General features: G+C 36.5%; 101 protein-coding genes, 7 tRNA genes, 1 pseudogene, 1 riboswitch and 2 other annotated features (1 of these 112 running past the window's edge). Of the genes and pseudogenes, 14 read left to right on the top strand and 95 right to left on the bottom strand.

What is annotated here, in order from left to right; genetic code table 11:
• The 6 genes from ATZ35_RS08200 to ATZ35_RS08175 all read right to left on the bottom strand — a co-directional run.
• Positions 1-585: the 5' end (the start) of a MutS-related protein gene (locus ATZ35_RS08200; RefSeq protein WP_208930329.1), read on the bottom strand. The gene continues 1077 nt to the left of window position 1, outside the view; the window shows 585 of its 1662 coding nt (coding positions 1-585); the start codon lies at positions 583-585; its stop codon lies beyond the left edge, outside the window.
• 113 nt (positions 586-698) lie between these two features.
• Complete coding sequence (locus ATZ35_RS08195; RefSeq protein WP_208930328.1) at positions 699-1037, bottom strand: hypothetical protein; 339 nt, start codon at positions 1035-1037, stop codon at positions 699-701.
• 147 nt (positions 1038-1184) lie between these two features.
• Entirely contained in the window at positions 1185-2348 is a 1164-nt protein-coding gene (locus tag ATZ35_RS08190) for a cation diffusion facilitator family transporter (protein WP_208930327.1), read from the bottom strand.
• 230 nt (positions 2349-2578) lie between these two features.
• Positions 2579-5278, bottom strand: coding sequence for a YhgE/Pip domain-containing protein (locus tag ATZ35_RS08185; RefSeq protein WP_208930326.1), 2700 nt, complete (start codon positions 5276-5278; stop codon positions 2579-2581).
• Positions 5279-5528: 250 nt separating this feature from the next.
• Positions 5529-5756: a hypothetical protein gene (locus ATZ35_RS08180; RefSeq protein WP_086281825.1), complete on the bottom strand. Its 228-nt coding sequence runs from the start codon at positions 5754-5756 to the stop codon at positions 5529-5531.
• Between the two features lie 214 nt (positions 5757-5970).
• Entirely contained in the window at positions 5971-7317 is a 1347-nt protein-coding gene (locus ATZ35_RS08175; RefSeq protein ID WP_208930325.1) for an FAD-dependent oxidoreductase, read from the bottom strand.
• Positions 7318-7508: 191 nt separating this feature from the next.
• Between ATZ35_RS08175 and ATZ35_RS08170 the strand changes: the two genes are divergently transcribed.
• Complete coding sequence (locus ATZ35_RS08170; protein WP_208930324.1) at positions 7509-8990, top strand: AcpB/EbpR/MafR family transcriptional regulator; 1482 nt, start codon at positions 7509-7511, stop codon at positions 8988-8990.
• A 235-nt stretch (positions 8991-9225) separates the two neighbouring features.
• Here ATZ35_RS08170 and lepB (ATZ35_RS08165) read toward each other — a convergent pair whose 3' ends face one another.
• The 34 genes from lepB (ATZ35_RS08165) to udk all read right to left on the bottom strand — a co-directional run bounded on the left by lepB (ATZ35_RS08165) (position 9226) and on the right by udk (position 44842).
• Positions 9226-10068, bottom strand: a complete 843-nt coding sequence (gene lepB / locus ATZ35_RS08165) for a signal peptidase I (RefSeq protein WP_208930323.1) — start codon at positions 10066-10068, stop codon at positions 9226-9228.
• Positions 10069-10243: 175 nt separating this feature from the next.
• Positions 10244-10612, bottom strand: coding sequence for a LysM peptidoglycan-binding domain-containing protein (locus tag ATZ35_RS08160; RefSeq protein WP_208930322.1), 369 nt, complete (start codon positions 10610-10612; stop codon positions 10244-10246).
• Between the two features lie 36 nt (positions 10613-10648).
• On the bottom strand, positions 10649-12004 hold the full coding sequence (locus tag ATZ35_RS08155; RefSeq protein WP_208930321.1) for a coiled-coil domain-containing protein: 1356 nt from the start codon (positions 12002-12004) through the stop codon (positions 10649-10651).
• A gap of 36 nt (positions 12005-12040) precedes the next feature.
• Positions 12041-12637, bottom strand: a complete 597-nt coding sequence (locus tag ATZ35_RS08150) for a hypothetical protein (protein ID WP_244148228.1) — start codon at positions 12635-12637, stop codon at positions 12041-12043.
• Between the two features lie 496 nt (positions 12638-13133).
• Positions 13134-13514: a type II toxin-antitoxin system PemK/MazF family toxin gene (locus ATZ35_RS08145; RefSeq protein WP_086445099.1), complete on the bottom strand. Its 381-nt coding sequence runs from the start codon at positions 13512-13514 to the stop codon at positions 13134-13136.
• 15 nt (positions 13515-13529) lie between these two features.
• Positions 13530-14648 carry an alanine racemase gene (gene alr, locus ATZ35_RS08140; protein ID WP_208930319.1) on the bottom strand — a complete coding sequence of 373 codons (1119 nt, stop codon included), beginning with the start codon at positions 14646-14648 and terminating at the stop codon, positions 13530-13532.
• A 98-nt stretch (positions 14649-14746) separates the two neighbouring features.
• Entirely contained in the window at positions 14747-15100 is a 354-nt protein-coding gene (gene acpS, locus ATZ35_RS08135) for a holo-ACP synthase (RefSeq protein WP_208930318.1), read from the bottom strand.
• A 228-nt stretch (positions 15101-15328) separates the two neighbouring features.
• Positions 15329-16870, bottom strand: a complete 1542-nt coding sequence (gene cshA / locus ATZ35_RS08130; RefSeq protein WP_208930317.1) for a degradosome RNA helicase CshA — start codon at positions 16868-16870, stop codon at positions 15329-15331.
• Between the two features lie 333 nt (positions 16871-17203).
• Positions 17204-18571 carry a UDP-N-acetylmuramoyl-tripeptide--D-alanyl-D-alanine ligase gene (locus ATZ35_RS08125; RefSeq protein WP_208930316.1) on the bottom strand — a complete coding sequence of 456 codons (1368 nt, stop codon included), beginning with the start codon at positions 18569-18571 and terminating at the stop codon, positions 17204-17206.
• Positions 18572-18684: 113 nt separating this feature from the next.
• Positions 18685-19761, bottom strand: coding sequence for a D-alanine--D-alanine ligase (locus tag ATZ35_RS08120; protein ID WP_208930315.1), 1077 nt, complete (start codon positions 19759-19761; stop codon positions 18685-18687).
• A 602-nt stretch (positions 19762-20363) separates the two neighbouring features.
• Positions 20364-20804, bottom strand: coding sequence for a YaiI/YqxD family protein (locus tag ATZ35_RS08115; protein WP_208930446.1), 441 nt, complete (start codon positions 20802-20804; stop codon positions 20364-20366).
• A 26-nt stretch (positions 20805-20830) separates the two neighbouring features.
• The gene (locus ATZ35_RS08110; protein WP_208930314.1) at positions 20831-21841 is read right to left on the bottom strand and encodes a hypothetical protein; all 1011 of its coding nucleotides are present in this window, start codon (positions 21839-21841) and stop codon (positions 20831-20833) included.
• A gap of 194 nt (positions 21842-22035) precedes the next feature.
• On the bottom strand, positions 22036-23046 hold the full coding sequence (locus ATZ35_RS08105) for a sugar kinase (protein WP_208930313.1): 1011 nt from the start codon (positions 23044-23046) through the stop codon (positions 22036-22038).
• Between the two features lie 150 nt (positions 23047-23196).
• Positions 23197-23940, bottom strand: a complete 744-nt coding sequence (dagF, locus tag ATZ35_RS08100; RefSeq protein ID WP_208930312.1) for a 2-dehydro-3-deoxy-phosphogluconate aldolase — start codon at positions 23938-23940, stop codon at positions 23197-23199.
• 28 nt (positions 23941-23968) lie between these two features.
• On the bottom strand, positions 23969-25063 hold the full coding sequence (locus ATZ35_RS08095; protein WP_208930311.1) for a DgaE family pyridoxal phosphate-dependent ammonia lyase: 1095 nt from the start codon (positions 25061-25063) through the stop codon (positions 23969-23971).
• The gene (locus ATZ35_RS08090; RefSeq protein ID WP_208930310.1) at positions 25053-26162 is read right to left on the bottom strand and encodes an amidohydrolase/deacetylase family metallohydrolase; all 1110 of its coding nucleotides are present in this window, start codon (positions 26160-26162) and stop codon (positions 25053-25055) included. The genes ATZ35_RS08095 and ATZ35_RS08090 overlap by 11 nt, the downstream gene beginning before the upstream one ends.
• A gap of 8 nt (positions 26163-26170) precedes the next feature.
• Positions 26171-27259 (bottom strand): DUF871 domain-containing protein, encoded by a 1089-nt coding sequence (locus ATZ35_RS08085; RefSeq protein ID WP_208930309.1) that lies wholly within the window; start codon positions 27257-27259, stop codon positions 26171-26173.
• Positions 27260-27569: 310 nt separating this feature from the next.
• Positions 27570-28889 (bottom strand): PTS sugar transporter subunit IIC, encoded by a 1320-nt coding sequence (locus ATZ35_RS08080; protein WP_208930308.1) that lies wholly within the window; start codon positions 28887-28889, stop codon positions 27570-27572.
• Positions 28890-29013: 124 nt separating this feature from the next.
• The gene (locus ATZ35_RS08075) at positions 29014-29676 is read right to left on the bottom strand and encodes a DUF4310 family protein (RefSeq protein ID WP_208930307.1); all 663 of its coding nucleotides are present in this window, start codon (positions 29674-29676) and stop codon (positions 29014-29016) included.
• Positions 29677-29700: 24 nt separating this feature from the next.
• Positions 29701-30483, bottom strand: coding sequence for a DUF4311 domain-containing protein (locus ATZ35_RS08070; protein WP_208930306.1), 783 nt, complete (start codon positions 30481-30483; stop codon positions 29701-29703).
• Positions 30484-30858, bottom strand: a complete 375-nt coding sequence (locus ATZ35_RS08065) for a DUF4312 family protein (RefSeq protein WP_208930305.1) — start codon at positions 30856-30858, stop codon at positions 30484-30486.
• Between the two features lie 207 nt (positions 30859-31065).
• Positions 31066-31419 carry a glycine-rich SFCGS family protein gene (locus tag ATZ35_RS08060; protein ID WP_010771052.1) on the bottom strand — a complete coding sequence of 118 codons (354 nt, stop codon included), beginning with the start codon at positions 31417-31419 and terminating at the stop codon, positions 31066-31068.
• Positions 31420-31502: 83 nt separating this feature from the next.
• Positions 31503-31841, bottom strand: a complete 339-nt coding sequence (locus ATZ35_RS08055; protein WP_208930304.1) for a PRD domain-containing protein — start codon at positions 31839-31841, stop codon at positions 31503-31505.
• Entirely contained in the window at positions 31838-33715 is a 1878-nt protein-coding gene (locus tag ATZ35_RS08050; protein WP_208930303.1) for a BglG family transcription antiterminator, read from the bottom strand. The genes ATZ35_RS08055 and ATZ35_RS08050 overlap by 4 nt, the downstream gene beginning before the upstream one ends.
• Before the next feature lie 521 nt (positions 33716-34236).
• Entirely contained in the window at positions 34237-35211 is a 975-nt protein-coding gene (locus ATZ35_RS08045; protein ID WP_208930302.1) for a Gfo/Idh/MocA family protein, read from the bottom strand.
• Positions 35212-35486: 275 nt separating this feature from the next.
• A complete protein-coding gene (locus ATZ35_RS08040) occupies positions 35487-35828 on the bottom strand; it encodes a type II toxin-antitoxin system PemK/MazF family toxin (RefSeq protein WP_208930301.1) in 342 nt (113 codons plus the stop codon).
• Positions 35829-36331: 503 nt separating this feature from the next.
• Positions 36332-37819 (bottom strand): PASTA domain-containing protein, encoded by a 1488-nt coding sequence (locus ATZ35_RS08035; protein WP_208930300.1) that lies wholly within the window; start codon positions 37817-37819, stop codon positions 36332-36334.
• On the bottom strand, positions 37812-38486 hold the full coding sequence (locus tag ATZ35_RS08030; protein ID WP_208930299.1) for an ABC transporter ATP-binding protein: 675 nt from the start codon (positions 38484-38486) through the stop codon (positions 37812-37814). Before ATZ35_RS08030 ends, ATZ35_RS08035 begins: the two co-directional genes overlap by 8 nt.
• A gap of 132 nt (positions 38487-38618) precedes the next feature.
• Positions 38619-40103 carry an ABC transporter permease gene (locus tag ATZ35_RS08025; protein WP_208930298.1) on the bottom strand — a complete coding sequence of 495 codons (1485 nt, stop codon included), beginning with the start codon at positions 40101-40103 and terminating at the stop codon, positions 38619-38621.
• Positions 40104-40209: 106 nt separating this feature from the next.
• Positions 40210-40911: an ATP-binding cassette domain-containing protein gene (locus ATZ35_RS08020; protein ID WP_244148227.1), complete on the bottom strand. Its 702-nt coding sequence runs from the start codon at positions 40909-40911 to the stop codon at positions 40210-40212.
• The gene (locus ATZ35_RS08015) at positions 40881-42227 is read right to left on the bottom strand and encodes an ABC transporter permease (protein WP_208930297.1); all 1347 of its coding nucleotides are present in this window, start codon (positions 42225-42227) and stop codon (positions 40881-40883) included. The genes ATZ35_RS08020 and ATZ35_RS08015 overlap by 31 nt, the downstream gene beginning before the upstream one ends.
• Before the next feature lie 57 nt (positions 42228-42284).
• Positions 42285-43376 (bottom strand): sensor histidine kinase, encoded by a 1092-nt coding sequence (locus tag ATZ35_RS08010; protein WP_208930296.1) that lies wholly within the window; start codon positions 43374-43376, stop codon positions 42285-42287.
• Positions 43367-44035 (bottom strand): response regulator transcription factor, encoded by a 669-nt coding sequence (locus tag ATZ35_RS08005; RefSeq protein ID WP_208930295.1) that lies wholly within the window; start codon positions 44033-44035, stop codon positions 43367-43369. The genes ATZ35_RS08010 and ATZ35_RS08005 overlap by 10 nt, the downstream gene beginning before the upstream one ends.
• A 177-nt stretch (positions 44036-44212) precedes the next feature.
• Positions 44213-44842 carry a uridine kinase gene (udk, locus tag ATZ35_RS08000; protein ID WP_208930294.1) on the bottom strand — a complete coding sequence of 210 codons (630 nt, stop codon included), beginning with the start codon at positions 44840-44842 and terminating at the stop codon, positions 44213-44215.
• A 145-nt stretch (positions 44843-44987) separates the two neighbouring features.
• Between udk and ATZ35_RS07995 the strand changes: the two genes are divergently transcribed.
• A complete protein-coding gene (locus ATZ35_RS07995; RefSeq protein ID WP_208930293.1) occupies positions 44988-45440 on the top strand; it encodes a GNAT family N-acetyltransferase in 453 nt (150 codons plus the stop codon).
• A gap of 50 nt (positions 45441-45490) precedes the next feature.
• On the opposite strand, the gene ATZ35_RS07990 is transcribed toward ATZ35_RS07995, so the two are convergent.
• Both ATZ35_RS07990 and ATZ35_RS07985 read right to left on the bottom strand, forming a co-directional pair.
• Positions 45491-46174: a YjjG family noncanonical pyrimidine nucleotidase gene (locus ATZ35_RS07990; RefSeq protein WP_208930292.1), complete on the bottom strand. Its 684-nt coding sequence runs from the start codon at positions 46172-46174 to the stop codon at positions 45491-45493.
• Positions 46164-46919 (bottom strand): 16S rRNA pseudouridine(516) synthase, encoded by a 756-nt coding sequence (locus ATZ35_RS07985; RefSeq protein ID WP_208930291.1) that lies wholly within the window; start codon positions 46917-46919, stop codon positions 46164-46166. Before ATZ35_RS07985 ends, ATZ35_RS07990 begins: the two co-directional genes overlap by 11 nt.
• Positions 46920-47618: 699 nt before the next feature.
• Here ATZ35_RS07985 and ATZ35_RS07980 point away from each other — a divergent pair.
• Together ATZ35_RS07980 and ATZ35_RS07975 are read left to right on the top strand one after the other, a co-directional pair.
• Positions 47619-48233, top strand: a complete 615-nt coding sequence (locus ATZ35_RS07980; RefSeq protein WP_208930290.1) for a 50S ribosomal protein L25/general stress protein Ctc — start codon at positions 47619-47621, stop codon at positions 48231-48233.
• 166 nt (positions 48234-48399) lie between these two features.
• Complete coding sequence (locus tag ATZ35_RS07975; RefSeq protein WP_208930289.1) at positions 48400-48720, top strand: DUF960 domain-containing protein; 321 nt, start codon at positions 48400-48402, stop codon at positions 48718-48720.
• A 60-nt stretch (positions 48721-48780) separates the two neighbouring features.
• Here the strand turns inward: ATZ35_RS07975 and ATZ35_RS07970 are convergent, their stop codons facing one another.
• From ATZ35_RS07970 to ATZ35_RS07940, 7 genes are all read right to left on the bottom strand, one after another.
• A complete protein-coding gene (locus ATZ35_RS07970; protein WP_069638886.1) occupies positions 48781-49029 on the bottom strand; it encodes a GlsB/YeaQ/YmgE family stress response membrane protein in 249 nt (82 codons plus the stop codon).
• 35 nt (positions 49030-49064) lie between these two features.
• The gene (locus ATZ35_RS07965; RefSeq protein WP_208930288.1) at positions 49065-49535 is read right to left on the bottom strand and encodes an Asp23/Gls24 family envelope stress response protein; all 471 of its coding nucleotides are present in this window, start codon (positions 49533-49535) and stop codon (positions 49065-49067) included.
• A 39-nt stretch (positions 49536-49574) separates the two neighbouring features.
• Positions 49575-49790 (bottom strand): DUF2273 domain-containing protein, encoded by a 216-nt coding sequence (locus tag ATZ35_RS07960; protein ID WP_208930287.1) that lies wholly within the window; start codon positions 49788-49790, stop codon positions 49575-49577.
• Between the two features lie 13 nt (positions 49791-49803).
• Complete coding sequence (amaP, locus tag ATZ35_RS07955; RefSeq protein ID WP_208930286.1) at positions 49804-50367, bottom strand: alkaline shock response membrane anchor protein AmaP; 564 nt, start codon at positions 50365-50367, stop codon at positions 49804-49806.
• Positions 50368-50595: 228 nt separating this feature from the next.
• Positions 50596-52242 (bottom strand): peptide ABC transporter substrate-binding protein, encoded by a 1647-nt coding sequence (locus ATZ35_RS07950; protein WP_208930285.1) that lies wholly within the window; start codon positions 52240-52242, stop codon positions 50596-50598.
• Between the two features lie 73 nt (positions 52243-52315).
• Positions 52316-53038 (bottom strand): gamma-glutamyl-gamma-aminobutyrate hydrolase family protein, encoded by a 723-nt coding sequence (locus ATZ35_RS07945; protein WP_208930284.1) that lies wholly within the window; start codon positions 53036-53038, stop codon positions 52316-52318.
• A 253-nt stretch (positions 53039-53291) separates the two neighbouring features.
• Positions 53292-53521 (top strand) — a binding site (T-box leader).
• A gap of 170 nt (positions 53522-53691) precedes the next feature.
• On the bottom strand, positions 53692-53847 hold the full coding sequence (locus ATZ35_RS07940; RefSeq protein WP_208930283.1) for a hypothetical protein: 156 nt from the start codon (positions 53845-53847) through the stop codon (positions 53692-53694).
• Positions 53848-54138: 291 nt separating this feature from the next.
• On the opposite strand from ATZ35_RS07940, the gene ATZ35_RS07935 reads away from it, so the two are divergent.
• The 3 genes from ATZ35_RS07935 to ATZ35_RS07925 all read left to right on the top strand — a co-directional run bounded on the left by ATZ35_RS07935 (position 54139) and on the right by ATZ35_RS07925 (position 56548).
• Positions 54139-54780, top strand: a complete 642-nt coding sequence (locus tag ATZ35_RS07935) for an amino acid ABC transporter permease (RefSeq protein ID WP_208930282.1) — start codon at positions 54139-54141, stop codon at positions 54778-54780.
• Between the two features lie 298 nt (positions 54781-55078).
• Positions 55079-55714 carry an amino acid ABC transporter ATP-binding protein gene (locus ATZ35_RS07930; RefSeq protein WP_208930281.1) on the top strand — a complete coding sequence of 212 codons (636 nt, stop codon included), beginning with the start codon at positions 55079-55081 and terminating at the stop codon, positions 55712-55714.
• Positions 55715-55729: 15 nt separating this feature from the next.
• Complete coding sequence (locus tag ATZ35_RS07925; protein ID WP_208930280.1) at positions 55730-56548, top strand: amino acid ABC transporter substrate-binding protein; 819 nt, start codon at positions 55730-55732, stop codon at positions 56546-56548.
• 153 nt (positions 56549-56701) lie between these two features.
• On the opposite strand, the gene ATZ35_RS07920 is transcribed toward ATZ35_RS07925, so the two are convergent.
• The 14 genes from ATZ35_RS07920 to ATZ35_RS07855 all read right to left on the bottom strand — a co-directional run bounded on the left by ATZ35_RS07920 (position 56702) and on the right by ATZ35_RS07855 (position 76695).
• Positions 56702-57310: a flavodoxin family protein gene (locus tag ATZ35_RS07920; protein WP_208930279.1), complete on the bottom strand. Its 609-nt coding sequence runs from the start codon at positions 57308-57310 to the stop codon at positions 56702-56704.
• A 164-nt stretch (positions 57311-57474) separates the two neighbouring features.
• Positions 57475-57792, bottom strand: a complete 318-nt coding sequence (locus ATZ35_RS07915) for a rhodanese-like domain-containing protein (protein ID WP_208930278.1) — start codon at positions 57790-57792, stop codon at positions 57475-57477.
• Positions 57793-57973: 181 nt separating this feature from the next.
• A complete protein-coding gene (locus tag ATZ35_RS07910; protein ID WP_208930277.1) occupies positions 57974-59440 on the bottom strand; it encodes a glycoside hydrolase family 1 protein in 1467 nt (488 codons plus the stop codon).
• A 3-nt stretch (positions 59441-59443) separates the two neighbouring features.
• Positions 59444-60166 carry a glucosamine-6-phosphate deaminase gene (locus tag ATZ35_RS07905; protein WP_208930276.1) on the bottom strand — a complete coding sequence of 241 codons (723 nt, stop codon included), beginning with the start codon at positions 60164-60166 and terminating at the stop codon, positions 59444-59446.
• 557 nt (positions 60167-60723) lie between these two features.
• Positions 60724-62628: a beta-glucoside-specific PTS transporter subunit IIABC gene (locus tag ATZ35_RS07900; protein WP_208930275.1), complete on the bottom strand. Its 1905-nt coding sequence runs from the start codon at positions 62626-62628 to the stop codon at positions 60724-60726.
• A gap of 150 nt (positions 62629-62778) precedes the next feature.
• Positions 62779-63612: a PRD domain-containing protein gene (locus ATZ35_RS07895; protein ID WP_208930274.1), complete on the bottom strand. Its 834-nt coding sequence runs from the start codon at positions 63610-63612 to the stop codon at positions 62779-62781.
• A gap of 548 nt (positions 63613-64160) precedes the next feature.
• Positions 64161-64481 (bottom strand): hypothetical protein, encoded by a 321-nt coding sequence (locus ATZ35_RS07890; protein ID WP_208930273.1) that lies wholly within the window; start codon positions 64479-64481, stop codon positions 64161-64163.
• Between the two features lie 24 nt (positions 64482-64505).
• Positions 64506-65162, bottom strand: a complete 657-nt coding sequence (locus ATZ35_RS07885) for a hypothetical protein (protein WP_208930272.1) — start codon at positions 65160-65162, stop codon at positions 64506-64508.
• A 63-nt stretch (positions 65163-65225) separates the two neighbouring features.
• The gene (locus ATZ35_RS07880) at positions 65226-65765 is read right to left on the bottom strand and encodes a hypothetical protein (protein ID WP_208930271.1); all 540 of its coding nucleotides are present in this window, start codon (positions 65763-65765) and stop codon (positions 65226-65228) included.
• 10 nt (positions 65766-65775) lie between these two features.
• Positions 65776-68433 (bottom strand): fibronectin type III domain-containing protein, encoded by a 2658-nt coding sequence (locus ATZ35_RS07875; protein ID WP_208930270.1) that lies wholly within the window; start codon positions 68431-68433, stop codon positions 65776-65778.
• 598 nt (positions 68434-69031) lie between these two features.
• On the bottom strand, positions 69032-70639 hold the full coding sequence (abc-f, locus tag ATZ35_RS07870) for a ribosomal protection-like ABC-F family protein (RefSeq protein WP_208930269.1): 1608 nt from the start codon (positions 70637-70639) through the stop codon (positions 69032-69034).
• 448 nt (positions 70640-71087) lie between these two features.
• Positions 71088-71489 (bottom strand): FosX/FosE/FosI family fosfomycin resistance hydrolase, encoded by a 402-nt coding sequence (gene fosX / locus ATZ35_RS07865; protein WP_208930268.1) that lies wholly within the window; start codon positions 71487-71489, stop codon positions 71088-71090.
• A 78-nt stretch (positions 71490-71567) separates the two neighbouring features.
• Positions 71568-74081, bottom strand: coding sequence for a leucine--tRNA ligase (gene leuS, locus ATZ35_RS07860; RefSeq protein ID WP_208930267.1), 2514 nt, complete (start codon positions 74079-74081; stop codon positions 71568-71570).
• Positions 74082-74334: 253 nt separating this feature from the next.
• Positions 74335-74560, bottom strand: a binding site (T-box leader).
• A 50-nt stretch (positions 74561-74610) separates the two neighbouring features.
• Positions 74611-76695, bottom strand: a complete 2085-nt coding sequence (locus ATZ35_RS07855) for a muramidase family protein (protein ID WP_208930266.1) — start codon at positions 76693-76695, stop codon at positions 74611-74613.
• A gap of 292 nt (positions 76696-76987) precedes the next feature.
• Between ATZ35_RS07855 and ATZ35_RS07850 the strand changes: the two genes are divergently transcribed.
• From ATZ35_RS07850 to mnmM, 5 genes are all read left to right on the top strand, one after another.
• Positions 76988-77644: a DUF1700 domain-containing protein gene (locus ATZ35_RS07850; RefSeq protein ID WP_208930265.1), complete on the top strand. Its 657-nt coding sequence runs from the start codon at positions 76988-76990 to the stop codon at positions 77642-77644.
• 1 nt (position 77645) lies between these two features.
• Positions 77646-78677 carry a DUF4097 family beta strand repeat-containing protein gene (locus tag ATZ35_RS07845; protein ID WP_208930264.1) on the top strand — a complete coding sequence of 344 codons (1032 nt, stop codon included), beginning with the start codon at positions 77646-77648 and terminating at the stop codon, positions 78675-78677.
• A 134-nt stretch (positions 78678-78811) separates the two neighbouring features.
• Entirely contained in the window at positions 78812-79462 is a 651-nt protein-coding gene (locus ATZ35_RS07840) for a phosphatase PAP2 family protein (RefSeq protein ID WP_208930263.1), read from the top strand.
• 14 nt (positions 79463-79476) lie between these two features.
• Positions 79477-80445, top strand: a complete 969-nt coding sequence (gene mnmL, locus ATZ35_RS07835; RefSeq protein WP_208930262.1) for a tRNA modification radical SAM protein MnmL/YtqA — start codon at positions 79477-79479, stop codon at positions 80443-80445.
• Positions 80445-81008 carry a tRNA 5-(aminomethyl)-2-thiouridylate-methyltransferase MnmM gene (gene mnmM / locus ATZ35_RS07830; protein ID WP_208930444.1) on the top strand — a complete coding sequence of 188 codons (564 nt, stop codon included), beginning with the start codon at positions 80445-80447 and terminating at the stop codon, positions 81006-81008. The genes mnmL and mnmM overlap by 1 nt, the downstream gene beginning before the upstream one ends.
• A gap of 76 nt (positions 81009-81084) precedes the next feature.
• On the opposite strand, the gene ATZ35_RS07825 is transcribed toward mnmM, so the two are convergent.
• Together ATZ35_RS07825 and ATZ35_RS07820 are read right to left on the bottom strand one after the other, a co-directional pair.
• Positions 81085-82854, bottom strand: coding sequence for an ABC transporter ATP-binding protein (locus ATZ35_RS07825; protein ID WP_208930261.1), 1770 nt, complete (start codon positions 82852-82854; stop codon positions 81085-81087).
• Positions 82847-84556: an ABC transporter ATP-binding protein gene (locus ATZ35_RS07820; protein WP_425250083.1), complete on the bottom strand. Its 1710-nt coding sequence runs from the start codon at positions 84554-84556 to the stop codon at positions 82847-82849. Before ATZ35_RS07820 ends, ATZ35_RS07825 begins: the two co-directional genes overlap by 8 nt.
• 227 nt (positions 84557-84783) lie before the next feature.
• Between ATZ35_RS07820 and ATZ35_RS07815 the strand changes: the two genes are divergently transcribed.
• On the top strand, positions 84784-85431 hold the full coding sequence (locus ATZ35_RS07815; protein WP_208930259.1) for a TetR/AcrR family transcriptional regulator C-terminal domain-containing protein: 648 nt from the start codon (positions 84784-84786) through the stop codon (positions 85429-85431).
• Between the two features lie 48 nt (positions 85432-85479).
• Here the strand turns inward: ATZ35_RS07815 and ATZ35_RS07810 are convergent, their stop codons facing one another.
• The 12 genes from ATZ35_RS07810 to ATZ35_RS07755 form a co-directional block, all read right to left on the bottom strand.
• On the bottom strand, positions 85480-86268 hold the full coding sequence (locus tag ATZ35_RS07810; RefSeq protein ID WP_208930258.1) for an alpha/beta hydrolase: 789 nt from the start codon (positions 86266-86268) through the stop codon (positions 85480-85482).
• Positions 86269-86516: 248 nt separating this feature from the next.
• Positions 86517-87977, bottom strand: coding sequence for an MDR family MFS transporter (locus ATZ35_RS07805; RefSeq protein WP_208930257.1), 1461 nt, complete (start codon positions 87975-87977; stop codon positions 86517-86519).
• A 385-nt stretch (positions 87978-88362) separates the two neighbouring features.
• The gene (metK, locus tag ATZ35_RS07800; protein WP_208930256.1) at positions 88363-89550 is read right to left on the bottom strand and encodes a methionine adenosyltransferase; all 1188 of its coding nucleotides are present in this window, start codon (positions 89548-89550) and stop codon (positions 88363-88365) included.
• Positions 89548-89642: riboswitch (SMK box riboswitch) on the bottom strand. It overlaps the preceding gene by 3 nt.
• A gap of 122 nt (positions 89643-89764) precedes the next feature.
• A complete protein-coding gene (locus tag ATZ35_RS07795) occupies positions 89765-93187 on the bottom strand; it encodes an Ig-like domain-containing protein (RefSeq protein WP_208930255.1) in 3423 nt (1140 codons plus the stop codon).
• Positions 93188-93364: 177 nt separating this feature from the next.
• Positions 93365-94081 (bottom strand): signal peptidase I, encoded by a 717-nt coding sequence (gene lepB / locus ATZ35_RS07790; RefSeq protein WP_244148225.1) that lies wholly within the window; start codon positions 94079-94081, stop codon positions 93365-93367.
• Between the two features lie 19 nt (positions 94082-94100).
• Positions 94101-94769, bottom strand: coding sequence for a hypothetical protein (locus tag ATZ35_RS07785; RefSeq protein ID WP_208930254.1), 669 nt, complete (start codon positions 94767-94769; stop codon positions 94101-94103).
• Positions 94770-94804: 35 nt separating this feature from the next.
• Positions 94805-95875: a WxLIP family cell surface protein gene (locus ATZ35_RS07780; RefSeq protein ID WP_208930253.1), complete on the bottom strand. Its 1071-nt coding sequence runs from the start codon at positions 95873-95875 to the stop codon at positions 94805-94807.
• A 108-nt stretch (positions 95876-95983) separates the two neighbouring features.
• On the bottom strand, positions 95984-96835 hold the full coding sequence (locus ATZ35_RS07775) for a WxL domain-containing protein (protein ID WP_208930252.1): 852 nt from the start codon (positions 96833-96835) through the stop codon (positions 95984-95986).
• Between the two features lie 32 nt (positions 96836-96867).
• Complete coding sequence (locus ATZ35_RS07770; RefSeq protein ID WP_208930251.1) at positions 96868-97674, bottom strand: WxL domain-containing protein; 807 nt, start codon at positions 97672-97674, stop codon at positions 96868-96870.
• Entirely contained in the window at positions 97671-98027 is a 357-nt protein-coding gene (locus ATZ35_RS07765; RefSeq protein ID WP_208930250.1) for an LPXTG cell wall anchor domain-containing protein, read from the bottom strand. The genes ATZ35_RS07770 and ATZ35_RS07765 overlap by 4 nt, the downstream gene beginning before the upstream one ends.
• 16 nt (positions 98028-98043) lie before the next feature.
• Positions 98044-101394, bottom strand: a complete 3351-nt coding sequence (locus ATZ35_RS07760; protein ID WP_208930249.1) for an isopeptide-forming domain-containing fimbrial protein — start codon at positions 101392-101394, stop codon at positions 98044-98046.
• Between the two features lie 331 nt (positions 101395-101725).
• Positions 101726-102415: a winged helix-turn-helix domain-containing protein gene (locus tag ATZ35_RS07755; protein ID WP_208930248.1), complete on the bottom strand. Its 690-nt coding sequence runs from the start codon at positions 102413-102415 to the stop codon at positions 101726-101728.
• Between the two features lie 359 nt (positions 102416-102774).
• On the opposite strand from ATZ35_RS07755, the gene ATZ35_RS07750 reads away from it, so the two are divergent.
• Positions 102775-103092, top strand: a complete 318-nt coding sequence (locus tag ATZ35_RS07750; protein ID WP_208930247.1) for a hypothetical protein — start codon at positions 102775-102777, stop codon at positions 103090-103092.
• A gap of 184 nt (positions 103093-103276) precedes the next feature.
• Here the strand turns inward: ATZ35_RS07750 and ATZ35_RS07745 are convergent, their stop codons facing one another.
• The 18 genes and pseudogenes from ATZ35_RS07745 to ATZ35_RS07660 all read right to left on the bottom strand — a co-directional run bounded on the left by ATZ35_RS07745 (position 103277) and on the right by ATZ35_RS07660 (position 115336).
• Positions 103277-103708 carry a hypothetical protein gene (locus ATZ35_RS07745; RefSeq protein WP_208930246.1) on the bottom strand — a complete coding sequence of 144 codons (432 nt, stop codon included), beginning with the start codon at positions 103706-103708 and terminating at the stop codon, positions 103277-103279.
• 480 nt (positions 103709-104188) lie between these two features.
• Entirely contained in the window at positions 104189-104719 is a 531-nt protein-coding gene (locus ATZ35_RS07740) for a GrpB family protein (RefSeq protein ID WP_208930244.1), read from the bottom strand.
• A 10-nt stretch (positions 104720-104729) separates the two neighbouring features.
• A pseudogene (locus tag ATZ35_RS07735) lies at positions 104730-105411 on the bottom strand (DUF1003 domain-containing protein).
• A 114-nt stretch (positions 105412-105525) separates the two neighbouring features.
• Complete coding sequence (locus ATZ35_RS07730; protein WP_208930242.1) at positions 105526-107163, bottom strand: peptide ABC transporter substrate-binding protein; 1638 nt, start codon at positions 107161-107163, stop codon at positions 105526-105528.
• 21 nt (positions 107164-107184) lie between these two features.
• Positions 107185-107502 carry a cupin domain-containing protein gene (locus ATZ35_RS07725; RefSeq protein WP_208930241.1) on the bottom strand — a complete coding sequence of 106 codons (318 nt, stop codon included), beginning with the start codon at positions 107500-107502 and terminating at the stop codon, positions 107185-107187.
• A 170-nt stretch (positions 107503-107672) separates the two neighbouring features.
• Positions 107673-108158: a nucleoside deaminase gene (locus ATZ35_RS07720; RefSeq protein ID WP_208930239.1), complete on the bottom strand. Its 486-nt coding sequence runs from the start codon at positions 108156-108158 to the stop codon at positions 107673-107675.
• 24 nt (positions 108159-108182) lie between these two features.
• Positions 108183-108944, bottom strand: a complete 762-nt coding sequence (locus tag ATZ35_RS07715; protein WP_208930237.1) for a tyrosine-protein phosphatase — start codon at positions 108942-108944, stop codon at positions 108183-108185.
• Between the two features lie 128 nt (positions 108945-109072).
• Positions 109073-109894 (bottom strand): histidine phosphatase family protein, encoded by an 822-nt coding sequence (locus ATZ35_RS07710; RefSeq protein ID WP_208930236.1) that lies wholly within the window; start codon positions 109892-109894, stop codon positions 109073-109075.
• Between the two features lie 15 nt (positions 109895-109909).
• Complete coding sequence (locus ATZ35_RS07705) at positions 109910-111343, bottom strand: 6-phospho-beta-glucosidase (RefSeq protein WP_208930234.1); 1434 nt, start codon at positions 111341-111343, stop codon at positions 109910-109912.
• Between the two features lie 74 nt (positions 111344-111417).
• Entirely contained in the window at positions 111418-113319 is a 1902-nt protein-coding gene (locus ATZ35_RS07700; protein ID WP_208930233.1) for a beta-glucoside-specific PTS transporter subunit IIABC, read from the bottom strand.
• Positions 113320-113473: 154 nt separating this feature from the next.
• The gene (licT, locus tag ATZ35_RS07695; RefSeq protein ID WP_208930231.1) at positions 113474-114313 is read right to left on the bottom strand and encodes a BglG family transcription antiterminator LicT; all 840 of its coding nucleotides are present in this window, start codon (positions 114311-114313) and stop codon (positions 113474-113476) included.
• 254 nt (positions 114314-114567) lie between these two features.
• Positions 114568-114639: transfer RNA gene (locus ATZ35_RS07690), tRNA-Glu, on the bottom strand.
• 11 nt (positions 114640-114650) lie between these two features.
• Positions 114651-114724: transfer RNA gene (locus ATZ35_RS07685), tRNA-Ile, on the bottom strand.
• Positions 114725-114736: 12 nt separating this feature from the next.
• Positions 114737-114807: transfer RNA gene (locus ATZ35_RS07680), tRNA-Gly, on the bottom strand.
• 17 nt (positions 114808-114824) lie between these two features.
• Positions 114825-114897: transfer RNA gene (locus ATZ35_RS07675), tRNA-Phe, on the bottom strand.
• A 16-nt stretch (positions 114898-114913) separates the two neighbouring features.
• Positions 114914-114987, bottom strand: a tRNA-Asp gene (locus ATZ35_RS07670).
• Between the two features lie 59 nt (positions 114988-115046).
• Positions 115047-115120: transfer RNA gene (locus tag ATZ35_RS07665), tRNA-Met, on the bottom strand.
• Between the two features lie 126 nt (positions 115121-115246).
• Positions 115247-115336, bottom strand: a tRNA-Ser gene (locus ATZ35_RS07660).
• Positions 115337-115343: the final 7 nt, after the last annotated feature.

Here is a 115343-nt window from a genome sequence, read left to right as displayed (position 1 = left end):
GATTGAGCCTAATAGTAATAAAATAGATAACGACGTTGGAAATACCAACACGACTATCAGCAATAGAATTGGCAATAGCCCGCAGAATAGATACAATTTTGTTTTAGGCAACTCTTGGCTTCTGGTTTCACTTAAATAGCTTTCTACATTATTTTTATCTTGCTTCCCTAAACAGGCAAAATGAAATTGCAGCTCTTCTCGAATAGTCGGATTTTGTTGATAATAATCGATTAATTTCTCCAAACGATCATGGCTTTCTTTAGAAAAATTAAAATTTCGTAAACGTTGATACAGTGCCTCTGATCCTATACTTGAATAAGTTCCATTGATTCGCTCAAATAAGGCAAAGCCGTCTAAGTCATACCAAGTAATATCATCGATTTCACTATCGTAATTTCGGTACTTTCTTGCCTGACTCCACGCTTCTTTCAAGCTTTCTTCTTTATCAAAGAAACGCGAACTTGGAAACGTCCCCCATTGACTTTTAACCATTGCTCTCAATTTTAGGCGATTATAGATTTCCATTACAGTGATGATTAAAATAATCAGTCCCACAAAACCAAGGACAATCAATTGTGCTTCCATTCAAAATCCCCCTTTTTTAATCAGTATATGATTTTGCGAATTTAGATACAAGAAAAAAAAGAAACAACTGAGGAAAATCCCTTGTGGATATCGCTCAGTCACTTCTTTTTATTTTACGATTGGTAATACTCTTGGTTCATACTTTCATATTCACCCAAATCCCACTCTAAGGGTGCATGTTCTTCTACTATCGCTTTTTTTGAGTACTCTAGCTCTAGCTTTTTAGAGTATTGCGGGCTTGAATTCAGCATGTGGGTAATAGTTTCATCCTGCATTTTTATAATATGTTTCAAACGGACTTTTTCTAATTTTAAATCCGTGATTTCCTCTTGGTGTAACTCTTTTTTCTCTAATAAAGTCCTTAAAAATTGCTTATCTCTAACAATCACCAATGTCAACACAACGATCACCACAACGAAAAAATACAGAACAATCAATAACTCACTATTCATCTTTTTAATTCCTCCTAACAATCCATCCCTATGGTACCACGTTAAAGAAGATTATTTTTTCATTTTTTTAGATAGAACAACTGATTTTATATTTTTTTTGAGAAAATAAAACAGATTTATATCTATAGTTCATCATTTTCTAAATATTTAGAGTAAATAATTGTGGTCAAAGGTTACTTCCACTGGATAGTCACCAATATTTCTGTAAACTTGTTCCTGAATCCGAATCTTTAATTCCTGATCTGTTGCTTTAAACTGATTTGGAACGACTAAGTCAAATAAGATACGTGGTTTACCGCCATGTTCAACTAAACGAATGTCGTGCCCTTTTAATTCACTATCGATTCCTTTAATGATTTTTTTCAGTTCCTGATGAATAAACTGTTGTCTTTGGTCATATAAATTTACTGGATCGATATGGCAAACTAGATCCACGCCTAGCTTTTGCCTAAACTCTAACTCGATTTCATCAATTGTTTCATGTGCTTTGGTCAAATCCCAGCGATCATCAATTTCAATATGAACTGACGCAAAGGTTTTGTTTGGTCCATATTGATGAATCAGCAAGTCATGATACCCCACGATTTCTGAAACAGAGGATAGATACAATTTCATTTGATCGATCGCTGCTTGGTCTGGGCGTAACCCCATCAACTCATTTATAAACTCACGAATCAATTGCAAGCCACTAAAAATAATATAACAAGCAATGACCAAACCAACGATGCCATCGATTTTTAGCCCCGTAACACCTTCAACCGTTGCTGAGACTAAAACCGCAATCGTTGTGAAGACGTCGTTTAAACTATCTTTAGCTGTTGCAACAAGGGTATTTGAATCAATTTTTTTGGCTACCCGTTTATAAAACACACTTTGCCAAACTTTGATCAAAATCGACAAAACTAAAATGATCAGAATCACTGGCGTCACTTTGATACTTTGTGGTGCTTTGATTCGTTCGATTGAAGTCATAAAGAATTGAAAACCAACAAATGTGATCAACAATGACACTAACATCCCACTGATATACTCAAAACGTTCATGACCGTACGGATGCTCTTTATCTGCAGGTTTGCCCGCAATATAAAAACCAACTAAAGTTAAAACCGAAGAAACGGTATCTGACAAGTTATTCATGGCATCGGCCATGATCGACACACTGCCTGAAACCAAGCCGATCAATAGTTTCCCTACAAAAAGAAGTAAGTTAGATAACAATCCGACAACTCCTGCAAAAATACCAAAGGCTGTTCGCGTATCTGAATTTTTTGGTTGTCTTTTTTCAAAACGATCTATTAAAAAATTTATCATAATCATCCCTACCTCATTTTTAGCATATCTTAAGACTATAAAATGATTCTGATCATTTGTATAGTGAAATCCTATTTTTATTAGTGACTTTTTATTGTTTAGAAAGACCCAAGTTGATTGATGGGCGTTCTTTGTTTTTTTGTTAGGTTTGCCTTGAAAAAATGAACAAAAAATTGACATGCCCTTGTAATCGGTCATGTCAATCTTTTGTTATAATTCAATCGTAATGATCAGTGGAAGATATGACTTTCATGAGAAACTTTTGCAAATTTCTTCGTTTTTTCTTCAATATAAGGATATAAGAATATCCCTAATACACAGAAAACAATCGCGATCATCGCTAAAATAATAATCGCTTTCCAGGCATTTGGCCAATAAATTCCGCCTGCTGACTCCCGTAATAAATTCACCGCATGGGTAAATGGTAAAAACGGATTGATAAACTGGAAGAACTTGCCGGAAACTTGGATCGGATAATTTCCGCCCCCGCCCGAAATGGAGAGGACTAAGATAATGATCGCAGCACCTTTTCCGACATTGCCGAACAGCGCCACAAGTACATAAACCATCATCATAAACGTAAAGGCGATCAACAAGGCAAACAAGACACTATAAAATGGCTGTCTCACATCTACTCCTAGTACGAAGTAATTCCCTAAAGTCACGATCAAGGCTTGCGCTAAGCCCATCACTAAGAATGTTAGCATTCTTGCAGAAAATTGTTCCCGTTTAGAATATTTACCACGGTCTTTTTCATCTAAATAAAAATCAGTGGTTGCTACACTTGAAAATAATACGGCTCCGACCCACAGACACAATGCTGTGTAAAACGGCGTACTAGCTGAACCATTATTGGCAATTGGATAAATTTTATGTTCAGATACTTCAACTGGTTTTGCAAAGAAGTCACTTTCCGCGTTAGCATCCAGTTTAAGCAGTTTTATCACTTGTCCAAGGTCAACGTCCTTTTCACCTTTACGAATCGCTTCAGCGGCTTTATGAAGCCCTGTTTTAATGTTTGGCCAATCGTTTTGAACTAAATCATTGGCTTTGTTTAAAGCAGATTCTAAATCTGGCATTTTTTCGTTGACTGTTTTTAATGTTCCAGTAATGTTTTCTTTGATTTCTGGGTAATCATTTTTAATAAAGCTTGCTGCTAAGCCCAGTTTTTCTTCTATTACAGGTAACTCGTTGTTATAAAGATCTGCGCCTTTATTGATACCATTGACGATCGTCTCCATATGGCCGTTCAGTAATACATTTGCATCATGAACTTCTTGTTTGATCGCTGGTAATTCTGCTTGATATTTTTCTAAAATACCGATCGCATTGGCAACAGTCGCTTGAGTTGAATTTAATAGTGTGGCAAAGTCAATTTGTTTTGCTTGACTAAGCAGACCTTGTGCAGTTGAAATCGTATTGATTAGTTTGGTTAATATATCATTTACATCCGCTGCAACTGCATCGACATTGATACTACCTGCAATCCCAGCAATGTTTCCAGCCATACTTTCGATCTCAGCAAGAACAGCTTTTAATTGATCCACAGAAATTGAATCCGCATCGATACTATCTACTCTCGCTTTCAAGCCACCGATTAGTGTGCTCAAATTGTTCAAGCTATCAATGATTGGTTGAAGATCTTGATTACCAGAAGAATTTTGAATATCTGTCAGCATCGCGGCTAATTGATCGATCGCTACTTGTTGTTTACCTAAACTATAGCTAAATTGTTGCAACATTTGTTTTAAAGCTGCACGTTCATCTGGCGTTAATTCATTGTCTGTCAATAATTGTTCGATTTGTCCAGCAATTGCGGATACATTGGAGCCAATGGTTTGAACAGACTCTAAGGTTACTTTGATACTGCTAGTAATACTTGGCAGCGCTTCTTGTAATTTTGTTGCACCATCTTTGGTCGCTGTCGCCAATTGATCTGCCTGATCTCCAAGTTTTTCAATATCTGGTAAAGCCGTTTGAACTTGTTGGATGATCGTTAATCCTTGTTTTGCTTCATTGATTCCATCAGTCATGGTTTGTTCGACGGAAGCAAAATCTTCATCGATCATCGCTAATTGTTTACCCGCATTTTGAATTTCCGGAATTTTTTCTTGCAAGGTTAAAATAACTTTAGCCTGCTCTTTGATCGTCGGCATTTTATCATTTAAATCCACCAATTTTGTTCCTAAAGCATCCACTTGCGGTAAATAGTCCACAAATTCATTGGCTTTTGCTAATTTTGTTTTCAGTTCTGGCATTTTGCCATGAAGTGCTACGACTTCTTGTGTATACTTGTCGATTTGCTCAATGTTATCATCCGTTGATAAAATCATATTTTTTACTTTGGTGATACTGACTAAATTAGAATCTAAATTATAGCCTATATCATTAAATACCGTAACTAAGGTACTACTTGCAGTTTTGGTAAATTGATCGGTTATTTGGGCTTGTAAAGAAGAAGCGCCTTTTTCTGCAATTTTTGGTGCAATCGCATTGATTTTTTCATTGATAGAATACTCTATTTTAGGTTTGACGATTTCACCTGTCGTAAAACTCAATAAATCTTTAGAAAAGTCTTTCGGTAAATAAATCCCAGCAAAATATTTACCAGATTTTACCCCTTTGTCTAATTCTTCTTTTGAATCAACAAACTTCCAGCCTAATTGTTTATTTTCATGAAGGTTTTTCAGGACTTCTTTCCCTATATCAACTTCCTTACCTTGAAAACTTGCTGCTTTGTCGTCACTGTATACCGCAATTGGCAATTCTCCAGTGTTTGCGTAAGGATCCCACAAAGCTTTGATATTGAACCATGCATAAAGTGATGGAATAATCATCAGGGCAATGATCAAAAATGTAGCGATTGGGTTCTTAAAAATGCGTTGCCAATCTAATTTAAATAACTTGAATGTATTTTTTATATGTTTCATCCTGCTCACCTACTCTTTTTAATGACTGATATACTTTAGCATAGTTTTTTTATCAATAACAAATGAAAAATCCATTTTTTGTCTATTTCTACGACAAGTTTCTAGAACTGTCGTAGAGAGTTCTTCTATGTATTTGTTTTCGTCATTTAACCAACTATTTTTTATTGATTTACCTCTTCTACTCATTCTTTCTAGCACCTAAAAAAAGACAAACTCATCCGAATGAATCAGCTTGCCTTTATTTTTTTGCTTATAATTTTGCTGAAAACTCTGATACAACTTTTTTGACTTCGTTTACTGAATCAGGATCCAGATAAGAAAGTGCTCTAGGAACCACACTCATCAGGTACATTTTATCGAGTTTATCCGTTGATTTTCTTTCCATCAATTCTGCCAGCAAATGTTTCATGTCTTCTTGATGATCTGGTTTAGTTCGATCCATTATGAAGTCATAAAATTTCTTTTCCTCTGCTTTCATCGGCGATGCCCCCTAGAATTTTATTCTATTATAAACTTAAATAACAATAAGTAGTAGTATTTTGATTTATTTACAAAAATAACAATTATGCAAAAAAACAACAAAACGAAAAGGACGTTGTTTTGCTGTTTCTCTAACGAATCGGGCAAGCCATTTTTTATGTTTAATTAAAGTGCTCAATCATTTCAAAAATATAATAATACATGTTATTAAATTATCGAGATTTATACTTTTCTATCAAAAATTCATATGCTGCTCGTCCTATAATTCCCATTGGCTGATTGATTCCTGGATTAAAATAAAAATCTAGTGTCACTAATTCTTCTAAGGTTGTCTCTTTCTCAATTGCCAAAGATAAGGTATTAATTGATTGTGTAATGTCTTTTTCAGACATTAATTGACCACCAATCAGTTTGTGCGTTCCTTTTTCGAAAACCATTTTGATATGTACTTCTTCTTGTAATTCAAGATAAGGTAGTTGACATGGCAATGTTAAAAAGGTACTTTCCACTTCGATTCCTTCAAACTTTGCTTCTTCTTCTGTTAACCCTGTGCTAGCAACATAACTGTTGAAGATTTTCGTTGCCGTTGTTTTTTGAGTCGTTTTATATTTAATCATATGTCCCAGAACATTCATTGCCGCAACTGTTGCACTTCTGACAACATTATTGACTAAAGGAACAAACGATTTACGGTAGCTATTACGAACTGGATAAGAAATCACGTCACCTAAAGCAAATATATCTGGATCACTTGTTTGCATATGTTCGTTGACTCGTATCGTTCCATTAGCATTTAAATCTAAAAACTCTTTGACTAATCGACTATCTGGACGAGCGTTTACCGCTATAATTACATAATTATTTCTAATTTCTTCATTCGTTGTATTTGTAACAAATAGCTCTTCTTCTAATTCTGAGAAGCTAATAACACTTTCATTTAAATGAAGTTTCACACCAGATGCAACGATTTTTTCTTCAATCAGTGAAGAAAGTTCCTTATCTAAGTATCGAAAAAGAACTGAACCTGCACTTTCAATCAAATGAATTTCTTTGCCTTGATCTTTCAATGCATCGCACAATTCTACACCAATGTAGCCTCCGCCAACAATTGAGATCGATTTTGACTGTTCCAATTTTTCCAATACTTCTACAGAGCTAGGATAGCTTTTGAATACAGTTACTTTATCTTTACTTGGTAATGTTATATTTGTTGAAAATTGATTTGAGCCCGTTGCAAGGATCAGCTTTTCATAGCTAATTTCAATCACGTTGTTAGAAGCGTCCTCATAAACGATGTATTTTTTCTCTGGATCTATTGTAGTAACTGTTGCATTAATTAAAACGTCTACCCCTTTATTATTCAATTCTTCTAGAGTCAGATACCTCACTTTGTCCAATTCATCAACCAATTGATTCATTTTCAATACGATTCCGCTTGAAACAAAACTGATCTCACTTCTTTTTTCAATTAGAATAACCTCGGTTTGAGGATTTAATCTCTTTAATGTTAATGCTGCCTGAAGTCCCCCATGGGAGGCTCCGATAATTACTACTTTCACTAAAGTTCTTCTCCCTTCAATCGACTATGCCATCGCTATGTTTATATATATACAAAATAATAACAACATTACATCCCATTATATATAAAAATTCGTTTTTTTTAAATAATAATAGTCAGTAAATTTATTTTTATAAGTTGCGTATTGCCATTTCCCCATGAATCAAGTATCCTTAAAGTGAGGTGTCTATTATGCTGAAACGAGATTTTTTAGAAAAGCCCTTTGATTATATGAATGATATATTATTATTTTTATACAACAATCAAGGCCACGCAACAAAAAACGAGCTAGTCAGTGAATTTCAAATTAGCTTGCCAACATTAAATGAATACTTGTCTTTCCTGCAAAGTTTTCTTGAAGAAAATCAGGTGAACGAGCAAGTTGAAATAACATTAAACGGTGAAAATATCTCTTTGAAAAAAGAACCAACTTTTCCATTGAAAAAAGTTGTTGTCCTTTTTCTGGAAAAGTCGATCAAGTTTCAAATGGTCAATCAGTTATTTTCGAAAGGAGAATTGACTTGTGACTATTTTCAGCTGAACTATGCGATCAGTTCTGCAACGTATTATCGAAAAATCACTGAGCTAAATGATCTTTTAAAGGAATTTCGCCTTCAAATCAAACGTGGAAAACTTATTGGAGAAGAAAAACAAATCCGTTATTTTTTCTTTTGTTTTTTCTGGTTTCTTTTTGAGGATAAAACAAGTTTGGAGAAGGAAACAGCCAATCAGTATCTTGGCTTTGTAGATATTTTAAAAGAATCGCTTAACTTGGTTTTTGATCCGACCGAAGTCCTGCAAATTAAATTATGGATGAAAATATCCTTCAGACGACTGACTACAGAGTACAACCCAGTTATTAGTCCCAACTATGATTATCCTGATCGACCGTTATTTGAAGAAATTAATTTAGCCTTACATACATATATGAAAAAAATCGACCGTCCATATACTATTTATGAAGCATACATGTTTTATGACTTCTTTTGTTCTATGAATAATTTTTCGCCTAATTCTGCTTTTGCTTTTAGATTGGCAGAAAAGCAACGTAGAGAAAGTTCTTACTTAAACTATATGAATAAAGTGATTTTAAAATATCTAAAACAGCAAGGGTATTTATCGAGTTACGCTTCTTCTGCTCGTTTACTGTATATTGAAAATCTATTGTTTCAACTTCATTCTCAGCTTTATTACTTTGACGGATTTATCTTGGCCTTTGATAACTGGACAGTGAAGTCCATCGTCAACGCACATCGTCATCCGTTTTCCGGTAATGAAGTTTTTGAATTGATGGATATCGCTACAAAAAAGTTTGATCAAGATGGTGAAAAAGGTAGTTATAAAAATAAATTCACTGAAATTCACTATACGATCATCTTAAATCATATTGCTGAATTAAATGAAGAAAAAATTGCAATCGGTGTCTACCACTCACTCAATCCATTTATTGGTGAATTGGTTATTCAACATTTGACAAATGTTTTAGGTCATAAATATCCAATTAAAACAGAAGCATTCAAAGAAGACAGTCATTATGATATCTTACTTTCCAATATCTATAGTGAAACGATTTCTGAAAAACAAGAATTAGTTTATATTTTTTCAGATATTGGAAATAGTTATGATATGACCGAAATTGAGAAATTGATTATTCAGTTGATCGACACGCGATAGCCTGACGCTTGTTCCAACTATCACTAATTGAAATTATAACAGAGAATGTATACCTTATGTTCTCTGTTTTCTTTGTACCTATTAAATTTAATGAGAATAATCGTAAATTCAGAAATTTTATTATTAATCTATTTATTTTTATTTTATGATTATTTTTAATTCTAATTTTTTTAGTATTTAAAAAAAGAAAAAGAGCGAAACAAGACTAAAATTAGTTTTGTTTCGCTCTCAAACTCTATTTAATCCACCCAATACTATTAAATGGTGCAAATCTAAAGGAAACAACTCCCTCAATTGCCTGTCCATCAACCAATCCAAAGGTTCTACTATCACTCGAATTATTACGATTATCTCCCAAAACAAAATAGTATCCTTTCGGGATTTTTTTAAATTGTGCCATTTGATCCAAACTATCCTGCGACAGATTTACTTTGATTGTACCATCTGGCAATTCATTTGCAGCAGATAACTCAGAAGCTTTAGGTAAAGACTCGGCTTGGTGATTAATAAACAAATCGTTTCCTTCCGTCCAAACTAGATCTCCTGGCATCCCAATCACTCGCTTTACATATTGAAATTCACTTTTCACAGGTGGTTTAAATGTAATGATCTCATATCGTTTAGGTTCCTTTGTACGACGAACAATGACACGATCGCCATTGAGCATAGTGGGTTTCATCGAATCTCCATCAACCATATGTGGTGACGTATTTAAAATAAAGAAAAAGACCAAAACGGCAAATAATACAACTGGAAGCATAAATTTAATGATTTCAATGATATTTTCTTTTCTTTTTTTCTTTTTTCTTTTTTCAAATTCTTCTTTGGTTAATTTTTTCTTTTTTCGCTTTTTCTTGTTTGGCACAGCTTTTCTATCTAGTTCTACTTTTGGTCTTGCACTACCTCTAGGTTCTTCTCGAATGCCTTCAATGCGTTCTCTAGGTTGTGGACGTTTCTTTTTAGTACCCGTTGGTGGGCGTTTTCTATTCTTCGTGTTGTTTTTCACTTTTTGTTTTTTAGCAAATTTTCGTTTTATTTTTCGTTTTAGTCGTTCAAAATATTCCTTTATTTCATCCATGATACACCTCAATCATACCGATTAATACTCTCAATTAAGGATAACAGACTGCTGTCCATTTTTCCATATAAAAACTAGCTAATCAAAATCTTGCCGTAAGTTCTCTTCGTAATAAAAAAGGGGAGCTAAGCAAAACTCTAAAAGTTTTGCTCCCCCCCCACAACTAAACGTACTATCAATCGAATACTAATTCTTGTCCCTCAACAATAACACTACTACTAAGCTGATTTTTGTTCATTAATGTTTGTATCGATACACCTGAATCTTGAGCAATTTCCCATAATGTCTGACCTTCTTTTACGATGTAGACCTCTTTAGGTACTTCTTTTTCCTTACTCACAACACTAGCATTTTCAGCTTCAGTTGCCTTTGGCTTTTCTGCTGTCTGTGTCGTTGGAATCGGAGCTACTGGTGTTACAACTTCACCGCCACCTACCGATGCGCCCAAGATCATTGAACTAGACATAAAGTAAATAGCAGTACTAAACAATATTGCAGAAGAAATCAACAGGATAAGATATTTTTTATTGATTCGTTTTTTCATATTGTTCTTCCCTTCATTCGATCACTGATCGATCGTTTAGTTTCCAGTTTTATCTAGACGTGATAATTTGCTTAAGCGTTCTTCTAATTCACGATAAATCGTCATAACTTCATTCTTAGATTCTTCTACTTCATTCGAAATGTTCTTCGCACGGTTACCAATATTCAACATTTCAAGTTCAGCTGAGTTGACCATGTGTTTCGCTTCAACTTGTGCTTCACTGATAATGCGGTTCGCTTCTTTCTTAGCAGAAACCATTACTTCACCAATTTCTTGTTGTGATTTCAAGGCTTCTTCTTGTAATGATTGGTTTTTCAATAATAAGTCATTGATTTGTTGTTTCGCTTGTAGTAACTCCGCTAATTGGTTACCAGTTGCTTCACCTGTTGTTGACATGCTGCGCATTGTTTCAAGCTCTGCATTTAGGTTTTCTAATTCTTCTTCTTTTTCTTTGTAAATACTTCTTAATCCAGCTAATTCAGATTCAAATACATTTTTTTGGATAGAGTATTTATCATTCAAGCCTTGGATACGGCCAAGATTTGTTTCTAAATCACTTTTCTCTTTAAGAACTGATTCTAATTCTTTCTTCAATTCTTCCACACGGCTATTGTCTACAGAGGCATCACTGCTTGTTGACAACGTGATTTCTTTATCTTTTAAGTCTTGGTTTTCTTGTTGTAATTGGTGCATTTGTGCTTGAAGATCAGCAAGTTTTTGTGTTAACTCTTGATTTTCTTTATCAGTAGTTTGAAGTTTTTCATTCAATGATTCTAATTCCATCTTCACCGTCTCCAATGCTTCTTGTTTTTCTCCGATTGTTCCTCGGGCTGCTAGATCTGCTTGTAATTGTTGGATTTCTTTTTCTTTTTCAAGAATTTGTGTATCTAATGCTTTGTCTTTTTCAACAAGTGCTGTTTCTAAGTAAGCAATTTGTTCTTGCCCATTGGTATTTTCTTTTTTCAGCTCTTCGATTTGCGCTTTTAAGCGATTGATTTCTTCTGTAGAATCAGCGGATTCATTGGCATCTTCCAGCTCGAAGATCTCTGTTTCTTTTTGGTTCAATTGTGTTGCCAACTCATCATTTTTTTCTTTTAGCAATTCTAGTTCATTTTGGTTGCTTTCAACCTTGATGACCAATTGTTTGTTTTGTTGAGATAAACGGAAGTTTTCCTCTTTATTTTGTTCAAATTCAGATTCTTGTAATCTATATTCTTCGATCAATTCTCTTAAGCGTGTGATCTCTTGTTCTTGTTCAGCCAATAAGCTGCTATTATTTGTTGTCGTTACTGAAACTGGTCGTTGTTCCTCTTCCGAATTGAACTCGATATCTTGCGTCAATTCTTCCTCAGAAACCTCGTTAATTTTTTTAATTAACCGTCTCTTTGCCATCCTTTTTTACACCCCGTCTTTTATTTCTAGCTTACTCTATTTATCTAATGTTACTTTTTCTAAGTTATTGTCTTTAGACTCTCTTGTATAAATAATTGACTTTTTAGATAGTTTGTTTGTTTTATCTCGATATGTAAAGTTAAAATCAATCATCGTGATTTCTTTTACTGGCTGCAACTCTTTGATAAAGGTTTCGATATTTTTCTCAGCTGTTTGGAAATCACTAAATGTCAATGCTGTTGGAAAGACTGAAACTGTTAATGTCTCTGTTTTTTGGCTAATCAAAATTGCTACATTTGCTTCTCCAAAAAAGGGCTGCCAATCTCTTAGAAGCTGAAGTTCGTAGTTATCCAGTGCTTGAGCATCTCGGCTTTCCACGACTTTTTTCCAAGGAAATTCAGCCAGTTTCAATGAGTTCTCTTTATAGCTCTCGATTTCAGCGCCAGAAGCTGTACCTCTGGCATCTTTGACCTCTTCTATCTTCAACTCTAAATCTTTATTATCTTTTCTCAAAGTATCTTGATTGTAAAGTATCCCCAAAAATAGTAAGCAAAATATAATTGCTGCAATCATCAAAAATAATAATGATCGATTATTCTCTTGATATTTATAAAAATTGATCTTGCGTTTCATTTTTGGACTATCAGAATCCAAGCTCTCCAGCTGGAATCGGACGTACAACTGATAACTGAAAAAAAGAAACAGTATTACTACTAATACAAACATGAAAATCGTCATCAAATATAAACTCCTTTATCCCTTAATAAAAAAACACTAAATATATCTATTTTTTTGAAAGTTATCCACTTTCTACCCAATTATACATAGTTTATTGTAACATTACGTTACGTTATTGCCAACTTTTTTTTATAAACACAACGAAAAGTCAATAAAAATAGGAGTTCAACTAGTAAATTTTAGTGTTTTTTTATCATTTCATTCGAATAAAGGCATGTATTATGCTGTTAATTTACAGTTTATTCTTTTTGATGTTAGTATTTTTACTAATTATTAATTAATAGTAAAAATAACAACGACTTCCAAGTAAGATTATGTGGTTGTAAACAACTGTTCCTGTACTTATGCAATTGCTCTGTCTTATGTTCTTCTATTCAAACATCCGATACTTTTATCGATATGTACCAAGATTTTCTTCTTCTAGCTCTGCTTCAAAAATACCTACGCTAACCCCTAACGCACGGTCGACTGAATCCATGATGTCGATTCCTAAATGGCAAACTTTTTCTTTTAAACGTATTTTATCAATGGTGCGGATCTGTTCCAGTAATATTACTGAATCTCGTTCGATTCCAGTTTCTTCTGAATTGATGCCTATATGTGTTGGCAACTTCGGTTTAGCCATCTTTGCTGTAATCGCGGCTACGATAATTGTTGGACTAAAATGATTGCCTAAATTATTCTGTATGACTAGTACTGGACGTACTCCCCCTTGTTCTGATCCTACAACAGGGGATAAGTCTGCAAAATATATGTCACCCCTTTTGACCATTTGAAGCCTCCTATTCTATTTGTACTCCCTTGGAATACGCTCTGAAAACATACATGCCACTTCGTAATGAATCGTCTCCAATTTATCTGCCACCATTTGCATTGTGACATCTGCTCCATGATCGTGCCCAATCAACGTGACTCGTGTTCCTACTGCCGTTTTTTCTGGTAATCGAATCATACATTGGTCCATGCAAATTCTTCCGACAATTTCACACTTTTGCCCATTCACTAATACTGAAAAACCTTGTAAGTGGCGTAACCAACCATCTGCATATCCAATCGGTACAGTACCGATCCACTCATTTTTTGGTGTTGTGTACGTGTTGCCATAACCAATTCCTTCACCAGTAGCTAGTTCTTTTACGTGAATCAATTTCGACTCTAAACGCAATGCAGGTTTCAAAGGATAGACTTCATCCAGCACATGCCCAGATGGATTTAATCCATACATTGCTATACCAAAGCGGATCATATTTCCTACATTATCCGGATGCCACAGCGCCGTTGCACTATTGCTCACATGGACATATTTTGGCAACTCAAAAAGCTCAGATAAGACTGCCTGAAAACGTTCTGTTTGTTTTTCAAAATAGCTGACGTCTTGTTCATCTGCTGTTGAAAAATGAGTAAATAGTCCTTCCCAAACCACCATCTGTGTTGATTGCACGAATTCAACTGCTTTTTTTACATCTTTTGGGGTCCTAAATCCAATCCGCCCCATACCTGTATCCACTTTTATATGTATTTTTAATGGTGTTTGCGTTTCTATATGATTTAAGCGATCAATTGCTTGTTCCAGCCACTCTTGAGTTGCGACTGTGACAGACAGGTCATATTTCAGCAGCAACCCTATGTAAGAAACATCCACGATACTTAAAATGAGTATCGGCTCTGTAATACCCGCTTCACGTAGTTCTATCGCTTCATCCAAGATTGCTACACAAAAACCTGTAGCGCCTCCTTGAATGGCTGCTTTAGCCGTTTGAACAGCCCCATGTCCATAACCATTTGCTTTCACTACAGCAAACAATTCAGTTCCTTGCGGCATTCGTTGTACTTCATTGTAAACATTTTCCTTGATCGCTTGTGTATCGATTACTAATTTGGTGGGACGATGCCATCCTACTGCCATATGTGTCCTTCTTTCTTTTTTGATCGAGATAAAAATTGTTTTTACTAGTATTTCTAGTTGGTAACGTCTATCTCAACCGTTATTCGATATAACTTTTTTTAGTCGATCTCCAAAATAATCTGTGCAACTGCAACAGTATCCGTATGTGAAATGGATACAAAAACCTTTCCATCATGTGGTGATTTCGTCACTTTAGGAGCGCCGTTGTCTTCTTTTAACACTTCGATATCCTGTAATCCAACGCTTCCGATTCCTGTTCCCCAAGCTTTTGAAAAAGCTTCTTTACAAGCAAAACGACCTGCTAAAAACTCTACTTGACGTTTATGAGGTAGTTTTTGAAAGAGGACATATTCGTTATCGGTAAGAACTCTTCGAACAAAAGACGTTTTATTTTCAATAATTTTTTCGATTCTCGACAATTCAACCATGTCTATACCAATTCCCTTAATCATCCTTTTGCGTCCTTTTTTTTTATTTTATAAATTACTCTTATTCTATCAAATTTTAGCAATTTTTCCACATAATAATGTAAAAAATTAATAAAAAGCTGAACAAGTTCGTTCAACTCATCAATTAGGATAAATAAAAGAGGACAGAACACAGCATTTAAGCTTTGTTCTGCCCTCTCAAAATTCAATGATCAACTAAAATAAAGTAGCTTTTATTTTTTATTGATTTTATTAGTTTGAGTTATCTCTAATAACAAAGCTACGTTTTTTATCGTTATGGCGTTTTGCTGAACGATTGTCTTTGCTCTTATTGTAGCCGCCGCCGTTTCCGCTGCCGCCTGTGCCTTTGTTATTTTTGTTGCCACGATAACCGCCACCGCCATTTTTGTTACGGTTACGGCTGTTACCACCGCCACCGCTGCGATTGTTTTTGTTGAACCCTTTTTTATTTGATGGTAATGGGCGTTCTGGTGTAATTTTAACTGGTACAGCATCTGATGGGTCTTTAGAAATTGTTTTTAGTAATAATGCAGCTAAATCTTCTGCAGAATATTTTTCTAAAAGATCTTTAGCAGCAGGCAAGTAATTATCTAGACCATTTTCTGCCATTTTTTCTTCGACTGTTTCGATTGCGGCACCCAATTGTCCTTTAAATGCTTCTTGTTCATTTGGTGGACGTAATGGTGTCATACGTTTTTTCGTTAATTCTTCAATGACGTGCAAATAGCCCATTTCGTTTGGTGTAACGAAAGTCACCGACATTCCGCCTTTACCAGCACGACCAGTACGGCCGATACGGTGAACATAGCTTTCAGGATCTTGTGGGATATCGTAGTTGTAAACGTGTGTTACTCCTGAAATATCTAATCCACGAGCCGCAACGTCTGTTGCAACTAAAATATCTAAGTTTCCGCTCTTGAATGAACGTAAAACGCTCATACGTTTTTGTTGTGACAGGTCTCCGTGGATCCCTTCAGCTTTATAGCCGCGTGCTTCTAATCCACGAGCTAATTCATCTACACGACGTTTTGTACGACCGAACACGATTGTTAATTCTGGTGTTTGAACGTCTAATAAGCGAGTCATTACATCGAATTTTTCGAAGTCTTTTGAACGAACATAGTATTGATCGATCAAATCAGCAGTCATTTCTTTAGCTTTGATTTTCACGTGTTCTGGTTCTTTCATGAACTTCACGCCGATGTTTTTGATTGCTGGTGGCATTGTTGCTGAAAATAGTAATGTTTGACGAGCTGATGGAATTTTAGAGATGATTTTTTCGATATCTTCTAAGAATCCCATGTTCAACATTTCATCTGCTTCATCTAAAACTAATGTTTCGATCGTATCTAGTTTTAGTGTGCGACGATTGATGTGATCTAATAAACGTCCTGGTGTTCCGACAACAACATGTGGGTTTTCTTTTAGTCCACGAATTTGACGGCCAATATCAGCTCCGCCATAAACTGCTTGTACACGGATTTTTTTGTCGCGGCCTAAACGGTATAATTCTTCTTGTGTTTGGATCGCTAATTCACGAGTCGGGGCAATAACAATTCCTTGCACGACACGGTTTGATGTGTCAATTTTTTGTAACATTGGAAGACCAAAAGCAGCTGTTTTACCAGTTCCTGTTTGTGCTTGTCCAATTACGTCTTTACCTTGTAATGCTAGAGGGATTGTTTCCTCTTGAATCGGTGTTGCTTCTTCAAATCCTGAACGCTCGATTGCTGCCAATAAGTCTGGTTCTAAGCCTAGTTCTTTAAATTTCAAATGATATCCTCCTAATAATGTTTGTTGCAGAAGAAATAGATTCTTCTAAAAATGATGTTACAGGTGATTTGACTTTCACTAATTTTGAAAATGTTCATGGAGTCATTAAACCTTCTACTTAGGTTTAGTTTATTTTCTCATTAGCGTTACCGAAAAATCCACCTTATGAAGCTACAGGCACTAGAAAAGCCAAACGAGTTCGTTCAGCTTTTTTAATCTTTATATGATAGAAAAGTATCTTCAATAGGTACTTTCGATTTATCTACTTCGATCTTCCGGCAATAGGTTATTTTAGCATAGTTTTATATTTTCAGCAAGTTTTATGAAAGCTTGCTACATTTCAAGAAGTTTTGTAACGACTTCATTTAATCCCATACCGTTACTTGCTTTTAAAACAACCATATCTTCTGGTTCAAGGAGTAACTTTAATGTGTTTATCACTTTTTCTTTTTCTTCTTTATCAAAATAGTGGATCTTATCTTCTTGATATTTTTTCTTAATTTCATCATGTAATGCCTGCATTTCAGTTCCGTAGAGAATAACCTCTGTGACCTCAGCAGGATTTAAATGCTCACTCACAGAAGCGTGCATCAGTGCTGAATCGGGTCCTAATTCAAGCATATCTCCTAACACGGCTACTCTCTTGCCTTGTGTAGGCATTTGGCTAAAACTATCTAAAACTAATTTCATAGCGGTTGGATTCGCATTGTAAACATCACTTAAAATTTCGATGCCTTTACTACTTTTTAACCATTCCGTCCGATTTTTTGTTAATTGAAATTCAGATAACCCTGCTTGAATTTTTTCTTCTGATAAATCGAACCATTGCCCAATAGTGATTGCAATCAAGGCATTGCCAACGTTGTATTTCCCTGGAACGGGGATCATAAACAGTGTTTTTGACCCATTGACTTTAAAAGAAGTGTATTCTTTTTTTGCTTCTATGATTTGAGCCTGACGATCTGCTGCTCCTAAACCAAATGTTTTGATTGTTTGTGGTTGCTCTTTTGTCAGCGATACTAGCAAGGGTTCATCCGCTGGAATGATCAGCAGACCATTTTTAGCAAGACCTGATATGATCTCCATTTTTGCTTTGGCAATACCTGCTCTTGATCCCAGATTTTCAATATGGGCTTCACCGATCATTGTAATTGCTGCTACATCCGGCTGAGCCAATTGGGATAAAAAATCGATCTCATTCGCATGATCCATACCCATTTCTAAAATCAGTTTTTCAGTTTCATCCGGCATATGTAAAATAGTATACGGTAGCCCGATATCATTATTATAATTCCCTTGTGTTTTATAGGTTTTGAACTGTTTCGCTAAAACGGCTTCGGTCATATCTTTTGTTGTCGTTTTACCATTGCTTCCTGTAATCGCAATCACGGTTGGCTGCATTTTCTTTAGATAATACACAGCTAAGTCCTGCATAGCCTTCAATGTGTCTGCTACTTGTAAGATCGGTAATTGAGCAGGTGCGGCCTCTGTTTTGCTCCAAAAGGCTGCATGTGCTCCTTTATCCATAGCACTTTTAATAAATGAATGCCCGTCATTTTCACCTTTCAACGGAACAAAAAGATTTCCAGGTCCAATCAATCGGCTGTCAAACTCGATACCTGTCAATTCAAAATCTGCCCATTGTCTCCAGTCGTTTGTCGCTTGTACTGCTTTGGCTGCTTCCCAAAAAGTAAGTTTCATTGGTCTCTCTCCTTAGATTTCCTTTAACATCAACGTTTTTTTATAAACAGCTACTCATACATAAAAGGGCTGAAACAAAACTGATTCCGTTTTGTCTCCTCCCTTTTGGTCGCTTATCTTTCGTAAAAACTTTGTCTTTGTTTGAATCGATTTAACGCTAATTGAATTAGTTCTTCGATCAAATCGTTATATTTCAAGCCCATGTTTTCCCACAATAATGGATACATACTAAATTCTGTAAAACCAGGCATTGTGTTTAGCTCATTTAAGAATAACTCATTCTTACTTGTTAAAAAGAAATCACATCGGCTTAAACCACTGCCGTCTAATATAGTATAGGCTTTTTTAGCAAATTCCTGTGCTTTTTGATGTACTTCATCGGGCACTTCAGCTGGAATTTGCATCGTGATTTGGTTATCAATATATTTTGAATTGTAATCATAAAACTCAACATCTTTAACAATTTCGCCTGGTAATGTTGTGCGCACATCTTCATTACCTAAAATCGCTACTTCGATTTCACGTGCTTCGATTCCTTGCTCAACAATCGCTCTGGAATCATAACGGTAAGCTTCTTCTAACGCATTTTGTAGTTCTTCACGATTTTCAGCTTTACTGATTCCTACACTAGAACCCATATTAGCAGGTTTGACAAAGACTGGATAAATCAATGAACCTTCACATTGTTCAAAGACTTTTTTAGGATTTTCTTTCCAATCACTTCTTAGTACGGGAACAAATGGCACCTGAGGGATCCCAGCTGTTTGTAGTAAATATTTAGTCATGATCTTATCCATTGCATTTGCACTTGCTAAAACGCCTGCACCAACATAGGGTAGTCCTAAAGTTTCTAAAAAGCCCTGGATCGTACCATCTTCTCCGTTAGGCCCATGTAAAACAGGGAAAACGATTGTATCTTCTTCCTTGATTTCACACGGCATGATCACACGACCTGTGAATTCGCCCCACTTATCTACTTCACCATCTTTAGACCAAGTCAATTTAAGAATATCCTTACTCTCAGGTTTTTCTGATAAAAGCGGCCCTTTGATCCATTCACCATCTTTACTAATAAAAACCAATTGAACTTGATAATAATTATAATAAATCGCATTTAAAACTGAATAAGCAGATAATATCGAAACATCATGCTCCTCACTTCTCCCACCATATAGCAAAGTAATCTTCAAATGCTTTTCCTCCTAATTTTTAAAGCTGAAAGAGCTTGGTTAGTCTTGACAGGAAAATAGGAAAAATTGACTGTGACGTTCTTTGGCACATTCCATTTTTATCTTTTTCCCGAAAGACTAGCTCTTGAAGCTAGATAATTTTTAAAGCGTAGTGAGCTTGATTCGTCTCGAATGAAAAATAGGGAAAATTGACTGTGACGCATTTCGGCACATTCCATTTTCATCTTTTTTCCGAGAGACTAGCTCACGAAGCTAGATAATTTTTAAAGCTGAAAGAGCTTGGTTAGTCTTGACAGGAAAATAGGGAAAATTGACTGTGACGTTCTTTGGCACATTCCATTTTTATCTTTTTCCCGAAAGACTAGCTCTTGAAGCTAGATAATTTTTAAAGTATCCAGATATCACAAGGCTCCTATATTCAACAAAGAAATCCAAAATAACTCTTTCATATTTTAGCATAAAAGAACTAGTCCGAATAGAAACAAATCATCAAATAAAAGAAAAAGTTTCATAATTACTGTTGTTTCGAACGAGAAGACTATTTTTATTTACTTTCTCTGACAGCTTTTAATCATATAAAACTTTGATAGAACAAATTTAACTTATTCCGTAATCAAAGTCACTAGTTTCGCTTTAAATTTCTCCCGATCATCCTGTGTGAAAGCCTTTGGTCCTTTCGTACGCCCACCACTTTTTCGGGCTTTTGCACTAAAATAGCGTTGCTCCAATAAACCGTCCATATTTTCCCCAGTATATTCATAGCCTAGTTGATGAAGTACCCGCACCCCTTTCGGTAATACTAAAGAAGCCAGTCCATAGTCTTGGGTTACTAAAATATCGCTTTCCCCGATCAGCTGAACAATCTTATAATCTGCTGCATCGGCTCCCTTGTCTACATAAACAAAAGAAACATTTTTAGGGTATTCTTTCAGTGAATAGTGATCGATGCTTGTTACGATCACAACATCGAGCGAGTAAGTTCTTGCAACGTCAATTGTCGTGTCTTTTACTGGTGAGCCATCACCATCAATAAAAATTCTCATCATCGTTCCCTTTCAGCGGTTTGGATTTAATTTAAATACCAAGCTGGATGCCGTTTTAAAAAGGTTGCTACTTCCGCAAAAACAGCTTCCTTCACGATTTTATACAGCTCTGGATTCCTGATTTTCTTTTTGATTGCCCCAGTGTACCTTGGTCGTTTGACTTTAATTGAAAGCACAACATCGAATCGTTCAGGAAAATTATCTATGGTCAGATATTTCAAGCGATTGGTTTCTTCTAAAAACTGATTGATAGCATCCACCGTTCCTTGAATAAAGCCATCAAGGTGCGTCCCACCATCTGAAGGCAAATGACCATTGACAAAGCTGTCTTTAATACTAGTCGAACCATTTTTAGAAATTACAGCTTGGATCGTGACGCCTTCACTGATCGTATTGATAATCAACGGCTGACCGCTTCTCGTAATGCTATCATCTTTTTGAAAAATATAGTCTACAAGCCCTTGTTCATAATGAAAATAATTTTTTTGCTGCTTCCCATCCGTTAGTGAAATCGTCAAACCACTGTTCAACATAGCAAGCTCTTGACAGCGATTGAATAAGATAAAATAAGATAATGGCTTGTTTCCAAATAATGTTTCATCCGGTGTGAAAGCGAGTTCGATTCGTTGCCCCTCATCTTCAGAAGGGATCAATGCTTTTTTATTCAGCTGTCCATTTTGATAGATTTGGATCGTCCGCTTACCTAATTTTTCCACCCCAAAACCTAATTGTTCCGATAAAGCATTGACCACCGATAGAAAAAGATAGGGCGGTGTATATTGTTCTTCTGGAGTTTTATCTAAAAATAGTCCTTTTTTACTAAAAAAAGAAAAAATAAATTGTTTTTCAGAAAGCTCGATCGAAAGTTCTGTTTGCTTTAAATCAACTGCTAATTGCAGTAGATGATCCAACACTTGCAGGACCATGCTCTCTAAGCCAGTCGGACCAATCCCACCAATGTACATACTTGGTCGTTTTCGAATACTATCTTTCAAAACATCATCATCTAGTGCTCTCCAAATATTTTCATCGGTCATACGATCTCCTCCTGTAAACAGATTTTCCTATCTAAATAACGTACAAAATAATAACTGTCGATCTTAAGCATACCAATTTATCTGAGCTACGTAAATGGTTTCGCTAAATTACCTACGCTTCTTATTATAATGAAAAAAAGAGTAGAACGAAAGTAGTATAAACGCATTTACACTATTTCATTCCACTCTTTTTATTAACGGATCAAATCCACTGTCGGTTGTTCCATGATATGTCGGACTTGTTTACGCGTTGTTAAAGGCACATCACCTTGGATCGTATGCGCTAAAACACCATTTGCTGTGGCAAACTCTACACTTTCAACTAATGACCAGGATTCACTATATCCAAGTAAAATTCCAGCAGCATAGCCATCACCAGCCCCGATCCGATCTAAATGAATGATTTCTCTTGGAGCTGCCTGTACGTAGTTTTCTGAATCAAATAGAAATCCTGTCAAATAATGTTTATCCCCTTCGCCTTGACGGATAGTTCCAGCAAAACGCTCAATCTGATATTTCGTCATAAATCGATGAACTAATTCTTCAAACTGATTCGCACAATCCACGGTTTCACTTAGCGGCATGTCTAAGAGATCAGTCAAATCTCGCTGACTGCCAAAAACTAAATCACAATAGGGTAACATTTTTTCATATTGTTCCTTCATAAAAGCAACACCATGTACTTCATTCAAACTAGGTCGAAAATTAAAATCAAAACAAACTTTTTTTCCTAATGCATGAGCCTTTTCAGCTAAAACAAAAGCTGCTTCGCGTGTTTCCTTTGTCAAACTTAACGAAATCCCGCAAATATGCACTAAATCAGTTTCAGCTAAAAAAGCATCAAAATCATAATTAGAAGCGCCACTCACACCAAATGAACTGTTTCGACGATTTTGATACGTTACTTGTGTCGGTCTTGGTCCAAACCCCATTTCTGCAAAATAAGAACCAATATGATCACCAGAAAAACCAATCCAACGATCTTGAATCCCTAACTGGCGGACACTTGCTTTAGCTGCTTCACCCAATCGGTTATTAGGAAGATTTGTCAGTAAACTTGTTTGACAGCCAAAATGAGCGAGGTTACTTAAAATATTAACTCCTGTTCCTGTAAAGTCTAAACGTAATTCTTTGGTTTGTTCCAACATCAGATATTCTGGTGGCGTCAAACGCATCATTATTTCACCAAATGCCGCAATTCTCATGTCGATCCCTGCCTATTTCTTAGCTTCACGAGTTCGTTCAGCTTTTATTTTTATCTAGCTTTGTGAGCTTGCGTTTCGGAAAAAAGACAAAATATGAACGAGGCATATTTTCCTATTTTTCTGTCAACGCTGAACGAGCTCACTCAGCTTTTATTTTTCCAATGTATTTTTGATCATACCAAGTAATGTTTTCACATCTTCTGGTCTTGTATCCCCTGTTGCGGAATCGATGATTGAGCTGTATACGTGAGGGATAATCTTTTTCACGCCGGCATCTACTGCGATTTGTACGATTTCTTCAAAGTTTTCTAAATCGATTCCCCCTGTTGGCTCTAGGTAGAAGTCATATTTAGCACACGCTTCAGCGACTGCCTTATATTCTTCGATATGTGCTAAACCTTTCATTGGGAAGAATTTGATTGAGCTGCCGCCCATGTCTTGTAATAAACGAATCGCTGTTTCGATCGTCACTTCTCCTGCTGGGGTTTGTGAGCTTAGAGGACCTGTAGCGATATTGACAATACCTACTTTACCTGTTGGTGATACTAAACCATTGACGATTGTTTCGTTTTGGCCTAATAATGCACGTGATGTACCTACACCTGTAAAGACTTGGTTTACGTGTTGGGGTTGTAATTCTTTTGAAATTCTTGATACCATTTGGCTTTGATTTGGATCACCTGCACCTAAACCAACTGATAAAGCATTGTTTGTTGCAGCGGCGTATTTTTTCATGTCTTCGATCGCGGCTTCATCGGTTGGATAGTTTTTAGATAATACACCTAATACAATGTGTCCTTCTGCTGCTTCATAACAGTCTTTCGCATTTTCTACTGAGTTGGCTAGGACGTTTAGGCAAATACGGTTTTCTAAATAATTTGGTGTTAATGTCATGATTGATTCACTCCTGTTTATAATTTTTTTATTTCATGATTTCGGTTAAACGAGTCACGATTTTATTCATTTCTTCTTCATTGACTGAACGGATATCGAATTCGATGATACCGTTGTTGGCTTGGTATTCACGAGTATATATTGCTGGGCTCTCAGCGCTTAGTTCTTGGATGACTTCTTTGGCTGATTTTGTGCCGCTTACTTTGATACTAGCACGGTAAATATCTCTGCCCGCTCCATCTTGAACGCTTTTGGCTTCAATATTTGTGATCTGATTCAGTCCCTCAATAAATGGTGATAATCGTGCTTGCATCGACTCGCCTGATTCACTGCCGTTTTTCACGTAATCTTCCACAGCTTGGGTAAAGCCTAAGATATTGTCTTTGCCGATTTTCATTGCACGGCCGATGCCTTTGCCTTGGAGACGGATCCACTCGATGTAGTCTTTTTTCCCGATCACCAGTCCGGCACTTGGACCTTCGATAGCCTTTGCACCACTATAAATCACTAAATCTGCACCTGCTTTGATGTATTTGAACAGGTCCTCTTCTGCTGCAGCATCCACAATCAACGGTAACTTATGTTTCTGCGCTATGGTTGCTGCTTCTTCAACACTTAACATACTTTTTTGAACAGTATGATGACTCTTGATATAAAGAATCGCAGCTGTTTGATCCGTGATCATCATGTCGATATGTTCTGGTGAACACATATTAGCGTAACCAGCCTCTACAACTTGACCACCACCTTGTTCGACCATTACTTCGACAGGTGTGCCGTAATCGACATTATGCCCTTTTGGTAGGATGATTTCACGTTTGGTCACTTTATCAGTATACGGATGATAAGCGTGATAAACGGACCCTTCACCGATCAACGCTGCCACACATTGCGCAATTCCGGCAGATGCAGAAGAAACGACTTGGGCATCTTCAACTCCTAAAAGTTTCGCTAAATAAGCACCTGTATGAATACTTAACTCGCTCATTTCAAAGAAATGTTCGCCGCCAAATTTTTGAGCAGCTAAGACATTTTCTGACACTTTTGATACCCCTAAAATCGTCATTCTACCTGAGGCATTGATGACTTCTTTTAGGTTGAATTTTTCATAACTAATTGTCATAGACTGTTCCTCCAATAATGGTATTTACAGGTTTGATCAATTCTTTTGCTTCTCTGGTAAATCCGTTGGAATCCGTCAAGATCTTTTGACCTGCTTCAATTGTAAAGATCGTGATATCAGCATCATATCCTTCTTTCAACTGACCTTTTGACTCAAATCGAAAATTTTCAGCAGGAGCAATGGTTACTTTTTCAATGATTTCAGACCAGTCATAACCAACTACACGTAATTTTTCCATTGTAGTAGCTAAATCATGCACAGGTCCTTTTTCACGATTGCGGATATAAATATCTGTGCTGATTGATGTTGCTTTCATGCCTTCAGATAATGCCGTTTCAGCAACACGAAAATTGAAACTGTCCGTTCCGTGACCAATATCAAAAACAATCCCTTTATCATAGGCTTCCCATGCAAATTTTTTAATCTTATCTGTTGATTGATCCAAAATCCCGTTTGGTTTGCCATTGAAACAATGGGTCAGTACGTCACCTTTAGACATATTTGCTAGGATTTCATCCAATTCTGGTGGAGCCGAGCCGATATGCACCATCAGAGGCAGATCATTGTTTGCTTTTTGAATCTTCTTAGCCATTTCTAAAGGAGTGATCCCATTGTCCCCAATCACCGTTTTACTCATGCGGGCTTTGATTCCTACAACAAAATCTGGCAGTTCAGTCAATGCTTTATGAACTAATTCTTTTTTCACCTTACTAAGATCTGCCAATTCGTCTTGTTCAACAATCCCCCATTTTGAAATATTCACTAAAGCATACACATTGGTTTTCGCTTTTTTGGCTAAGTCATAAAATTCATGGATATTTTCTGCACCTGTCGTACCCGCATCAATTACGGTTGTTACGCCTTTTTTAACACCAATTTCATCTGGAAAATCGTAGTATAAAGTCATTTTTTCAAAACAATGAACATGATCGTCAATCCAACCAGCTGATAGATAAGTATCAGTGGCTAATTCGATTTGTTCTTTACTATCTGCTTCGATTTTTTCTGAAATTTTTACGATTTTTCCAGCATTGATTGCTACTTCTATCGGTTTTCCTTCAATGGTTTTGCCATTTTTTATAATTAAGTCGTAACTCATTTTATCCCCTACTTTTCTGTAAATCTAAATTTTGTCCAGGGTTTTACAAAATCTAACAACAACAATTCTTTCTCTGTTATTTGCCCTACTTTATTTTTACGGTCGTCTGAATGCGGCTGTAAAACAATTTGCAGTTCATTTTTGTATTTCCCGAATGCATCATTACCGATCACAACATCACCTACTTGAAACTCTTGGGTATTATCATGCGCTGGATTGGCTTTATGTTGGTATTTTTTACGAACTTCAGTAGAACGAACCACTTGATCTGTAATGTCTCCACGGCGAAAATGCTGTTCTGTCAATGTAATTTCTTTTTCAACGTCACTTGCCTCTTTCGTAAATTCCACTGCTAATTCTAATTGATAACGATTTAAGCTACCTAACAACTCTAATTCTTCATCTGACGCATAAGCATTGCCTATAATCACATCATCGATCAGACCTGTCGCAAATAAATGTTTCGTTTGAACATCTACTGGTAAATGTCGGTGCATTTCTAATGTTGGCAACCCATCATTGACATCCCATGGACCGATTTTGCCTGCTTGAGAATTGATAAACGCTGCTGTGCGAATGCCATGCTTTTTGAAGCGAACACTACAACGCTCAAAGAAATCATACGGCAATGCCGTACCTTCTTGCGGATAAAAATTATGACAACCGTAAAGAAATGGCACATTGGCTTCATAAGTCAAAATATTATCTAGATAAGCCACATCATTACTCATATTCAATTCGATCGCTAAATCAAAAGGATTAAAGGTCAACTTTGCTTCTTTATTACCATCAAATCCTACATCCAAACGAATGCCATCAGCGCCCGTTTCATAAAAGAAGGTTAAATCATCATACGAAATTTCTAATTCGTCAAAAATATTCGGTGCTACATCTAAAATCGTTTCGTAGCCTAAACCTTTTGCATAGGAAATCAATGACTTAAACTTTTCTTTCACTACTTCTTTTCCTTCAGTTACTTCCAACATACTCATAAAGATCCGTGAAAATCCACATTCACTTGCCTTTTTTAAATAAGCTTTATCTTTTTCTATTTCACTATGATCTGGGTAAACAGATACCCCTAATGCTCTTTTCATTGATTTTGCCCTCGCTTTATATGGTCGAATTTATGTCTGTACTTCCAAGAAATAACTGAGCTGCACAAAATGGTGACACTTCCTACTATGAATAGCGGTTGTTTAACTAAAATCCCAACTACGATCGCTAGAAAAATCACCCCTATTGAAGCCACACATAGATGAAGCAAGCGTAAATCTGTAAATCTTGTAGGCAGCCAGTTTCTTTCAATCATTACTTGACTAAGAATAAAAAATACGATGAACCAAATTATCATGACCTTAATCACCAAAGAGGGTAGTACAGCGACTACCCTCCCTCTCATTTTAATTAAGCAGCTGCTTTCGCTTTTTGTTCAGCTGCTAACTCTTCTGCTTCTTTGTCTAATTGTTGTTTTTCGTATACTTTGAAGAACGGGTAGTAGATCGCCAAAGTAATTGCAAAGTTGACACAGACAAGTAGGGCTGCTGGAACACTCCAGTTTGTACTCATCCAAGCAGCAACAGGTGCCGGTATGGCAAATGGTAAACGGGCCGCCATCATCGGGATGACATTTGTGACCGTTAAAAAGTAAGAAAATGTTGTTGTGATCAAAGGTGCCACGATAAATGGAATCCCTAAGATCGGGTTCATGACAATCGGTGTACCAAAAATCACTGGTTCATTAATATTGAATAAACCTGGTAAGAAAGATAAACGACCTAAACTTTTCAGGTACGTTGATTTAGAAAACATCATTAAAACGACTAAAGCTAAAGTAGTACCAGCACCGCCGATCCAGATAAACCATTGTAAAAATTGTTCAGTAAAGATATTCGGTAAATGATGAACAGAGGCACCTTCTTGGAAAGCAAGTGTATTTTCTGCAATCGACATATCCCAAAACGGTCTGATAACAGGTCCCATAATCGCTGGTCCGTGAATCCCTAAAACCCAGAAGAAACAGATCAAGAAGACTGTAAGTAGTCCACCAAATAAACTATTTCCGGCTAACGTATCTTTCAATGGCATTAATAAAGTACTTAGGAAACCATTTAAATCAAAACCAATCACATGACGAATCACCCAGAATAACAATAAAATCACAGCGCCAGGAATCAACGCGATAAATGAATTAGATACTTCTGGTGGAACACCATCTGGCATTTTGATTGTAATATCCTTTTGAATAAAGAAACGATAAATTTCAACAGAGACAAGTGCTGTCACGATTGCCCCAAATAATGAAGCTGAACCAATATTCGCTAAATTAATATAACGCCCAGCCCCGATAACATCTTTAACATCTTCAAAAACTCTTGTTGGGGGTGCTGCTGTGACCAAAAAGGCCATCACCGCCAAGATGCCACAAGTCAAAGAATCCAATTTGTAACTTGTTGCCAAGGAAGAGGCAATCCCAAAAGTTGCATACAACGCCAAAATCCCCATTGTATAACGAGATGGAATATCCAACACTGCTTGATAAGGCTCAATAAACTTCATATAAGCATCAATTGGAATATTCTGAAATACGGTGAAAAAGGCACCAACAATTGTCAAAGGCATCGTTGCGATAAGTCCCTTTCTAATTGCTGTCATGTGTCTTTGAGAGCCAAATTTATTGGCAATCGGCATCAATTTTACTTCCATCCACTGCACAAAACCATTCATTTCTTTTGTCCTCCGTTCAAAAAATTAATATGAATAAAAAATCAAATTATTTCCCATTCATAATAACATGGTAACATTATAATGTAAACGGTTTTCAAAAGGAAAGTGCAACATTTCTTCATCTTTAACTAGGTAAATCAACCGGGAATATTGCACCAAAGATCATTGCACCGAGTATTGCGCCACCAGCAATCGGCTTTTTCCACACATAGAAAATCACAGCGCCAATAATCGAGCCAATACCGATTGGTGCAGAAGCACCACACGCGCTAATAATGATCAAAGGACCTAAGAATCTACCTGAAGCATTTCCAGCGCCCATCATAACATCTGCACCAAAAGTGGAATTTGACTGGTTGATCGTAAATTTGCGAATCACAATAATAATGCCACCGATAATTAAACCAAGAACCATCCCAGTTAATAAGGAAAGTCCAAAATTTTCAACAGGTGCTGTGATCCCCATACTCAATAGAATCGCTGGAACGCCAATTCCAACTCCTGTTAAGATCGCACCGCCAATATCTAAAATTCCAACAAGTGATCCTTCCAAAATTCGGGCAAATAAGAAACTTGCACCAAATGCTGCAGCTGCACCATATGAACCACCGTCCATTCCAGCTTTTAACATAGCCACGATCGCTACCTCATTAAAAGCTCCCACACCATGTTCAATATACATATGTGTTCCAGCAAAAACACCTGCTGACAATAAGCCAACTAAAATCGGAAATGACCAATCAGCAAACCAAAAATTCTTTTTTTCCAACTCTACTATTTCATCCATTTCAGTTCCTCACTTTCTTCTGAATTATTTACCAATACTAAAAACATCATGCATATTTTGTAGCCAGCCTGGAATCTGTAAGCGGAAGCTTTCAATCATTTGTAAATCAAAGCCACGGAAAAAGGCACTAAAGACAAATAATAGAATAACTGCCGCCATCATACTTTTCGTTACCTTGTTCCAACCAATTTCATCTACACCTTTACCAATCAAAATTCCAAGTACAACACCAGGAACAGCATTGCCCATGATCATCGTTGCAAGTCCGCCAAAAATTGTTGCCCAAAGACCTGAACGTTTACCAGCATCGATTGCTGCTAACCAGAATAAAACTGGCATTACTGTGTTGATCAAAAGATTTGCTGCTGGCACTAAGACAGCGACTGCCGTTACTTGTAGTGACTCAGGAATTGCTGAAGCTGTCGTATTTAAGAATGCAACGACCAACATCCCAATGATTGCACCTGAAATCCCCATTTTCTTAGGATTATGCATTGTTTCAGCAACATTTTTATTTTTTACTAATAAAGCTGCAGCTGCCCAGTTAGGTATTACACGATGATCTACATCTTGTGTAAAGGCTCCAGCACCCACTGTTGACGCCCAAGCATTAAAGAAGAACCCTAGCCCAAAAGAAAAATGACTCGCTGCATCTCCCTCACAGGCATTCATCTCACCTAATGTTCTAAATGCACCTAATCCCTGTGTGCTCGGTGCATGAAACATTCTGGCAGCTCCTGCTCCTGCCGCAAATCCAACTACTCCCCCAATCAATAAAGACTTGAGTAAAACGACTAAAACATCCATTTAATTTGCCTCCTTCTGCATTCGTTTTTTCTTGCCAAAAGGGAGGGGAAGACCGTTTGGATCAGCAACTCTTTTCTCTACAAACGGAACTGTCTCCATTTCGATCAAGGTGATTTCTACCTCAACATCCAGCAACACACGATAATCAGCCCGTGTTCGCGGTAAGAAGAAAAAGAAAAAACGTTCTGTAAAGGTTTCTTGTTCTGCCTTTACAATTTGAATATCAAGCGGCTCGATTCTAACGATCACATCATCTTTTTCTTTTAAGACACGATTATGAATTTGATTTAGAGCATTAGCAAAGGCTAGATTCTTCTCTTTTCCTGTTCCTTCGACCTGAATGACCTGACGTTTTTTTACAGTTACTTTCTCCATTGGTTTTTCCCTCCTAAATTTAAAAGCGGAACGGGCTCGTTCAGCTCTGACAGAAAAATAGGAAAATATGTTTGTGGCGCTTTTTGCCACAGGCAGATTTTATCTTTTTTCCGAAGACCTTCAATCCTTGGAGCTTTAGCTCTTAGGAATTGATGAGATCGAAGCAGAGCATAGTGCTAGCCCGCGTAGCTAGATACCAGCCGCTAATCAGCCATTCTTTTTCATATACGCTTCAACAATCCGCTTACCTAATTCTTCTTGATCCATAAAACCAAAGCCTAAAACTGTTTTGCCATCATTGATCGCCGTTACACCTTCATCGATTGAACGCATACCATGACGTTCTGGATACCCATATTTTGTTGCTGCTGTTAACGCTCCAGCACCACCACTTCCACAAAATGAGATGCCAAGATCTGCATTTTCTTGCTGCATCACGTCACCTAAACGCATATCTGCACCCATTCCTGGAACAACAACTGCTTTTCCTCCTGCGGCTTCTACCCCTTTTGCTACATTTTGACCTTTTCCTAAGCGATCTGCGATTACTACTGTTATCATAATAATTCCTCCAATTTTTAAAAGCTGAACAGGCTAGCCTGCAAAGCTAGATAGTTTTTAAATCTAATAATAGCGAGTCTTTCTCATGATTCATTTTGTCTAGCTGCTTCAAAATGAATGGATAATACGTACATTTCATCTTGCGGTAAATTACCGATGTGTTGAACAACTTTATCTGAAATCATTAGTGCCTCTTTAGATACTTCTTCAAACATTTGTGGATCGACCCCAGACATTTTTTCTCCTGCAATCGACCGTTTGATCATTTCATTAACGTGATTGATCAAAATCGTCCATTGTAATTCAGTCGGTTGAATTACTTGTTCTTCTAATAACTCGTTGATTTGTTCAAGTGCTGCCTCCAACTCAACTTTATTCGGACTTTCATCAATGATTTTTTGAGCATCGTCCGTTAACTTCATACGTGCTCCTCCTCTCTTATATAATTCAATAAAGCAGTAATTTCTGCTTGATTAACCATCAAATCATTCTTAGCAAAAATCCGTTCGATTTGTTCTACCAGTTCTTGTTGAGCTAATAAGGTTTCTTTCACAATATTGCCTTCATTTTCATATTGACTATCAAACGTAATCCGGTGGACCATCAACATCACGTGTAGTAAAAATGCTTCCTTATACTCTTGAGTCAATTTCTCTGCAAAAGCCTTGAGCAGCTCTTCATAAATCACATAGGCTCGTACAAGAATATCTCGGCTTTCCGCCTCGATTCCTTGTTTTTCTTTAACCTGTTGTCGAGGAATCAAGCGTGGTACTTTTCCTGATTTCGTGTGTGTCAAAATTTTATTGACCTCTTCTTGAACAGTATTAAGATCTGCTTGTGTCGGTAGCGGATTCACTTTGATAAACGGACGATTCACGATTTCTATTGGAAAAATACTCAAAACTAAGTCGGGATTTTTTTCTTCTATTACATCAACTGCATTTAAAACAGAAGCAAACCCAGCAATTTCAACATTTGAAACTTCTTCTAAAATTTTTTGCTCGATCAAACTCGTTACCCCTAAACCTGTGGAACAAACATAGACAATTCGGACAACATTGACTTCATGAAGATTTTTCTCGTAAGCCACCAAAAAGTGCAACGCAATATAGGCGATAAATGAATCATTGATCAACAATGCTGATCCGACAATATCACTTTGACTAGCCAGCTGGATCGCTGAAAATAATTGTGGATACTTTGCCTTGATATCATCAACAAACGGATTGTACTCATTTATAAAGAGGTGTTTCTTAGTTAATCGTAAGGATAAATGAGCAAAAAGATTTGTAAATAATTGCCGATCTCGATAAAAGGGAAATTTGATTTCTTCTGAGACATCCTTGATCAACTCTTCTGTCAGCCCTACGATGTCCTGCTGATTATTCGCTACAAAGACATCGCTATAAATATAGAAATATTCATCTGCTAAAAGCGGTAATTCATAATGATCGAAAACTTTTTTCATCAATAAAAACGGCAACTCTTGCTTTTGCTGCAACACTTTTTGATTCGTCAACATCTTATAAGTCCCGACCGTATGATGGAGCTGCATTCTAGATGACGCAATCGCCACTCGCAATGTGATCGAAAGAATTTCAGCATAGTTAAATTGATCGAATAAAGAAGGATCCAAAAGTCCTGTCATTTCTTTTAGCGCAACTTGGTAGATTTTTTGAAAAATCGTATTGACACCAACATGGACTTCCTGCATTTTTTTCTGTTGTCCGGACTGAACAAAGTAACTCATGATTTGATAAATATCATATTCGGTTATTTCCTTTTGCGTGATATATTCCATCAGCAAACGAATCTTGCTTTCTTCACCAATGATCGAAAATCCTTGGCGACTTTGACGATTAAGTTTTAGATTGTAGTGTTGAATCAACTCATCTACACGGTCCAAATCATTAATGATGGTATTTCTACTCACCTGCAGTTCATCCGCCAACTCCTGAGAAGTCAAGGCTGATTGGGCTAACAACAAACGGAAAATCAACTGATTAACCCGTAATTCTTGATCAGGATAGGTTTCAAATCTCTCAACTTCGATAATTTCATTTTTCAAGGTCAAACGTTCTGAATCAGGTATTTCCAACCAAATCCCTTTGTTGCGGCGGGTTTGTAGCAATACGTTTTGTTCGTTAAACCAATCCCGGACATTTTCTAAATCATATTTAATTGTCCGCACACTAACTTGAAAGGTTTCTGCCAATTCTTTTGTTGTCACGCTGTCTTCTAAATCTAAAAGCAGCAGCAAAATTTTTATTTCCCGTTTTGATAAGTGCAGCGACATCCTACTCACCAACTTTCTTTCCCTTACACTTGAACTATAGCTTGATTTTTATCCCATAACAACACAAAAAAGTTGCACTTACACAAGTGCAACTTTATTAGTATACTATTTTTAGTGGCCTATTTAAATTCTATCATTCGTTATTTAATACTACTTTACCCTAGTATTTTAACCGTGGATACTCGCTTTTTTTTAGTGCAATAAAAATTATCCCTTATTGAATGCTTTTTGCACCAACTCAAACTAACTCTATTTCAAAAAGATAAAATAACGCTAATAAGCAAAAAAGAAGACCGAAGTCTTCTTTTTTACCACAGTATTTATAAAAATAAATAGATAACATCTTCTCCACAAAAATATTTATCCGACACGCCTACATCCGGTAGGTATGATTTAACATATGTGCCTCTGTTGTTTTGTTAATCACTAGCCGTCAAAACGGAACAGTCGAAACTGTCTGATTAAGTCAACTCGTCGCATGAGGATTACTTTAACACAGATATACCTTGTTTGCAACCTCTTTATGCTTGCTCATCTTCTATCAGCCAACCCGAATAGAGTTGTTCGACTATGCTTACTGTTTCTAAAGTCATTCTTCTTGTCATTACTGGGCTTTCCAAAAAATGATTTTGCAGGCATTCATTCACGTGTTCAACTTCAAAAACGAATTCACTTTCAAAATCGCCAGTCAGTTTTTCTTGGCTGCCATCTTCATAATAAATGGTTGCTTGTTTCGTTTTCCAGAAATAGGGAATTTCTATCCGCCCTTTTTCACCATAGATCGTCATTTTACTCGGAATAGCTAATTTTACTGAAATAAAAATATTGGCTACTGTTTGATTTTGAAACTTCAACGTTAAATTTACTTGATCATCCGTTGCACCTTTTTGTCTCGTCACGCTACCACTGGTCTCTTTGATTGGCTGATCTAATAGAAATTGCATATACTGGATCGGATAACTTCCCGATCCATGTAAGGTTCCTCCGCCAGCTTCAAGTGAGTGAAACCAACTGATGTGATCCACATTTGGGTAAGCTGTAATCGACTGTAGCCAATGAACCTTTCCAATTTTATTCGTTTTGATCGCTTCTTTTACTTGTAAACTAATTGGTAAAAAGACTGATTTCTGTGCTTCCATCAAAAAACAACTATTTTTTTCTGCCAGTTTAAATAATTCTTCTGCTTGATCAGTCTGTAATGTAAAAGGCTTTTCAACTAAAACATGCTTGTGATGTGCCAATGCCATTTTTGCAGCTGCGTAATGACCTTTATTATAGGTTGCAATATAGACAACATCTATCTCATCATCCATACATAATTCTTCGTAACTACCATAGGCTCTAGGAATAGCCAGCTCTTTTGCCAGCTTTTCTGCTTTTTCTAGGCTTCTTGATGCAATTGCGGTTGCTTGTCCCATCCGGCTTTTTTTGATTCCTTCTACAAAGCGCGGCACGATTTGGGCGGTACTCAAAATCCCATAGTGAATTTCCTTCATCTTGATCGACTCCTTTGATCCTACTATAGCGATAAACAGAGAAAATTTCAAAAAGTTTCTTTGAGATGATTCCTTCATAAAAAACAAACAGGTGTGAGACAAAAGTAAAAAACACTTTTGTTTCACACCCTAAATACAAATAAATGACGGCTCATTCATCTGATAAAAAAAGCATATTCGCGAATCGTTTGGTCTAATCATTCCATACACCCTAATTTATTCAATCCATTGTCCACGAATATTTATGTATATCTTTATCTATGTACTACTCCCATTCAACGAATCCCAATACTTATTTTCAATGCTTGATTGACCTTCAACATATCCTCTTCCTGTAGCTGACAAATTTTGTGAAGGATTCGTTCCTTATCCAATGTTCGGATTTGTTCTAGTAATACCAATGACGGCGTCATACGATCGTCATGAGGTATATCCACTTTGACCTGAGTCGGCTGCATTTTCTTATTCACATTCCGCGTAATAGGTGCAACGATCAACGTTGGACTAAATAAGTTCCCCTTATTATTTTGAATAATCAATACTGGTCTAATTCCTCCTTGCTCTGAACCAACAACAGGTGAGAGATTAGCATAAAAAATTTCTCCCCTTCGCATCATAATAGTTTATCACCCCTAACTAACAAAACTGCACTTGTGTAAATTATATCATGCTTTTATTGAGGAATTTTTCAATATTTTGTACCCACTCCTGAAAACTTTGATAAACTCTACAAAAAAGAGGATTTCATGAGAAAAAATCGTCACTTTCATTTCATTTGAAAAAAATAATAATCTCTAAATAAATAAGTGCTAAAACCATTAAATAAAGAAAAAAATAGAAATTTAAATCATAAAAATTATCATACATAATTTAAAATCACTTTATTAGCTATATTCAGGTGAAAACAATAAATAAATAATCATTATCAAAAAGCATTCTTATTTTTTGTCATTTCCATCAAAAATAGTATTTCTTTATAATTTTTTTCATTTATCTATGCTGCTTAATTTTGACCTCTCGTTCAATAAAATTCTATTTCTCACCAAAATTTTATTTTATAGTTTTAGAAAAATGAAAAAAAGGAGGCAAGAAAACTCCTTTCTTGCCTCCTTTTTCTAGATTATGGCTGTGACATGTCCTTCTCCTCAGAACCTTTTTCAGGAGATTTAGGGGAGTAATTTGACCCGCCTGCTAGGTTGCCCAAACTAATTTCTAGATTCACCGTGTACTCTAACGGTACATATAGATTGTATGCACTCATGCCGACAACAGTTCCTTTAGGTTCTGCTGAATCAACGTATTTGACTGTGTACTGAATATTTGCACCTTTTGATTGGAATTCTTCATAGAATTTTTTTTGTAGATCCCCTTCTACTGTGTTTCCTCTCAAATCTTTGAGATAAGGTTGACCAGCAGAATAATACACTTTGACTTTCAAATCATCTTTACTTGTCAACTGAGTTCCTGCCTCAACACTTTGAGAAATCAACTGGCCGTACGGTACATTATTTGTAAAAATACTTTTGGCTTGAACTGTTAATCCATCTACAGCAGTTCCAGCTTCTTCTTGTGTATAGTCAGCGAAATTAGGAACTGTGTAACCTTTACCTAAAGATACCGTCACCGTTAAACTATCTTTTTTAGCCACCTTTTGGTCTTTGGCAACACTTTGAGATATAATGCTTTCTGCTGGAATTTCTGCTGAACTGGCTTCTTCATAGGTTACTTTTATATCATTTGTTTTAGCCCAGCTTTCAACTTCCGTCTTCATTTTTTTAGTAAAATCGGGGACAGAAATATTTTTTTCAAAGGTCTCTTTTCCTTTAGAATAATACATATTCGCTTTGTCTTTGCGTTTGTAATTCTCTTTTGTGACCTCTTTATTAACGATTTCAAATCGAGCTGGCTTGCCTTTTTCTAACGTCTCGTTGTATTCATCGATCAAAGAAATATTCTCTGCTTTATTTTCTTTGATCCACTTTTCCGCATCTGATTTTTTCATTGTCATAAAATCTGGCAATGTCAATTTTTCTTCTGGGTCAGCCCCTAAACTTGATTCTACTATTAATTCGGAACCTTTTTTAATTTTGCTCTCTTTTTTCGGCTTTTGTGAAATAATTTTATTGGTCTCTATCTTGTTATTATAGGTTTGATCAACTTTTAATTTCAGTTTATTTTCAGTTGCCCATGCTCGTGCTTCCGATAGATCTTTACCAGTAAAATCTGGTAGTTTTACGTGGGTCATTTGATAGTAGCCAAAATACAGGAGACAAAGTGCTACAAAGGTCCCAATACCAATCAATCTAAATTTTTGTTTTCTTCTCTTATGGTAAGTTGGGTCTATTTCGGTTCCATCATCTGGCTGACTACTCCTTGTTTGTGTCATTGGTTCTTGCTCTATTTTATCCTGATCCTTTTTCGGCTCCGTTACATTAACTGGCCCGATCGACTCTTGAGCAGGATCTTTCTTTTCGCTAATTCGTTCGTTCGATGATGATCTTTCTGATTCCTGTTTGGTTTGTTCTTTTTTATCAGAGCCATCTTGTAATTTTTTCTCTTTGGTATTATCATAATTCGATTTATTGAAATTAGATAAAAAATCACTCATTCAGCATCAACTCACCTTGCTTTAAAAAATAGGTTTTATCTGATTGCTTTGCTATTTCATTTGAGTGTGTTACAACGATTACACATTTGTTATGGGTTTCGGCTAAATCTTTAAAGATATCAACAATTTCTTGCTCCATCCCTTCATCTAAATTTCCGGTTGGTTCATCTGCAAGAATGATATCAACGTTTGTTGCCAAAGCTCTGGCAATCGCTACCCGCTGCTGCTCACCACCTGATAACTGACCGACCAAACGATCTGCCTTTGCTTTATTGATCCCAATATAATCTAATAAGTTATAGGCTACTTCGCGATTATCTTTTGGCATGTCATTATCTGTGATCGACATTGCTACTAGCACATTTTCTAGAGCAGTTAAATAAGGAACTAAATTATAACTTTGGAAAATAATACTAATATCGTCTCGGCGGTATTTCTCTAATCCGATCGATTTAATATTTTGCCCTTTATAAAGAACTTCCCCAGATTTAGGTTCATCCAAGGCACTGATCAATGACAAGAAGGTTGTTTTACCAGAACCAGACTGTCCTAAAATCGTATAGAATTGTCCTTGTTCAAAATTTATCGATGTATCTTGTAAAATCATGCGACGTTTATCTCCGTCTTGATAAAAATAGCTCACATTCTTTGTTTGTAAAATTGTCATATTCGTTTCCTCCTCGTTTTAAAAGCTGAATAATCCCGTTTAGCATCAACGAAAAATAGGAAAATATGAATATGACGTTTCTTGTCACATTCATGTTTTATCATTTTTCCGAGATGCTGACTTATGATGTAGCTACATCATGATTTTCTTTGGATTCAACCGCAAAACATAGGTTAAAGGTAAAACCGCAGATAATAGAACCGTACTTAATCCTGCAATCAAGAATGTCAGGATATAGCTGATTGAAAATTTCACTTCATATGCGCTGGAAACATCTTCCGTTGTTAAAGTCGGCATACTCGCTCCGGCCCCTCCAATCATCATGGTACCACCACTATTTGCTGCGTCTCCTGCTTGAGCAAAGGCATCACTCGCAATCAACGATTCTGAAACCATTTTTCCAAGCAGATTTCCAGTGATCAACGATAAGCACATCGCTACTAAACTGATCAACAATAATTCGATTAGAATCTGCTGCATCACTTTTGTCCTTGTTTCACCTAGCGATAAGTAAATGCCCAATTCATGCTTACGGTCACGCAAGAAGAGAATAACGACTAATGAAATAATCAATAAGGTTGCGCCAATCGCTAAAAGAACTACATAACCAGAAATTTGTGACATTTTTTTAAACGTACCGCCAACTTGATCATACTGATCGGTCGATGCGGTCAATTTATACCCCTCTGGAATCGAAGATTTCGCTTCTTCTTTAAAGGCCTCCACATCTTCTGGCGATTTAAGCACGTAGATAGGGGTAATTTGATTCATATCTTCTGCAGCTGCATCTGTGCCATCGGCCTTTTTATAGCGATCAGGCACTAATGCTTTCCCTTTTTCAAATTCGACTTTATTAATAGTCATCACAGCTTCGTTTGGCATATAAACCGTATTAAACTGCTCTGTCTCCATAAATTGTGCTTCGAAGCCCTTTTGATCTTTGCCATCTGACTTTTTCTTCTCAACACTTGTAGGTTCAAATATCCCAATGATTTCAACGGGGTGGTCTTGACTAGCCAGTTCTTCCATTGATCCATCTTGCTTAAAATCCATGACAGAACTATCTAAAACAACTTTGTCGCCAACATTAAATCCATTTGCTTCGGCAACTTTCTTTGAAATGATTGCAACATCTTTGCCACTATTGATCTCATCTTGTTTAAACGTTCGTCCCTCGACTAATTTCACTTTTTTATCCTTAAAGTCCAAAGGTTCGAGTAAATTATTCCCTTTAAGACTCAAGGTTTTTGGCATATTGCCCATAGTTGAAGCATTTTCCATTTCATACGTTTTGATTTTTTTCACAAAAAGATTGGCTTTTACATTATAGTCAAATTCTTTAACATACGTCGAATCGCCTAATTTTTTAATGTCCTCGACTTTTAAGGCATCTGGTGAAAATGACTGACCTTCATCCATCATTTTTTGATAATCTAACTCAACACTGACTGTCGCACCTAGGTCATGTTTAATTTTCTTTTCGACATTTGCGGTTGATTGCTGTATCGCGATCGCTCCTGCAATCACATTGCCTAATATAAAAATAACTGCAAATAAAATAATTGATTTTCCTTTTCTTCTTGTAACACTGCATAATGCTCGATTCCAATAGTTCATATAGTCTTCCTTCCTACTTAAAAACAATGAAGAAACGGCTTAGTCAGATATCATTACACTATTCAGTCGAATCAACAACAACCTTCGATATCCTTTAAAACGTTTTTTATTCTACATTGTCTTTAATAAATGATAGTTTCCCACCATTCAATCCCCATAACTCATCAACATACTCTGCGATCACTTTTGATCGTGAGGCGATGATAATACACTTGTCTTCATTTTTTGCATATATACGTATGTATTCCATGACCACGTCTAATGAAAGTTCACTTAGTGACTCAACCGGATCATCGATCAACATAATCTTAGGATCATTGATTACCGCTTGAGCTAAATAGACTCTTTGCCGATTCGAAACAGACATTTTTTTTATTTTTTGGTTTGCCAATTTCTCATCTAGTCCGACTTTTCTTAACGCTTCATAAAAATAACCGTCACTTTTTCTTTGTGTGTCGGAATTGAGCGTGCACAATTTGAGCATGGTTACAGCCGTTTCATTAGACAGAACATTGTACTGTTGGAAAATCGCCCCAATTTCTTGTCGGCGATAACGGTCACGATCGAGTTTAGTTAGGTTGCATCTTTTGAAAAGAAGTTCACCTGAACTGACCTTGTCCATTCCAGCGATCAAGGCAAGCAACGTGGTTTTCCCCACACCACTTTTCCCTAAAATGCCATAGACCTTCCCCAATGAAAAATCGATCGTGACATCGTCTAACACAGTCTCTTTGTTCTTTTTATGCGTATATACTATATTTTTAAGAGAGAGAATCATTACTCGTCTATTTTCCTTTCTAACAAACATTCAATTGATTCAAATTTGAAAAGTTTATAACTATCAATGAATATAATCGTGGTCAAAAACAATGCGGTAAGTCCAAGCGTATTGATGAATGTTCCTTTAGTGAACATCATTGGAATTGATTTTATCGTTTCTACGTTTCCACTAGATGTACTACTGAATAGCGGATCAATGTTTCCCATCAGCATCTTTTGATTCTGCAACTGCCAATTAGCGATTGGTTGTACAACCCAGTTTGTAACGATCAAAGCGATAATGAAACTAACCCCAGCAACGACAAACAATTCAAGTACTCGGCTTTCAATCAGTTGTTTTTTTGTAATGCCATGATTACGCAAAACGCAAATTTCTGTCTGTCTTTGTCTAAAGTTCCGAAGTGAAAATAATAACAGACTAAAATTACCGAAAATAAACAAGCCTAATAAAATCGTTCCAGCCAAAGTGCCAACTCCATTGACGGGACTCAAAAGCATTTCCAAACTTACTTCATTGGTCATTACTTGATATTCACTCGGCATCCCTTTTGTTTGCATCTCTTTTAGAAAGCGATCAAAATTCTTCTGATTTTTTAATTCATAAGAAATGTTGTTGTAGCCTAAACGATCAAAGTTTTCCAAAGCATGGATGGTTTCCCAATTCGTAAAAACATTGTTTTCCTGAGTCATCATCAACTCTTTGAACTCAGCTGATTCGGCTAGTTTTTTGGGCTGATAGATTCCAGCGATAGTTAGTGTCTGATATTCTGTTATTCCATTTCCTGTTACTGTTAGTTGAATCGTATCTCCTGTTTTCAGTTGATTCAACTGTGCCAATTCACTGCTGATTAAACACTCATTTAACTTTAGCTTCGGACTCCCAGTTACGATTTCCATATTGCTGTCATTGAGTCCTTCAATAAGATCATCCGCTGATGCCCCAAGCCAATTTGCTGTTGCTTGATAAAAGTTGTTAGCTCCTTCATTTCCCTCCAGTTTTTGAAACTGAACTGGGCTAGGCATGTCGATTGTTTTCAGGGGATTCAATGAAATGGGCACGCTAGCTACCATTTTTACCCCTGCTACGTACTTAGATTCTCCAAATTTGAGGTATTGCTCTTTTGTTAGTTTTTTGTCATGCGTTGTATTACTTAAATCTGGTTCTAAAACCGACACAATCGTGGGAAATTGTTTACTGTAATCATTTGCAAATAATTTAGCTGAAGTATAGATGATGTTTGTAACCATTAAACCTAAAATCAACACAAATAACATTATGCAAACAAGTAAATAATTCCAACTATGTCTTTTAAGATTTAAGAAAGCATGTTTTAAGACGAACATCTTCTTGCTCTCCTCCTTTCTTATAACTACAATACCAAATCAATTGTTAACTGAATGTTAACTTTCAACCATTTGTGGAAATGACAGATAAAAAGTAGACCCTATATTTTTCTTACTTTCAACGTAAACAAAACCCTGACATAAATCACATACATGAGAGACAACAGACAACCCGATCCCATAACCATCTTGTTTCAATCCATTGATCCGATAATTATGATCAAAAATAGTAGCATGTACCTTAGGATCGATTCCTTTGCCTTGATCTTTGATTTCAACAATAATGCTTCCTTTACGGTTGTTGACAGAGACCATTATAGGTTTTTGCTCCCCATATTTTATTGCATTATCCACTAAATTTGAGACTGCTCGATAAATCCAGCGATTTTTTCCTAAAATCACTGTGGAGCCGGCTTCATCAAACGAAAATGACAGCGCTGGATAACTTTTACGATACGTATCGCAAACTTCTGCACAAATCAATGAAACATCAACTTGTTCACTCATAGCTTCGCCAGTACTGTTAGATAAGGTTAAAATGTCATCGATACTATCGGTCAGACGATCCAAAATATGTAGGTTAGCTGTTTCATTTTGTTCTAACTCTAAATTAGCTCTTAAAATAGCAATGGCATTTTTTTGTTCATGAGTCAGATAGCTGCTTAACCGTTTATAGTCGTTCAAATGGCCATCGAATTTATCCTTAAGCTGTTTAAATGCTTCGGCTACTGCTTGATCTTCCACTTTATCTTCTGAAAATTTTTCTAGAAATTGCAGATCGTGGATAATCGTGACCATTTGTTTGGTATAAATTCGACGTAAAACGTACCATAATGTCATGGTCAAGACCAACAAAGCAGAACAGACAACTAAAATAATCATTGGCAAATACTTTAAAAAGCTGTTTAAGTAAATATCATCCAAGACTGTTGTACTCACTACTTCATCTGATCTAATCTCTAATGTTGTTGCTGGCTGAGCAGTTAATTCTGTAGAATCATTGATAACATAAACAGCAGTCCCTAGCGATTGACCAACGTTCATTGAACTCCAATTACTCTTTACCGCAAAAAAGCCGCCGCTAATAATCAACATGACAAAAAAAGCAAATGTTAATACGGTTAAACTGATTTTTAAATTTACTCGCATAGTTGATAGCCCTTCCCTCGAATGGTTTTTAGCATTTCCTTGCCCGATGCTTGTGCAAGCTGTTTTTTTACTCTAGCCAGATGGACACGTAAAACAGAAGAAAACGGGTCAAAATGTTCGTCATACACATGTTCTGCAATCTCTTCTGTAGAGACAACAGCCGGATGCTTTTGGGCAATACACAATAAAATATCAAATTCTTTCGGTTTTAAGACAATCTCTGCACCGCCATAACTGACAAAACGTTTAACTGGATCGATCATGAGTTGGTTGATTTTAATATGGGGAGACGTTCGTCCATGGAAACGCCGAATAACCGCACGAATGCGGGCTACTAATTCTAATAATTCAAAAGGTTTTACCAAATAATCATCTGCCCCAAAGTCCAAGCCTTTCGCCCGTTCTTCGATCTCATCTCGGGCCGTGATAATAATAATTGGTGTGTCGATCATTGACTCTCTTAAAAAATGTAAAATCGACAATCCATCTTTATCTGGTAAATTTAAGTCTAGTAAGATAGCATCGTATGTATTTACATATGCTTTTTCTTCTCCGTCCATGCCTGAAAAAGCCAAGTCTACTATGAATTTTCCCCGCTCCAATCCTTTTTGTACAGTTAATGCTAATTCTCGATTGTCTTCAATAATTAAAATTCTCATCTGCCCTGTTCCTTTCAAACTAACTGACATTGCTGAATAGTTATCTCATAAGATACTACACACAAGAATGATTTGTCTATGTTTCATTTTTCAGGATCAATATAAAATAACAAAAAAATAGCATTCATATTAGGGATAGCCCAATACGACTGCTATTTTTTATTAGCCTTTATTTAGTCAAGAGTCATGTAAAATGCTAGCTACTTTTGTTGTGATCAAATCAATGGCTACGTGATTTTCGCCACCTTCTGGAACGATTACATCTGCATAGCGTTTTGTTGGTTCAATAAATTGATGGTACATTGGTTTTACAACAGTTAGATACTGTTCAATAACAGAGTCTAATGTTCTACCACGCTCTTCCATATCACGTTTGATTCTGCGGATGATCCGAATATCATCATCAGTATCGACATACAGTTTAATATCCATTAATTCTCTTAAACGGCTATCTTCTAAAATTAAAATACCTTCTAAAATAATCACTTCTTTTGGTTCTTGAATAATGATATCCGAACTTCTTGTATGGGCAACATAATCATACACTGGTTTTTCAATCGTCTGATAGTTTATCAACTGCTGTAAATGTTTGATCAACAGATCCGTATCAAAAGCAAACGGATGGTCATAATTCGTGGCCAGTCTTTCTTCAAAACTCAGATGGCTTTGATCTTTATAATAAGAATCTTGTTCCAACATCATGATCGAATGATTGGGGAAATGATTGAAAATCGCCCGACTAACACTGGTTTTCCCACTTCCGGAACCGCCAGTAACACCAATCACGATTGGTTGAGTATTTTTCATTCAACGAAACCTCTCTCTTATGTGTAATAGTCATAATAACCTTTTTCTATTATAATAGAAACGAGCAAGAAAGCTACAATTTTATCTATTTAATTAAAAAAAACTGTTCATTTATTCAACCCATTTATTAGAAAGGAACAATTCGATGATAATTAGAGAAATCCAAGAACTTCAAGCTGTCCACTTCGACCTATTATTATTAGCCGATCCAGACAAACATTTAGTTGAAAACTATGTCAAACGTAGCGTTTGTTTTGAAGCTATATTTAATGGTACTGAAGCAGGTATTTTAGCTTTGCTTCCTACTAGGCCAGAAACCTTGGAAATCGTCAATATTGCTGTAGCTAAAACATATCAAGGTCAAGGAATCGGCGAGAAATTACTTCAATTTGCACTGAGTTATGCTAAAAATAGCCAGTACAAAACGGTAGAAATCGGCACGGGCAGCACTAGTTTTGGCCAATTATACCTGTATCAAAAATGCGGCTTCCGGATGACTAGTATTGATCGAGACTTTTTTCTTCGCCACTATGAAGAAGAAATCGTGGAAAATAAGCTGATTTTAAAAGATATGGTTCGTTTAAGTATTGATGTGTAACCTAAAGAAGAGGACAAGCCCCTTCACAAAGTGCTTGTCCTCTTTTTTTATTATTCTAATATAGTAAAAATCTCATCCAAACGACTAATTTCATACGTTGGCTGAATCTCTGAATGAGCTGGTTGTTTTGATGGGTTTAACCACAGTGTTTGAATATTAGCTAGATTCCCACCTTGAATATCTGAAGCCAAGGAATCCCCAATGATCATTGTTTTTTCATGTTCAAAATTAGGAATTCGGTCAAAAACATAATCAAAATATTCTTTCATTGGTTTTTGATAGCCTACCTCTTCTGACACAAAAATATCATTAAAAAATTCAGTCATATTTGAATCTTTTAGTCGTTGATACTGCGTTTTTGCTACACCGTTTGTCACAATATACAAATCATAATCAGGTTTAAGACGCTCAATAATCGATTTGCTGTTGCCTAGTAAATCGTGTCCTTGACTTAAATGATAACGATATCGCTCCCCCATTTTTTTGCCATCAACTGACTTATTCAACTGATCAAATAATAAGCTAAAGCGAGTATCTGTAACTGTTTTTTTGTCTGTCTTTCCTTGTTCAAATTCCCGCCATAATTGGCTATTGATTTTTTTATAGGTTGCTTCTATTTCATCTGTCAATGTTACTTCCTCTTCTTCAAACAGTGCTTGTAATGCTTTTTTTTCTGTTGCTTGAAAATCTAGTAGTGTATCATCAACATCAAATAATAAGGTTTTAAATTTCATAGTCCACACTCTTTTCTTTTTTATGAATCGTAAAATAAGGCAGTAGCGTCTTTAATTCTTCTTGGTTCAACGAACGATACTCGCCTAAACTAAGGGAAGGGTCCAATTGGATCGGTCCCATGGATAAACGTTTTAAATGAATCACTTTTTTCCCAACAGATAAAAACATTTTTTTGACCTGATGAAATTTGCCTTCCGTAATATCTAAGTATGCACGACTTTTCTGTGTTTCTGAAGATAAAATCGTCAATTCTGCTGGCTTACATTTTTTACCGTCTGAAAAAATGATTCCGTCCGCAAAGGCTTCACAATCAGCTTCAGTCAATCGTTCATTCACCACAACCTCATAGCGTTTCGTTACTTTTTTGTGTGGAAGTAGCAATTGATAGCCCAACTGACCATTATCAGTAAGTAACAACAGCCCTTCTGTATCACGATCCAACCGCCCAATCGGATAGATTCCTGCTCTTTGATCCTTTACATCCAGTAGATCAATGACCGTTTGATGGTGTGCATCCTTGACTGCAGTCACCACACCTTGAGGCTTATTCAACATATAATAAACATGAGCGCTTCGCTTGATTTTTTTATTACCAACATAGATATCTTGCAGCTTCGCATCTACGTTTTGGCTTTCATCTAGTATGATCTGTCCATCCACTGTAACTTGTTTACTGCGAATCAGTGCTTTGACTCTTCTTCTAGAACCAATCTTTTCTAGTTCCAATAATTTATCTAAACGCATCTATTTTTCCTCATTTCAACTAATAGTTTAGTATAAACTTTGGAGAATGAAAAGGAAACAGGATTCAAAAACGACACACATTTTGACAAAACAAACTTTAAGTAATGTTTAAAAGACTTCCTTCTATTCTTCACTTCCCTTGACTTAACTTTGGATTCGCGTTATGGTTGATATAGAAAGTGAATAAGGTTTCTCAAAAACAGCGTAATGACCTGGGAGAGAATAACGTATTATAGGAATTTCCCCCTGGATAATTGTGCACAATTATTCGGGATTTTTTGTTTTTGCAGTGCATTTTGTAGAAGCTCTTTGTTCAATTTTTATCTGGACAGGAATGCTTAGCTAAGTAATTGCTTTTACATGGATTCACAGCAACAAGTAAGACTCCTATTTTCCATCATTTTGCCTTTTGCAGATAACCAAATACAAATTCATTTTGATTTATTTAGCTTCACGAGCTAGCCTTTCGAAAAAAAGATAAAATATGCCTATGACAAAAAGCGTCACAAACATATTTGCCTATTTTTCTGTCGAGACTAAACGAGCTCGTTCAGCAATAAATCACATCGAGCTGCTCAAATCAATCCTTAGGAAAATAGATAAATTGCAATGAGACAAAAAACACCTCAATGTCCATTTCCTAATTTTCTACAGGATCAAGGGATTTGTTCCGCTTTAAATTTAAGGAGGATTTTGGTTATGTCAGTATCATTAGAAGTTAAAGAAAGAGCTGTCCGTCCACGTTCCCTAAGAAATCAACTACGTCACTCTGGTCAAGTTCCTGCAGTCGTTTATGGGTATGATATCGAAAGCACACCTGTTTCAGTTGATCAAAAAGAATTAACAAAAATTTTACGAGATAATGGTGCCAATGCCGTAATCACAATGACGATTGGTGGTAAAAAAATCAATACGTTAGTGTTTAAAGCACAATTGGACACCTTTACAAATCAAATGAAACATATTGAATTTCTGGCTGTAAACATGAAAGAAACAACAGAAGTCGAAGCTGAGATCGTTCTTGTCGGTGAAGCTGAAGGGGTAAAAGCCGGTGGTGAGCTAGCACAAAACTTATATAATGTTTTAGTTTCAGCGACACCTGATAAATTACCAGAACGTGTTGAAGTAGACATTACAAAACTCGCTATTGGTGATGCTATCACAGTTGCTGATTTACCAGTTAATAAAGAGTACGACATTGTAACGGATGGCGAAGAACAAATCGCAGCGGTTGTTGAAGCAAAATCTGCAACTGAAGAAGAAACTTCTGAAGCTACCGCTGAACCAACAGTGATCGGTGAAAAACCAGAATAATTAGCTGCATTAACTATACTTTTAAAGAGATAGGGTCGTTTGACCTTATCTCTTTTCTTTCATTTAACAAGCATTCTACTTGATTTTTTCATCAAACATGACAGAAGCTAGTTTTGACTAAATAAGGTATACTATGGATAGTAGATAGCTAAAGGAGGTCAAATAAATGGTTGAAAGTTTTGATAGTCAACGTAGTCGTTATGCTTCTCTTGGTGTGGTTGAAAGCTTACCAGGTGCTTTGATCGACAGTATCTGGCTGATTATTGATTTGGATTTAAAAGGAGTCATTCCTCTGACGAACATGTTATATTTTGATTTGATTGATAATGGCGGAAAAGTAACGATTCATTTTTCACAAGAAATCAGTGATGTTCAAATGGCCGTTGATTTGCCTTTTCCTTACTATGAAGAGTATCCATCTCAAGTTTTTGCTTTTGATGATGGAAATAAAGAGACGATCTTACTTCCCGCAGAAATGTTGGAATAGCAAAAAAAAAAAAACAGTTCTGACGTGCTTTTATACGCCGACAGAACTGTTTTTTTACTATTAAGCCATTCGTTTTGCAATAAATGAATAAATTGCAATACAGATTACTGCACCGATTAAAGCGGAAATAATTGGAAATCCGCCGATAATCGGGCCAAAATTCCCTAATAACATCGTACCGACCCAGCTTCCGATAAAACCAACAATAATATTGCCGATTACACCACCTGGCACATCTCTCCCTAAAATCGCTCCGGCAATCGCACCTAGCACGCCACCTACGATTAATGACCAAATAAAACTTAACATAACAATTTTCCTCCTCTAATAAAAATAATGATTTATTATTCTAATGTACGGGTATTATTTTCTGCTGCCTTTTCCGTATCGTTGTCCTCTTTTTTCTTATTCTCAAACTTTTCTGCATACTGATCTTTCGTCATGATATCATCAACATTCATATTGAATTCAATCACATCTAACCCTGTCATATTCTTCACTTCTTCTGCAACTTTTTTCGTAGCAGTGTCAAATACTTGGGCAATATTTTTACCATATTCGCCAATGACATCCAAATCAATCGCCACTTGCTTCGTCCCTACTTCGGCACTGATGCCTTTCGTCGGATTATTGCCATTCGTAAATTTTTCGGTCAAGTTAGTAATGGCATTTCCGCTCAATCCTAAAATACCAGGAATTTCAGATACGGCGATACCAGCAATTTTTTTCACGACTTGATCGTCAAATGTTAGTTTCGTTTTGATTCCTGTTGCATTTGTTCCTTCAGTTGTGTTCACATTTGCTTTGTTATCCATTTTCTTCTCAACCTTTCTGTGATTTGTTTCAATTTATTTTCATCTTTCAAAAAAAGCTTGTATAGACGCTAAAATTGAAGAGATAGAACGTTGTTCATCTTGCATCGTTCCAATAAAATAACCAATGCAAGGAAATAGAATGAGTAAAACAGTTTTCCAAAAACCAATCGTCATCAAAAGAATCGCTGCGACAATAAACAAACTTGTAAAAAGAAGCTGGTTTCGGTAAGGAGCTAATGTCTTTAGTTTTTTCAAGCCAATTCCTCCTTTAAATCACACGCGAGCCCTTTTTATTGCTTGGCAACAAAGAAGCGTCTGCTTTACGTTTTTTAAAAACAACTTTCGTCTTATTTGTCTCAAGTTTGGCCATCTGCTGTAATGCTTGCGGGATTTGCTCTTGGATTTGTTTTCCTTTACTCAAAAGTTGTTGCTGTTTTTCGTCGATTACGGTGACTTCGACATCCGCTTTTTGGTGTTTTGTCAGTCTTATTTTCACCTGTGTCTCCTCAATGTTGACAATGTCACGTAGCGAAACTCTAGCAATTGATTCTAATGAGCGTAATGGTACATTTACTTGACCCATTTCTTTTTTCAGATAGATTTCTTTTTTGCGGATTTGCTTGAATAAAACCACCCCAAATGCTAAAACTAAAATCGCTAATAGCGTGAACATAACCACTTGATAAAAATAGAACAACCAATCGTACTGAAACGATAAATCTTGGAAAAATGTCGTCACAACGCCTAGGTTTTCCAATTGAGAATACAAGCCAACAATACCAAAAATGCCTGCTATTAACAGTAAAGCAATAAGTCCTTTGATCACTCGCATAGAATGTCCCTCCAACGTTATTTTTTCAACTATTTCTATTCCCATATCTACATTTTATGTTAAACTCATTTTCCGATAATTACAAAAGATACGCATACCTCTTGTCTGATTTCCAGGCTGTATTCCTCTTGTAAACACTGGTATGAGTTCGTTCAAGCAAATAAATTAACTCACAAAAAAAGTTGAATGATACAGTTTTCACCATAGTCATTCAACTTGTTTTTTTACTTACTCTACATAAGCCAAACGATAAGAAACAGTTCTTCCGAATGGGAATACCTGTAGATCTTTTAATTTATCAGCCTTAAGATAGCCGATTGCACCTTGATACAAAGGAAGTACAGCGGCGTCTTTTTCAATCAGTGTTTCTTCTAATTCTTTCAGTTTATCCCAGCGTTTTTCTGGTTCATTAGCTAGAGTGATTCTTGCATCATTCAGCCCTTTATCATATTCTGGATTATTATAGCCTGCCGTATTCAATCCACTTTTAGAATCATAGAATTCTAAGAAATTGATTGGGTCAGCGTAATCTGGTGTCCATGTACCAAAAACTAAATCAAAGTTGCTAGCTGTTTGTAAATCTAAACGATTTTGCAGTGGTACTGATTTTAATGTAATTTTTAAACCAGGTAGATTTTGTTGTAATTGCCCTTGAACATATTCAATTGTTTTTTTAGCCAGCGCAGAATCAGCTGAAAGCAATTCTAATTCGATTTCTTCTTTGCCTAATTCTTTCTTAGCTGTTTCCCAACTTTTTTGAGCCGCTTTTAAATCAAATGGCAAGAAATCTCCATTTTCTTTGCGGAAATCTTCACCATTCTCTGGATCTTTTGCAAAATCTTTAGGTACAAAACCGTTGATTGCCGTTGAACCATCACCTAAGATATCTTTTGCAAACGTATCTTTATCGATTGCTTGTAAAATCGCTTTGCGAACATTTACATTTCCCGTAACTTCACGTTTATGGTTAGGACTCAAATAGCCAACCATGGCTTTAGGCGTAAAATGTGCTTGAGGTGAATCTTTATATTGCAATGCATAAGTATCTGCTAAAACAGTATAATCCAAATCGCCTGCATCAAATAAATTTGTACCCGTACCGATTTCTTTCACAACATTAACATCGATCGTATCTAGTTTGACATTTTTTTGATCCCAATAATCTTTATTTTTTGTCAATGTCCAATTTTCTGTATTCCCGTCCCAACCAGAAATGACAAATGGACCATTTCCAACAAAGTTATCCGTAGAGGTACCATACGCATCGCCTTTTTCTTTGACGAATTTTTCGTTTTTAGGCATAAATGGTGTCCCAACTAAGACTTGAGCTAAATAAGGAATTGGGTATTCCAATGTCATTTCCAAGGTTTGATCATCGACAGCTTTCACACCAAGTTCATCCAACTTTGCTTGTCCTTCACGAATTTTTCGACCATTTTTAAAAATATCCATTTGATTACTGCTACTTGAACCAAAACTTGGGTCAACAACATTTTTAAATGCAGATACAAAATCGCCAGCGATAACTGGATCGCCGTTGCTCCATTTGGTTTCTTTTAGTTTGAAGGTATAAACAAGTCCATCATCACTAACAGTTGGTTCACTTGCTGCAACTGCTAACTCTGGATCATGATTTTTATCCATTCTATAAAGACCTTCGACCACTTGACCGATCATATCTGAGCTATAAACATCTGTGTAATGAGCACTATCCAGTGTTGACAATTCGCCGCCCGAAGCAACTTTGATTACTTGCGTCTCTGCTGTTTTTCCGTCATCTTTTTTACCAGACGTATCCGTTGCCCCATTACCACCGCCACAAGCCGTTAATAACAATCCTGCTGCTAAAACAAAAACACCAAATTTTTTCTTCATTTTCTAATTCCTCCTCTTTTTTAAAGCTGAATAGAACACTTAATGCTTGAATGGTTCTGTCAAGCTAAATACTTTATAATTCTTCAACAACATAACGAAAAACCGCCTGCTCTTGTTTTAAATGATCATAGGCAAAATCAGGATGCCACTGTACGCCTAAAAAAGCTAAACTAGGATCGTTACTTTCCACACCTTCGATAATGCCATCTTCACTAAGAGCTGTAACACTTAATTCCTCCGCTAACTCTTTTACTGCTTGAAAATGAAATGAATTAACAATTGTTTCTTTCCCATAAATTTTACGTAAAACACTTCCAGCTTCTGTCCGAATCTGATGTGCGGGAATTTCTCTAGCTATTGGTGCTTGCATGTGCGCAATAGTACTCTTGTTCAAATGACTGATATCTTGATGCAAACTCCCCCCAAGTGCTACATTGACTAACTGTAGCCCGCGACAAACTGCAAAAATAGGTTTTTTTTGCTTGATAGCTTCTTCAATCAAAGCTAATTCAAATTGATCACGTTCTTCAGATAACGACGCTTCTTCAACTTGAATCGTTTCTCCATATAATCTGGGTGAGACATTTTGCCCACCTGCTAAAATCAACTTATCGATTTGATTTATATACTCTCTGGCTAAAACAGGAGAGCCAACTGGTAAAACTAATGGCAATCCACCAGCATTTTGAACGGCTTTTACATAACCGCAAGGTGTGTAACTGATCGGTAAATGATACAACTTTGCTCCCGCATCATTAATCTCATTCGCTGCAATTCCTATAATTGACCGTCTCAATCAACACCACTCCTTTTTACTATCTGATAATAATTGTACATAGTTTATCAGATATATAGGTGAAAGGATAGTACAAATCAAGGCTGTGCGATAGTTTTTAACTATCACCGTTTACTTACTTTTTAAAAGTGAATAACTAATACTATTTTACCCTAAATTCATTGAATCAGTAACTTTTATGCTTAAAAGAAATATTTTCTGAATATTCTATACAATCAATGGTTGACAGGCAGAAAAACTGGTGGTAAAGTTATAAAAAACAAAGAACAGAAGAGTACCTTTATTATTTCGTTCAAGAGAGTCTTTGGCTGGTGGAAAAAGACAGGAAAATAAAGCGAACCACATCTGGGAGTTAACTTTTTGAAAGTAGTCAGTAGGAAAGTTCGGGAGTGCCCGTTAGCGCATGGAAGTCTATGACTTCATGAGATTATCGTTGTGAGACGATAATGAAAAAAGGTGGAACCACGATTTTACGTCCTTTAGCTTAATTGCTAGAGGACTTTTTGTTGTGAATCACTGTGACTGGCCAAAGGACAGAACAGATGATGAACAATACTTGGCGACCAAAGGGAGCGAAGTTTCCTTACTAGTGAATCACCAAGCATGTTAAACTAAACAACAAATAGAAATCAACTACTTTACTAATTGAACGGCTAATCATCATAGAGTGTTGCAGAGCTGATGACGAATAACACTTGGCCACCCAAAAGCTTAACTGTATCACCAAATGCCATACATCTTAACAACAAACAGAAACGAACCACTAACCATTCTAATAAAACGAACACACAATCAGAACAAGTAATCACAGACCATTTCCTGACAGAGACTTTTTTATTCGCTGAGAAAAAAAGCTGGAAACCTTTGACGAACACATCTGATTCAGTCATCTTCTGAAATAAGTAAGAAGATGCGGCTTTCTCCGTTATCAGAAAAGAATCTTTACTAACACTAAAGATTCCATGAGGTTACTATCGCGAGATATTGACAAATTGAGGTGGAACCACGATTCTTTCGTCCTCTTGGCATACTTGCCAAGGGGACTTTTTGCATTATCTTACAACACAATAGTACACGAAACAAAAAATGGAGGAGAAATTATGGAGTACATTTTAGAAATCATGCCGGCATTATTAGACGGTGCACTTATGACATTGAAAGTCTTTATTTTTACACTACTGGGATCCATTCCACTCGGGATCGTCGTTGCCTTTGCTTTACAAACCAATTTTAAACCCTTGAACTTTTTGATCAATATTTATATTTGGCTAATGCGGGGAACACCTTTACTATTACAACTTATTTTTGTTTTTTATGGTTTACCCTTGATCGGAATCGTTTTTGAACGATACGATGCAGCATTATTTGCGTTTATCTTAAACTATGCGGCTTATTTTGCTGAAATTTTTAGAGGAGGAATTCAGTCAATTCCAGAAGGACAATATGAAGCAGCAAAGGTTTTACGTTTGACTCGTTTTCAAACAGTTAAAAAGATTATCTTACCTCAAGTGATCAAAGTCGTCTTGCCTTCAATTGGCAATGAAGTTATTAATTTAGTGAAAGATACTTCATTGATTTATGTACTTGGTTTAGGAGATTTATTACGAGCAGGTAAAATTGCGATGAGCCGTGATGTTAATCTATTACCATTAGTTTTAGTCGGGATTATTTATCTATTGTTAACCGCAATACTGACTTTAGCATCGAAAAAATTAGAAAAACATTATCAGTATTATAAATGAGTTGAGGATGGAAAACGTTGTTACTATATAATATCTAGCTTCTCGGGCTAGTCTCTCGTGAAAAAGATAAAAATAGTTTGTGGTAAAAAGCACCACAATCGATTTTTCCTGTTGAGACTAAACGAGCCCGCTACGCTTTTGCTTTGAAACATGCCAAGAAATACAACGAAGAGATGAGTTGATGTTGATTGGTACAAGATGACTGAAAGGAACGTTGCTTCCATTCGTTAATTTAATGTTGAAAAGTACAAGGTTTAGCAAAGCGGAACGTTGTTACTTATATATAAGGAGGAAAATCATGTTATTAATAAAAAACTTAACGAAAAGCTTTGATGGTCGGCGAATCATCGATCAATTAAATTTAGAAATTAAAGATGGTGAAATTTTAACTATCGTTGGGCCTTCAGGTGGTGGAAAAACAACTTTGCTACGTTGTTTAGCTGGTTTAGAAACGATTGATTCTGGTGAGTTGACGATGGATGGTGTAGCCTTTAATCCTGTTGAAATGGACAATGCGGATCAAGTAGTCGGGATCGTGTTTCAGGATTTCCAATTATTCCCTCACCTTTCTGTATTAGATAATATCACTTTGGCACCGATTCTATCGCTCAAACAAACGAAAGCTGAAAGTGAAACAGAAGCACTTGATTTGCTGACAAAATTTGGGCTTAGCGAAAAAGAGTCCTTGTATCCTTATCAATTATCTGGTGGTCAAAAACAAAGAGTTGCTCTTGCTCGCGCTCTTGCCATGAAACCAAAAGTATTGGGCTATGATGAACCAACTAGTGCACTTGATCCTGAATTGCGTCAACAAGTCGAAGAAGTGATCTTAACACTTAAAGCGCAAGGCATGACCCAAATCGTGGTCACACATGATATGAAATTCGCTGAAAATATTGCTGATAACTTACTAACAGTAAAACCTGTTCAGTAGAAAGGACAAATGACTATGAAAAAAAGAAAATACCTACTATTTACTATAGCCACTTTATTTTTTGTCCTAGTAATAGCTGGCTGTGGTAGAAAAAAAACAGATACAGATCAATGGTCTCGAATCAGTTCTGAAAAACGAGTGATCGTTGGCTTAGATGATTCTTTTGTCCCTATGGGCTTTCAAAATAAAGCGGGCGAAATCATTGGTTTTGATGTGGATTTAGCTCGAGCTGTGTTTGATTTGTACGGTATCACTGTTGATTTCCAGCCAATTGATTGGTCAATGAAAGAAAATGAATTACAAAATCAAACGATCGATTTGATTTGGAATGGCTATTCGAAGAGTGCTGAACGAGAAGAAAAAGTCCTTTTCAGTGATGAATATATGAAAAATGAACAAGTTGTCGTTTCGCTAAAAAAGAACAATATCAATCGTTTCGCTGATATGAAAGGAAAAATTTTAGGCGCACAAAATGGTTCTTCTGGTTATAACAGCTTTGAAGAACAACCTGAAATTTTAAAAAATTTAGTCAAAGATCAAACCGCTATTTTATATGATGGCTTTAATGAAGCGTTCATGGATTTGAAATCTGGACGAATCGATGGGTTACTGATCGATCGAGTTTATGCGAACTATTACCTTTCTCATGAAGATAATTTAGCCGATTTTTCGATTGTTAGTGGTCAATTTGAAAGTGAAGCATTTGCTGTGGGCTTGAGAAAGTCAGATAAAATAGTAGCAGATAAAATCAATATTGCTTTTGCAAAGCTTAGAGAATCCGGTAAACTGGCGGAGATCTCTAAGGAATGGTTTGGAGAAGATGTAACGAAATAAAATTATGTTCTTCAGATAAAATAGTTTTAGTTTACGTATGCTAAAATGAAAAACCCCCAAGAGAAGCTCATTCTCTTGGGGGTTAATGTTTCCACACTATTACTATCTGTACACTAAATATATTAGTTTTTTGAACGATCAAAAGAGACTATTTTATTCACCAAGATACTTGCTTGTTACTTCTACCAAACGTTTTGTTTGATCTTGAATAGCAGCTTTCACTTCGGCAGCTTTCAACATATTTCCCTCACTATCAATAGATGCGCTTGTTCCATAAGGATTACCTCCTGCTGCAAAAGTTGATGGATTTACGTATCCAGCTGGTACGATAATGGCACCCCAGTGTTGCATAACTGTATAAATTCCTTGAATTACTTGCTCTTGTCCGCCATTTGGATTTTGTGCAGAAGAAAAGGCTGTTACAAATTTATTTGCTAATTTCCCTTGTGCCCAAAGACCACCTTGTAAGTCAAAGAATTGTTTTAACTGACTAGCCATTACACCAAAACGTGAAGGTGAAGAGAAGATATAAGCATCTGCCCATAATAAGTCATCACTTGTTACTTCTGGGATATCAGCACTTGCTTCAACATTTTTACGCCAAGCTGGATTTGAATCGATTGCCACATCGGGAGCTAATTCATGGACTTTTCTCAAACGAACTTCAGCACCATTTGCTTCAGCAGCTTCTTTCGCCCAGTTTACCATTTGTGTTCCTGTTCCTGTTGAACTGTAGTATGCAATTAATAATTTTGTTGTCATGTTTTTTTCCTCCAATAACTATTGTTTTCTTATCTACATTTATATACTAACAAAAAGTAAGTGGATTGACAAGCATTTTTACTTACTAAAAATAAGTTCCTTTCAAATCCCTTTATTTCACCAACAAAAAAGCCGTAATGAGTGCTTACTCATCACGACTTCTCTTATCTATAAGTATTGACTTTACTTTCTCCATCCCAAACGGACATACCTTCTGACACTGAGACAACATTGTATCCATAATTTTCAAGAAATGAACAGGCATGCTCAGAACGCACACCATGTTGACAAATAACATAATGAGGTTGCTCCCGATCAATTTGTGACATTGCTTCTGGTAAAGTAGACAGTGGATAATTTTTGGCTGTCATAATATGACCTTCCGCAAATTCATCTACTTCTCGTACATCAATGATCGAAACTGGTTCGTTCACCGTTAATTCGATTAATTTTTTAAGTTCCTTGATTGATACTCTTTTCATCCTAGTATTATTCCCCCTGCAGCTTTTTCAATTATCTGACTATTAGCATCCAATGCTGTAATCAATAAATTCGCCTCATTAGCAGTATACCACGGTTGACTTCTACTACAACATTTTACGTCCATTTTTTGAAATTTATAAAAAAACTTACTTCAATTTCTTGAAGTAAGTCCAATCTTGCTTAATCTTGACTACCATTTGCGGCAATGATCTTTTTATACCAATAAAACGACTGTTTTCTAGAACGATCTAATGTCCCATTACCGTCATCGTCCATATCGACATAAATAAAACCATAACGTTTTTTCATTTCACCAGTTCCAGCTGAAACTAAATCAATACATCCCCAAGGCGTATACCCAATCAATTCAACACCGTCTAATTCGATTGCATCGCTCATTGCAGCGACATGTTTACTGAAGTAGTCGATCCTGTAATCATCTTGGATCGTACCGTCCGTTTCAACTTGATCCACCGCACCAAAACCGTTCTCTACAACGAATAATGGTACATTATAACGATCATACAGTTTACATAAAGAAATACGCAACCCTAACGGATCAACTGCCCAACCCCAATCTGATTCCTGTAAATATGGATTTTTAACAGCCGGCATTTGATTTCCTCCCACAAATTTGACTTCATTTGGATTAGAGGCGGAAACGGTTGACATATAATAACTAAAACCAATGTAATCAACTGTTCCAGCTTGAATAAGCTCGTCATCACCAGCCTCTTTTTTGATCACAATATTTTCCCGTTCGAATTTTTTCAGTTTATGAGCTGGATAATAGCCCTTAACTTGCACATCAATATAAAATTCTTGCTCACGATTAAATTGGATTGCTTCCATCACATCTTCTGGATTGCAGCTCATTGGATAACTTGGGATATAAGCCACCATCATTCCAATGTTAAAATCCGGATTGATCGCATGACCTAATGTAACAGCTTTAGCACTTGCCACAAATAAATGATGGGCTGCTTGATATTTTGCTTGTTTATCATTTTGATGGATACCGATTTGAGTCCAACTACGTAAAAAATTAATTTCATTAAACGTCATCCAGTATTTGACTTTATCTTTATAGCGTTTAAATAACGTCTCACAGAAAAATAAGAAGTAATCAATTACTTTTCTACTTGACCAGCCATCTAGTTCATCTGCTAAATACATGGGAATATCAAAATGATTGATTGTTACGATTGGCTCAATGCCATAGCTTAATAACTCATCAAATACTTTATCATAAAAGGCTAATCCTTCTTCATTGATTTCAGTCGTTCCATTTGGACAAATTCTAGACCAAGCGATCGATAGTCTAAAACATTTAAACCCCATCTCTGCAAAGAGAGCAATATCTTCTTTATAATGATGGTAAAAATCAGTTGCTACATGACTTGGATAGTATTGATTAGGATCCACATACCCAACTGCACCTTCTGGCAACGCAGCTCCCCTCGTACAGGTTTCGATCTTACCTTCTTTAGTTTTATAAGTGATCATTCTTGGTGTTGTATGGTTACCACCTGTGATTGCATCTAAAGTGCTTAACCCTTTGCCACCTGAAAGATACCCACCTTCATATTGATTAGCAGCTGTCGCACCGCCCCATAAAAAATTGTCTGGAAATACTGATTTACTCATTGATCATTTCTCCTTATCTAATAAACTAGCTGCTTCCTCATCAAGAATAATTGTCAAATGCGGATGCATTTTCAAAATAGAAGCAGGGATTTCATCGGTGATTGCGCCTTCAACAAACGCTTTCATAATTTTCGCTTTTTTTGTACCACTAGCAAAAAGAATCAAATGTCTTGCAGCCATCACACTTCTAGGTCCCATTGTAACATAAAAATCAGGTGTTTCAGCACGATCTTCAAAATGCGGCGCAATCCGTTCTTTCATCGCTTCATCACAAATAACTTTCGTTGTAAAATCAGTAAACTTAGTTGTTCCAGGCAAGTTTCCACAATAGTGTCCATCTGAACCTATTCCTAATAAAATGGCATCTAAGCCTCCCGCAGCCTCAATTCGTTCATCTTGCTTTTCATAATTTTCTCCATCTAAAATATGGATTTGATCCTCAGAAATCCCTGCAGGATCAAAGTATAATTCTCTTAGATCTCCGATCGTTACTCCTTCACGTATCCCTGATTTATAGGGGATTTCATCAAAATTATAGTAGTGTACATTAGAAAAATAATCTTTATTTTTCACTTCCGCAACCATTTTTTCATACATCCCAATCGGTGTAGTCCCAGCTGTAATGGCTAAATTTACCCGTTCATGACGTTGAAACATTTCACCTATCAACATTTGTGCTGCAACTTTACTTAATTCATCATAATTTTTTACTGTAATAATTTTCATTAGATTTCCTCCTAAATTTAAACGCGTAGCGGGCTCGTTTAGTCTCGACAGGAAAATAGGAAAAATCGATTGTGGTGCTTTTTACACAAACTATTTTTATCTTTTTCCCGAGAGACTAGCCCACGTAGCTAGATAACATTAAAAGCGAAACAAATCGTTTAATTCTGTAGAAAATTAGGAAATTGGCATTGAAATTCTCTTTATTTCACTGACAATTTATCTATTTTCCTAAGGATTGATTTGTGCAGCTAGATAACATTAAAAGCTGAAAGAGCTTGTCCAGCCTTGACAGGAAAATAGGAAAAATTGACTGTGGCGCTCTTAGTCACATTCAATTTTTATCTTTTTCCCGAAAGGCTAGCTCTTGAAGCTAGATAACTATAAAAGCGAAATAAATCGTTTAATCCTGTAGAAAATTAGGAAATTGACATTGAAACGTTCTTTGTTTCACTGACAATTTATCTATTTTCCTAAGGATTGATTTGTGCAGCCAGATAACACATGGTAACAACATTCCGCTTTGCTTCACCTTGTACTTTTCAACATCTTTTTCCCACTTACTCCAAAACTAACTCCACTTCATCCTCAGCATGCGATAGTCCAGGCACAATCGTGATCAACGTCTCTTCTTCCGTTATCTTTCTTTGATCATCAAGTGCCAAAACAGATAAATACTCATCTGAGTTCGTCACGACAACGATCACACTGATATCATACCCAAACTCACTGATTTTCTTACGATCAAATTGAATCAGCGGCGTTCCTACATGAACTGTTTGTCCTTGTTTACACAATAACTCAAAGTGCTCTCCTTCCAGCTCCACCGTGTCTAATCCTACATGGATCAATAGTTCGACTCCCTCTTTTGTGGTTAAACCAATAGCATGTTTTGTCTTAAACGCAATTGTCACTGTGCCATCAACCGGTGAAATGATTCTATCTTCATCTGGCATAATTGCGATTCCTTTACCAACTAGTTCTTTTGAAAATGTTTGATCTGCAACATCACTAATTGGATAAACGGTACCTGAAACCGGAGCCCCAATTGTTACAACATTTTGTCCCTTCTCAATTTGCCCTTCTTTCACCTTACTTGTTTCAGGTTGATCATCGATTTTAAGAACACTCTTGGCTAATAAAAAGGTAATGAGGAAAGTAGCAATCAACGTAACAAACAACCCAATAATAAATCCTGCCGCCCCATCATTCAGAAAAACTGGAATAGACAACACACTTGGCATTACTGGTGCCATTGATTTCGCCCCTAAAAGAGCCCCAACAGCACCACCGATTCCACCACCTAAAGACGCACCGACAAAAGCAGCTTTATACTTTACTAAAACACCATATAAAGCAGGTTCTGTAATTCCAAGATAACCTGAAACCGTCGAAGACAATGCCACTTGTTTCATTTTTTTATTTGAAATCAAGAAATATATGGCAAAAGCGGCCGTAGCTTGAGCCATTGTGCTCATAAAATTCATTGGCCCCATTGTAGAATAGCCATAGGTTGCAATTTGCTGTTGGGTGATTGGACGAATCGCATGATGCATTCCCATTAAGACTAGTAACGGTCGACTTGCACCAATCACAAACCCGGATACTAATGGTGAAAAATTGATCAACGCCTCAATTCCTTGGGCAATATATTCCCCGACATAAAAACCAATCGGTGCTAAAACGACCAGCATCACAGGAACCATCAGGAGCAGCGTAAGCAATGGTGTAAAAATCACTGTAATCATACTTGGAATCACTTTTTCAAAGAAACGATAGACATAACTCAACAGCCAAACAGCTAAAATAATCGGTAAAATCGAACTACTGTAATTGACAACTGGAACAGGTAAAAAACCAAAAAACTGAACATTGGTCATCTCACCTGCAAGCGCCGCATTAAGCAATGTTGGATACATCAAAACTCCCGCCAAACTTAACGCCATGTACTCATTCGTTTTAAATCTGCGTGCACTGCTCACCGCTAATAGAAACGGGAAAAAATAAAACATTGCATCCCCAGTCATATTTAGTACAAACATCGTACCACTTTCTGGATCAGCCCACTCTAGACTAGTCAGCATAAATAAGAATCCTTTTAGCATCCCTCCGCCTACAATTGGCGCCAAACTGGGAACAAGAATCGCTGATAAGGTATTGATCAAACGGTTTAATAAAGAATCTTTTTCTCCACTCGTCTCCTCTTGCCCATCATAATCATCTAGACGAGGCAAAATTTTGATAATTTCAGCGTAGACTTTTCCGACTTTCCCACCAATGATTACTTGGTATTGTCCCCCCTGTCTTTGAACCCCCATCACTCCATCAAGTTCTTCAAGCTCTTTTGTTTGTGCTTTAGATTCATTTTTTAAATTGAACCGTAGTCTTGTAACACAATGCGTCAAGCTGTTGATATTCTCATCACCACCCACAAGCGTAATGATTTTCTTAGCTAAATCCTGCATATTTTCTCCTCTTTTCTACTCAATAATTTCTTTATATCCAACACTTTCATAAAAAAACAAAACCTGTTCAAAAAAACTATTTTCTTTAGAAAATAATCCTTTTCAAACAGGTTTTGCCAGCCAAACTGTAACGAATCCTTGTATTGATATTTACGAATGCAACAAGCGAACCAAATGCAAGGTTAAGTACAACTGTTCATCGAAGGTAGCTTGTTTATTGTAGCGTTCTTCTAAATAATTGCTAATTTTCAAACTGCATTTGAATTCTTTTGGGTATTTCTTTTTAACAGTCAAAACGATTTCCTCATTATCAAGTGGATTCATCGTTTCTTGCGTATTCAAACGCATTAAATAGTAACGTAAATGATTTAAGAAACGCTGATAGTTGATTGAAGTTTCGTCTAACTCTACTTGAAAGTAGTACCGAACGAGCTGTGTAATATCCCCCATCGCTTCCATATAATCCATGGTTGTCTCCATTGACTCTTGATCAAATTGATAATTCACAAAATGCATCGCAATAAAGATAGCTTCTGATTCGGCTAAAACAATCTCTTTTTCTTCCTTTATTAAGCTGATTGCCTGCAAACCAACTTCAACTTCTTTTGGATAAAATTGTTTGATCTCCCATTCGATTGGACTACGAATTTTCAAGTTTTCTTCATGCCGCTTAAAAGCAAATAATAGATGATCCAATAAACTAAATAAAATAACTGGATTGATTGTTCTACCTAGCTCAGCTTCACCAATTTTAACTATCTTCTCCACCAATAAAATCTCTTCAAAACTTGCTTCATTCAATAAAACAGCCATTTGCTTAACACTCATTTTTTCAGTAGGCAGATAGACTTTCTGGATCAGCGTTATATCTACAGGATCATTAGGATAAACCTGAAAGCCTAAGCCTTTACCAACAACGATCACCTCTAATTCTCCATCTACCGCTAATACCACATTATTATTGATCCGTTTTTTTATATGCATGTTCCACCTCCATTCTAAAAGCTGAACGAGCTCGTGAAGCTAGATAATTCTAAAAACGTAATGCTAAACCACGAAGTCAGACAATTGAAACAGTAACAACGTAAAATAAGAAAAACCATAACATAGCAAGAACGATAAAAAACGATTTTATCATCTTTACTATATTATGGTTATGCCTGAAAAAATCAGTAACAATTCCATTAACTACACTAAATATAACATACTAAGAAAACGCTGTCAATTGCTTTTTCATTCGTTTTTCATAGTGATTCTTTGTTTTTTGTATCCTCCATTAGTTGCCGTGTACTTCATCATTTACTCTGGCTAGACAATCGTAGTGATTCCTTGGACGGTGACTTCGCTTCCTTTGGGCGCCAAGTACTGTTCATCATCTACTCTGGCTAGACAATCGTAGTGATTCCTTGGACGGTGACTTCGCTTCCTTTGGGCGCCAAGTACTGTTCATCATCTACTCTGGCTAGACAATCGTAGTGATTCACAGCAAATAGAAACAAAACGCGAATCGTTTTGTTTCTATCCCTTACCACCTATATAGTTTTTCTATGTGCTTTCCATCTGTTGAGTACTAAATAGATCAATATTAGTAGCAATCCGATTGGGATAACATTCTCTATAATACTACCCATGTTTGGAAATTTTCTTAGTTCTATGTGTGTTTGTTTTGGTTGTGCTAATTTGGTATCTGTTTCTGGTTCTAACTCTTTTGGCGGCTGCGCATTGGCTTTTGTTCCACCAATTTGTCCGTTCACCTCTACCTCAGTAGTAGTAGCCTGGACAATTTCTTGATGGGAACCAACGCTGCAAGCCAAAAGAATAATCATCATGATGTGACAACTAAATTGCTTCATTGTTTATCACAGTCCTTTATTGAATTATGGTGTTACACCAAGTGTTGTCCCATCTTTTTGGATCGATGTGAATTTCAATGTCAATGTGTAGTTTTCTGCTGTCGTATTTTCATTAACATTTGCTGGTAAATCTGCAACAGTTGTTCCTGTATAGTAGAATTTTGCAGAATTTGCAAATGCTGATGCTGCATCTGTATCGATATTCAAACGACCATCTTTGTTCGCCAAACGCATCCAAACAGGTGCACTTGTCAAATCAGCTAATGCATTACTTTCAACTAAATTAGTAGCTGCAGGAGCTGCCACTAAACCGTCACCTTTAGCATTGATTGTTAGTGTGTCGACATATTTAGGTGTTCCCACCATTTTATTCAAGGTTACAGCAACACCACGACCTGAATTATTTGTAATGCTATAATCAGCGGACTCAATGTTTTTATGTGCGCTTGCAGTGGTTGTGTGGAATGCTGTTGCTGTATCGACCGTAACGTTGATCCATTCATCAGAACCTTCTGGAATGTTTGTATCTGGATCTGTATTATCTAATTTACCAATCGTTCCATTGATAATAACATCTGCTGAGTTTTCACCATCGATCGTTTCAGCTGAAGCTAGTTGTGTTAACCCTGATACGCTTAGACCTAGCATCATTGCAGTAAGTAAAAAGTTCGTTTTTTTCATATTATTTCTCCCTCTATGTGTTAGATGATTTATTTTTAACAGAAAACCTGCTAAATAACGATATTAGTTGTTGACACGAATTGTAATCCCAGCTTGTACCTGTCCACGTTTCTTATTAGTTTTCGAATCATAAATATCAAATGTGGCGGTTGCTGGATGATCTCCTTGAGCAAGTGTTTTATCAAGTTTGGCTCCGTTTATTTCATACCCTGGCTGAATTGCACCAGAGGAATAAATTTGTTCATCATTACTATCTAAACGAATCACAACATTGATTGGATACCCGTTTTCGACAGGGTTTTGAATGTATAAGCTGCCTTCACTATCACCTGTTTCAAATACGGCCTCTGATTTGATGACCATATTAAACTTACTAGCATCAACGGCTTTTTGTTCTGCTTCTTTTACTTCTTTATCACTCATCTTCTTAGCACCTTTTGTCTCTGGCAAATAGTCTCCTGAAACAACTTGGACAGGTTCGGTTTTAGTTGAAAAATAATAGTATAAGCCGCCTGTTGAAACGGCTAACAAGAGTAGTAAGAGTATGAGCAGTAGTCGTTTCTTTTTCTTTTTTTCTTCATCAGTTTGAGTTGTTTTATCCATAGAATCCCTCTCATTCTTCATTTTTTTCAACTTTAAACGTCATCTTATACGATGGAAAGATCGCTTGTTTCGTTGGGTTGAAATACTTTCCTCTAAGCGTCAGATTTTTTTGTTCATTGGCATTCAATGTACCGATCGATAAAGGATTGCTTGCTAAATCACTCGTTAAAAAAAGTGGGGATGCTTGGTCATTATTGATCAGCATTTGTAAAGCAAGTTCATTTTGCCCTGAGTTTCCAGAAAGGTTATCTAGTAACAACAATTGGTTTGCGTCTGTATTTTCCTTGATCAGATTCGTTATAGATATTTTAGTAGGTGTGTTTCCTTTATTGATAATTGGATAGTCTGCTGAAGTAACTTCTCCTTCATTTAAAGTACCTAAATCACTATTTTTTGTCTGAAAAGCCATTTCAATCGGTACTTCCACCTTGATGACTTCCGTTACCGTTTGAAATTCAGTTAGAGGTGTCATTGATAAAACGACTTCTTCTCCGTAAACACCTGCAACTCTTACACGCACATAATACGTAACATCTCCATCAAGGCCTTTTAATTTCGTACTAAATTTTTGATTCTTATCTCCAGAAAGATCCGCAATTTGAGTGCTTGTTTCATTTTTTGGAAAATCTTTATTTTTGCTATACTCCACTGTGACTTGTCGATACTTGGCTCCAAAGTCCGCCTGTTGACCAGGTATTGCTGCGGCCTCCCCGTTAGAATAGTCCGTCCACTTCCCTGTATCACTTGCCAATTCACCATTGATAAATGCAGTAGTCGTTGTGACATCCGCTGTGAGGTTACTCAATTGCGGTTTTGTAGCAAATAATTCAGTATCAGAAAACGCGCTTTCTCCAGCTTGATTGATCACCATCATTTGAGCCCAATAGAGTGTGTTTGGATTTAGACCATCCACTACGACATTGTAATGTGACTTTACTGCTGTGTTTATCTGACCATCAAATGAATTTAACGTAACAATTTGCCTTGCATTCCTCAAATCATTTGCATCCTCTTCATCAGAAAAAATGAAGAATTTTACTTCAGTTGCTGGACTTCCATTATTCATCGAACTTCCAGATAACGAAATAGAAGTATCCGATGCCTCAAGAGCATATAATTCTAATTGATCTGGAACATCTATAAATTCACTAAATACAATTTTCTGTGAATTTTTTAAAGCAAGTAGTTCTGATGCATTAAATGGGTCAATAGAACCTTGTATATTCGTAAAATTCGTTCCTTGCACACTCAAATCTGAAGCATTCTTCAATATCTCTTGTTCGGGTGCGCTACTTATTCTGTTTGAGAATGTTTCTATTTTTTGTAAGTAGTTACTTGTAAAAGATAAATTATTTACTCCATTCGCACCATTTAGTCCAAGAGTTCCAAGACTAGTTCCTGCAAATGAAGCTTGTTTTACCCTATTCATAGTGAGAGCAAAGGTGCTAGATGAGGACGTCGTGAAGACACTGCCAGTTTCGACATCTATTGAAACGTCAGCATTTTCTCCTATCGTCATTCCTCCCTTAGCTGTATAAAGGTTAATCGGTAAAGGTAATTTAAAATTCACTTGAGCATTTTCTTTAAAATCAAAAGTAACTGGTTGAGTTAGGTTGGCGGCGAAAAATCGGTTTCTTGAACTTGTTGACGCTAGCGTAACTTTGTCCAAATTGAACACACCATTTTTTTCAACAACATAACTTGGTGAGAGGGAACCATACATCACATTTCCATTCGTTTGTACATCAAGCTGTGCATCTTCTCTCACTACGATTTGAGAAGTTCTTGCATGTGGATTAGCTGAAGAGGTGCCTGATGACCAGATGAAAGCTTCTGTTGTACCTGAGTGTTTGATTGATGTATGACCGCTTTGAATCTCTACGTAATTGATCTCTGCCCATTCCTGGGAATATGTACTCGTACCTCTTTGGTCAATCGTATTCTGTCCTCGCATAATGACTGATCCATCTATGTTATAAATCATTTGACCATTGGTGGAATAGTAATCGACACTATCAAAGATAAATGTCATATTAGCTGCTGATATCCCACTTATAATCCCGTAATACCCAACTGCACCTGATCCATCGCTATTACCAAATTGTGTATTGCGAATCTCGATAACAGCATTTGCTTGGTTTGCATAAAAACCACTGGCAGCTGTACCGCCTTTATTATATGTAATAATGTGATTGGCACCATCAATGATCATCTTGTCTCTAAGCTGATAGCCAGTTGAACCCAAATTGATATCATTGGTTAAACGAAAGTTTAGTTTCTGACTATCCTTCAGATACTCAGTCAACGTAGCAGCCGAGTCCACTAACCAAAAGCCATCTTCATCTTGGGAAGCGATCTTCAAAACTCTTTGTGTAACATTTTCTGTTTCATCTTCATTTGATATAGCATTCATATCGATATTATCTGTTATTTTTTCTTTTTCTACACTATTTGTCTCTTCAGTAGTAGAATTTTGCGTAACTGACGATTCCTCTGCCGCTAGTTCTTCAGAATCTGACAGTTGCTCAGTATCTGTTCCCTCAGTCATCTCCGTTGTTTCTGAAGTTTCTTCGACTGTTAGACTGGTTTCTATGGCGTAGGACCAATCAAATGGAAAAAGAGTTAAAATGATAAAACAGATAAATATCAAGTGGTTATTTTTTTTCACGACAGTCCTCCCTTCCTTTTTTAGAAACCAAAACAGGTATTTTATTCCCTTGCTTTATTATTGTATTGTAAATCTTAGATAATTTCAATTTAATAACATCAGTTTTTTATTATTCATTTAATTTATATATACATCTTAGTAAATAATTTTAAACTTTATATCTTTTTACGCTATTGAAAAGTACTTATTCGGCTTTTTTACATATATTAAGTTTTTTTTAAGTACTTCAAAATATCTCTATTTTTTGATATTTTTTTGAATAGTCTTAAAAAGCAACGTTAAGATCCATGTGAAAACGAGGGTGGAACAGGAGTATTTACCTTCACGAAATAAGCTAAAATTCACAAAAAATTTGAAGAATAATTTTCGTGAATTTCAGCTTATTTCCGAAGCCTTCAACTCTTAGTGCTTTAGCACTTAGAATTTGGCTAGCTTCACATTGTTTTTTGAATAATTGTGAAAGTGTATGCATTAGCTGATGTGATCGAAGCAAAGCGTAGTAGTTGCTTCTGATCAACCGCTTATTCGGATTCCACGTATTTGGAATATGACTCGCAAAGTTATATTTCAGAAACGTCCTTCTTCCTACCCAATTTTCTTACTCATCAGCTGTTGCTATTACGTCCATATACGTTCCTAGTTTTTTTCTAATTTTATGTTGATCAACCATTAAAAAAGTCTCGAACATTTTTTGTAGAAAGAATCGATCATGGGAAACGACTAACATTGTGCCTTTAAATTCTTCTAAAATCTCTTCGATTTCTTCTCTCGTTTCGATATCTAAGTGGTTGGTAGGCTCATCTAACACTAAAAAGTTGACCTCTTTATGCATTAGCTTAGCTAATTCTAAACGAATTTTTTCACCACCACTTAAAAATCGTACTTGTTTCGTTACATCCTCACTATAAAAAGAATACTTTGCGAGTGCTTGACGGCTGTTTTGTTCGACTAGTGAGCAAGCTTCACTGAAGGACTGTAAAACCGTTTGGTTCGGTCTTTCATATTCGATTACTTGAGGCAAATAACCAATTTGAAGGTTCGTTCCCTGCTTGATTTCTCCACTTTCAAAATGCTCTAACTTTAAAGCAAGTTTCAATAATGTACTTTTTCCTGAGCCATTTTCCCCTATGATGGCCGCATGATCTTGCCAAAACAAGGAGAAATCGATCTTATCAAATAAGACTTTTCCAGCATAAGACTTTGAAAGTTCTTTAAATTGCAGAACTTCTTTGCCAGAACGGCTCATTTCTGTAAAGGTTTTTCCTAATTTACTTGAGTCATTTTTAGGCTTAGGAATTTTTTGAATTTTTTCTAAACGCTTCTCCAATTGTTTGGCTTTTTTGAAGAATTTTTCATTATCCCCTTCATGTCCCCATTGGCGAAAGCGTCGAATCGCTAGTTTTAGCTTTTGAATTTCCTTTTGTTGTTGTTCAAAGTCTTTTCTCAATTTCTCCAATTGTTCTTCTTTTTGTTTTTTATAGGTAGAATAGTTTCCTTTGTATTCTTGTATACGTCCATCTTCCAATTCAACGATTTTTTCTACTGTATGATCTAAGAATAAGCGATCATGAGAAACGATCAAATAAGCCGTTTTTTCGTGAGATAAATAGCCTTCCAGCCAAGTAATTCGTTTGGTATCTAAATGATTCGTTGGTTCATCCAATAAGACAAGATCATTTTCCTGCAATAAAATTCTAGCTAAATTAACAATCGTTTGTTCCCCACCGCTTAATTCTGAAAGTTTTTTCGTCATTAAGTGCTTGATCATTAATCCATTGGTAATCATGTCCAGCTTATTTTCTATTTCATATCCGCCAGCTTGTTGAAATTCTTCCTGCTTTTGACCATAGCGAGTAAGTACCTTTTCCAGATCACAGCCCGAGATCGCCATTTCTTCTTCTAAATACGTTAATTGTTTTTGAATCAAATTTAGCTCTGTAAAAGTTGCTAATAAATATTCTTTGACCTGCTGCTCGCTCGCTTCTGGCATTTGAACCAAATAACCAATATGACTATTTTTTTTACAGCTGACTGTTCCAGAATCAACCGTTTCAAGCCCTGTAATGATTTTGAGAATAGTTGATTTTCCGGAGCCATTTGCTCCAATCAGTCCGATTTTATCCCCTTTATTTATTTGTAGATTCAACGCTTCAAATAGTGGTACTGTTCCATAGTTTTTAGTTATTTTTTGTAATTGTACTAACATATACTCCTCTTTCTGCCATTCAGACAGATCGACAAAAATAGACATTTTCTTTTTTTAGCAATGCTTTTATTAACTTTTAGCATACGCAAAAAGGCTGAACAATGTTCTTCGTTCAACCTTCATTATCTACTAGTAGCTCATACTATTTATTGCCTAGTTCATCACACAAAGCAATTAACATGTAGTGATTTTTCGTTATTTTATGACTAGTCACTTTCAAGTAAATAAGTCTGAATGGTCTGTTTTATTTAATTTTTTATCCCTTTTTGGACACACTTGTCCCTTGAGATAAAAAATCGGAAATAATAACATGACAAAAAGCTAGGTACGTTATTATATATGAAAAACCCGCTGTTATTTTTGGCATGTTGACCATTGTACTTATTCACCACCTTCGTCATTTCTTAGTTATATTGTAGCATGATCCCATAGATTGTGCAAAATAGGGTTATTCTGAAACTGATTGATAGCTTTTTAAGCGTTCAGCTAGTGTACCTGTGTGTAGTTCAAATAAGTGGTTATCGAAATCATAGAAGTAAATCGAGCTTGCTTCTCCAGCTATTCGCGGGCGACCAGCTCTTATTTCTAACCCTAAAGAATTGATTTTATCTAAGTAAGTCTCATAGTCACTTTCAGTGATTTTAAAGGCAATGTGGTTGTATGTTTTTGTTGGTAATGATTCTCCTTGCATGACTGCTATCCAAAGATCATCGATTAAGAAAAATTTTTCTTGCGCTATCGAAAACGTGTCTACGCCACTTGAATACACTTCTTTTGCATCAAATATTGTTTCAAAAAATAGTGTGGCTTTTTCTAAATCTTGAACGATAAAGGTTACATGACTAATCATTTACTTGCTCCTTTTTTAATTGATAGTAAAATAGAACAGAGATACTGGTTTTATTCAGCATCTCTGTTTCTTTACTCTTTAATTTGCTACGATATTTACCAATTTATCTGGCACAACAATCACTTTACGAACTGTTTTCCCTTCAATAAATGATTGGATTTCTTCAGCGGTTAACGCTTTTTCTTCCAGTTCTTCTTTACTTAAGCCTCGAGCAATATTTAGTTTTGCACGAACTTTTCCGTTCACTTGGAAAACGACTTCCACTTCATCTTCTACCAACGCGGCTTCGTCATAAACTGGCCAAGGAGCACTGGTTAAGCTTTCTTCATTTCCAAGAATAGCCCATAATTCTTCCCCGATGTGAGGTGCAATTGGTGCTAGTAACTGAACAAAGCCTTCAATATATTCATACGGTAAGACATCTACTTTATTTGCTTCATTAACAAAGACCATCAATTGAGAAATGGCCGTGTTAAAATGTAGATTTTCCATATCTTCTGTCACTTTTTTGACCGTTTGATTGTAGACTTTAGTCAAACGCCCGTCATTTATTGTTGTGATACGGTCACGCATTTTATTATTTTCATCCACGATCAAGCGCCACACACGGTCTAAGAATTTACGACTGCCTTCTAGTCCATTTTCACTCCAAGCAATCGATGCATCTAGAGGCCCCATGAACATTTCATACATTCTAAGGGTGTCTGCTCCATATTTTTCCACAACATCGTCAGGATTCACAACATTTTTCAATGATTTGCTCATCTTAGCTGGTGCTTCTTCAAGTTCTTCGCCTGTTTCGATATTGACCCAAACGCCATCACGTTTCTCCACCATCGTTGTAGGAACTAATACACCACGGCTATCACGGAAGCTCTGTCCTAAAATCATTCCTTGATTATACAATTTTTGGTAAGGTTCTTTTGTTGGTACAACACCGATATCATATAAGAATTTATGCCAGAAACGTGCATACAATAAGTGAAGTACTGCATGTTCTGCTCCACCAATATAAATATCGACAGGCAACCAGCGTTCTAGTTTTTCATAGTTAGCAAGTTCCTTTTTGTTATGAGGATCGATATAGCGTAAATGATACCACGAGCTTCCTGCCCATTGCGGCATTGTATTGGTTTCGCGTTTGCCTTTTTTACCTGTCTCAGGATCAACTACATTGATCCATTCAGTAATATTTGCAAGTGGTGATTCCCCTGTTCCACTTGGTTTGATATCATCTGTTTTTGGCAATTTTAAAGGTAATTCAGATTCTGGAACAGTTGTAGTTGTCCCATCTTCCCAATGGATTACAGGAATTGGCTCACCCCAGTATCGTTGACGAGAAAACAACCAATCACGTAAGCGATAGCTAACTTCTTTTTTCCCTACGTGTTTTTCCTCTAACCATTCGTTCATTTTAGTGATTGCTTCTTCTTTATTCAGACCGTCTAAAAATTCAGAATTGATGTGTACTCCATCGCCTGTGAATGGTGCTTCTTCGATATTCCCTCCTGCTAATACTGGAATGATATCGATATTGAATGCTTTTGCGAATTCAAAATCACGCTCATCATGAGCAGGAACAGCCATAATTGCCCCAGTTCCATAAGAAGCTAAAACATAATCTGCGATCCAGATTGGGATTTCAGCCCCATTAACTGGATTGATTGCATAAGCACCTGTGAAGACACCAGTTTTTTCTTTAGCTAAATCTGTCCGATTTAAATCGGATTTTTTCGAAGCAGCATCAATATAAGCTTCTACAGCTTCTTTTTGTTCAGGTGTAGTAATTTTTTTCACCAATTCTAATTCAGGGGCCAAAACAGTATACGTCGCACCAAATAATGTATCTGGACGAGTCGTAAATACTGTAAACTCCTCGTTTGTCCTCGCTACTTTAAACGTGACATTCGCACCTTCAGAACGTCCAATCCAATTACGCTGCATGTCTTTAATGCTTTCTGGCCAATCTACTAACTCTAAATCATCTAGTAAACGATCAGCGTAAGCAGTGATTTTCAACATCCATTGGCGCATCGGTTTTCTGACAACATCATAGCCACCGCGCTCACTTTTTCCATCGATGACTTCTTCATTTGATATCACTGTACCAAGTTCTGGCACCCAGTTAACAGCAACTTCTGCTTCATAAGCCAGACCATGTTCATATAATTTAGTAAAGATCCATTGTGTCCATTTGTAATATTCTGGATCAGTTGTATTGATTTCACGATTCCAATCATAACTGAAGCCTAATGAGTTGATTTGACGTTTAAATGTTTCAATATTTTTTTTCGTAAATTCAGCTGGATCATTTCCTGTGTCAAGTGCATATTGTTCTGCTGGCAACCCAAAGGCATCCCAGCCCATTGGATGTAAAACGCTGTATCCTTGACTTCTTTTCATTCGAGATAAAATATCTGTTGCTGTATACCCTTCTGGATGTCCGACATGAAGTCCTTGTCCTGATGGATAGGGGAACATATCTAGAGCGTAGAATTTTTCCTTGCTAGGATCGTCATGGGTTGTAAAGCTGTTATGCTTTGCCCAATATTTTTGCCATTTTTTCTCGATTTGCTTGTGGTCGTAACTCACGTTTTTCTCCTCCTGTTTAAGTAGCTTTTTTATTCGTATGTTTTAGTGGCGATTTAACTTTACTGCCATTGTACGTTTTGTATTGTGCATCATCTCATCTACTCTGGCGTAGCCTAGCTTTGATCATTTAAGACCTTAATGGTGATTTACTTACCATCTCTTAACTTTTTTAGATCTAGGCTTTTGGTGATTCACTAGTATGGTTACTTCGCTCCCTGTGATTTGCAACAAAAACGCCCTACAGGAAAAACTCCTATAGGACGTATAATTGACAACGTGGTACCACCTAAATTCACTTGTATAGATACAAGCCTCAGCGTTGTAACGACCGCCGCCGATTTTACTTAGTAAAGTGGATTTTTTATACTTGTTCAGTAAAATAACTCAAAGGCGAGTTCGAAAGCTTCTGTGCGTATTTTCACCAACCATACGCTCTCTAAAACATGGTTCTTTCTACTATTCCTTTTCACTGTTTCGCTATATTCTGTATGCTATCATACTACCAAATATTCAAGTCAAGTTCAATCTTTTATTTTACTTTCAGCGTTTGACCAATATAAATGATATCGCCAGATAAACCGTTTAGTTGTTTGATTCTTTGAACGCTGGTTCCATATTTTTGAGCAAGTCCCCATAAAGTGTCGCCACTTTTTACAGAATGCGAACCTGTTGTTTGTCCGCCGCCTTGATTACCAGTATTCGATGAGCCAGCAGAGCCGCCAGTTCCTTTTTTCACGATTAATTTTTGACCAGGATAAATCATATCTCCGCTTAAATTATTCCATTGACGTAGATTAGCAATACTTACACCATTCGCATTGGCAATTGCCCAAAGAGAATCACCTGCTTTTACTGTGTACGAACCTGTTGTTGTTCCAGCATTATTTGAACCACCTGTGCTACCTGTTGAGCCGCTATTGCCGCCACTCGTATTACCACCAGTGCTGCCGGAACCCTTTTTCACGATCAATTTTTGTCCAGGATAAATCATATCTCCGCTAAGATTGTTCCATTGACGTAAATTAGCAATACTAACACCATTCGCATTGGCAATCGCCCATAATGAGTCGCCTGCTTTTACTGTGTAATTCGCATTTGTTGTTCCAGTATTGCCGGAACCACCTGTGTTACCAGAACCGCCAGTATTGCCGCCTGTGCTACCACCACCAGCGTTACCAGCACCTTTTTTCACAATTAGTTTTTGTCCAGGATAAATCATATCTCCACTTAAATTGTTCCATTGGCGTAAATTAGTAAGACTAATACCATTTGCATTGGCAATCGCCCATAATGAGTCACCTGATTTTACTGTGTAGTACGTGTTTGTTGTTCCAGCATTACCAGAACCACCCGTGTTGCCAGAGCCTCCTGTATTACCGCCAGTATTACCGTTATTGTTGCCCCCTGTATTGCCAGAGCCTTTTTTCACAATCAGTTTTTGACCCACATAAATGACATCACTAGAAAGCTTGTTCCAGCTCTTGATGTTTGCGATCGATGTGCCGTATTTAGCAGACAATGCCCAAAGGCTATCACCAGCTTTTACTGTATGTGTCACATCTTGGCCGCTTGTCTCGCCACCTGTGTTGCCTCCTGTATTGCCATTACCGCCTGTATTACCTTCTCCTGTACTTCCACCAGTATTACCACCGCCTGATGAAGGAGTATCATATTGTGTTAAATTATACGTTGTAATAATATTATTTAGTTTTGAATTATAGCTAGGGTCTGTTGCATAACGTCCCGTTAACCATGCAGTTGCATCTCGGTATGAATTTGTATTACTTTTCCAAGCACCAGAATAGTAATAAACGCCTGCTTGAAATGATGTGTTTCTCAAAACGTATGCATTATCACTAAATGATTCTGAATAGGAAGGATATTTTCTAAACGCAGCATTGACTTGAACCCATTGACCATTGAGTACTTCCCAAGTTTTCATCGTAACTGATTGTCCTTGGTAGCTCCCCTTGATCCCGAATAAATTATGGTTTGGTGCTGCAGAAAGAGTACTTCTTCCCCAGTCACTTTCAAGAATTGCTTGAGCCATCATTACAGAAGCATATAAATCATTTGCAGCGGCTACAGATTGGGCATGTCCAGCGATATCAGCAATAAACGTACTTGGACTGATACTTCTAGATTGTGCAGAAAATGCTGAACGCATCGCAAGATTTGGTGTTTCTGGTACTTCTGGTTCTTCGGTTTCAGTTGTTGAAGAGTCAGTTGATGCTTCTGTCGTTTCAGTAGGCTCAGTACTTTGGGTTGTTTCTGATGTATTTAATTCAGATGATTCTTGTGTTCCAGACGTCTCTTCACTTGAAGACTCAGGTGCTGTCGTTTCTGTCTCTTGTGTCATCGAATCGTTTGTGTCAGTCGTCGTTTGTGTTTGAACGCCTTCTGTATGTGTAGGTGTATCTGAGTAACTTACTTGTGCACTAGCATCTTGATCTTCTGCGGCTTCAGCTATTTTGGGTGCGACAATCGGTGCAGCAATCGATGAAACCACGATTGCGGAACTAAGCACAGTTGTCCCTTTTTTTAACTGGCCATAAGCAAACTTATTCTGTTCGGCCTTCCTCCGCTCTTTTCTTGACAATTTGTACTTCTCCATAATATATCCTCCGAATTTTCTAAAAAAAGTATTCTTTAAATTATAGTATACCCTTTTTTCAAAGAAAATAGAAATATTTTTTAATCTTTTCTTCCTATAAAATGCAAATAAAAACCTATTCTATTTATTATTATTTTACTTAAATCCTTTTTCATTTTTAACAACTAGGTCTCAAGACTGATTCCCTTCTTTACCTTAGGCTGATTTTTGGATTAAGGGCTTGTTATTCCCTCAAAAAAAAATTATAGTGGAGAAGAAGTTACAGGATCGTAAAATGAAATGGGGGAAAAAAATGAATAAAGAACACTTTTTGATCGAATTGAAGATCTATTTAAAACCTCTGACAACTCAACAGCAATCGTTTATTTTAAATAAATATGAAACAATTTTTGAAGAACGGTCCGCGGCTGGAGAAACAGAGGAACAAATTGCCAAGAGCCTTGGAAAACCACGAGGAATCGCTGAAGAAATCTTACAAGAATTTAATATCAATGTTCCAGAGAAAAAATTGGAACGAGATGGCTGGCAAGAAATTCAGCCAATTGTAAATGATGACTATTACTATGAAGAAGCATCGGAACATCCTTATGACGATACATATCGCTCTTATGAACGTCCACATCATAGCGGATTCGTTCGGTTCTGTCAGGTTGCAGGTGTCCTTGCATTTAATTTTCTTTTTATGTTTTGGATGATTTTTGCTGCTATCATGGTTGTATTCTCTGGTTGGTTGGTTGCTGTTCTTTTCTTATTTTCACCAATTTTAGGAGGTATCTCCGTTTTTGCTGGCTTTAATGATGGCACTATGTTCCAGCTCTTCTTTAGTATTTTTCTTTCTGGTGCCGGAGTTATCGGATTGTTGATTCTGACACCTTTAACGAAATTCTTTGGAAAAGTGCTAAGACACTATCTACAGTGGAATATTCGCGTTTTAAGAGGAGAGATTTAGTATGAAGAAGACAACTGCTTTTTTTCTAACCATCGGAGTTTTAGCTATGATCATCGGCGGAATAGGCAGTGCCGTTTATTTTAGACGCGCTGAACATTCTATGACAGACATGAAAACGCAAAATTACGAAATAAAAAATAAACAAAGTACAAAAGAAATTCATCTTGATCTTTCAGGGAATGCTGAATTTTATATTTTGACCGAAAATACAAATAAGGTAACGATGCAGACTCGAAGTTCTGTACCAGTTTCACTTGAAAGCTCACTAGATGTTAAAGAAAAAGACAATCAATTAGCTATTTCAGCAAACAGTGACAAGAAAAAACTGGAATTTGACGGATTAAAATTTGATCTTTTTGATAGAGGTTCAGCCGTAACCTTAACGATTCCAGATGATACTGAGCGTTTAATCATTGATGGTAAAGCAACTGGAACAATCAATCTTTCAACGGTTCAAACAAAAGAATTAAACATCACTCTGAATAATCCAGATATTAATGTGAATGATATCAATGCAGAAAAATTAGCGATAGAAACAGCTGATGGTGACCTTAATATTTATAGTGAGGTTCGAGCCGACAAAGCAACACTTAAAACAACAAACGGTAAGCTTCAAGTAAATGATTTTGCTGCTTCTACTTGGTCTGCTACTAGTACGTCTGGCGATATCTATATAAATACTGCCAAAGGAATTTCTACAATCGAATCAACCAATGGTGAAATCCAAGTAACTGATCTTAAAGGTCAAGCGAAAGTCAAAAGCATCAATGGTGATTTTTCATTATATGGAACTGAGATTCCTAAAGAATTGTTTGTCGAAACACAACAAGGTAGTATTGATTTGCATACAGAAGAAGTTTTATATGACGTAACGATCAAAACTAAAACTAAGCTAGGTGACAGTATGATTTTTGGTAAAGAGAGAACTTCTTATACACGAGGAAAAGGAACGAAAACATTTACATTGCAAACAAATTCTGGTGATATTTCGGTTGAGGGACCATCAGAGTATGAAGATGGAGAAGATGATTAATTTTCTATCGCTTTTAGAGCCTATACTGGAACTTTTAAAGTTTTTGTATAGGCTTCTTTTTTTCGATATTCTCAGATGTGTTCTTATTTATTTGATGTTATAATGAATTTTAGCTAATTTGGAAAGGATCTTTTATGAAAAATAAATTATACTATCAATTTGCAGGCAGCTGTTTTTTAGTTGTCTTTATGTTCCTAGGTTATGTCGTCCGTTTTTATCCTGGCTGGTTGAAAGGGTTTGACCAAACCATCACCACACTCGTACGGACGCCTTATCCTTCTGCCAATCAGTTTTTTATTTGGTATACAAAATTTGCAGATCCTTTGACTGTTGGAATACTTACTTTTGCGATTGCGTTCATCTTCTATAGAGGAAAATACTATGCAGAAATGTTTTGGCTTTTGATCAATACAGCTTTGATTGCTGGTGTGGCGAATCCATTGATCAAGTTAGTATTTATGCGGCCGCGTCCAACCTTGGATCATTTGGTCACAGAACATAGTTACAGCTTTCCTAGCGGGCATTCTACGGGAAGCGTGTTATTATATGGAACGATTATTTTACTTTTACCGCAATTTATTAAACAAAAAAAACTTTGTTTATTTTTACAAATTATCTTAGGTTTTGGTATTTTACTGATCGGTATCAGCCGTATTTATGCTGGGGTTCATTTCCCGAGTGACGTTTTAGGTGGCTTCTGTTTTGGTTTAGCTTGGCTATTAATGACCTATCCGATTTATTTAGAAAAACGCTTTATCTGGCGTTTTAAAAGCAAACAACAATAGAAAGAAGAATGAACATGTCTGATTTTGATTATACTGAAGATCCCAACAAACGTTATCACACGTGGAATTATGCTTTACGTCAACAGTTTGGCGGAAAAATCTTCAAAGTACCTTTAGACGGCGGATTTGATTGCCCGAACCGTGATGGGACAGTTGCAAAAGGGGGGTGTACTTTTTGTAGTGTTTCTGGATCAGGAGATATGATCGTAGCACCTCAAGATCCCTTGCCGATTCAATTTCAAAAAGAAGTGCACATGATGCATAAAAAATGGCCTCAGGTCGATCAATATATCGTTTATTTCCAAAATTTCACTAATACCCATGCACCTGTCGAAGTAATTCGACATCGATTTGAGCAAGTTGTGAATGAAAAAGGTGTTGTCGGTATTTCGATTGGTACCCGTCCAGATTGTTTGCCTGATGATGTCGTCAATTATTTAGCTGAGCTGAATCAACGTTTTTATTTGTGGGTCGAGTTAGGGCTACAGACGACGTACGAAACCACTAGTCATACAATTAACAGAGCTCACAACTATCAAACCTATTTAGAGGGCGTTGGAAAATTGCGCAAACATAATATTCGTGTTTGTACACATTTAATCAACGGATTACCTGGTGAAAGTTTAGAGATGATGCGTGAAAATGTACGCCGAACAATTCTTGATTCGGATATCCAAGGAATCAAACTGCATCTACTACATTTAATGACAAACACACGAATGTTACGTGATTACCATGAAGGTCGACTACAATTGATGACTCGAGAAAATTACGTCAATGTCATTTGTGATCAGTTAGAGATGATCCCGCCAGAGATCGTGATTCATCGACTGACCGGTGATGCTCCAACTGATGCTTTAGTTGGTCCTATGTGGAGCTTGAAAAAATGGGAAGTATTAAATGCGATCGATGATGAAATGAAACAGCGCAATAGTATGCAAGGAATCTATAATGTCCGTGATACAAAGGGGGTTCTTATTTGATGCTACAAACTGCGATGCGTTTTAGCCATACATTGTTAAAAGAAGTGATTCAAACTGGTGATACGGTTGTGGATGCTACAATGGGTAATGGACATGATACAGCGTTTCTGGCGCAACTTGTCGGCTTGAATGGGTTAGTCTATGCTTTTGATGTTCAAGAACAAGCGCTGCAAAATACTGAGAAAAAACTTGTGGAATCAGGAGTAAGAGAGCAAGTACGTCTAGTCCATCAAGGTCATGAAACAATCGCAACGATTATCCCAAAAGAAACAACATTGCGAGCTGCTATTTTCAACCTAGGCTACCTGCCTAAAAGTGATAAGCAGATCATCACAAAACCAGATACAACGAAACAAGCTTTAGATGCCCTTCTTGCTAGATTAGAATCTAAAGGACGGATCGTTTTAGTTGTTTATTATGGACATACTGGTGGTGAAGCTGAATTGGCTATGGTACAAGACTATTGTCAACAACTACCACAAGAAGAATACAGTGTACTGACTTATCAATTTATTAATCAGAAGAATAACCCGCCGATTTTGTTTTGTATTGAGAGAAAATAAGATGCCTTAACAAACAGAGTATGTAAATAAAAAACTTGAGTCTCGCTTTACGCAAGGCTCAAGTTTTTTTAGCCGTTTATTCAAATACAAACTGATTATGATAAAGCTCTGAATAAAAACCATCCTGCTCCAATAGTTCATGATGATTTCCTTCTTCGATCACTTCACCATTTCTCAAAACAACGATGCGATCTGCATTCAAAATCGTCTTCAATCGATGGGCAATTACAAAGCTTGTTCTACCTTTGATTGCTTCATCCATCGCTTTTTGAATCTTCGCTTCTGTAACGGTATCTACATTACTTGTCGCTTCATCTAAAATCAATAATGACGGATTCGTAATGATGGTTCTAGCAATACTGATCAATTGTTTTTGACCTGTACTGAAAACGTTATTTTCTTCAGTGATTTCTGTATCGTAGCCATTTTCTAATTCCATGATAAACTCATGAATATTCGCTTGTTTGGCTGCAGCAATGATCTCATCCTCAGTCGCTTCTGGATTCCCAAAAGCAATGTTGGCACGGATCGTGCCAGAAAATAACACAGAGTCTTGCAATACGATTCCGACATGCGAACGTAAACTGCTTAATTCGATTTCTCGAATATCTGTTCCATCAAAGGTAACTGAACCGTTATTTACATCATAAAAACGATTTAACAAGTTCATGATCGTTGTTTTTCCTGAACCTGTCGGACCAACTAACGCAACCATCTCGCCTTTGCTGACATTGATCGATACATCTTTTAAAATCGGTACTTCTGGATCATAGCCAAAATCAACATGATTCAATGCTACTGATTCGTTGATTCCATTGATTTGCTTGCCATCTTTTGGATTGATTTCATCTGGTTCATCGAACATTTCATTTAATCGACGGGCTCCTGTAATCGCCAGTTGGATCATACTGTAGCCTGAAGAAATTTGCATCAGCGGTTGATAATATTGTTGTGAATACTGAACGAAGGTTACAACTAAACCTAATGCAACAGTCTTTTCTAAATCACCATTCAACGCTAACCAACCACCAAAGAAAATCACGATTGCTGTGTTAACAAGTGACATCCCTTGCATCATCGGGAATAGTAGACCAGAATAAACTTGCCCTTTAAAGGTTGCTTTACGTACTGTTTCATTATGCTCCAAGAAACCATCAATCGTTTCTTCTTGCAGGCCATTGGTAATAATCACTCGTTGACCACTAATTTTTTCATCCATATAGCCATTCAGTTTACCAACTTCATCTTGCTGAATATCAACATATTTTCGCGCTTTACTGATCACAACAACTGCAATCAAAATCGCTACAGGAGTGGAGGCAATCGTTGCCCAGGCTAACTGAACATTTTGACGGAACATCATAATCAAAATTCCAACAAATAATGCAGCATTCGTCAAGACTTGGAGTAACGCTTGATTCAAGCTATTTTGGATATTATCCAAATCACTTGTAAATCGACTCAAAATTTCGCCATCTTGATGTGAATCAAAGAATCGGATCGTTAATTTTTCTAATTTATTAAACAATCCAATCCGCATCCGATTTGTTGACTTTCCAACAACTTGGGTAAATAGAATACTATAAATAAAATTAGCTGCACTTGTTAATACATAGAAAATCAATAGCTTCCAGATAATGTCGATAAACTTGCTTTTATCATCTATGCCTTGCATCAAAGCTCCTACATAGTTGGCTAATTCTTGAATTGCTTCACCAACAAATTGCGGTGCTTTCACCTGTAAATAGGTTGCAATAACAATTGTTACAAAAATAAACAAGAAGGAAAGTTTGTACCGTTTTAAATAATGAAAAAAGAATTTACTTGCTCTTATTAAATCAGTCATTATTTTCATCCTTTCCTTTTTGTGTTTCGTAGATTTCTTGATAAATAGGGTTTGTTTTCGCTAACTCCTCGTGAGTTCCCTCACCCACTAATTGCCCTTTGTCTAACACCAAAATTCGGTCAGCATGAACAACAGAAGAAATTTTTTGTGCAATTACGATCGTCGTTGTTTCTTTTAGATCGTTATCTAACGCTTCTCTAACTAAACGCTCTGATCGAGCATCCAAAGCACTAGTACTGTCGTCAAGAATCAAGATCTTAGGATCTCCGATCACACCACGTGAAATGGATAGACGTTGTTTTTGTCCGCCAGAAAAGTTGTTACTTCTTTCAGCTACTGGCGCTTCATATTGTAAGGCTAATTTCTCGATAAATTCTTTAGCCTGAGCAATTTCAGTTGCACGGCTCATATCTGCTTCATTGGCATCTTTTTTCCCTTGGCGTAGATTTTGTGAAATTGTACCGGAGAAAAGAATCGCTTTTTGTAGAACAAATGACACAGCTTTACGTAGGCTACGTTCATTAACATCCTTCAAATCAACTCCACCAACTTTTACACTTCCCTCAGATGGATCGAACAACCGTGGAATCAATTGTGCTAGCGTGGATTTACCAGCTCCTGTAGCTCCTACGATCCCAATCATCTCACCAGGTTTAATAGAAAATGAAATATCTTTCAATGTATCAGTCTCATCTCCTGGATAGCGGAAACTAACATGGTCAAAAACAACACTGCCATTTAACTCTTGTTCGGGTACATCTTTGTAAGTCAGTGCTGGAACAGTGTCCATCACCTCTTTGATTCGTTTGATAGAAACAGCTGCACGAGAAGTCATCATCATCATCATTCCACCGATAATGATAGCCATCATGATTTGCATTAAATAGCTCATAAATGATGCAATACTGCCGATAACAGTTGGATCATCTTTAACTAAGTTACTAACAAGGAAAATCGATCCTACAACCGCTAGATTAGCTGCCAACATAAATGATGGGATCATCACAGAAAATAGTGTCCCTACAATCAAATTATGTTTCGTCAATTCTTCACTGACCTTAGTGAAACGATTTAATTCATTTTTTTCTTGGACAAAAGATTTAACCACGCGAATCCCTAAAAGATTTTCTTTGGCTAAGCCATTGACTTTATCGATCAATGTTTGAATGATCATAAAGTGCTTGCCCATTTGAGAAAAGGATAAGGCTGTGATAATAAATACTGCTACAACAAGCAATACGATCACCCACCACAATTGCGGCAATGTCATCATCGCTAAAATAAAACTTCCGATAAATAGGATCGGGATTCTAAATAATGACTGCAATGCGATCATGATCACGTTTTGAATTTGAGTCACATCATTGGTCAGACGAACCACTAAATTGCCTGCTGAAAATTCTTCAATATTGCCAAATGAAAATGTTTGGATCTTGCGGAATGTTGCTTCACGAATATCAGCACTCACACCTTGTGCGACTTTAGCAGAATAAATCGTATTGAAGACACCGGCAATCAATCCCAAACCTGCGATCCCGATCAAATACAATCCAAGTTCCTTCATTTGACTCTTATCATCTTTAATAATTGCTTCTAGCACTTTTTGTAATAGTTTAGGCTGCCATAAAGCCGACATGACCATGACAACAACAGTAATCAAGGCTATGGAAACTTCCAGCTTGTACTTTTTGACATGTTCCATAATAATACTCACTTAATCCCAACTTTCTTTGTAAATCTAGCTTAATCTGATTCATTGTGCAACTTTCAATGATCATTTAGTGTTATTATGTGAGGTAGGCAAGACACGGTTGCCTCTATCAATTCACAAACTTAACACTGTAAAATTAGGCTGCATAACAATTTACCATTTTTAGCAGCGAAATTCAAGGAGTTAGTTTCTATTTTTAGATAAAAGGATGAGAAAATGTGGACTCAAAATTATCAAAAGAAAAAATCGTTCAAGCAGCATTCCAATTGCTGACAGAAAAACCTGACTTGGAAAAACTATCGATGCGAAAAGTGGCTCAAAGACTTGGCATACAAGCACCAGCGATTTATTGGCATGTTGAAAACAAACAAGCCTTACTTCAAAGTATGGCTGAAGAGATAGAGGACCATTTTATACCACCAAAACCTCAAGCAAACTGGAAAGAAACGATTTATGCTTATATGGAAAACTATTATGAGCTGTATCAACAGTATCCTTGTGCCACCGAAATCGAAATCCAAACGATCCCTTCTTATCCATCTCGCTTACGAAATCTTGATGCGATCCTTGGAATTTTAAACGAAGCTGGGTTCTCTATAGAATTAAGTTATATGACGATTACTTCTTTACAACATTTATTGTTTGGTATGCTAATGGATTCGTCGGAGGAAAGAAAATTATACAATAAAGTCATGGCTGGAGATGACTATTTAAAAAAACAAATTATTTTGATGAAACAATACGTTCAAGAGCAAGAGTTGAACAATATCAGTGAAAGTATTCAATACCGACAAAAAGAAAAGCAAAAGGATTTTTTTATGAAAACCTTACGTGTGTTTCTAAATGGTTTAGATACGTTCCTCTAATTAAAATACGCAAAAAGCTTGGAGATTTTTTCATCCAAGCTTTTTTCTTTATTTTTCTACTGGCAACCACGCCAATACTCGTTGAATCCATGCATCCCAAAAAATCCAATCATGATTTCCTGGACCTGTTTCAAATGTATGTTCAATATTATTTGAAGTCAGCGCCGATGCCATCTTTTTATTTCCATATAAAAGCAAATCCTCTTCACCACAGCAAAGAAAAATATTGGGCGGTGTTTTGCCGCTTTTAACTAACTGATCAAGTAAAAACATTGGATCGTTGTTTGATCCTTGAACTTGCTCGAAAGGACCAAAAATCCCTTCCCAGAAATCTTTTCCTCTAACAGCCAAAAGGTCTTCCATTCTGTCAGCAAGATTTACCGCTCCTGACAAAGAAGCCACAGCGCAAAAACTTTCTGGCTTAGCTAAACCGAGTTTTAACGCACCATAACCACCCATCGAAAGGCCAACTGCAAATGTTTTGGCTCTATTTGTTGTTAATTGAGGAAATAACTCATGACAAATAGTTGGCAATTCTTCTGATATAAAGGTCCAGTACTTCATGTCATAGCGTGTATCTGTATACCAGCCAAGATCAGTAGACGGCATGATCACCGCTAATCCTAAATCAGCGACATAGCGTTCTATCGATGTTCGTCGTTCCCAGACACTATGATTGCCGCCCATTCCATGGAGTAGATACATTACTGGGACATCCGTCAGATTGCCCTTCGTTGCTGTACCAATTTTTTTCTCTGTTTTTTGCGGCAAAATAACGTTCACGGATACTTCCATTTCTAACACATTTGAATAAATACTCGCTTGTAAAAAAGCCATCGAACATCCCTCATTTTCTTTTTCTATTATTGTAGCATTAAATCGACTTTTTTTGATTAACTATCTATATAACAAAAAAACTCGTTCTTCTAAGAAGAACGAGCGGAGGAGGAGTTAAAAATGAAAAACGTTTTGCTTCAGTTGTTGTCTTTTGGTATATCTATATAATACAAAGTAAATATGAACTTTATGTGCCAAATTTACGTATAATATGGTCCTTTTTTTTTAAGAAAATCATAACTCCTTTGTTACGCTAATTTCTTTTTGACACTGATATTCAAAATCATTGCAATGATGATTAGCCCAATACCAACTACATAGACATTATGCAGACCAGCATAAAGCATGCCACGCAAAGGTTTAAGTAAATCAGCTGGAATTGTATTAGCTGTATGCGGATTAACCAACTGGTTCATAACATCTGAGTCAACCTTCAAGGTACTTTTAGCTAACTCTGAAGTTGTTACGGCATTGATGATCACACCAAAAATCGACACCATCAACGTTTGACCAATCGTTCTAGCTAAGGTATTGAATGATGTTGCAACACCCATTTCAGAAGGATCCACGCTGCTCTGGGCTGTCACAGTGGTTGTTGTGATTGTAATCCCAAAACCAATCCCTAAAACAGAGGAAATCGCAAAAAACCAAACAAATGAAATCGTTGCTGGCACTAATACTAAGAAAATACCTCCAAGCAACGTAATACTTAACCCAATTGTCAAGACTCGTTTTGTCGTATATTTTTCCATCAAATTACTGGCAATAAATGACCCTACCATCCATAAAATCGACATTGGTGCTAATACTAAACCACCAATTCCAGCGCTTTTTCCTAGTACGCCTTGCATCCACATTGGAATATAGACTTCTACTCCCATCAAAAAGCCACTGATCAACGCTGCTACAATATTAACGATCACAAATGTAGAGTTTTTAAATAGCATCAAATCAATAACAGGATCTTTGGCTCTTTTTTCCACCAAAATGAAAATGATAAAAAATAGAACAGAAGCTCCTAAGCACAGAAATACTTTTAAATCAAAACCGCCATCGCCAATCAATTGAAACCCTAATAATAAGGTCAATAGGACTAACATCAGTTGAATACTACCCAAAATGTCCATCGGTACCTTGCTTTTTTCTCGTTTTGGTTCAACTAAAAAGTAAGCAATCAAGCCCATTAAGACAATACCAATTGGCACGTTAATAAAGAAAATCCAGTGCCAACCAACAGTATCTACGATAAACCCTCCAGCAAGAGGACCGAAAATACTGGCAATTCCCCAAGCTGCACTATTTAATCCTAGCATTTTTGCACGTTTATCAATTGAATAAATATCGGCCAAAATCGTCAAAGCAACAGGCATAATCGCTCCTGCCCCAATTCCTTGAATTGCTCGAGCAATGATCAAGGTGATCATATTTTGCGCCAAACCACATAATGAAGATCCTATAATAAAAATAATAATACCAATCATAAAAATCGGTTTGCGCCCGACTTTATCTGCCAATTTTCCGTATATCGGTGTTAACATTGCATTTGTTAATAAATAAATCGAAAAGACCCAGTTCATAATTTCCATGCCGTGCAGTGATCCTACGATCGTTGGCATCGCTGTTGAAACGATCGTTCCTTCGATTGCTGTCATAAACGTTGCAACGAACACACTGATCGTTACAAGTTTGACGTTTGTTTTTCTTTCCATGTATCTCCATCCTTTTTGCTATTTTTTGTTTGATATAGTTACTTATTCATTTACAGAGTTTTGTTGCGTCTGTTGCGAGACTTTACATTGAATATGAGCGTTTTTAAGTTTAGTGTAACTAACTTGATGATTGATTTTGTGGGTTGTTGGCTTTTATTTTGTTGTTTGGTTTAACATACTTGGTGCTTCACTAGTAAGGTAACTACGCTCCCTTGGTCGCTGGCTTCTATTTGTTATTAGCATTATAGCGTTTGGTGTTTCACTAGTAATGAAACTTCGCTCCCTTTGGTCGCCAAGTACTGTTCATCATCCACTCTGATGGAGCCAGTCGTGGTGATTCACAGCAAAACGGCGCCACTAATTTTCATTAGTAGCGCCGCCTCGTTTACTCCATCAAGCTTTTCTTGATTGCTTCGACTTTATCTGTCTGCTCCCAAGGTAGTTCAATGTCTGTACGACCAAAATGACCATATGCTGCCGTTTTTTTGTAGATTGGACGGCGTAGGTCAAGCATTTCAATTATTCCTGCTGGACGCAGGTCAAAGTTTTCTCTAACGGCTTTAATCAATTTGCTTTCTGGCACATTGCTTGTCCCGAAAGTATTGATTGAAATCGATACGGGTTGTGCTACACCAATCGCATAAGCCAATTGTACTTCAACTTTTTCAGCTAAACCAGCTGCAACGATATTTTTAGCAATATATCGAGCGGCATAGCTTGCAGAACGATCGACTTTTGTCGCGTCTTTACCTGAAAAAGCACCGCCACCGTGGCGAGCATAACCTCCGTAAGTATCGACAATTATTTTACGTCCGGTCAAACCAGCATCACCTTGTGGTCCACCAATAACAAAGCGACCTGTCGGATTAATAAAGTATTTTGTTTCTCCATCTAATAAATCTGCTGGGATCACTTCTTCAATAACGAATTTTTTTACGTCTGCTTGAATCTGCTCCAGCGTAGCTTCTTCATCATGTTGTGTACTGATCACGACTGTATCCACACGTTGTGGTTTGCCATTTTCATCATATTCTACCGTTACTTGAGATTTTGCATCTGGGCGTAAATAAGGAAGTTTTTCTTCTTTACGCAGTTGTGCTAAACGGCGCACAAGTTTGTGACTTAACGAAATCGGTAAAGGCATTAGTTCTGGTGTCTCATCTACTGCAAAACCAAACATCAATCCTTGATCTCCAGCACCAATATCATCTTTAGTATCTTTGTCACCACGTGTTTCTAGCGCATCATCTACACCTTGTGCAATATCTGGCGATTGCTCATCAATTGCAACCAGAACTGCAACAGTGTCTCCATCAAAACCATATTTAGCTCGAGTATAGCCAATATCTTTCAGTGTTTGACGAACGACTTTTTGAATATCTACATAAGCTGTAGTAGAAATCTCTCCAAAAACTAAAACTAAACCAGTTGTAACGCTTGTTTCACATGCCACACGGGCTTTTGGATCTTGTTCTAAAATCGCATCTAGTATTGCGTCACTCACTTGATCGGCAACTTTGTCTGGATGTCCTTCAGAAACGGATTCTGATGTAAATAAATGTCTCTCTGTCATAATGTATTCCCCCTAATTTTATTTGGTTACAAGGCATCTTTGTTAAAAATAATAGAAATTCTAACAAATCCTTTCGGGAACTTGCAACGCCTCTAGTATAACAGATATCAAAACAAAAGACCTTTTTTTTACTTAACTTTATAAAATTATCCTAACAAAAGACAAGATTCGTTTTGTTCTCGGTACTGAAAATTCGCTTAGACTCTTCTCTTTTCTATTTGGTTATGACTTTAACTTCTGCTTTATATCCGGAAAGTGGATCCTCAATAAATACGCGTGTACTTCCTGGTTCTATTCCTGTTATGCTTCCATCTTTTTCTATCTTCAGTGCTTTCGTATCACCAAAAACACTGTACTTAGCTGTATTTACAATTCCATTTTGTAGCTCAATATCTAATTTAATATTTTCTCCGATTAGGCAACTCATTTCTGCTTGATTCACCTTAATTGGCTTTGGCTCATATTCTATTACTTTGACTGTATAGGTTTTTCCAACTTGATCAGATCGTCCTCTTGAAAAGAATTCAAATTGTTTCGGGTCCTTCACATGAGTGATTCCTCTTCCGCGGATACCGTAATAGTTTAATCCATTTTCTGAAACAACACGTGACCGATCTATATAAGTAGTGTAATCTATTTCTCGATCTCGGTATTTCATCCATGAAGATGTGAATGAATAGTCTGAAATAATTACGTAATTTTTACTTGGATCTGGAAATTCAAATACAAAATAATCATCATCATTTTCATAATCTACGCTAATTGTGTATTCTGTTCCTACGGTCATTTTAGTTGCCTTTGATACGGAGTTCCCATGATCGTCACGTTTTTGCGAAACGGCTACTTTAACTTCTGCTTTATATCCAGAAAGTGGATCCTCAATAAATACACGCACACTTCCCGGTTCTATTCCTGTTATGCTTCCATCTTTTTCTATCTTCAGTGCTTTCGTATCACCAAAAACACTGTACTTAGCTGTATTTACAATTCCATTTTGTAGCTCAATATCTAATTTAATATTCTCTCCGATTAGGCAACTCATTTCTGCTTGATTCACCTTAATTGGCTTTGGCTCATATTCTATTACTTTGACTGTATAGGTTTTTCCAACTTGATCAGATCGTCCTCTTGAAAAGAATTCAAATTGTTTCGGGTCCTTCACATGAGTGATTTCTCTTCCGCGGATACCGTAATAGTTTAATCCATTTTCTGAAACAACACGTGATCGGTCTATAGAAGTAGTGTAATCTATTTCTCGATCTCGGTATTTCATCCATGAAGATGTGAATGAATAGTCCGAAATAATCACATAATTTTTACTTGGATCTGGAAATTCAAATACAAAATAATCATCATCATTTTCATAATCTACGCTGATTGTGTATTCTGTTCCTACGGTCATTTTAGTTGCCTCTGATACGGAGTTCCCATGATCGTCATATTTCGTTACTGTTACTGCTACTTTTGCTTGTTTTTCCCCATTATCTGTTGTAGCCGTAATAGTTGTGTTTCCTGCTTTTTTTCCTGTTATTTCTCCATCAGAAGAAACAGTTACAATCTCTTTATTCAAACTAGTCCATGTCACTTTTTTATTCGTAGCATTTTCTGGTATAATTTTACTTTCTAATTTCTGTTTACCACCTATTCCTAATTCCACATTTTCTGGAGTAACATTGATACTTGATACTGGAACTGATGGAACTGTGATCGTACTGGTCGCCATTTTTTCCCCATCTTCTGACATTGCAGTGATTATTGCTTTTCCAGCAGATTTTGCTGTGATAATTCCAGTTGTTGATACACTTGCTATAGAATCATCCGAGCTCTTCCAGTTTATTTTTTGATTATCAGCATTTTCCGGTAAAATACTAGCAGTTAATTGCACAGTGTTACCTACAATGACTGTCGCTTCCTTAGGCTCAATTTTTATGTTATCCACCTGAACTGGCTGCCCTTTGAAAGTGACATTCATTTTATCTTTCGATTCAGAATTTATAAAAATATCAAATTCGCTAAATGTATCATCTGATATTTTAGTTGAAGGAATAGTATTTCTTGTCAGTTCAGCTAGTTGTTCCTTTCCATGTCCCCCCATTCCTTTATAGAAAAATCCATCATAATTATTTGTCGCGTAATATCTTGGCTGCTTTAATTTTGAATAACCTAGAATACCTTCATCAGATTCTTTTAATGTGACAAGTTGTTTGGTAGAAGAGAAATTTCTACGATAATTTTTATTTATATGATAAATAGCAATTCCACCTTGTGCTACAATTGGTTTGTAGCCTTCCTCGTTAGAATATGTCACTGTTTTCAATGCAGTATCATAGCCTGTGAGTTGGCGATTTTCGATTAAAAAATATTCTTTGGGATTTGCTGTATTTACTTGAACTACATTAAAATCAGGTTGACTGATATGATTGACATTCAACGATTTAGGTTCATTTATTATTTCAGGCTCAGTAATCCCTAACTCAACTTTACAGTAGGCATCTAAATGTGGAGGAGTAGCTCCATTTTCTTCCCCTGGCATTTTCAACCATGATCCACCAGCCATTAGACTATATCTCCCAAGTCCATCACCATCTGAAACACTAACGTATTTTCCATCTTGCTGAATAATCGTTTTTTCTGAATTATAAAGATCTGGCAGTCCTAAATCATGACCAAACTCATGTGCTACGATACCTAATTCAGATTGATACTCATACTGTTTTGTAGGATCAGTATCTTTGTGTAACATCCGTTCACCAAAAGCAGTGTAATGATTTATTTTTACACCATTGACAATAGGATAGCCTGTTGCTTGTCCTTGATAAGCCCAATGATGTCCCCAAACACTTGGATTTAGATTGATACTTGACGCTTCATATCCAGCAAAAATACTCATGATATGAAGTTCATCTTGCTCTAAAATACCATTTTTGTTTGTATCGTACTCAGAAATATCAACCAAAGTTTGACTATTTTCCAAGGCTAACTTCAAACTAGGTAACACCTTGTCAAAACTGTTAGCAGCATTAGGATGATTTTGATTTAGTTTTACACGTACAATTCCATCTTGTTTTCCATCCATTTCTTTTGCAGGTAAAATATTGATCGCATTATTTGTGGCTTCTTTATAGTATGAAGTCAAACTTTTTTCTGTTTGAGAGAAAATACGTTTTTCCCATTCAGCTTCTGAATAGTTTAACTGAACATCATTGAATTCTACTAAAACTACTAAAAGATTCTGTTCTTTATTCCATTTTTTTTCAGATCGGGACATTTCAACTTTCTGTTTAGACTTCTCTTTTTTCTTTATTTTGTCAATATCTTTAAAATTTAAAGCTGAGCTAGGACGTCTGTCAATTAAATATCTACTTTTTGAAGCCATTACCTCTTTTGTTGATTCATCTAACTGAGTATAATACCAATAGTCATCTTCTCCTAGTTCAATCAAATCTCCTGTTCCATTTGCGAGAGTATAGTGAAAATTTTCATCTCCTATATTTTGCGCTTCAAAGGTTTGTCCTGATGGCTGTTTGTAACTCCCTATTTCAGGATCTGACGGAACTGCTTCACTTTCTATACTACTCATATGTACGAAAAATAGTACAACAATAATTCCCAACAATTTTCTTCCCATTTTTTTCATTTTTAATCCCCCTAATTATTTTTTAGAAAAGCCTGGAAGCATTCTCAATTTTATAAAATAAAATATGAAAAATTGTTTAATTTAATACAAACAATTTTTCATATTGATTTTCTTACATTCTTTACGCTATTTTGTGGAAGTCTCTTCGTCCTTACTACATTCTTTATGAAATTAAAATTAAAAGCTTTGCAGTAAATGCAAAGGTAGTACTCTCATTTCCACGACACCTATAATATCTTTTTGATCTACAAGTCCCCGATTCCGACTATCCACTGAGTATGGACGATTATCTCCCATCAGCAAATACTTTCCTTCTGGAATATCAGATTTCCCAGTCAAGGTAAAGGTTGAAAAGTCATCTGTGTACAATCTTCCATTTTCTTGTGATTTTTGTTGTTCGTCAAAAATAAACTTTTCTTCCTTATCTTGCCCATCAATTTGTAACTGATCATTTTTAAATGTTATTTTTTGACCTGGCATTCCGATTATTCGGCGAATTTCTTTTTCTTTTGTACCAGGTATTTTTACATAAACCAGCTCAAAATTTTTGAGTTTCCCTCGTTTATTCACATATACTCGATCACCATCTCTAAGCGTGGGAACCATTGAATAACCTTCTACTTTAGGTAAAGCAAATAAAAATATTGAAAGAATAAACACTATGGCACTTGTAATCAATACTGCACCCAAAAGTTCGAAGAGCATCATTTTGCGTTTATGCTTCTGTCGTCGTTTCTTCGCTTCCAACAAGGCTTTTTTGGATTTTCCCGAGCGCTTTCCTTTCATTTTAGGTTTGTTCGATTTCTTACTAGGATAAGCGCTTTTTTGGGAACTTTGCGACTTCTTTTTTTCATTCATTTTAATTTTTTTGACTGCACGTTTTTGTGATTCCATGATAAATCACCTCAATTGTTTACTTTTTCTGATCTAAAGCAGCTTCATTGACATTGTACAGCTTAAATACTTTTTGTTCATACTTTTTCACTTTTTTAACATCTTCTTGGTAGTTCTCTGCCAAATCAGGATTGTTGTAAATCTGAGTATAGTTTCTCATAACATTTGTGCCTAACTCTTTCATGGCGTTGTAATAACGATTTAGTGTTAGTTGTCCTTCTTGGGTATTGACCGTACTGGCCTTTTTCGTTCCATAGCTAGCAATACTGTTGGCAAGATAGCGTAAATTCGTTACCGTTTTTTCTTGTGACTCAGAGGCACTGCCAGCTTTTGTCAATTCCTGTTCAAAATCGCTTAACAGATAATACCCTTTAGAAATCGAATCTGAATCATCTGTAGTTAAGTTCATCGCTTGATAATAAGAAGCGTAGAAAGCCCCTGCTCCCAATAATAAACTAAAAATCAATGATAGGATTGCACCAGAGCGTTGTCTTTTTTTCCGCTTTATCAGTTTCTTTCTTGCTATGCGGAGTCTTTTCTTTTTCTTCTTTGTTTTCGCTTTTTTCCTATTTAAATGTTTTACTTGAGTCCCAGTTCTGATTGTTAAAATTAGAAAAAGGATAAAGAATAGGCCGGCAAGGACCGCCAACACTAATCCTATAATAAAAAACCAATCTAATGTTGTCATGATCCTTCCTCCCATTTATTTGTCTGTATCACTTTTTATTCCTTTTTCTTTTTACGGCGTTCTGCTTTTTTTGTCGCTTCTCTTTTTTTACGGATTGTACGGATAATAAAGAAAATCACTAATATTATCACGAATAAGCCTATTGCTGCTCCGATGATCAACAACCAATTTACGCCTTTTTCTTGCACCAATCCAACATCTTCTCGGTTAAATTTATCCGCTTCTTCTTTGGTAATTTCAAACTCTTCTGTCCACTCCCATTTTCTAGAACCCGATGTTGCTAGTACATGAGCACGATACTTTCCAGCAACCATTTCTTCCCCTTGCATACTTACGGGAAATGTCATATTAGAATTTGGTGCCATCCGCATAGAAGATTTTTTTGTTTCATATAAAACTTCATCACTTTTATCCGACATGATTTGAGCTTCCATCGACAAGTTATCTAGAAAGTTAGCTTCTACATTAGAAACATCTACGTAAACAACGTTACGAGCGTTTGCTTGTCCTGCATTGACTTTATTTAGATTCAGCTCTGGCACTACTTCAGTGTCGGTTTCTTGTAAAACCATTGCAATTACATAGGCATATTTGTTAATAACATTTGCACCGTTTTGTGTTTTTTGTTTATCATCATCGGCTTTTTTTAGTTGAATTCCTCCAACGATCAAACCGTCAAATGAAACTTTCGGCATTGTAATGTCTATGTCTAATGTTTTTTCAGAGTTTGGCGCTAAAACAATCTTTTCTGGTGCCTCCACAATATCAACGAAATCATATTTTAAGGACTCATCTTTTTTTAGTTTGATTGGACCATATTCTAAAACACCGTTCATGTTCGTTTTGGCACCATTGATGCTTGTTTCTACTGCTATTTCTTTATCGGAGGGATTTTTAAGTACTATTTGCACAGTTTGTTTTTGGTCTGGTTTCATTTTCAAATCAAAGTAACCGGCCTCTTTTTGTTGGTTTTCAGGAAATTTTATTTCATAAACAAATCCTGTAGCACCACCGGCTTCTTGTGCAAAAGAGTGGGTTGACCATGCGGCAAGTGTAATAATTGAAATAAGAATTGTTGTTACTATGTATGTTAGTTTATTTTTCATAAAATTTCCTTCTTCCATTCTTTACTCAAAACAAGGTCACTGATTCCAGTGAAGGAACCAGTGCCTCGAGTATTGACTATTTTCGTTTAAATTATGTTTTACTTTTAATTATGGTGCTGGAGTTACTGGTGCTGGAGTGTACTCGATTGACCAAGTAATAGCCGCAACATAAGTTCCTTTAACAATGTTTTGACCAGCTGGAACCATTAATTCAACAGATTTGTCTGCTGTACCAGTTGAAGATTCACCAAGAGTGTTTTTCACATCAAGCGTTGATGTTCCAAATTCAGTATAGAATGTACCCAACCCTTGAGCTCCAGTTGAAGTGCTGTTATTATCATAGACTAGCTGTGACTCTCCTGCACCACCATCAGCACCTTGTGCTAACACGATGTTAGATTCTGGACGTTTGTCTGACCAGTTAGCTGCTGGCATATCAGAGTTTAAAAACCCATTAGAGTAAGTGATGGTTGCATTGTTTAATTTGTTTGAACCATTAGTAAATTGTTGAGTCAATGCTGCTTTGATTTCGTATTTGTGGTCATTTCCTGCGCGCTTGTCAGTCCATTGTACATAGTTACCACGAGTCACTTTAGTTGCTTCTTTTCCTTCTGCTGCATCATTCAAAGTTAAAGTAACTGGATTCGCAAATGCTTTTGTTGCTTCTGGTGATACACCAATTTTTTGGTTAGGGAACGTTAAATTCGACACAACATCGATTGTGATTGGTCCGCCATCTTCATTGATGTTAATATCAGGGTTTTTGTCTTTATCTGGATCAAGATCTGTTCCACCAGGAATTTCTGGATCTCCTGGCTTGTTTGTAGTGCTGTCTTCTTCGTATGTTACTTCACCTTTACCAGGTAATGTTTTGTTTGCTGCATTTGCTGCCATTGGTGCTAAAGCTCCTGTTGTGATTGCAGCTACTACTGCTAGTGTACATAGTGATTTGAATTTCATGTGTGTTTCCTCCTAGTTTTTATGTGTGTGTTTTATGGTAACTCGGCTAATATCCAAGTTAACTCGGTTTGATATTGTACTGGATGAATTTTTACTGTATCCGGCACAGATAAAAAAATTGCTTTGTTTCCATAGACTTGCTGATTTTCAAAATTTTCGTCTAAGATCGGTTGATTTTTTTCATCCACTTTAGGGAAAAGAGTATTTGGTTGGTCTTGGCTATTATCTGCGGACGCACCAAACGAAATGATCCAAGTTCCTTTCCCTTGACCTTGATCAGCAGAAGCTACCGGAAACGTTGTTCCAGGTGCATTCAATTGGATGATATCTTTACTGAGTTGGGGCGATTTTTCTTGAGTATACGCAGAGTTTGCCCACGCTTTATCAAAGGATAAGACTGCCCCTCTCAATTCTTTCTCTTTATCATCCTGAATGACATCATTTTTAAATTGATATTCTTGCCTAACTTGAAGCGTCCAACCTGAACCTTCGGGCCTAGAATCAGTGATTTGCAAAAAGTTTCCTCTAGCTGCTGTTCCATCATGAAATAGTTGCGCATTTACGTAGAAATTACGGTCTGTTTCAGTAATTTTACTTCTGCCAAAGTTTAACGTTGGGGCAAACTCAAATCTAAGATCTCCATCGGTTGAAGGGCCTGGACCTGGGTCAACTGGTTTGACTGGATTTTCAGGATCGACTGGTTCTTTTGGATGTTCCCCAGTATATTCAACTGTTCCGTGCCCTATCACATTATTTTTTTCAGCAAACACTGGATTTTTTGTTCCCACTGTCGCTAAAAGCAGCATGCTGGCAGCAATGATCAATAATCTTTTTTTCATTTATCTGCCTCCTGTTCTTTTTTTCGTTTCTTAAAGAAAAGGAAAAGTGCGATGCTAACTAAAGCAATTCCGCTAATCCCAATAGAACCTTTGATGATTTCCCCAGTAGAAGGATATCTTCCAACAGGTTTTATGACCTTGGGTTCGGAAGGACTAGTCGGTGTTGGCTCTGAAGGCTCTGTTGTCGGTTCCGTTGTCGGCTCTGTTGCGTCTTCATAGAACGTAATGATTCCTTCAGTCGTTACTTGTCCCCCATTTTGGTTTTCAGCAGCACTCACAGTTGATGAAAACTGCGTAACTATCACCAACCCCAGAATAGAAGATAATAAGATAGATAATAATTTTTTATTCATACTTTCTCCTCTATTCCTATGGATTTGCCGGTGGTGGTCCTGCTACTAATTCCCAAACGATGGTTGCTTCGTATTTTCCAGCATCTATGGATTGACCGGATTCTACTTTTAATTTAAAACCATCACCATCAGGCGACCATGTACCACTGATGTTGTAAGGATCATTATTTGCATTTTTTCGTGAAACAATCGGTTGGGATGCCCCCATCAAAGTAATTTCGTCATTTTGATGAACATAACGAATCGCTCTAGGGATAAACGTTTGAGGCTCTCCAACTTTAGCTAATTCTTTGTCTAAGCGGGCGTTCAATGTCCATGTTTCTTGCACTGCTCGACCATCCTTAACAACTAAATCGCCACCCTCATAAGAAGGATTATTGATGTTTGTTCCTTTAGGACTAAACTTGGTTGTTCCAAAATTGATATTTTTAGGCGCTGAAACAAGCTCCAGAATTCCAAAAATACTTCCTCCTGGATTGTCTACATTAGCATCTTTAGCAAATACATCATGAGCTCTATTTGGATCATCAGGACCTTCTATGAATTCACCAGATTCTCTTGGAGAAAAACCAGTTGCAGTCCCTACGTTATTGATTACCTTACCCACTGCTGATTGTTCAACTTCGGTTTTAAAGGTTACTGTAGCGGATGCACCTGCTTTCAGGTTCCCAACATTCACTGTCAACAAACGAGAATCTACATCATAAGTAAAATCGGTCTCTGCAGCAGCTACTCCATTGATTGTTACAGCTGCTGTTGCAGGATCAAATTTTAACCCGTCTGGAATCGTGTCCTTTATCGTAACCGTGTGCCAAACAGCATCAAGACTAGCGTTTTTACCATTTGTAGCTTTCAGTGTATACGTTAGAATATCACCGACTTGCGTTGTTTTATCGCCAGTAGAAATAACTGTTTTTTCCATCAATGGCTTATCTGGAATTCCGTCTTCTACTGTATATTTGGTAGCCGCCTTAAACGTTGCATCACGGTACTTCAATTCCGTTGCTGGATTGATGTTTCCGTTAGCGCTGTTGGTTACTGGTACTGCGGGGTCTAGCTTCTCAGTAATTTCATCCGCATTATCTTCTAGGAAGATTTGGACTATTTCACCTGTATTTAAATAGCGAGGTAAATTATAGGACCACGTACCATCGTCATTCACTGTCCCAACAGTCGTTTGGCGGACTCCGTTGATGTCAACATAAATTTTAGCTTTTGGTTCAGCGTCTTTACCAATCAATTGTTTTGTGCCATTCGTTACTTTATCACCTGTGACAATTGCTGGTTCAGGTGGGGTTATATCGATTACTGTAGTTGCGATTTTTTCACCTGTATTATAAGGTGTTAATACATTATTAACTATTGATGCTCGATATGGTGTTCCAAACATATCTTGCTTAGCAATTTGAAAGCCAGCTATTGCGTGGTCAACACTTTTCCAATTAACATACGTATCATTTGAACTTATTCCAACATAAGTATTACCTAATGTATCTATATAATCCACATAAGCTTTACGTACACTGTCAGCATAAACTGGTTTTACTTTTGCATCACCATTTTCATCAAATGGTTCAGTTCCCCCTACAGCAGTATAACCAATCAACACTTGTGTGCGCTGATTGAGATCCGCATCAGTTACTGGTGTCCAAGTAAGTTCTGGTATACTATTCATTCCGGAAATACGCTTAAATCCTGGTCGATTGTACTGATTTTGTAAATCATTATCACTACTGGTTACTGCTCCATTAGCAACAGCTGTTGTAACAGTAAAATCAACAACATTACTATAATCATAGGTAGGTGCTCCGTCAATATCAGCAGCATTATTCCAAGTTGAAATATCCGAGTTACGGATCACAAAACTATTTGTCCCTCGAGTACTTGCAGTAGTTTGATCTTGAAGAAACGCATTGTTTGTACTAGTGCCACCATATGTGTTTCGGATATCAAAAGATTCAAGCCCGTTTAACTCTATCTTATGACCACCATTTGTTGAGTTATACCCAACAACTCCTCCACTATTACTTCCAATAACAAATAAGTTTGATTTTGGTTTGAATTCATAGCTGACATTACTTGGATTCTGAGTAGAACCATGTGTAGAAATAAAGGACCCTGCACTTAATGTTGGACGGCTGCCCGCTCGACTCAGAAGATTTACTGTTGATCCCTCATTGGCAATAAATTTCCCATTGTCCACGTTAAATTCTACAGCGACACCAGGTACATTTACATTATAAGTTGCGTTTTTGCCTACGTTAATCTCATCATACCATTCATACGTACCAGGATAAGTAGTACCTGAACCTGTATTATTTAAATAGACAAATGCACCTTCACCAATGAGAAACTTTCCAGTTCCTGTACTATCTACACTTGTCTTTGGATCGCGAATAAACCAAACCGTTGAATAGTTATAACGAGCAATTGCTCCCTTATAATAGGTATATGGCTCAACATCAAGACCACCTGTATAGAAGTTTTCAGCCGCAGAAACAATTTCATTATGTCCCCACAAACTAATATTGGCCTGATTTCCACCAATTAAACGACCAGCAATCAAACTATTCCCATTGGTGGTCATAGCTCCTGTCGGCGTATGGATGTTCCCTATTCGGTACTGCCAAAAACGTCTACCAGTATTGGCAGCTAGGCTACCTGATCCATTCACAAATGCCCAATGAGGCGCAGCTTCTGCTGCACCTGCCGAAGTTGCATTACTAGGCTCAATATCATGCATATGGAATACAGGAGCATCTGAAAAAGCTCCTTTAAAGCTGGCTAAGCTAGCTAAGTCATCTACATTCAGAGAACCATTTCTCAAATACAAGCTGTTTCCTTTTCCATCAATCTCGATAGATTCAGTTCTACTTAGAGTTGGGGCATTCGTTGTTCCGGAGGTACTGATATTAGCCGTCAGCTCAATTTTCGATACAGCATTATCATTATATGCAACTCTGAACTCCTCAAGTGTACCCACTCTTTTTACATTGAGTTCTGGACGAAAATTGTATTTTGTATTCCAAGCTTCATTCTGCTGAGCATTTAACATTTCATATCTTAGTTTATACTCGTCAGCAGTCATTGCCCCAGTAATCTTATCACCTGTTCTTTCTTGAGGTGATAAATAATTCGTTCCATCCATATATGACTCCATTTGAGGAATCGTAATTATATCTTGATTATGCAGGTCCGCTTTAGTTTTAGGTAAACTTAATGAATTTTGCTCAAGATCTTGCGCCTGCTCAGACATAGGTTCCTCCGACGCTTTGATTTGTGTTGTACTTTTAAGTAAAATCACACCTAGAATACTGAACAAAATAACCAGTAGTCCAATAAAATAAGACTTTTTTCCGATTTTCATCTATTCTCAACTCCTCCCCAAAACAATTTTTTGTACGTCTGTCTTAAGAGAACGCACAATCTATTTCTATTTTCCTTGCCAATTGTTTACTTTTTTGATACATTCACAATGCAGGGGAAAATTAGTGTTTACCTTTTGTTTATTATTCCACTGAGAATGGCTGTTCTCTATCTGGATTTTGCAAAAGAACACTGATTTTCTCTATTTTGTTTATGCTCAACAGTTGGCTTGAAAAAGAGAAAACGTCATTCACTTGTTTTTGCCACCGTCATTGCCTCAAGGGCAACCGCCATGACAGATCTCACTTAAAACTCATTCTATGAATCTTTTTTTATAAAGCTAACTTGTAGCCTTTGGAACGTACTGTTTTAATATATTTGGGATGTGCCGCATCGGTTTCAATTTTTTGTCTTAGGTGAAAAATCAAATTGGACACGCGATACTGTTTGTCGGCCCCTTCGTTTTCCCAAACATTTTTGTAAATATCTTCATAAGAAACTGCAATCCCTTGCTGCGTTTGTAAAAACTCAATCGTTTTGAACTCTAATTTTGTTAAGCTGATTTCTTTCCCATTTAATAAGACACTAAAATTACATGGACGTAATTGAAGCTCCGTAGCATCACTTTCACTTTTTACCGTTTTTTCCATAGTTGGATATGTTTGATTATATCTATTACATGCATTTATCATTAGAAGTTTATGTTCTTCCGGATCAGATTCGTTATCTAGGATCCCATCAACACCAAGCTGCAAATAAACAATATGATTCATTTTATTCATACGTTCTGAAATCACCCAGATAAACGTATTAGATTTTTTCTTTAATAGAATAATCAATTCACAAATCGCACCAATATTGTGTATATGTTGCTCATTAATAACAACACCATCGTAATTCGCTATTGTTTCAGCTACTTCTTCTTTGTTGATTGGATGCATATGCAGCTGAGTACTTTTCAATGAATCTATGTATTTTTGTTCATCTGCATTATCTAGTATCACAAATCCTATGTTGTACATATGGTGTTCCCCTTTATCATTTTGTTGGCTAATCAGCCATCCTTACTATCATTTGTCATTTCATGTGAAAACAATTTTAAAAAAAGTTATAAACGTGATATAAATTTGATATATTTCAAAACTAAAATAAGTTTAATCTATTTCATTTACCAAGTCTATACAATTCACATCATTTATTTATCATTTTTTTGATAAATAACACAAATATTTGAGAATTCTGTGAATCCATTTTGGTTTGCTATTTATTTTATAGTATTTATTTTGGATACGTATTAAGTAAAATAGCTATTTATAACATCGCTTAATGATTACTTTCTATTTAAATGGATATGGTACAATAATTAAAAAGGAGCGAGAAAATGAATAGAAAAAAGAAGCTTGATAAACTTATGACTGTTTTTTGTGAGGAAAAAAAATTTATTATAGATGGTTATTATCGCCTTAAAACGATTGATGACGATACAATAGAGTTAGCCTATTTGGTTGCTGGCCCTTGTGGTGACTCAATTTCTCACCCTCAGATTACAGTATCTTTCATGAAATCGGCGCCAATTGGAACAAAATTGATTGATATGTATTCTTCTCCACCACTATTTTTAACAAGAAATGATGATAATATCGATGAAATAGACCTATCTTTAGATACTCTAATTGAAAAATTCGAGTGCTCACTCTAGAAACAAAAAAATACCAAGATGAACTAAATAATCATCTTGGCATTTAATATAATCTCAAATAAATAATCAAAAAATTACAATATGAATACAATAAAAATTACTTACCAGCTATTTTTTGTGCTAATTATTTCGACTAAACTATTTTATTTCAAAAAAATAGAGCTTATTCAATAACCGTTTCTATCTACATTTTATGTACACTATGTGCACTTTGAATACCACCGCATGCCTCTTTACATGCTTGATTGATCAATCTAAACGAACTCTCCGTACTATTCAATCCGCGTTTGTATTTAATTTCATCGATCACTTCACATTTGTCATTTAAAGCTTCTAGCCAAAAGTAGATTCCTTCTTTATAGGTATCTAAACCTTCCAACAAAATTTTTGTTGCTTCTTTTTCGCCATAAAATACTAAATTTTTTCTAAAAATTTCTTCTTCTACAAAGAACCGATTAACATTACTGCGGCAAAATAAATACGTATCTTTCCCTCTTCTGTTAATGGCTTGGCTACAGCTGTTCTCTTGTACTTCCTTAGAAATGGCATTAAAAATCTCATTGTAGACTTCAACTCGTTGCATTACTGACAAAATCATATCTGTATAACTGAACATAATGCTCTCTCCTCCCATAACTAAGCAGCTAAAACCGCTGACTTATATTCATTATAGTATCTCTCAATCTCTTATATCAAGTAATATGCTATTAAAACGAATTTTTTTGTCATTTTTTTCATTCCTATATCAATTTTTTTTCGACTTTAAACAAAAAAAACAGCCCATCCCCCAGTGTTTACAAGGGATTTACGCTGTTTTTATTTTTTATCATCATTTGTACAAGATTATTTTTTATATTATTTTATATACTTGATTTATTATTATTACCTAAAAATAGTTAGTTCATATTTTTTTACACGAAGTGCCTTACTAGAAGTAATTATACACAGTAACCCATCTAGATAAAACAATAATGCTCAAAAAATAGTCATTATCGTTTATTTTTGTTTAAAGTGTTACTAAAAGATGGCTAATCTTTATTTCTCAAATATCATGACTTGAAAAATACTTTTGCTGATCATTCTATTCCCATAGCATCTAAAGCTGTTCACTCCGGGCAGCATCCCATTTTTCTGCTTGTTGATCGATATTTTTAATAAATTCGTCTTTGCCAGCACTATATGATTCAGCATCCTCTGGAAACTTATTGGCTAATTCTATTTTTAATTGACTATAGGCTTCAGCAGCCTCTACATGGCTATTCATAAAGTCTCTAAATAACAAATGCCTTAAAATTTCTGGATTTCCATCTTGAAAAACGTGGAGATGGTGACTTCTATTATCTCCACCTTTACTGAAAAATCGTCGGCCCAAAAGACCATTTTCACCTAGACATTCATATCCGTTTTTGGTCATCACCTGATTGTAATTGTCGATGATTTGAATCTTTTTCACAACTAATAAGATGTCGATGACAGGTTTTGCTTTGATATTTTTGATTGCTGTACTGCCAATATGATGGATGGCGATTATTTGCTTCGTAAAAATTTCTTCTAAGAGGCTTTTTTCTTGTTCAAATTGCTTTAACCAAATTTTCTGAGGTGGTATCACCTCAATTTTTCTAGTCATTCCTATCAACTCATTTCTTATCATTTAATTCATTGATTTGTTCCTGTAGTTCTCCTAATAGCTCAATCTGCATGTTCTGCATTTGCATTAAGTGTTGCCATTGACTATTGATCAAATAATCCATTTTTTCATGTAGTAAATTGACTTCTATTTCTGATTTCAATTGATTTGATAATCGTTATTTGCTTCGGCCCGATCTCTTTGTTCTTGCCTATTTTGACTCATCATGATAATCGGTGCTTGGATTGCAACTAAGCAAGATAACGCTAAATTAAGTAAAATATAGGGATACGGATCAAATGGTTTAAAAAAATCATCGTGGAATTCATAATGATCCAGGTAGCTAACACTATGATAAAAATAAAAATAAATGGCCAGCTTCCGCCAAACTTCGCAATACCATCTGCCGTTTTTTGCCCAGTTGTCAGCTTTTTTTCGGCTGGGGGATTTAGTTTATCGGTAATCGTAGTGTTTTCTTTAATACTTTTAACGATTGTTTCATTTAGTTCTTCCATTTTTCCTGAATCAGTGGATATCATCTGTTTTATGTAATCTAATCGATAGTTTAGTAGCTCAGGAAAAGTAACTTTTGAATTGACAGTTAGATCTGGATGTATCTTGAGAATAAAAAAACGAATTTCTTCTTCTACATTTTTTAGTAGTATTGTGTTGTTATGATTTTGCTTTGTCATCTGTCTCTACTCCTTTATATTTACTTATAAACCTATCATACCTTGTTCTGTCGATTCCATACATTGATTTGACCAAAAAAAGCCTTTCTTTTTGAAAGACTTTTTTTGGTTAGATTATTTTGTTTCTTTATAAACATTTTTTAGTGTCAGCGGTGCTGCAAAGGTGTGATAGTTCACCCCTTTGACTTGTTCGCCCTGTAAAACAGATTGCTGATTTTGGCTGATGATTATCATTCCCGCCGTATTTTCAATGCCTTCTTTTTCAGCCGCAATTAGTGTTTCCCAACGTTTTTCTAAATCCGTAGCGTATTTTTGTGAAGCATCGTCCAATAACTCATCATATTTCGCATTAGAATAATTACGATCATTTCCTGTTCGCAACATATTCAATGTTGAAATTGGATCTTGATAATCTGGTGTCCAATAAATCAGGAACATATCGTAGTCACTCTCTCGACTAAGATTCAATGCTGTCTCAGTAGGTAAAGCTGTAACATTGATCGTTAATCCTGAAAATAGTTTTTCTAGACTTCCTTGAAGACTTTCACCCATTTTTTTATACGAGCCATCATCTGTGATCATTAAATCTAAAGTAATGTTCTCTCCTAATTCTTTTTTGGCTAATTCCCAATATTTTAGAGCTTCGTCTTTATTGTACATCATCAAATCGCCAGCTTCTTTTCTGAAATCCACACCCGTTTCAGGATTGCTGACAAAACCTTCAGTCACTGCACCATATAATGGTTTTGAACCATCTGCGATAATGTTGTTGACTAAGTTTTCTTTATCGATTCCAAGAGCTAAAGCTTTTCTTAGGTTTTCATTTTTTAGCGGCGTATCTTTGTCCTTGCGTTTTTGATTTAACCGAATATAGTTCATCGTTGCAGTTGGATAAGAATGATAATCAGGATTGCTTTGATTTTGTTTGGCAAGTTCACCTGTGACTGTTGCCACATCTAGCTGTCCATCTTCAAATAGATTCAACGCAGTCGATGCTTCTTTGACTACCTCATAATGAATTTTATCAGATTTCACATTTGACTGATCCCAATATTTTTCGTTTTTCTTTAAATCCCAGTTCAAGTCAGTTTGTTTCCAATTTTCTACAACGAATGGTCCATTATAAACAACGTTCTCACTAGTTGTTCCGTAGTCTGCACCCATTTTCTCAACAAATTTTTGATTTTGTGGGAAAAAAGTTGGAAAAGCAAGAACTGAAGTGAAATATGGTTTTGCTTCTTTTAATTTTACTTCCAACGTGTGATCATCAATAGCTTTTACACCGAGCTCAGCTACCGGCTTGTTACCAGCGGAAATTTCTTCTGCATTTAAAATCGTATCAACGACTAAAAAGCTATAAACGAACCCATTTTTAGGATCGATCATTTTTTTCCAAGCATATTCAAAATCGGCTGCTGTCACAGGATCATCATTGCTCCACTTGGCGTCATCCCTTAATTTGATTGTATACGTTTTACCATCCTCAGAAATTTCTGGCAATGCTTTTGCGGCCGCTGAAATTAATTGATCTTTATCGTCCAATGCGTACAAGCCTTCAAATGCTGCTGTTTGCACGATCGCATCTGGAAAATCTAGGATTACGGATGTATCTAATGTCGTCAGCTCTGAAGCTGACATTAAATTTAACGGTTTTGTTTCCTGTGTTTCTTTTGTTTTTGTACTGCCTGAACATCCCGAAACGAACATCACGACTAAGGTTAGTCCGATGAACGGTTTAATTACTTTTTTCATACGCTTCTCCCTTATGTTTTATTATAGGCGCTCAACTAACATCCAAACGACAACTGCCGCTTGTTCCCCGTCATTATAGTTGATATGTCCTTCTCCAGCTTCTATCAGTTGGGCATCACCAGGTTTACCGACCAGATCCTGACCGTCTTCTAAAATGGTATGTGCTTCTCCTGAAACCACATACGAATATTCATCTTGATCGTGTCTAGCGAATCCTTCTAATGGTCTTTTCTCTCCTGGTTGTAAGATTACTACACCCATCTGGACGTTTTCATTTGGTTGATTTTCTGCATCAAAGAAAATAGTCATTTCTTGAGGCAATGAGGGTTTGATAATCATTTGTTAAAGTCACTCCTTTGTTAGGTTTTATAGGTGATTTTATCTATTATTGCCTTATCTACAAGATATGTCAATGATATTTTTGAAAATTCTGACATTTCATCTTTTTTATTGTATTGTAAATAAAAAAAGTGAGGATCATTCAACAAAATGAATGATTCCTCCCTATTTCAATCCCAATAACCTTGATGAACAGCCGAGACCGCTTGCTCGACTTCTGGAAATGGCCCAATAATTTGAATATTTTTTTGCCCGTGACTTAGTATTTCTTTTGATGGTAAATCAAAGGTTGGGTTTTGTTCGTTGTCACCCGTTAATTCTAGCAACCGTTTTTCGGTCATTGCGTACACGATCGAACCGATATTTCCCCAGTAGATCGCTCCTGTACACATTGCACAAGGTTCTGCTGTTGTATACAAAGTACACTCCCACAGAAATTCTTTGCTGTATTGTTGAGAAGCTTTTGCTGCTAGCGTTGTTTCAGCATGACCTGTACAGATTTTTTCTGTGATTTCGATATTTTCCTGCTCTAAAAGAATATTCCCCTCTTTATCTGCTAATAATGCACCAAAGGGCGTATTTCCATGTTCACGAGCATTTTGTGAAATGTCAATACAACGGTTCAATAATTCAATGTGCTGATTTTTTGTCGTCATAATTCCCTCTTCTTACTAGTTAATTTAATCTAAAAGAAAGCGTTGATTCAACATATCTTTCGTCACTTTGTCAATGTTGATTGCTTGTTTTAAATAGGTTGAGATATCACCATATTGCGCTTCCACTGTCTGATAAAAGTTATCTAAATAACGACTATCTACATTTAAAGCCACATGTAAAGCTTCTAAATTTTGTTCTTCTAAGTCAGCTTTTTTTGCTTGTTCTAAGATTTCAGCATTTTCTTTTTTTCGTAACTCATTTGTTAATAAATAATCTTGATAAATCGCCGCTCTCGGTACGCCTAACGTCTCCAATACTAATAATGCCGCAATCCCAGTGCGGTCTTTCCCAGCAAAACAGTGAAATAAAATACTTTCTTGTTGCTGTAACGCTAAGATCTCTTCAAAAAACTTGTTGTATCCTTTTTGAGCAGTCGTGTTCAATGCAATATCAGCGTATAATTTTTCCATGTAGGATGCTGATTTTTCTGGAGAACCAATTTTGACAAAGTCACTGATTGAAGCCCCTTCATCCTGGATATCTTCTAAAATGTCGATATGAATATACTCTGTTTTTGGAACAGACATATCTGGTCTTTCTTCTACTTCTGCTTCACTTCTTAAATCAATGATTTTGCTTAAACGATAGGTTGTTTCTAAACGTTGTTCATCTTCTTTTGTAAGTTTAGATAATTCACCTGATCTTAGAAAAACATCTTTTTTAACTTGTTTTCCTTCTTTGTTTTTAATGCCGCCGATATCACGAAAATTTGTAATAGTTACCATAGTTTTGTCCCTTTTCCTTCTTTTTGTTCTTATTATACACAAAATCCGATCAAAAATGTCTCTTTGATCGAATTTTATGTAAATGAGATTGAACCTAAGCTTGATTTAGTGGTTCCGGTTCATTCTCACTATTTAGTTTGTCCTGCTTCCACGTAACTTAAATCATTGACTTTATCTAATGTATATTTTCCATCTTTATATTTTACAGTACAAACACTGGCGTTCTTCAAACCACCTTCTGGAATTTTATAATCATCAAATAATGTTGCTAACAATGCTGAGATACTTAGTCCATGTGAGGCAATCAGTACATTACCTGAACCTTCATTTTTCATTTCTTTTTCAACAATATCATCTAGCCCAGCTTTCAATCGTGTAGTGATCGTTTTGTAGTCTTCCGCTGGCCAGTTGACTTTTGCTTCTTCTACATTTTTAGCATCCAATTTTGCCACACTATTGGCAAATGATTCTGGTGTCATATTTTTCATGAATTCTTCTAGCGTAACGGCTTGATCGTCTGCAATATCTTGCCACATAGTGTGATTCAAATCACCTTCATAAGTACCAAAGTTAAATTCTCTTAAACGTTCATCCGTAATAACTTTCAAATCTGATGATTTTTCACTTTCTTTTACAATCAAATTAGCTGTTTGAATCGCTCGACCGCTATCACTACTGTATGCATTTTGAAACTCAATATCTTTTAGACCAACTCCTGCAGCTGTGACGACTTCTTCACCAGCTTTCGTTAAGACTGCATCTGACCAACCTTGAACACGATCTGTTGTATTTAGCATTGTTTTTCCATGACGGACAATATACAATGTTAATTCTTCTGGCGCCTTTTTAGTAGCTGATGCATCCTCTTTTTTAGCATTGCCATTACCGCATCCTGCAACTACTAATAAACCTAACATTAAAACACCTAACAGTTTTACTGCTTTTTTCATTTGATTTCCTCCTATTTATGCGTTCGTTAAATCTTCCCCATTAGTCGCAATCACTTTTTTATACCAGTCAAATGATTTTTTCTTCGAACGTTTCAAAGTACCATTGCCTTCGTTGTCGCGATCGACATAGATAAAACCATAACGTTTTTTCATTTCACCTGTTCCAGCTGACACTAAATCAATACAGCCCCACGTTGTATAGCCTAATAAATCCACACCATCAAGTTCCACAGCATCTTTCATTGCTTTGATATGCGCCGCTAGATATTCGATACGATAATCATCGACTACATTGCCATTTTCGTCTGGTGAATCCACAGCGCCTAAGCCATTTTCTACGATAAACAATGGTTTTTGGTAACGGTCATATAAATCGTTCATGGTTGTGCGTAAACCTAGTGGATCGATTTGCCAGCCCCATTCGCTTGCTTCTAAATAAGGATTTTTCACTGAGGCAAAGATATTACCGGCTGTTTGTTCGTTAACTGCTGGATCGGTTGATTGAACACGTGATGAGTAGTATGAAAATGAAATAAAGTCTACTGTGTGTTCTTTCAATAATTCTAAATCACCGTCTTCAATTGGCAATTCGATGCCTTCACGTTCTAATTCTTTCAACGCATACGCAGGATATTCTCCACGCGACTGAACATCGATAAAGAAGAAGTTTTCGCGATCCGCTTTACGAGCTGCCCAGACATCTTCTGGTTTACATGTATACGCATAGTTTGTACCCGCCGCTAACATACAGCCAACTTGGTTTTCAGGATCAACTTCATGCGCGATTTTCGTTGCGATCGCACTAGCCAATAATTCGTGATGTGCTGCTTGATATTTCACTTGTTCTTTGTTTTCGCCTTCTTCAAAATAAAGACCTGCGCCCATAAAGGGTGCGTGTAAGATCATATTGATTTCATTGAATGTCAACCAATATTTAACTAAGCCTTTATAACGATTGAAAATCACGTTACATAGGTTTTCGTAAAAGCCAACCAACTCACGACTGCGCCATGCGCCATATTTCTCTACTAAATGCATTGGACAATCAAAGTGAGTGATGGTTACAAGAGGTTCAATGTTATGTTTGCGGCATTCTTTGAACAAATCTTCATAGAACTTCAAACCTTCTTCATTTGGCTCTGTTTCGTCTCCTAGAGGGAAAATACGGCTCCACGCAATCGATAAACGATAGGTTTTAAAGCCCATTTCGCCAAACAAGGCAATATCTTCTTGATAACGGTGGTACATATCGATCGCATTTTGTGCTGGATAAAAATGGTCTTCATCAAAATGAAACATTTTTTTCTCGCCAGTAATGACTGGAAAACGATCTGGTCCGACTGGAGCTAAATCTACGTTCGCTAAACCGCGACCACCTTCGTTATAGCCCCCTTCACATTGATTGGCTGCTGTTGCGCCGCCCCATAAAAAGTCTTTTCTAAATGACATGTCAAAATCCCTTTCTATACAAAGCTTACAGCAGAGTTTAACTTATTCCACTGCAAGCTATTTTCCATTATTTTTTAAGTTAATCCAGTAATTAAAGTATCGCTTGAAGTCACTTCACGCTCTTGCGTTTCTACAATATCTAAATAGTCAGCAGTATTTGTCACAATAACTGGTGTTTCTACACTATAACCAGCTGCTTTGATTGCTTCGATATCAAATGTAACTAGCACTTGGCCTTTTTTCACTTTGTCTCCTTGAGCCACTTTTGCTTCAAATCCATTGCCTTCTAGTTGAACTGTATCCATCCCGATATGAATCAATAGCTCCATCCCTTGATCTGAAATCAAACCAATTGCATGTAACGTTGGAAATAAGGTCATCACAGTTCCATCAAATGGTGCTCTAACCACACCTTCTGTAGGTTCAATCAAAATACCTTTACCTAAAGCACCTTGAGCAAATGCTTGATCATTTGCTTTACTTAATGGTAATACACGACCTTTAACCGGACTTAAAACAGCTTCTTTGATTGCCTTTTGTGCTTTTTTATTCTCTGTTACATCTTCTACGACAGTACTATCTTTCCAGAAGAAGAATGTTAATACAAAACCGATAACCATTGCGATTAAAATAGCAACGAATGAATGAACTACACCACTTGCATCATCACCATTGATAAAGTTTAAAACTCCGAAAATCCCTAGACCACCCATTGTATAAGAGGTTACACCATTGATCATCAAGTATAATCCACCTACAGCAGCACCAATCATTGAAAAAATGAATGGTGTCTTTTTAGGTAAAGTAATACCATAGATTGCTGGTTCAGTTACACCAAAAATTCCTGAGATGATTGCTGGTGGACATAATGCTTTCATTTTTGTGTCTTTCAATTTAAAGAACATCGCCATAACTACAGCAGTTTGTGCAAAACTTGCAGCGAAAGAACCTACTAATACTTGGCTTGCTCCTTCTTGAGTGATTTGCATGATTGCAAGCGGCACAACACTCCAATGTAAACCAAAAATAACCAATACTTGCCAGAAGAAGCCAAGAATAACACCATATAATGCAGGTGAGAAGCCCATCAATGCTTGGAAACCAGCACTTAGTAAATCAGTTAACATACTGATGATTGGACCAATTACTAAAAAGCCAATTGGTAATGCAATCAATAGAACAAAGAATGGTACCAAGAATGTTTGAACAACTTCAGGAATAAGCTTCTTGAAGAGCTTTTGAATTTGAGCTGCAAACGCTACAATGAAGATGATTGGTACTACACTACTTGTATATCCAGCACCAACCCAAGGAATGCCTAAAAACGTAGTATATGCAGGTAATCCCAATAAACTATATGGAGCAGCAGCCCCTGCTCCTGCTGTTGTTTCAAAGGCCGCTTGTAAAGCCCCACCTTGAACTGTTGGATAACAAAGGGCCGCTCCAATCACAATCCCTACCATTGGATTTAAATTGAATTTTCTAGCAGCTGTATACCCTAAAATCACTGGCATAAAGTAGAAGATTGCATCTCCAATACCATTTAACATTGTATAAGTTCCAGAAGTAGCAGAATATAATTTCAAGAAAACAAGTAAAGCATTTAACCCTTTTACCATACCAGCTGCTGCCAGTGCTCCTAAGAAAGGTTGGAAACATCCGCTTAGAATATCAATTAAACGATTGAATAGATTACCACCAGAAGATTCTTGTTCAGCATCAGCTGAAATCCCAGCAATACTTACAACATCTTCATAAACTGCTGGTACATGATTACCAATGACAACTTGATATTGTCCGCCACTTTTCATTACCGTGACAACACCATCCATGTTTTTCAATACATCATCATTTGCTTTTGATTCATCTTTCAACTTAAAGCGTAGACGTGTAATACAATGTGTTAAACTATTAATATTTTCTTTTCCACCTACGTTATCAACAATTTTCTGTGCTAAATCATGATATTTCCCCATTTTTTGTTCCTCCAAAGTTTAGTTTTTATAAATACATTACATTTGAAGGTTTAGCCAACTTAATGTCACTACCCAAGGGGTCTTTCTCTGTTTCTCAACTCTTCTGTCCACCTTTCATCTTATGATTGATCTATGCTAAGATTTAACAATCTTGCTAACTATTTGTCTGTACTACTCGTGCGATATGAATGATCAAATACATTTTCTCTTCTTTAGAAATAGTATAAGCATAAGTTTCTGTCAAAAAATCACCAATTTTATTTACACATGTATAAGCATTGCGATACTTTTTTTTGATTACTTCGTATAATTCTCCATCATCTTCATCATAAAATTCTTTATGATTTAATAAGCGATAAGCAAAAAATTTTAAATGAGTACTGAAACGATAAAAATAAACAGAATCTTCATTGAAGGTAATTTTGAAATGATACTTCACGATATTTGTGATCTCTTGCATAATTTTTGTCAGCTCATAAACGTTTCCTACTTCTTCATCCATCTCTGCATTAACTATGTGTAATGCAATAAAACCGGCTTCATCTTCAGGTAATTGAACGTTAAATTTCTTTTTGACCATTTCAATTGCTTTAGTACCAATAAAATATTCATCTGAAAAAAAACGTTTGATATCCCATAATAAAAAGTTCTTCACTTCGATTCCTTGTCGCATTCTTTCTAACGCTGTATGAAGATGGTCTGTTAAAGAAATGAAGATTGTATCATTTAACTTCCTTCCAAGCTTAGTTTTAGCATACTTGATGATTTCATCTGAAAGCTGCATTACCTCCAAGGGAAGATCTCCTAGCAATTCTTGAAACTTCAGTGACGTATCTTGATTTGCTAAGCGAAATACTTGATCCACCATTGTATCTGGAATAAAGTCTCCAACTTTTTTTTTGAACGCTATACCACGTCCCATCACGATTTGCTCTTGTTTATGGTCATCCAACGTAATCACAACATTATTATTCAAAATTTTTTGAATAATCATCTTTTCGCTCCCTTCTTCACACTTAACTCCTTTAATTGTAAAAAAAGAAAAACCCAACCTTTCCAAAAAAGAAGGATTTCCTCTTCATTGGAAAAATTAGGTTTAGCTTGTATTTAAACAATCACTATCCATCTATTCACTTGTTGTGTACAAGCATAGAATACCCCATTACAATAGGAATGTCAACGTTTTCATAAAAATAGTTTAAAAAAACAAAAAAAACATCAAGCTATATGCAAAATGTTTTGTAAACATGACCCGTACGGGAATCGAACCCGTGATACCGCCGTGAAAGGGCGGTGTCTTAACCGCTTGACCAACGGGCCTTTTAAAATTATGGGCCTAAATGGACTCGAACCATCGACCTCACGCTTATCAGGCGTGCGCTCTAACCAGCTGAGCTATAGGCCCTTAAAGAAAAAAAGCGGGTGACGAGAATCGAACTCGCGACGGCAGCTTGGAAGGCTGTGGTTTTACCACTAAACTACACCCGCATGCTTCTTCTTTGAAATGGCGCAAGACAGAATCGAACTGCCGACACACGGAGCTTCAATCCGTTGCTCTACCAACTGAGCTACTGCGCCAAAAATATAATGATAACGGTCTGGACGGGACTCGAACCCGCGACCTCCTGCGTGACAGGCAGGCATTCTAACCAGCTGAACTACCAAACCAATAGTAAGTATTGCGTCACTACTTTATTGCCTTGCTCTTAAATACTATTCAAAAGCAATTGCGGGGGCAGGATTTGAACCTACGACCTTCGGGTTATGAGCCCGACGAGCTACCTGACTGCTCCACCCCGCGATAATTATAGTCTTTATTGACTATAGAAAGGTGTTATTCTTGGTGATTTCTAGTAAGGATACTTCGCTCACTTCGTTCGCCAAGTATTGATAAGCATCAGTGCTAAAGCACTGTGGTTGTCAACAAAGGAGGATAAGGGATTCGAACCCTTGCACGGTTTTACCCGCCTGACGGTTTTCAAGACCGTTCCCTTCAGCCGGACTTGGGTAATCCTCCGAAATAA

It is taken from the genome of Enterococcus rotai, assembly GCF_001465345.1.
GTDB classification, from domain to species: Bacteria; Bacillota; Bacilli; order Lactobacillales; family Enterococcaceae; genus Enterococcus_L; species Enterococcus_L rotai.
This window is presented reverse-complemented; position numbering and strand designations above follow the sequence as displayed.

Coding starts and splice junctions, on each gene's coding strand:
- ATZ35_RS07935 (WP_208930282.1), top strand. CDS start 54,139: ATGGAGTACATTTTAGAAATCATGCCGGCATTATTAGACGGTGCACTT.
- ATZ35_RS07820 (WP_425250083.1), bottom strand. CDS start 84,556: ATGGAACATGTCAAAAAGTACAAGCTGGAAGTTTCCATAGCCTTGATT.
- fosX (WP_208930268.1), bottom strand. CDS start 71,489: ATGATTAGTCATGTAACCTTTATCGTTCAAGATTTAGAAAAAGCCACA.
- ATZ35_RS07950 (WP_208930285.1), bottom strand. CDS start 52,242: ATGAAGAAAAAATTTGGTGTTTTTGTTTTAGCAGCAGGATTGTTATTA.
- ATZ35_RS07780 (WP_208930253.1), bottom strand. CDS start 95,875: ATGAAAAATAAACTAACATACATAGTAACAACAATTCTTATTTCAATT.
- ATZ35_RS08015 (WP_208930297.1), bottom strand. CDS start 42,227: ATGTTCGTCTTAAAACATGCTTTCTTAAATCTTAAAAGACATAGTTGG.
- udk (WP_208930294.1), bottom strand. CDS start 44,842: ATGAAAAATACTCAACCAATCGTGATTGGTGTTACTGGCGGTTCCGGA.
- ATZ35_RS07895 (WP_208930274.1), bottom strand. CDS start 63,612: ATGCATATAAAAAAACGGATCAATAATAATGTGGTATTAGCGGTAGAT.
- ATZ35_RS07785 (WP_208930254.1), bottom strand. CDS start 94,769: ATGACAACATTAGATTGGTTTTTTATTATAGGATTAGTGTTGGCGGTC.
- ATZ35_RS08115 (WP_208930446.1), bottom strand. CDS start 20,804: ATGAGAATTTTTATTGATGGTGATGGCTCACCAGTAAAAGACACGACA.
- ATZ35_RS07900 (WP_208930275.1), bottom strand. CDS start 62,628: ATGCAGGATTTAGCTAAGAAAATCATTACGCTTGTGGGTGGTGATGAG.
- ATZ35_RS07750 (WP_208930247.1), top strand. CDS start 102,775: ATGAATAGAAAAAAGAAGCTTGATAAACTTATGACTGTTTTTTGTGAG.
- mnmM (WP_208930444.1), top strand. CDS start 80,445: ATGCTACAAACTGCGATGCGTTTTAGCCATACATTGTTAAAAGAAGTG.
- ATZ35_RS08185 (WP_208930326.1), bottom strand. CDS start 5,278: ATGAAACATATAAAAAATACATTCAAGTTATTTAAATTAGATTGGCAA.
- ATZ35_RS08035 (WP_208930300.1), bottom strand. CDS start 37,819: ATGAGTGATTTTTTATCTAATTTCAATAAATCGAATTATGATAATACC.
- ATZ35_RS07775 (WP_208930252.1), bottom strand. CDS start 96,835: ATGAAATTCAAATCACTATGTACACTAGCAGTAGTAGCTGCAATCACA.
- ATZ35_RS07760 (WP_208930249.1), bottom strand. CDS start 101,394: ATGAAAATCGGAAAAAAGTCTTATTTTATTGGACTACTGGTTATTTTG.
- ATZ35_RS08085 (WP_208930309.1), bottom strand. CDS start 27,259: ATGAAAAGAGCATTAGGGGTATCTGTTTACCCAGATCATAGTGAAATA.
- ATZ35_RS07990 (WP_208930292.1), bottom strand. CDS start 46,174: ATGAAATTTAAAACCTTATTATTTGATGTTGATGATACACTACTAGAT.
- ATZ35_RS07905 (WP_208930276.1), bottom strand. CDS start 60,166: ATGAAAATTATTACAGTAAAAAATTATGATGAATTAAGTAAAGTTGCA.
- ATZ35_RS08080 (WP_208930308.1), bottom strand. CDS start 28,889: ATGAATGGTTTTGTGCAGTGGATGGAAGTAAAATTGATGCCGATTGCC.
- ATZ35_RS07995 (WP_208930293.1), top strand. CDS start 44,988: ATGATAATTAGAGAAATCCAAGAACTTCAAGCTGTCCACTTCGACCTA.
- ATZ35_RS08065 (WP_208930305.1), bottom strand. CDS start 30,858: ATGGAGAAAGTAACTGTAAAAAAACGTCAGGTCATTCAGGTCGAAGGA.
- ATZ35_RS08005 (WP_208930295.1), bottom strand. CDS start 44,035: ATGAGAATTTTAATTATTGAAGACAATCGAGAATTAGCATTAACTGTA.
- ATZ35_RS08190 (WP_208930327.1), bottom strand. CDS start 2,348: ATGATAAATTTTTTAATAGATCGTTTTGAAAAAAGACAACCAAAAAAT.
- ATZ35_RS07885 (WP_208930272.1), bottom strand. CDS start 65,162: ATGAAAAAAACGAACTTTTTACTTACTGCAATGATGCTAGGTCTAAGC.
- ATZ35_RS08180 (WP_086281825.1), bottom strand. CDS start 5,756: ATGAAAGCAGAGGAAAAGAAATTTTATGACTTCATAATGGATCGAACT.
- ATZ35_RS07930 (WP_208930281.1), top strand. CDS start 55,079: ATGTTATTAATAAAAAACTTAACGAAAAGCTTTGATGGTCGGCGAATC.
- ATZ35_RS07810 (WP_208930258.1), bottom strand. CDS start 86,268: ATGGCTTTTTTACAAGCGAGTATTTATTCAAATGTGTTAGAAATGGAA.
- ATZ35_RS07925 (WP_208930280.1), top strand. CDS start 55,730: ATGAAAAAAAGAAAATACCTACTATTTACTATAGCCACTTTATTTTTT.
- ATZ35_RS07920 (WP_208930279.1), bottom strand. CDS start 57,310: ATGACAACAAAATTATTAATTGCATACTACAGTTCAACAGGAACAGGA.
- ATZ35_RS08045 (WP_208930302.1), bottom strand. CDS start 35,211: ATGAAGGAAATTCACTATGGGATTTTGAGTACCGCCCAAATCGTGCCG.
- lepB (WP_244148225.1), bottom strand. CDS start 94,081: ATGGAATCACAAAAACGTGCAGTCAAAAAAATTAAAATGAATGAAAAA.
- ATZ35_RS08070 (WP_208930306.1), bottom strand. CDS start 30,483: ATGGATGTTTTAGTCGTTTTACTCAAGTCTTTATTGATTGGGGGAGTA.
- ATZ35_RS08125 (WP_208930316.1), bottom strand. CDS start 18,571: ATGAAACTTACTTTTTGGGAAGCAGCCAAAGCAGTACAAGCGACAAAC.
- ATZ35_RS07970 (WP_069638886.1), bottom strand. CDS start 49,029: ATGTTAAGTTTTATTTGGTCATTAATCGTAGGTGGCGTGCTAGGTGCG.
- ATZ35_RS07855 (WP_208930266.1), bottom strand. CDS start 76,695: ATGGAGAAGTACAAATTGTCAAGAAAAGAGCGGAGGAAGGCCGAACAG.
- ATZ35_RS07715 (WP_208930237.1), bottom strand. CDS start 108,944: ATGGTAACTATTACAAATTTTCGTGATATCGGCGGCATTAAAAACAAA.
- ATZ35_RS08145 (WP_086445099.1), bottom strand. CDS start 13,514: ATGGTCAAAAGGGGTGACATATATTTTGCAGACTTATCCCCTGTTGTA.
- ATZ35_RS08055 (WP_208930304.1), bottom strand. CDS start 31,841: ATGAAGTTAACGGACGATGCTCAAAAAATCATTGATGAAAGTCCGAAT.
- ATZ35_RS07850 (WP_208930265.1), top strand. CDS start 76,988: ATGAATAAAGAACACTTTTTGATCGAATTGAAGATCTATTTAAAACCT.
- ATZ35_RS08095 (WP_208930311.1), bottom strand. CDS start 25,063: ATGACAATTAGTTATGAAAAATTCAACCTAAAAGAAGTCATCAATGCC.
- ATZ35_RS08110 (WP_208930314.1), bottom strand. CDS start 21,841: ATGACCGATGAAAATATTTGGAGAGCACTAGATGATGATGTTTTGAAA.
- ATZ35_RS07805 (WP_208930257.1), bottom strand. CDS start 87,977: ATGGAAAGAAAAACAAACGTCAAACTTGTAACGATCAGTGTGTTCGTT.
- ATZ35_RS07705 (WP_208930234.1), bottom strand. CDS start 111,343: ATGTCATTTAGAAAAGACTTTTTATGGGGCGGCGCAACAGCAGCCAAT.
- ATZ35_RS07985 (WP_208930291.1), bottom strand. CDS start 46,919: ATGCGTTTAGATAAATTATTGGAACTAGAAAAGATTGGTTCTAGAAGA.
- ATZ35_RS08075 (WP_208930307.1), bottom strand. CDS start 29,676: ATGGATGAAATAGTAGAGTTGGAAAAAAAGAATTTTTGGTTTGCTGAT.
- ATZ35_RS08155 (WP_208930321.1), bottom strand. CDS start 12,004: ATGGCAAAGAGACGGTTAATTAAAAAAATTAACGAGGTTTCTGAGGAA.
- ATZ35_RS07755 (WP_208930248.1), bottom strand. CDS start 102,415: ATGTACAACATAGGATTTGTGATACTAGATAATGCAGATGAACAAAAA.
- mnmL (WP_208930262.1), top strand. CDS start 79,477: ATGTCTGATTTTGATTATACTGAAGATCCCAACAAACGTTATCACACG.
- ATZ35_RS08195 (WP_208930328.1), bottom strand. CDS start 1,037: ATGAATAGTGAGTTATTGATTGTTCTGTATTTTTTCGTTGTGGTGATC.
- ATZ35_RS07770 (WP_208930251.1), bottom strand. CDS start 97,674: ATGAAAAAAAGATTATTGATCATTGCTGCCAGCATGCTGCTTTTAGCG.
- ATZ35_RS07915 (WP_208930278.1), bottom strand. CDS start 57,792: ATGAAAAGAGTATCAATCAAGGAACTTAAAAAATTAATCGAATTAACG.
- ATZ35_RS07890 (WP_208930273.1), bottom strand. CDS start 64,481: ATGAAGCAATTTAGTTGTCACATCATGATGATTATTCTTTTGGCTTGC.
- ATZ35_RS07980 (WP_208930290.1), top strand. CDS start 47,619: ATGTCAGTATCATTAGAAGTTAAAGAAAGAGCTGTCCGTCCACGTTCC.
- ATZ35_RS08030 (WP_208930299.1), bottom strand. CDS start 38,486: ATGACAATTTTACAAACAAAGAATGTGAGCTATTTTTATCAAGACGGA.
- alr (WP_208930319.1), bottom strand. CDS start 14,648: ATGGCAGTAGGATGGCATCGTCCCACCAAATTAGTAATCGATACACAA.
- ATZ35_RS08050 (WP_208930303.1), bottom strand. CDS start 33,715: ATGTCGCTGCACTTATCAAAACGGGAAATAAAAATTTTGCTGCTGCTT.
- ATZ35_RS07730 (WP_208930242.1), bottom strand. CDS start 107,163: ATGAAAAAAGTAATTAAACCGTTCATCGGACTAACCTTAGTCGTGATG.
- ATZ35_RS07795 (WP_208930255.1), bottom strand. CDS start 93,187: ATGAAAAAAATGGGAAGAAAATTGTTGGGAATTATTGTTGTACTATTT.
- acpS (WP_208930318.1), bottom strand. CDS start 15,100: ATGATTAAGGGAATTGGTATAGACATGGTTGAATTGTCGAGAATCGAA.
- ATZ35_RS08090 (WP_208930310.1), bottom strand. CDS start 26,162: ATGAGTTACGACTTAATTATAAAAAATGGCAAAACCATTGAAGGAAAA.
- amaP (WP_208930286.1), bottom strand. CDS start 50,367: ATGCGAGTGATCAAAGGACTTATTGCTTTACTGTTAATAGCAGGCATT.
- ATZ35_RS07740 (WP_208930244.1), bottom strand. CDS start 104,719: ATGACTAGAAAAATTGAGGTGATACCACCTCAGAAAATTTGGTTAAAG.
- ATZ35_RS07765 (WP_208930250.1), bottom strand. CDS start 98,027: ATGAATAAAAAATTATTATCTATCTTATTATCTTCTATTCTGGGGTTG.
- ATZ35_RS07745 (WP_208930246.1), bottom strand. CDS start 103,708: ATGTTCAGTTATACAGATATGATTTTGTCAGTAATGCAACGAGTTGAA.
- ATZ35_RS07710 (WP_208930236.1), bottom strand. CDS start 109,894: ATGAAAAAAGCAGTAAAACTGTTAGGTGTTTTAATGTTAGGTTTATTA.
- ATZ35_RS07910 (WP_208930277.1), bottom strand. CDS start 59,440: ATGAGTAAATCAGTATTTCCAGACAATTTTTTATGGGGCGGTGCGACA.
- ATZ35_RS08170 (WP_208930324.1), top strand. CDS start 7,509: ATGCTGAAACGAGATTTTTTAGAAAAGCCCTTTGATTATATGAATGAT.
- ATZ35_RS08010 (WP_208930296.1), bottom strand. CDS start 43,376: ATGCGAGTAAATTTAAAAATCAGTTTAACCGTATTAACATTTGCTTTT.
- ATZ35_RS07720 (WP_208930239.1), bottom strand. CDS start 108,158: ATGACGACAAAAAATCAGCACATTGAATTATTGAACCGTTGTATTGAC.
- metK (WP_208930256.1), bottom strand. CDS start 89,550: ATGACAGAGAGACATTTATTTACATCAGAATCCGTTTCTGAAGGACAT.
- ATZ35_RS07825 (WP_208930261.1), bottom strand. CDS start 82,854: ATGACTGATTTAATAAGAGCAAGTAAATTCTTTTTTCATTATTTAAAA.
- ATZ35_RS07845 (WP_208930264.1), top strand. CDS start 77,646: ATGAAGAAGACAACTGCTTTTTTTCTAACCATCGGAGTTTTAGCTATG.
- licT (WP_208930231.1), bottom strand. CDS start 114,313: ATGATTATTCAAAAAATTTTGAATAATAATGTTGTGATTACGTTGGAT.
- ATZ35_RS08025 (WP_208930298.1), bottom strand. CDS start 40,103: ATGAACTATTGGAATCGAGCATTATGCAGTGTTACAAGAAGAAAAGGA.
- ATZ35_RS08160 (WP_208930322.1), bottom strand. CDS start 10,612: ATGAAAAAACGAATCAATAAAAAATATCTTATCCTGTTGATTTCTTCT.
- ATZ35_RS07975 (WP_208930289.1), top strand. CDS start 48,400: ATGGTTGAAAGTTTTGATAGTCAACGTAGTCGTTATGCTTCTCTTGGT.
- ATZ35_RS07700 (WP_208930233.1), bottom strand. CDS start 113,319: ATGGGGAAATATCATGATTTAGCACAGAAAATTGTTGATAACGTAGGT.
- dagF (WP_208930312.1), bottom strand. CDS start 23,940: ATGACATTAACACCAAATTATTTAGAAAACCGTATTTGCCTAAACGTC.
- abc-f (WP_208930269.1), bottom strand. CDS start 70,639: ATGTTAGTACAATTACAAAAAATAACTAAAAACTATGGAACAGTACCA.
- ATZ35_RS07965 (WP_208930288.1), bottom strand. CDS start 49,535: ATGGATAACAAAGCAAATGTGAACACAACTGAAGGAACAAATGCAACA.
- ATZ35_RS08020 (WP_244148227.1), bottom strand. CDS start 40,911: ATGTTTGTTAGAAAGGAAAATAGACGAGTAATGATTCTCTCTCTTAAA.
- ATZ35_RS07840 (WP_208930263.1), top strand. CDS start 78,812: ATGAAAAATAAATTATACTATCAATTTGCAGGCAGCTGTTTTTTAGTT.
- ATZ35_RS07725 (WP_208930241.1), bottom strand. CDS start 107,502: ATGATTATCAAACCCTCATTGCCTCAAGAAATGACTATTTTCTTTGAT.
- ATZ35_RS08040 (WP_208930301.1), bottom strand. CDS start 35,828: ATGATGCGAAGGGGAGAAATTTTTTATGCTAATCTCTCACCTGTTGTT.
- ATZ35_RS08150 (WP_244148228.1), bottom strand. CDS start 12,637: ATGAAACGCAAGATCAATTTTTATAAATATCAAGAGAATAATCGATCA.
- ATZ35_RS08060 (WP_010771052.1), bottom strand. CDS start 31,419: ATGATAACAGTAGTAATCGCAGATCGCTTAGGAAAAGGTCAAAATGTA.
- lepB (WP_208930323.1), bottom strand. CDS start 10,068: ATGGATGAAATAAAGGAATATTTTGAACGACTAAAACGAAAAATAAAA.
- ATZ35_RS08105 (WP_208930313.1), bottom strand. CDS start 23,046: ATGAGAATTGCGGCATTTGGTGAAATAATGATGCGTTTGACGCCACCA.
- ATZ35_RS07880 (WP_208930271.1), bottom strand. CDS start 65,765: ATGGATAAAACAACTCAAACTGATGAAGAAAAAAAGAAAAAGAAACGA.